The sequence below is a fragment of the Mycolicibacterium pulveris genome (genome assembly GCF_010725725.1).
Lineage (GTDB): Bacteria > Actinomycetota > Actinomycetes > Mycobacteriales > Mycobacteriaceae > Mycobacterium > Mycobacterium pulveris.
On the sequence record NZ_AP022599.1, the window covers coordinates 1,984,124 to 2,099,466 of the forward strand.

A 115,343-nucleotide genomic window follows, 5' to 3' on the forward strand; every position below is an offset into this window, starting at 1 on the left:
CGTGGGTGGCCACTCGGGAGCCACCCCGTATCGGGCCCCGGTCCGCGCGACGATGTCGGCGATCTGCGTCGGCCCCGCGCTGCGCGGCACGAGCAGCACCACCGCGTCGACCCGGACGGCGGCGTGCACCGCGACGGCGGAGCCGATGTCATTGCCTGCCACCACGACCAGCGGGGTCGCTGCGCCGACGCCGGCCTCACGCAGTGCGTGCGACGCGCGATCGACCCGTTCGTCGAGTTCCGCGTAGGTCAACTCCGCCCCACGGGTGAGCAGCGCCGACCGCGTCGGATACCGCTCAGCGGTACGCCGCACGAGATCGAGCGGCTGTTCCGACCAGAAGCCGCCGGCCCGATATCGGGAGCGCAGACGGTCCGCTCGCTGCTGTGCATGGTGCAGCAGCGCGCTGGCCCCACTCATGGTGTCCTCCGATGCGAATGCAGATTCTCGTCTACGTAAATGTAACCTCTCACGCATGTCGCAGATGAATTTCGAAGACCAGGTAGCCGTCGTCACCGGTGCGGGCGGAGGGCTAGGACGGTGTCACGCACTCGAACTCGCTCGTCGGGGCGCCCGTGTTGTGGTCAACGATCTCGGCAGCGCGGTCGACGGAAGCGGTGCTTCGATCTCGGCCGCCCAAGCGGTGGTCGACGAGATCACCGCCGCCGGTGGCACGGCGATCGCCAACGGTGACTCCGTCGCTACCGAGGACGGTGGCGCAGCGATCGTCGCCGCGGCGATGGACGCCTTCGGTCGAGTCGACATCCTGATCAACAACGCGGGCATTCTGCGCGACGCGGCGTTCAAGAACATGACCGCCGAACAGGTCGACGCGGTGCTCACCGTCCACCTGACCGGCGCCTTCAACGTGACCAGGGCCGCGTGGCCGATCATGCGTGAGCAGAACTACGGGCGAATAGTCCAAACGACCTCTGGCACGGGGCTGTTCGGTAACTTCGGGCAGGCGAACTACGGCGCCGCCAAGATGGGTCTGGTCGGGATGATGCACGTCCTTGCGATCGAAGGCGCCCGCAACGGCATCGCCATCAACGCCGTCGCACCGATCGCACGTACCCGGATGACCGAGGACATCATGGGCGAAGCCGGCAAGGCGATGGACCCGGAACTGGTCACCCCCGTTGTCCTCTACCTGTCGCACCCCGATTGCGACCGTACCGCCCACATCTACTCCGTGGGTGCGGGCAAGGTGTCGCGGGTATTCATCGGTGTCACCAAGGGTATAGAGAATCGCGAACTCACACCGGAATTCGTCGCCGAAGCGATCGACGAGATCGACGACGCCACGGCCTTCACGATCCGCGGCGGACCCGCGAAAGGCTGACGTCAGCGGCCCTGAAAGTTCGGACGCCGACGCTCGGCAAAGGACCTCAAGCCCTCCTGCAGGTCGGCGGTGCGTGAGACCACCTCCTGCGCCCAGGCCTCCTGCTCGAAGGCGCGGTCGCGGCCGGACTCCGACGACACGGACAACAGGCGTTTGGTCAGCCCCAGCGTCACCGTGGGACCCGCGGCCAGCCGTCCCACCAGCTCCTCGGCGACCGCGTCGGCCTCGCCCGGTGCGACCACGCGGTTGACCAGGCTGAGTCGCTCACATGTCCGGGCGTCGACGGGATCGCCGAGCATGAGCAGTTCGGTGGCCTTACGCAGCCCCACGATCCTGGTCAGCAGGTATATCGCCCCCGAGTCGGGCAGTATGCCGCGCTGCACGAACGCCGGAACCAGCTTCGCATCCGTGGACATCACCACCAGATCGCAGGCCAGCACCAGGCTGAAACCCGCACCCGCCGCCGCGCCCTTGACCGCCGCCACGACCGGCTTGTCGCAATCGAGCACCGCGGCAATCAGCCGTTGGTAACCCTTCTGCAGCATCCGGGCGATGTCGCCGGGCCTCTTCTCCGCCGCGGGCTGATTCGCATGCGGCCCCAATCCCGCACCCGAGCAGAAGTGCCGATCCCCGGTCGCGCGCAACAACACCGCCCGCACCGACGAGTCTTCGGCGGCGCTGAGAAACGCGTCCGTCAGCGCATCACGATCCAACGGCGACAACGAGTTTCCGACATCCGGCAGGTCGATGGTGATCCGGCACACGCCATCTGTTCCGACGGCGACCTGGATCCCTGTCTGTTCTGCTGTCAACCGGCTCACCCCTGCGTTAACGACGTTTCCGTTTTTCGGGTATCTTAATTTCCGCCGACGTCCCGACCGACCATTCCGGCCGAACTGAGGAGGCCATGCGTGACCGAGCCCTCTACAGCGGGCCAGATCACCGATGAGGGTCTGGCCAGGTTGCGCGCCACCATCGGCATCGCCGTGCCGCATCCCCAACCGCCGCACTACCGCCGCCCCAACGAGGACACGTTCCGGATCGTCGCGGAAAGCTACGGCGATGCCAACCCGCTGTGGTCGGATCCGGAGTACGCGACCAAATCGGTGTGGGGTGAGGCGATCGCACCGCCACCGCTGATCGGCGGCGACACCCTCATCGGTGAAGACGAGATCACCGAACTGTCCGCGGAGGACCGCGCGGCCACCAAGGGTGATCCGCTGCGCGGCGTGCACGCCTTCTACGGCGGGTCAGCGCGAGAGTGGTGGGCGCCGCTGCGTGCGAACCGTCGGGTCTTCCGGCGCAACGCCCTCGTCGCCGCACTCGACAAGAGCAGCGAGTTCGCCGCGCGCGCGGTGCACGAATGGTCGGCGCAGGTGTTCCGCGACGACGAAGGCGTCCTTCTCGGCGGTCAGTACCGGAACATGATCCGCACCGAGCGCAGCAAGGCCAGGGGCCGCAAGAAGTACGAGTCGGTGGCCATCAAGACGTGGACCGCCGAGGAGATCGCCGAGATCGACGAGCGGTACGCCCGCGAGGCGCCCAGGGGCGCGGAGCCGCGCTGGTGGGAGGACGTGACCGAGGGCGACGAGATGGGTCCGCTCACTAAGGGGCCGCTCACCGTCACCGACATGGTGTGCTGGCACATCGGCATGGGCACCGGCATCTATGGCGTGCGGCCGCTGAGGCTGGCCTGGCGCAACCGGCAACGGATTCCCCGGTTCTACACGCCCAACGAGCAGGGTGTCCCCGACGTCCAGCAGCGCGTGCACTGGGAGCCCAGCGCCGCCCAAAACGCCGGTAACCCAACGACGTTCGACTACGGACGGATGCGCGAGACCTGGCTGATTCATCTGTGCACCGACTGGATGGGCGATGACGCCTGGCTGTGGAAGCTGGACTGCGAGTTCCGGCTGTTCAACTACGTCGGCGACCTGCACACCATCACCGGCGTCGTGACGCGCAAGTACCTCGCCGAGGGCGACCGACCGGCGGTCGACGTGGACCTCGCGGCGACCAATCACCGCGGCGAGGTCACCACGCCGGGTCACGCCACGATCCTGCTGCCGAGCAGGGAACGCGGTCCTGTCCGGCTGCCCGATCCGCCGGGCGGGGCCACGAACCTCTCCGAACTGTTGTCGGCCGTCTCGGCCCGATTCGCCGGGCAGTGAGTTCCGCCGTGAGCTACTCGAGCGTGCCAGGGCTCCAAGCCGAATTGGACGGCCCCGTCCTGCGCCTGACGTTGGACCGGGCCGAAAGACGCAACGCCGTCAACGACACCATGCTCGACGCGATGGTCGGCCACCTCGCCGCGGCCGGAACCGACGAAGCGGTGCGCGTCATCCGCATCGACGCCGCAGGACCGGATTTCTGCGCGGGTTCCGACCTGGTCGCCAACAACGCGAAGTCCGAGCGCACGCCCCGGGTTGGCAGCACCCAGCGCCGGCTGCCCAACAAGGCCAACCGGCTGATCCCGTTGCTACTGGAAACTCAGGTCCCGATCGTCGCCGTGGTCCGCGGCTGGGCGGCCGGCCTGGGTTTCCACATCGCACTGGCATCGGACTTCTGCGTCGCCGCCGAGGATGCCCGGTTCTGGGAACCGTTCATGGCGCGCGGCTTCACCCCCGACAGCGGCGCGGCCTGGCTGCTGCCCCGGCTCGTCGGGCTGGTGCACACCCGCCGCTTGCTGATGCTCGGTGAGGAGCTCTCGGGAACCACCGCCGCCGAGTGGGGGATCATCCACGGCGCTCATCCCGACGCTGAACTCGACTCCGCCGCAGCCGAACTCGTCGACCGACTGGCAGGGGCACCCACGGTGGCGCTGGGCCTCACCAAGTGGCTGCTGCAGAGCGGCAACGGACTCGATCTCGACCGTCATCTACACAACGAAGCGATGGCACTCGAACTGTCTAGCCGCAGTGAGGATTTCAAGGAAGGCCTGGCCGCCTTCCGGGACAAACGCAACGCACAGTTCAAAGGCCGTTGAAGACAGTGAGCTCACTGCCGATCACCTCAGAGACCACCGCTGCCGAGGCTGTCAGCATCGTGCAGAAGTGGGTCGAGGCCGAAGTACCCGCCGGCTGGCGCACAGCCGCAGCCGAGGGCCCCGCCGCGCTGCGGTCCGTGCGCACCCCGCAGGATTACCGGGACTGGTATCCGGTTTTCGCTCGCTCCGGCCTGGTGGCGCCGACCTGGCTGCCCGAACACGGCGGCCTCGCCGTAGGCAAGGACGTCGCACGCGCAATCGAGGACGTGCTCGCGCCGCTGCGGCTGACCCGGCTGAACCCGTTGGGGCTCAACAACACCGCCGCGGCGCTGTTCAGCCACGGCACCGAGGAGCAGCGGCGGCGCTTCCTGCCGCCCATCGTGCGCAACGAGGAAAAATGGTGTCAGCTGTTCAGCGAGCCCGGCGCAGGATCCGACCTCGCCTCGCTGGCCACCCGCGCGGTGCGCGACGGCGACGATTGGGTGATCTCCGGACAGAAGGTGTGGACCACCTGGGCCGACGAGGCGGACTTCGCGATCCTGCTCGCCCGTACCGACCCCGATCAGCCCAAACACCGGGGCATCACCTACTTCCTGCTCGACATGCACCAACCCGGCGTTTCAGTGCGGCCGCTGCGGCAGATCACCGGTGAGGCCGAGTTCAACGAGGTCTTCCTCGACGGTGCGCGTGTCCCCGACGCCCATCGGGTCGGAGACGTCAACGACGGTTGGCGGGTCAGCGCCTCGACCCTGTCCAGTGAGCGCCAGATGGTGTCGGGTTCGGGATCCGGTGGCATGGGCCGCCTCGGCGGCTCCAGTGCGGAACGGCTGATCTCGCTCGCCCGCGAAACCGGGCGCTGGGACGACCCCGTGGTACGAGGCAAGATCATGCGCCTGTGGGCCCAGGAGCAGATCCGCGGCTGGACCAACGCGCGTGTGCGCGCGGCGCTTTCGGCCGGTCAATCGCCAGGTGCGGCGTCCTCCATCGGCAAGGTCCACCAGGCCACGCTCAACCAGCAGATCCAGGATCTCATGGTGGATCTGTTGGGCACGGCCGCGGTGGCCTGGCCGGCGTCCGACGATCCGGACGAGCTGCCTCGCGAGGTACAGGGCATGATGCGCAGCCTCGCCAACAGCACCGAGGGCGGCACCACTGACATCAACAAGAACATTCTCGGTGAGCGCGTACTCGGCCTGCCCAAAGAGCCGGACCCGTGGAAGGGCAAGCCCTGGAAAGAGATTCCGCGCTCATGAGCGGCTACGAGCGGTTGGTCGTCGACAAGTCCGACGGTGTCGGATGGCTGATCCTGGACCGTCCCGATGCCGGCAACGCGTTCGACGCGCTGATGCTCGACGAGCTCGAGGCCGCCTGGACCCAGCTGGACACCGATCCGGACGTGCGCGTCATCGTCAACACCGCCAACGGCAAGGCGTTCTGTACCGGGATGGACGTGGTGCAGGTCGCCAGGGACAAGCAGGCCATGCGCAAACACTCGCGCCGCACCCGGGATGCCGAGCTGAAGATCTCGTCGTGGCACTGTGACGTGTGGAAGCCGGTGATCGCGGCGGTGAACGGGGTGTGCGCCGGCGGGGGGCTGCACCTGGTCGCCGACGCCGACATCGTCATCGCCGCCGAAAACGCATCGTTCGTCGACCCGCACGTGTCGGTCGGGCAGGCGGTGGCGTATGAGGCCATCACCTTGCTGCGCAAGTCGCCGATGGAGGCGATCACCCGAACGACGCTCAGCGGCAAGGGTGAGCGGATCTCCGCGCAGCGTGCCTACGAGTTGGGCATCATCTCACAGGTCGTTCCTGCCGATCAGCTCCGCGCGGAGGCCGGCCGGCTGGCCGCTGCCGTCGCGACCAATTCACCCACCGCGATGCGCGCCACCAAGAAGGCGCTCTGGCACTCCCTGGAAGTCGGGCTGTCGGAAGCGAGAAATGCCGCGGCTGAGACCATCCGGCGTCTGCGCGACCACCCCGACCACGCCGAGGGCGCACGGGCGTGGCGAGAGAAGCGGCCGGCGCACTGGCACCCACTTGACCCGGTGGAGGTTTCGTGACCTACCAGAGATTGATCGTCGAGCGCCGCGGGCCGGTCGGCTGGATCATCAACAACCGGCCCGACCGGCTCAACGCGTACGACGCGCGGATGCGCGAGGAGTTCCCCAAGGCATGGGCGGAACTGGACGCCGACCCTGATGTGCGGGTCATCGTCCACACCGGCAACGGCAGGGCCTTTCAGGTGGGCGCCGACGTCGACGACCTCGACGGCGAAGGCGTGCAGCAGTATCGGGAGGTCATGGAAACCCTCGATCTGAAGTTGACGGGCTGGCACTGCAATGTGGGCAAGCCGGTCATCACCGCGGTCAACGGGGTGTGCGCGGGCGGTGGGCTGCACTGGGTCGCCGATGCCGACGTCGTCATCGCCGCCTCGGACGCCACCTTCGTCGACCCGCACGTCTCCATCGGCCAGGTCAGTGCCCTGGAGACGATCGCGTTGATGCGAAAGATGCCGGCCGAGGCGGTGTTACGGATGGCGCTGGCCGGCAGCCACGAACGCCTGAGCGCTCAACGCGCATACCAACTCGGCATGATCAGCCAGATCGTCGATCCGCCCGACAAGTTGCGCGACGTCGCGCAGGAGCTGGCCGAGAAGATCGCCAGGAACTCGCCCGCCGCGATGCGGGCCACCAAACGCGCGCTGTGGGGCGCTCTCGAGCACGGCCTGACCGACGCATGCCGCGAGGGCGCCAAACACCTCACGTCGATGTGGGGTCATCCCGACCAGGACGAGGGCCCACAGGCATTCGCCGACAAACGGACCCCAAATTGGCGGCCACTGGAGGCGGATTCGTGAGCCTCGCCGACCTGCTGGCCGATCTTCCCGACACCGCGGTGCACACGCTGGCGGTCGACGTGTCACGCGCCGAGCTGTCCGCGAGCGCCGACCGGCTGGGCGTCCTGCTCACCGACGCCGGCCTGAGCGGCGGTCAGGTGGTCGCGGCGATGCTTCCCAACGAGGCCACGACGGTCGCGGCGCTGTTCGGCGCCTGGCGTGCCGGTGCCGTGTACACACCGCTCAACCCGCGGGCCGCCGATGCGGAGCTGGCCATCCAGCTCGAGACCCTCACGCCGGTCGCGGTGATCACGACGCCCGAACTGGCCGAGAGGTTCACGGCGTTCTCGGTGCCCGTCATCACCGGATCGAACCTGGCGTGGACTCTGACGTCGTCCTGCCAACCGCCCGCAGACACACGTCGGTACGACGCCGACGTCGCTCTGCTGCAGTTCACGTCCGGGACCACCGGACCGCCGAAGCCGGTGCCGCTGCGCCACAGCACCGTGCTCGACCTGATCGACCGGTTGCTGGCCAAGCTGCGGGGCGCAAAAGGCGCCAGCCGCAAGGACAATCGGGCGCCGATGCCGAACCTGGTGCCGCTGTCGCTGTCCCTGTGGGCGGGTATCTACCAGGTACTGTTCGCCTTCCGGGCGGGCTCCGGCGTCGTGCTCATGGACCGGTTCTCCCCCGCGGACTTCGCGGCGCTGGTCAAGCGCCACCAGCTGCGCTCCACAGTCCTGCCTCCGGCGGCGTTGACCATGGTCCTGCACGACGAAGCGGTCACGGACCTGTCGCCACTGCGGATCGTCCGCTCCATCACCGCCCCCCTGTCTCCCGTGCAGGCCGGCAGGTTCCGCGACAAGTTCGGCGTGATCGTGCTGAATTCCTACGGACAAACCGAGCTCGGCGGAGAGGTCGTCGGATGGTCGGCCGCCGATGCCCGCGAGTGGGGCGAGACGAAGCTCGGTTCGGTCGGGCGTCCGCTGCCGGGTATCGACGTGAAGATCGTCGACGACGAGGTCATGGTCCGCACACCCACGACAGCGGCCCGCAAGATCGACCCCGCGTTCCTCGACCGACTCACCGACGACGGGTGGTTTCACACCGGCGACCTGGGCTGGTTCGACGAGGACGGTTTTCTCTGGCTCGACGGACGCGTGTCGGACATGATCAACCGCGGCGGGCTCAAGGTGTTCCCCGGCGCCGTCGAGGATGTGCTGCTGAGCGCCGACCGCGTGCGGGAGGCCGCGGTGGTGGGCGTGCCCGACGAGCGGCTCGGCGAAGTGCCGTGGGCCTTCGTCGTCCGTGCCGACGCTTCGCTCGGCGAGGACGAGCTGATCGCCTGGTGCCGTGAGCACCTGACGCCGTACCGCGTTCCGGTGCGTGTGGTCTTCGTCGATCGACTGCCGCGCAACGACGTCGGCAAGGTCGTCAAGCGCGAGCTCGCCGCGCTCGCCGACGTCTGACGAGCAGACGCGTGCACCCCCTTTTGGGCGCCGTTTTGGGGGTTTTCGCGTCTGCTCGCGCGGATTGCCGGTTGAAAACGGTTCTTCTCATATCTGAGAACAGTGTTATTCTCGTCGGGATCCAGGGTTTTCGCCGGCAGAGGGGCGCACGATGTGGCAGGAACTTGTACGGCTGACCGTGACCTGGGTGGTGATGTGCGGACTGGTCGCCTTCTTCTACTGGATGCTCGGCAACATCGGCACATTCTGATCGAGCAGAGGTAGGAAAGCGATGCAGGATCAGGATCGACGGCGTAAGCGCGGCTTGATCGCGTTTCAGATCTTCATCTACGGCGTGCTGATCGCGATGTTCGCGATCCAGGTCCAGATGTACTTCACCAGAGACTGGTGACGCCGATGACGTCGCCGAGCCCAAACCGGTCGCTTACCATGGACGACCACGAGGCGCAGACACGCGCTGCGCAGCGCCGCGCCGATCGCTGGTGTATCGCCGGCACCGCGCTCATGGGCACCCTCGTCCTCGGTCTCATCGGTCTGCCGGTGTTCTGTCGCGGCATCTACCTGTTGCGGAAGGCCCAGCGCGAAGGCTTGTCGGTCCGGCCGATGATGGTGACACTGATCGGATACGTCATCATCCTCGACGCCGCGCTGAACAGCATCGGTTGGGCCCTCGACCTGTTCGCCAACCACGCCCTGATCACCCGCACGGTCTTCACCGCATGGGGCAACCTCATCGACGCGGGCTACTTCTGGCACTACAACGAACTCTGGATCGGCGGCGCCGGCGCCCCCGGCGAGAAGGCGTGGGTGATGGTCTGCGTGCTCATCGCGTTTCCCATGCGGATCGCCGCCGCGATCGCCCTGCTGCAGATGAAACGCTGGGGCCACCAATGGACGATCGTGACGTGCTGGTTCGGCGTGATCGTCTGGACCGGCTACATCCTCAACATGACGATGTACGCCGACGTCCGCTACACGGCGGTCGGATTGCCGGTTTTCGGATGGTGGGCGTTCAACATCTTCTACATCACGCCGTTCCTCGCCATTCCGTACCTCCACACCGTCAACCGCGAGATCTTCTCCGACTAAGGCAGCCGAGAAAGGACCACCATGGCCAACTCCGCTGTGGAGCCAAAGGATTCGGCAGAATCGCTGCCGCTGGGCACCACCCCGACCTGGGCGCGGATGCACAAGTGGCTCAAACGTGGGCTCTACGTCTGCCTGTTCGGCCTCGTCATCGAGGGGTCGCTGACCGTGCCGGTGATGGCGATCTGGTACGGGTGGCCGACGCTGTCGCTGACCGAGATCTGCAGCGAGCTCCTGAAGGTGCGCTTCTCCGACGAGAGCCTCGAATGCCAACAGCCCTACCCGATCGGGGGGCCACCTTTCGGTGGGGCACCTGAAGCGGCCGGCCAACAGACGGCACGCGACGAGTGGGGCATTCAGCCCAAGCCGAGGTACGAGAGTGTCGGGTTTCGCGAGCTGATCACCATCCGCGAAGCGCGGATGGCACAGCAGCCGGGTGGGTGACATGGCCCCGTCGACGGTGGTCCTGGGCCCGGACGACGGACTGTCCGGCACGCTGGCGAGCGAGCTCGACGCGATCACCGTCGCCCGCGAGGGCGAGCTGCCGCCCGGGATCACGGGCGCGGTCATCGTCGCCGACCCTTGCCCGCAGCCCGTCGAAACGGTGATGGTCGACGGGAACGACTGGCGTCGCCTCGTCGACGACTCAATGTGGCGCATGCTCACCGCGCTGCAACGCGTGCGGTCGGCCCTGGCCACCGACGGAGGCCGCATCGTCGTCGTGGTCCCGACCATCGGAATGGCGGGTGCCGCCGGGCTCCTCGCGTACACCACCGCGATCGAGGGGATCCGCGCGATGGTGAAATCAGCTGCCCGGCAATGGTCTTCCTCAGGAATTGGGGTCAATCTCGTGGCCACGCCGCTGTCACTGTTCGGCGACGGGACCGCCGCCGGTCATCTCACCGTCGCAGCCGTCACCGACGATTCGACCTTGATGCGCACGGTCGCCGAGTCGGTGAAGTTCCTGCTGCGGCCGGGCCTCGACCACCTCGCCGGCGAGACCGTCGTCGCCGATGGAGGTTCGGTGATGCTGCCGTGAGCCTGGAGGGGTTGACGGCGCTGGTCACCGGTGCCGGTGCCGGGGTGGGACGCGGCATCGCGCTGGCTCTCGCCGCCGAGGGAGCCCACGTCGTCGTCGCCACCAGATCCGACAACGGACGGGACGTGGTGGACGAGATCGGCGCACGCGGTCGTCGTGCCACCTGGGCACGTTGCGACGTGACCGACCCCGAAGCGGTGGACGGGGCCGTCGACCTCGCCGTGACCACCACCGGGCGGCTCGACGCCGTCGTGCACAACGCAACAAGCAATCTGTCCAGCCAACCGCACCAGCTGGCCGACGTCGACCACGCACTGTGGACCGACCACTTCTCGGTGTCGCTGAGCGGAGCCCACCACTGCGCCTTATCGGCGTTCCCCGCGCTCAAGGAGCGCGGGGGGACGTTCGTCGTGATGACCTCGCCTGCGGGTATCGAAGGCAGCGCGACCCTGCCGCTCTACGCCACGATGAAGGGGGCGCTGCGCGGCTTCGGCAAAAGCCTGGCGCGGGAATGGGCGCCGCACGGCATCACGGTCAACATCGTGTCGCCCCTGGCATATTCACCCGCCATGACCGCCGCGATCAAGGCGGAGCCCGCCATGGAAGAGCGCCTCGCACGCCGAATCCCGCTGGGCCGCATCGGGGACCCGGAACACGACATCGGCGCCGCTGTCGCCTTCCTCGTCGGCCCACAGGCGCGCTACGTCACCGGACAGACCCTGGGCATCGACGGCGGCCACTACATGAATCCGTAGGGGGCAGCGCCATGGAGACGGGCCTTGTCCTGCCACACACAGGACCCTCGGCATCCCCGTCGTTTCTTCAGGATTTCGCGCAGGCTGCGGAAGGCCACAAGTTCCGCCGGCTGTGGGCCGTCGACCACCTCGTGCTGCCTGAGCACGTCACCTCGCTGTACATGCTGGGCCGAGAACCCACCCCGGTCGCCGATGGTTGGCTCGCCGAGAACCTCGCACCGAACTACGAGATGATGACGACGCTGGCGTGGGTTGCGGGCCGGACGACGACCATCGGGCTGGGCACGTCGGTTGCGGTGCTTCCGTTGCGCAACCCTGTCGCCAACGCCAGGCAACTGGCGACGCTGGATGCCTTGTCGGGCGGGCGGTTGACCTACGGGGCCGGTATCGGCTGGCTGCGCGAGGAGGCCACGGCGATGGGTATGCCGTGGGACCGTCGCGGCGCTCGCGCCGAGGAGCACATCGCGTTGTTGCGCAAGCTGTGGTGCGCACATGAGCCCTACGTCGAATTCCACGGAGAATTCTACGATTTTGCTCCCATGGACCCGCGTCCGCAGCCCGTCCAACGTCCCATACCGATCCTGGTCGGCGGACACTCCGCCAAGGCGATCGACCGTGCGGCGCGCATCGGGGACGGGTGGATCGCCGCGCCGACGTCGGTCACCCGGCTGACCGACCTCGTCACGGCGCTGCGACGGGCAGCGGAGACACACGGCCGATCGCCCGACACTCTGTACACGGTCGCGTCTACCGCGTATGACGACGCCCGTTCATTCGCCGAGACCTGCGGCGCCGTCCGTCGACTCGGCATCGATCATCTGCAAATCGTGATACCGGGCGACGAACCGCGCCGCATCATCGACTGCCTGCCGCACGTCGCGGCGGTTGCCGGCCAGTGAAGCAAGCACCCGATCCGGGTACGCTCGATACCGACCGAGAATGTATCCTCTCGTTTTAGGATAATGACGCTACCGCGTCGTAGCGCAGCCGTTGCCGGACACATCTGTGCCGGAGACAGCGACTGAGAGGAACCGACGATGACCGAGGCCAAGACGTTCGAGGTGTGGGACGCCGACAACCACATGTACGAGACCATCGACGCCTACACGCGCTATCTGCCGGAGAAGTACTCGGAGGCGTTGAAGTTCGTCGACATCAACGGCCGCAAGAAGCTTCAGATCCTCGGCACCGTCACCGAGTGCATCCCGAATCCGACCTATGAGGTGATCCCGACGCCGGGTGCCTGGTCCGACTACTTTCGAGGCATCAACCCGGACGGCAAGTCGCTGCGTGAGCTTGCCAACCCGATCAGGTGCCCCGACGAGTTCCGCCGGCCGGACCTGCGGCTTGCACTGCTGGACCGCCAGGGCGTCGACGGCGCGGTGATGTTCCCGACCACGGCGGGGATGCTCGAAGAACGCACGAAGTCGGATACCGAACTGACCCACGCGGTGACGCATGCCTTCAACCGCTGGCTGCTCGAGGACTGGACGTTCAACTACGAGAACCGAATCTTCCCCGTCCCGGCGATCTCGCTCAACGATCCCGCACTCGGTGTCCAAGAGCTTGAGTGGTGTCTGGAAAACGGCGCCCGGACGGTGCTGATCCGGCCGGCAGCCGTGCCTCGTGAGGACGGCACGTCACGCTCACCAGCGCTGCCGGAGTTCGACGACTTCTGGCGTTTGGTGGAGTCGTCGGGAATCTCGGTGCAGATGCACAATTCGGACTCCGGGTACGAGCGCTACGTCGACGACTGGGAGGACGCCGCGGAGTTCAACGGGTTCGCGTTGAGCAAGTTGCGCGGGTTCATCTACGAGGAGAGCAGGAACATCTTCGATACCCTTGCGGCGTTCATCGCGCACGGGGTGTTCGAACGCTTTCCCGGCGTGCGCATCGGCGTTGTCGAGAACGGCGGCTCGTGGGCGTACCGCCTGCTGGACGTGTTCGACCGGGTGTATCGCAAGAGGCCCAAGGATTTCGACGAGCATCCGGCTGACGTCTTTCGCAGGCACGTCTGGATCAATCCGTTTCACGAGGAGGACATGTCGCAGCTCGTCGAGCTTCTCGGCGCCGATCGCGTGATGTTCGGCTCCGATTACCCCCATCCCGAAGGCCTCGCGGAGCCCGCGGACTTCGTCAAGGAACTCGAAGATCTGCCGGCCGAGACCACGGCCCGCGTGATGGGTCGCAACCTCAAGGAGCTGATCGGCGTCTAGCCGAGCCCGCCGAACCGGTCACGCAGTTGGTTCTTGAGTACCTTTCCGGTGAGGTTGCGCGGCAGCGCTTCGACCAGCTCGAGCCGCTCGGGTGACTTGTGCTTGCTCAGCCCCTGAGCCTGGCAGTGCTCGGCGAGATCGGACAGCGTGATGTCGGAGGTCGCCACGACGACCGCGCACACCCGTTCGCCGGTACGGGCATCCGGTACACCGATGACCGCGACGTCGGCAACCGCCGGATGACTGGCCAAAACACCCTCGATCTCCAGCGCGGAGATGTTCTCGGCGTTGCGGATGATGGCATCCTTGATGCGCCCGGTGATCGCGACGTTGCCGTCGGCGTCGATACGGCCCCGGTCACCGCTGCGAAACCAGCCGTCGGCGTCGAACGCATCGGCGTCCAGCGACGCATCGACGTAGCCGAGGAAACACTGGGGTCCCTTGAGGCGCAGCTCGCCTTCCTCCCCTACCCTCACTTCGCGCTCGTTGTCGTCGACCACCCGGATGGCTACGCCGGGAACGGGTTGCCCGACGGTGTGATCCAGAACCTCCGGTTTACCGTCCGGCGGCGGCGAGGTCACCACCGGGAACTCGGTCAGCCCCCACGAGTTCGCGATCCCGGCCACCGAAAGCGTCTCGCGCACTTGTCGTCCCAGCTCGGGCGTGATCGGCGCGCCGCCTCCGACACACCCGCGCAGATCGGGAAACAGTGGTTCGGCGCCGTGCTCGCGCTGCGCAGCCATGTAGGCGACGAAGAAGGGCGTTGCCGAACCGAGCATCGTCGGGCGGTGCGCGGCGACCGCCTTCGGGGTGTGGACCGGATCGAAGGCGTCGAACAGCACCAGGCGCATACCGGTCAGCAGGCTGGCGGCCAGCATCGCGGCGCCGCCGATGTGCGAGACCGGAAACGCGATCGGGTTGATGTCGCTGCTCGACGCGCCGAACATGCCGACCACCCCTGCCGATCCGGCGATCACCGAGCGATCACAGTGCCGGATGCCTTTCGGCGCCGCGGTCGTGCCCGAGGAGTAGTAGACCCACCGCGCTTCCTCGCCCGACGCCGGCGGCGGCGGTAGCAGCGCAGGATCCGCCGATGGCAGCCGAAGGTCCCCCGCGATCGGCGTGTCGTGGTCGACCACCACGATCGTCATCGGCCGTTCTCGCGTCAGCTCCTCGGCGAGCGCGACGTGGTCGAATCCGCGCCACACCCCGGGAACGACGAACACCTCGGTACCGAGCTGCTCTGTCACGAAACGGATTTCGCTCTGGCGCCAGATCGGCAACACAGGATTCTGTACCGCGCCGAGCCTGGTCAGCGCCACCATCACGACCATCGTCTCCAGCGTGGTCGGCAACTGCCACGTCACCACGGTGCCCGCGGTGACCCCACGTTCGGACAGAGCGGCAGCGGTGCGCTCCGCCGCGTCGCGCAACTGACTGTTCGTCAGGCTGCGACCGTAGTCGTCGACGAGAACGACGCGGTCGGGATGCCTCCGCGCCCCGGCCTCGACCAGCCCCCAGTAGGTTTGCGCCATCAGCGCGTCGGCAGCAGCAGTCGTCGTTTGGCCAGAATGTTGCGCATCATCTCAGAGCTGCCGCCGGACACGGTGTATGCACGAGACCACAGCCAGCATTCTTTCAGACGCTGTTTGGCCTGCGCCACATCCGGATCCGCGACCGTGCACACCGTTGCCGACAACTGCGCGCCGTATGCCGAAACCCGGTGGTACGTCTCGGCGAAGCTGAGCTTGGCGATCGAACCATCGCCCGTCTGCTCGGCGCCGGCTACCATCCGTTCGACATGGTCGTCGATGAAGGCCTTGGCCACCTCGACCTCGACGGCCAACTCGGCGACCTGATGCCGGATGTCTTCGTGCTGCAGCGCTGGCATGCCGTCGATGCGGCCGTGCCGCGCCACCGTGACCAGGTCGTCGATCAGCAGCTCGAGCAGGATGACGTTGCCTCCGATGCCGAAGCGTTCGAAATCCAGGCCAGCCATGATGATCGACCAGCCCTGCCCGGGCTCGCCGATCAAGCTGTCGGCAGCCAGCGTCACGCCGTCGAAGAAGACCTCGTTGACCTCGATCGCCTCGTTGATCGTGCGGATCGGACGGACCTCGATCCCCGGTGCGGTCAACGGCACGACGAACGCCGACAGCCCGTGGTGACGCGAGGACGACGGATCGGTGCGCACCAGCGCCAAACCCATGTCGGCCCAGTGCCCGTCGGTGATCCACGTCTTCTGCCCGTCGATCACCCACGATCCGTGGGGCTGCCGGGTGCCCTTGCAGCGCACGGCGGCGATGTCGCTGCCCGCATCGGGCTCGCTGAGCAACTGGCACCACACATGCTCGCTGCTCCGGATCCGCGGCAGCAGCGCGGATTTCTGCTCATCGGAGCCGAAGTGCAGCAGCACGTGCGCCGCCAGGTTGACCTGGTCGACGGGCCGTGGCGCGCGTGCCCGCAGAATCTCCTCGGAGACGATCCGGTCGTGCAGCGGGTGGTGGTCCGCACGTCCGCCGTACTCGACCGGCCAGTCCCCACCGACGAAACCGGCATCGAACAACGACGCGAACCAGGTGCGCAGTCGCGCTTCCTGCTCGGCGGTCACGGGCGCGCGATGGCCCTCGCGGGCCTCGAACGGCGGCGCATGCTCGGCGATGTGCGCTTTGACGCGGTCGCGGAACCCGGCCAGCTCGGCCTCGGTCGGCCGGGCAGTCGCGGCGCTCACCACCCGGCCCCCGCCGCGAACAGCGCGCGACTGGAGCGCGCCGTGCCGAGCAGGTACCCGTTGGTGAACACCCGCCGCAGGTCATGATGCAGCGGGTACTCCCAGGTGAACCCGATGCCGCCCGAGAGTTGCATGCACTCGTCGACGGCGGCGGTGGCGTGGGCCGCGACGAACGCGTGCGCCACGGCGGACAACCCCGCCCCCGTCGCGGCGTCGGACGCCAGCGCGCGGGCCGCCTTGGTGAGCACCGCGCGCGCCTTGGCCTCGAAGACCAGCAACTCCACCAGGCGGTGTTGTACCGCCTGGAAACTCGCGATCGGCGCACCGAACGCGATCCGATCCTTGAGGTAGGCGACCAGCCGCTCGAACGTCGCCGACAGCGCGCCCAGCGAGTCCGCGCTGAGCAGGATCCTGGCCAGCGCGAGGAGTTGCTGCGCACGCTCGGGTCCACCGATCTGCACGCTCTCCGCGCCGGCGAGCTCCACCCGCCATACCGGACGGTTGACGTCCAGCAGCTCGTCGTCGAGCTCGCGCGGCAGGGTGCCCGCCGCCTCGAACAGCCGAATCCCGTTGTCGTCGAACGTGACGATGACGTCGACCACATCCGCACGCGCCACACGGGTGACATCCCCGAACAGGGCACACGCCGCCGTACCGGTTCCGTCGAGCATCGGGGGCAACCATCGGTCACGGACGTCGACCGGCGCCGAACTCAACGCCGCCGCGGCCGTGACGCAACCGAGCCAGTGCGTCGAGTTGTTCGCGCGTCCGAGTTCCTCGGCGATCACCGTCGCCTCGACCGGCCGCCACCCGCTGCCGCCGACATCCTCCTCGACCAGCAGACCCGTCCAGTCCATCGCCGCAAGATCTTTGAGCGAATCCTGCGCGTCGCATCCGGTCAGGAACGCTCGCGCCGCACCACGAACCAGTTCGATGTCGACTGCATCGTCGAGGGCGGCATCTCCCTCAGTGCCCACCGCCGGTCAGCTCCGCAGCAACAGCTCTTCGGCGTTGCCGCGCATGATGCGCCGCTTCGCCGCGTCGTCGAGCGGATCGAGCAGTTTGACGAAGTCCGCCGGTTCGGCCAGCCCTTCGGCGTGCGGGAAATCCGAACCCATCACCAGGACGTCGTCGTAGCCGAGGCTGTTGACGATGCCGGGGATGTCGTCCTCCGGGTACGGCACCACGCGGACGTGCCTGCGGAAGATCGCCGACGGCCGCTCGGTGAGCTTGCCGCCGATCCACGGGCCGTTGCGGCCCATTCCCCTGCTCTTGTCCATGTGCTTGACGAAGTACGGCACCCACTCGGCGCCGTGCTCGGCGACCAGCGCGTTGAGCTTCGGGAAGCGGCCGAACAGGTTGTCGAAGATCAGCGCCGAGAGCGTGTCCTCGATCGGCCGCTGCCCGTAGATGTTCATCCACTGCCACGCCGACATGTGCCAGGACGCCGGGTCGGGGTTGTGTCCCCATGCGGGTGAGATCGCGGTGAAGTACCAGAACGGCATGATGTGGTACACCAGCACGCAGCCGGCCTCTTCGAGCCGCGCGTAGACCGGGTCGAAGTACGGGTCGCCCGGCGACCGCCCGTAGGCGGGGCCCGTCGGCAGCATCACGAACTTGGCGCCCGCGGCGATGATCGCCTCCGTCTCGGCCACCGCGGAATCGAGGTCGCGCAGCGACAGCAGCGCGGTCGCGTAGATGCGGTCCTCGAAGGTGAAGCCCCACTCCTCGTCGATCCAGCGGTTGAACGACCGCAGGTTGGCGTACAGCGCAGCGGTGTCGTCGACGTAGTGTTCGGCGGCCAGCGCCATCCCGCTGGGATAGATCACCATCCGCTCGACGTTCTGCTTGGCCATCACCGCCAGCCGGGCCGAACGTTCGATGTACTCGGGTTGCATGGGCTGCGGTTCGTAGGACTCCTCGGGGTTGCCCGAACCCATCTGGCGCAGCATCTCCTTGAGCGAACCCGGGCGGTACGCCACGTCCAGGCCGAGGCCACCTTCGCTGTTGAACGTTGCCACCCGGCGACCCGCGAGAATCACCTCCACACCGTCGGCGCCCCGCACGGTCGTGATCGCGCGGTCCTTGAACTCTTCGGGCAGATACCGGGTGAACGCGTCCCGTGTCTCGTAGCAGTGCGTATCGCAGTCAATGATGCCGTAGTCGAGGGTGGTCACCGCGCCGCTCCTTAGTTGCGAGAATGCTTATTCTCTCATTCAGGAAAAGATACTATCCTCGATCGGTAATGCCTATCCCCGGGATGTCTCCAATCGGTGCGGTCGCTGTCGGACGGGTCACCTCGATGGTGGTCACCGCCTCGCCCGTGTGGAAGGAAAACATGGCTGCACCAACGAAATTGGCCGCGGTGGGCGTAGGCGGTCGGCGTGTCTACAGCTGACGGGGTTGATCTGGGCGACCTCCGCGATACGGTTCGCGATTTCCTTGCCGCGCGTTCGCCGAGCAGCGCCGTGCGGGCCGTGATGGATTCTCCGGCGGGCTACGACGAGCGGGTCTGGCACGAACTCACCGCCGACCTCGGCCTGGCCGCGATCGCGGTACCCGAGGAGTTCGGGGGCGCCGCGGCGGGCATGCGGGAGCTGGCGGTCGTCTTCGAGGAGATGGGCGCGGCGCTGCTGTGTGCGCCGTTCTTCGCCACGGTCGCCTTGGCGATCCCGACGCTGCTCGGCAGCGGAGACGCGGCCGCGATGAGCGAGTACCTACCCTCGCTCGCCGACGGTTCGAAGACCGCCACCGTCGTTCTCAACGGAACTCTGGATGCCTGGGATCCCGACGCGGTGACGTTGACGGCGCGCAGCGACGACGACGGCTACCGGCTCTACGGAGACGCCGAACGGGTTATCGACGGACACACGGCGAATATCATTCTGGCCGCGGCGAATACAGACGCGGGCATCTCGCTGGTCTCGGTCAGCGCGGACGCCGACGGGCTAACCCGCGAGCCACTGGCAACGCTCGACCGTACACGCAAGGTGGCCAAGGTGAGCTTCGACGGCGTCCCCGCCCGGCTCATCGGCGCCGACGGCGGCGCGGCGGCCGGCCTGGAGCGGGCATACCACCTCGCGGTCGTCGCGCTCGCCGCCGAACAGGTGGGTGCGGCGCAACGCTGCCTCGACATGGCCGTGCACTACGCCAAAGAACGGATCCAGTTCGGACGCGCCATCGGCAGCTTTCAGGCCGTCAAGCACCGTTGCGCGGACATGCTCGTACTGGTGGAGGGCGCCCGCTCCGCTTTGCAGCACGCCGCCGAGGTTCCCGACGGTGAACAGCGGGCCGTGGCGGTCTCGGTGGCCAAGATGGCCTGCTCGGAGGCGTTTCTCCAGGTTGCACTGGACAACATGCGCATCCACGGTGGCATCGGGTTCACCTGGGAGCACGACGCACACCTCTACGTCCGTCGCGCGAAAGCCACCCAGTTGATCTTCGGCAGCCCCGACTACCACGCCCAACGCCTGGCCACCCTGGTCACCACATCAAGCCACTAGCCGGAAGGACGACGATGCCCGTTTCGTACTCGCTCGAACTGCCCACCCAACGAGTGGAGGCCGTGCCGGAGTTCGTCACCGCCGAAGCGATTGCGGAGATCGCCCGCGTCGCCGAGGCCAACGGATACGCCGCGGTGCACGTCACCGACCACCCGGCACCCGACGCGAAGTGGCTCGACCACGGCGGACACCACGCGCTGGACCCGTTCGTCGCGCTGTCGTTCGCCGCTGCGGCCACCACCGACGTGAAACTGCTGACCAACGTCTACATCGCCGCCTACCGCAACCCCTTCTTGGGCGCGAAGTCGATCCACAGCCTTGCCGTGCTGTCCGGGGGCAGGCTCATCCTCGGCACGGCGGCCGGCTATCTCAAGCCCGAATTCAGGGCGCTGGGAGTCGATTTCGACAATCGCGGGGCACTGCTCGACGAAGCGCTCGACGTGCTGGCCAAGGTCATGACCGGTGAGGACACCGCCTACGAAGGCACGTCGTTCAACGCGCGCGGAGTCCGGCTGCGGCCGGTTCCTTTGGCTCCTCCACCGATCTGGGTGGGCGGCAACAGCAAAACCGCCGTGCGGCGCGCGGTGTCACGCGCCCAGGGCTGGGCACCGTTCAACACCTTCGGCTACGCGACGGCGTCGCGCACCGCGGAAATCTCCACACTCGAGGAACTGGAGGCGGCGATCGGATGGGCCAAGAAGTACGCGGCCGAGATCGGTCGCACCGAGCCGCTCGATATCTGCTTCTCGGCGGGCACCATGCTCGACGACAGCAGATCGGCCGACGAACGCCACGCCACCATCACGAAACTCGAGTCGATGGGCGTGACCTGGCTGACCATCGCTCCCCAGGGCGCCAACCGCGCCGAAGTCCTCGAACGCGCACATGCGTTCGCCGAGGAGTTCATCACCGCATGAGGCTGTCGGCGGTAAACCCGTCGACACCGATTCGCCGGTGTGCGAACAACCACCGCCCCTCGACCGGTATCAGGACATCGCGATAGCGGCCCCAGTGGTCGAGCCCGACGTCGGTGTGCACCGCGAAGTAGCTGCTGACCTCGACACGATCCCGCACGACCGCGCCGAAGCGAATGCTCGAAACGTGATGGCGGACGTACGACGGACCTCGCTTGGCCGCACCCGGCTCCTGGGCCATCGCCGCAGCGAGACCCGCTTCGATGGCCGCGGGCCCCGTCAGCGGTTCGGCACCGCCGCTGAATTCCAGGACACCGTCGGGCGCGAAACACTGCGCCAGCGAGTGGAGGTCGAAGCGATCAGTGGCCGCGGTGTAGTCGGATAGCGTCTGGCGAACAGACTCCCGCACCTCCAGCTCCCAGCTGTCCATCTGCACTCCTGTAAACAAAAATTGTCGGCTCACGATAACGTGTGTTCTCATGCCGCAACCAAGCCTGCTCGACCTGATCAATCCAGCCACCACCGCACTGGTCACCCAGGAATGCCAGGGCGGGGTGATCGGCCCCCAAGCGGGCCTGCCGATGCTCGCCGAAGAGGCGCGTCGCGAAGCGATCCCGAACATCGCCAGGCTGCTCGACGCCGCGCGCGCGGCCGGCGTCACGGTGGTGCACTGCCTGATTCAGAGGCGCCCCGACAACCGCGGGGCCAACACCAACGCCAGGCTGTTCATGGCGGGCAAGTCTTTTCCCGCCGACTTGACGCCGGGAAGCCCCGGCGCCTCCCTGCTACCCGAGCTCGGCGAGGACCCCGGCGACATCGTGCTGACCCGCCTACACGGTGTCGGACCAATGACCGGGACGGACCTCGACTCCGTGCTGCGCAACATGAACATCAAGACGATTGTGGGAGTGGGTGTTTCGGTCAACGTCGCGATCACCAACTTCGCCATGGACGCCGTCAACCGGAGTTACCAGTTCGTGCTACCGCGCGATGCGGTGAGCGGATATCCCCGCGAGTATGCGGAGTCGGTCATCGACAACACGTTGGCCCTGCTCGCGACGGTGACCACGACCGACGCGGTGGTGCAGGCGTGGAAGGAACTGGCCGCCACCTAACCCCGCTCTGGATGTAGCCCGAGCTTTGGTGATAACGTCATTCTCAATAACCGCAAACGGTCATATTCGCTGCTCTTAGGAGGTCGGCCACATGTCTACCCGGTCCCTGCCGTATCCGGTCTTCGACATCGACAACCACATGTACGAGACGACGGACGCCCTCACCAAGTACCTGCCGAGGGAACACAAGGGCAAGGTCGGCTACGTCGACGTCAACGGGCGGCCCAAGCTGGTCGTCAAGGACCGCATCAGCCACATGATCCCCAACCCGACGTTCGAACGGGTGGCACGGCCGGGCAGCGCAGAGGACTACTTCCTGGGAAACAATCCCGAGGGGTTGAACTTTCGCGAATTCATCGGTGAGCCCATGGATATCATTCCCGCCTACCAATCACCGGCACCTCGACTGGAACTCATGGACGAACTGGGTATCGACCAGTGCGTGATGTACCCGACCCTCGCCAGCCTCATCGAGGAGCGCACCACCGACGACGTCGTCCTGACCCACGCGATCATCCATGCCCTCAACGAGTGGATGCATGAACACTGGACCTTCAACTACCAGGACCGCATCTTCGCCACCCCGGTGATCTGCCTCCCACTGGTCGATGAGGCGATCAAGGAGTTCCACTGGTGTCTCGAGCGCGGTATGAAGACCTTCCTGGTGCGACCCGCACCGGTGCCGAGCCGGTTCGGCGGCTCGCGATCCATGGGGCTGCCCGAATTCGACCCCTTCTGGGAGGAAGTGGTCAAGGCGGGCGTGCCGGTGACCTTTCACGCCGCCGACAGCGGCTACCAGAAGCACCTCATGGAATGGGAGGGCGGTGACGAGTACCTGTCCTTCAAGCCCAGCGCACTGCGCGAGGTGGTGATGGGGTTCCGGGCCATGGAGGACACCCTGGCGGCGCTGATCTGCCACGGTGCCCTGTCCCGCTTCCCGGACCTCAAGGTACTCGTCGTGGAGAACGGCAGCGGTTGGGTGCGCAACCTTTTGCGTCTGCTCGACAAGGCGTACCGGACGATGCCGAAAGAGTTCGACGAGCACCCCGTCGACGTCTTCAAGCGCAACGTCTACATCCACCCGTTCCTCGAGGACGACGTGAAGGGGATCGTCGACATCATGGGTGAGGATCACGTGATGTTCGGCTCCGACTTCCCCCATCCAGAAGGTATCGGCGACCCGCTGAGCTTCGTCGACCGGCTGGAGGGGTTGCCGGAGACGGTCGAGGCGAAGATCATGGGCGGCAACGCCATCGAGCAACTGGGGCTTCAACGGGTTCCGGCATGACGCGGACAACCGCTTCGCCGACGGAGTACGACGGCATCGCCGGCTTCGAGGCGCACGTCGGCGAGCACCTGGGGTACAGCGAATGGCGCAAGGTCACCCAGAAGGAGATCGACCTGTTCGCCGAGGCGACCGGTGACCACCAGTGGATCCACGTCGACGCCGAGAAGGCGGCGAAAGGGCCCTACGGCAAGACGATTGCCCACGGCTATCTCACGCTGTCGTTGGTGCCCATTCTCGTCCAACAGATCTACAAGGTGACCGGCTTGTCCATGCAGGTGAACTACGGCGTGGACAAGCTGCGGTTCCCGGCGCCCGTGCCGGTCGACTCACGCATCCGCGCGGGTGCCGAGCTGATCAAGGTGGACCGCACCGACAACGGCGCCAGGGCCACGGTGCGGGTCACCGTGGAGGTCGAGGGCTCCGAGCGGCCGGCATGCGTGGTCGACACCATCGCCGCGATGGTCGAGTAGACCCGCTCCCGACCGAGCACCCTTCCCGCGAGCAGACGCCAAAACCCCCAAAGTGGTGCCATTTTAGGGGTTTTTGCGTCTGCTCGCCACAGGATGACGTCAGGGGTTCAGCAGCCGTTCGCCGATGACCTGCCGCTCACGCAGGGCCGATATCTCGGCCGGCGTCAGGCCAAGCGCCGCGAGCACCTCGTCGTTGTGCTGGCCAAGCGTCGGCGACGCCGAGCGGTGGTGGCGTGACGGCCCCGGGGTGATCCGAAAGGGCCAGCCGGGGAAGCGTTGTCGGCCCGCGATGCGATGGTCGAGGTCCTCGTAGAATCCCCGCGCGTCGAGTTGGTCCACGTCGTACATCCGATCGCCCGTCATCAATCGCTGTGCGGGCACACCGCGCTGCAGCAGCGCTTCGGCGAACTCCTCGGCCGTTCGCGTCGCGACTCCTTCGGCGATCACCTCGTCGAGCTCGTCGTGATGCGCCAACCGGGAATCCGTCGAGGCGAACGTGGGGTCGTCGCGCAGCTCGGGGCGACCGATGACCTCGGTGACCGCGGCCCAATCGGTGTCGTCGCGCACTGAGAGGGCGACCCAATCGTCTTCCCCTTGTGCGCGGTAGACGCCCTGTGCGTACTGGCGGTGCCGGTTGCCCTCGCGTTTGCGCACACGCTTGGTCATCGAGTACTCGATGACGGGTTCGGGCGTCACCGCGGCGCCGACCTCGATCTGCGCCACTTCGATCAACTGCCCCTCACCCGTGCGGCGTCGGTGTTCGAGCGCGGCGAGCAATGCCACCGTCGCGTGCACGCCCGCGATCGGATCGGCCGGGCCCTGCAGATTGCACGGCGGACCGTCGGCATATCCGGTGACCGCCGACATCCCGGCCAGCTGTTCGATATTCAAGGCCCAGCCGACGTAATCACGCCACGGGCCATCCAGGCCGAAGCCGGGCATGCGGACCATGACCACCCCGGGGTTGACCTTCGTCAGCGAGTCGTAGTCCAACCCGAACTGTTCGACCACCCGGGGCGAGAAGTTCTCGACCACCACGTCGGCATCGGCCGCCAGCCGCAGCGCCAACTCCCGGCCGGTGTCGCTGCTGAGGTCGAGCGTGACGTCGCGCTTGTTGAGGTTGGTGCCCTGCCACAACGGCCCGATCTCGTACCAGTCATCGCTGCTGCGCAGCAGAGAGCCCGAGTAGCGATGCCCGTCGGGACGCTGGATCGACTCGACCTTGATCACGTCGGCGCCGAACGCGCCGAGGTAGCACGTGAGATAGGCGCCGGCCCAGAATGTGCTGAGGTCGAACACCTTCAGGCCCGCGAACGGGTTCGCCGCGTCGGCTGGCCCGTCGCCCAGAAACCCCGCGTCGCGCTGTCCGCGGGCCGTCCACTGCACGGTGTCAGCCGCGCCGAAAACCGGTGCCCGCCCCGGCGCAGGCACCGGCGTCTTCGACAGACGGAACGGCGCGCCGGGCCGCGTGAAGCGCGCACCTTCGGGGCCCGCCTCGACGAAGAAGCCGCGCTCGCGGTACTGCGGGCAGTCCAGGATCGAGGATCCGTCGTTGATCGGAGCGGCCGGAATCCGCATCGCCTGGCTGAGTTCCACCAGGTCGGCCACCGACATCGAGTCCAGCCAGGGCTGTGCCTTCGCGAAGAACTCGTCACGCTCCGGACCGCCCAGCATGATGGCGAGTTGATGTTCGCCGAACTCCGGCAACCCCATCATCGCGCACACGTCCAGCCAGTGCTGTCCGGTCAGGCAGTTGATTCCGATCCAGCCGTCGGCGGCCCGCACGATACCGAGCATCGGCGCGGCCTTCGAATTCGTCGGTAACCCCATGCTTTTCAGCCGCTCAGCAAGCAACATCGGATACGGCAAGGTGCTCAACAGCGATTCGTATGCAGAGACGTCGGCTTCCACCACCCGGTCCTGTTCGGCGCTGGAGACACGCAGCGCGGTCAGCGCCGCGAGCGCCGCGTATCCTCCCACGATGTACTCGGGTATGCGCGCGCCGGCTTGCACCGGCGGTCGGCCGAACTCACGGATGTTGACCCATCCCGACGCCGCCTGCAGCGTCAGCGGTGTCGACGGTTGTCCTCGCCGCGGGCCGTCCTGGCCGTAGTCGGAGATCCTGACGACGACGAGGCCGGGGTTGCGCTGTTGCAGGGCTTCACGGTCGAGTCCCCATTCAAACCGGTCGGCCGACCCGGCAGGAAGATCCTCGACCAGCACGTCGGCCTGCGCGATCAGCTCGTGCGCTCGCGTCAGTCCGGACGACGTTTCGAGATCGATTGTCAAACCGCGCTTTCCAGCGTTCAGGTATTCGTAGAGCCCGCCGTGCTTCGGTACACCGTCACGGAACGGACCCCAACTGCGTAGCGGATCACCCTGCGGCGGCTCGATCTTGCACACCTCGGCACCGAGGTCGCTCAGCAGCTTGGTGCAATACGGTGCCGCGATCTCGCTACCCAGCTCGACGACCCGTAGCCCCGCCAGCGCCGAACTCACGCCGGAACCCCGATTGCCTTGGGCTCCATATAGGCCCGCAAGCCCATCACCCCGCCCTCGCGCCCGATGCCGCTCTGTTTGAAGCCGCCGAAGGGCGCGTCACCGGGAATGGTGCCGTTGATCGACACCTGCCCGGTCCTGATGCGCCGCGCGACCCCGAGCGCCCGATCGACATCGGTACCCCACACCGCTCCGCCGAGACCGTAGGCGGAGTCGTTGGCGATGGCCACGGCCTCGTCGTCGCCACGGTAGCGCAGCACCGTCAGCACCGGACCGAAGACCTCCTCCTGCGCGATGTAGGAGTCGGCGCTGGTGTCGGTCAGGATTGTCGGCTCGAAATAGCTTCCACCCGATGGGCTTTCGTGACGCACACCGCCGGTGACCACCTTTGCGCCGTCGGATTCGGCGCGCCGGACGAACCCCTCGACACGCTCCAGATGCTGCCTGGTGATCAGCGGTCCCATCGTCACCCCGTCGTCGGTGGGGTCGCCGACCGTCACCGCGCGCGCGAGCTCGGCGAGCCGGTCGACGACCTCGTCGTGCAGCGCGTCGGGCACCACCAGCCGGCTGTTGAGGATGCACGCCTGCCCCGCGTGCAGCGTGCATCCCTCGAACAGCAGCCGCTCGAGCAGCTCGTCGGTGAGCTCCACATCGTCGAGCAGCACGCAGGCCGACTTGCCACCGCATTCCAGCAGGATCCGCTTCATCGTTGTCGCCGCGCCGGCCATCACGTCGCGACCGACCGACGAGCTACCGGTGAAGCTCACCATGTCCACGCGTGGGTCGAGGGTCAGCATCCTGCTGGCGTCAAGCCCGGTCGGGGTGACGACGTTCACGACGCCGGGGGGAATGTCGGTGTCCTCCAGGATGATTCGCGCAAGCGCCAGGCCGGCCAGCGGCGTGAGAGGCGAAGGCTTGAGGACGAGGGTGTTGCCCGCGGCCAGCGCTGCGCCCAGCTTCATCACGTTGAGGGTGTGCGGGAAGTTCCAGGGTGTCATGGCCGCGACGACGCCAAGGGGCTCGTAGCGCAACAGCGTCGTGCCCGCCGCGCCCCATGCGTCCATGGGCGCTTCGGCCGGCTCGAGCGCGAGTTCGGCGGCGTGGCCGACCATGAAGGCGGGCCCGTCGACGTGGATCAGTCGTTCGTTTGCTGTGCATCCCCATTCGGTCTGGGCCAGCGCGTAGATCTCGTCGCCGCGGGCGAGCAGCGCATCGCTCAACTGCCGCAAACAGCGCGCCCGTTCCTCCGGCGCCGCCGTTGCCCACGGGCCGCTGTCGAAAGCGGTCCGCGCGGCGGCGATGGCCTGTTCGACCTGTGCGGTGCCGGCGTCCGGCGCGGCCGCGATGACCGTCTCGGTGGCTGGATTCGTCACGTCGTACCGGCCGCTGTCCGGCGCCACCCAACCGCCATCGATGAACAGGTCATAGCTGTCGACAAGGCTGGACGCGGCCATCAGATCACTGGACCTTCCCGGTTCTCCGCCTGATGGTGACCACCGTCCCAGTCAGGCACACGCTGTCCGACATCAGTGACATGTGTGTACACCGCTTCATGGTGGCTCGTCAACGAACACGCGTATTTTCCTGGCAGAATGCCGATTGACAGCGTGTCGCCCATAGAGTAGACACAGAACAGCCGGACATTGCAGCGCGATGTGTCCGATGTCCGATTCGTCGAGGAGAGCCCGCGGTGCCCACAGAATCCACGTCCCGACCCACCTCCGCCCACCCGCTGCACTCCCCCGACTTCTACGCGGGCGACCCGTATCCGGCTTATCGCGAACTGCGCAACAGCGCACCGGTGGTGTGGAACGACGTCACCGACTTCTGGGCGTTGACGAAGTACGAGGACGTGCGGTTCGTTTCCGGTCATCCCCTGCTGTTCTCGTCGACTCACGGCATCACCATTCCGGATCCCAGCCAGCCCGAACCCGTCCAGGAAGGCAACCTGATCTTCACGGACCCGCCCCGGCACCGGCAGCTGCGCAAGCTCATCAACGCCGGGTTCACCCGCCGCCAGGTGTCGTTGCTGGAACCCAAGATCCGCAACATCGTCAACGGCATCGTCGGCGGCATCGACCCCTCCCGGGAGTACGAGTTCGCCGAGGAGATCGCCGCACCCCTGCCCACCAGGATGATCGCCGAGATGCTCGGCGCCCCGCCCGAGGACTGGGAGAAGTTCCGCACCTGGTCGGACGCGGCCGTCGGCACCGCGGACCCCGACATCGAGATGAATCACCTCGTCGCACTCGGCGAGCTCTACGCGTACTTCACCGAGCTGATCGACGCCCGGCGCTCCGGCAAGGTCTCCGGGCAGGACGATCTGCTGAGCATCCTGGCCGCCGCCGAGGTCGACGGGGAGCGCCTCAGCGACGCCGATCTGCTCAACTTCTCGTTCCTGCTTCTGGTGGCGGGTAACGAGACCACCCGCAACCTCATCGCGCTGGGCACGGTGGCGCTGCTGCAGCATCCCGACCAGTTCGCGCTGCTTCGTTCGGATCCGTCACTGCTGACGTGCGCGGTCGAGGAGATGTTGCGATTCACCAGCCCGGTGACGCACATGGCGCGCAGGGCCACCGAAGATGTCGAAATCCGCGGACAGAAGATCATCGCCGGTGACACGGTGGTGATGTTGTACGGCTCGGCTAACCGGGACGAGGAGATCTTCGGCCCCACCAGCGAGGAGTTCGACATCACCCGGAACCCCAACCCGCACATCGCCTTCGGTGCCGGTGAACATGCCTGCCTCGGTGCTCAGCTGGCGCGACTGGAGGCCCGGATCATGTTCGAGGTCCTCCTCGGTACCTACCCGAGCATCGAGCTGACCGGCGACGTGACGCGCCTGCGCGCGACGATGGTGCCGGGCGTCAAACGCATGCCGGTGCGCTTGGGGGCGAGCCGCTGATGGATTTCGACTACACACCCGAACAGGAGCGACTCCGAGAAGAGTTCCGGGAGCGGCTGGCGGCCGTGATGACCCCGGAGCGGCGCGCAGCGGTCGCAGGCCGGATGGAAGGCGGCGACGCGGTGCGGGAGTGCAGGCGGGCGCTGGGCGAAGCCGGCCTGCTCGGCGTCGCGTGGCCGGTGGAGTACGGCGGCCGCGGGCTGACCGCGCTGGAGCAGTACATCTTCAACGAAGAGGCGCGCCGGGTGAACGCACCGTTGCCGATGATCACGCTCAACACCGTCGGCCCCACCCTGATCCAATACGGCACCGAGGAGCAGAAGCAGAAGTTCCTGCCCGCGATCCTTCAGGGCACCGTCGACTTCGCGATCGGCTACTCCGAACCCGGCGCGGGCAGCGACCTGGCGTCGTTGCGCACCACTGCGGTCCGCGACGGTGATGACTTCGTCATCAACGGCTCCAAGATGTTCACCAGCGGAGCGGAATTCGCCGACTACATCTGGTTGGCGGCACGCACCGACCCAGAAGCCAAGAAACACAAGGGCATCACGGTGTTCATCGTGCCAACCGACTCGCCGGGCTTCTCCTGGAAGCCGCTACACACCATGCCCGGTGTGTCGACCTACTACACGTTCTACGACGACGTGCGGGTACCCGAGAGCGCCATCGTGCTCGGCGAGAACCAAGGCTGGAAGCTGGTGACCAACCAGCTGAACCTCGAACGCGCCGCGCTGGGCAATCTCGGCGCGCTCGAGCCGCTGTTCGCCAAGACCCTGGAATGGGCGAGGACCACACCGCTGGACGATGGACGCGTGATCGACCAGCCATGGGTCCAGCAGGCGCTCGCCCGCGTCGAGGCGCAGGTCGCCGCCTACCGACTGCTCAACCTGCGGGTCAACACGAGCATGAGCTCCGGCGCGCTCGGCATGGGAGAAGCCTCCGCGGCAAAGGTTTTCGGCACCGAACTCACCCAGCAGGTGGCCCGCGAGCTGCTCGACGTCGTCGGGCAGGCCGGTACACGTAAGGGTTCCGACGCGCCGCTGAGGGGCGAGCTCGAGAGCGCCTACCGGCTGGCCGTCATCAACACCTTCGGCGGGGGCGCGAACGAACTGCAACGCGACATCATCGCCATGGCCGGCCTCGGAATGCCGCGGGCACCCCGTGACATGCGAGCGTCCTGAAAGGAATCCCAGCAGCAGTGACCGACACAGCCAAAGACGACTTGCGTGAACGCCTCGACGCACTCATCGGCAAGCCCACCGACGGCGTGGGCAAGCCCGTGCACGCGCCGGATCCGGTGAACACGGCGATGATCCGGCACTGGGCGTACGCCATCGGCGACATGAACCCGGCCTACCTCGATCCCGAGTTCGCCGAGAACTCGCGCTACGGCGCGATCGTTTCGCCGCCGGTGATGCTGCAGAGCTGGACGATGCCGCCGCCGAAGCTGGAGGGCATTCACGAGCGCGGCGGTGTGCCGATCGAGATGAAGGGCGAAAATCCCCTGCAGTTCCTCTCCGACGCCGGCTACACCGGCATCATCGCGACCAACTCCGAGTTCGAGATCGAGCGGTATCCCCGCGTCGGCGACCAGATCACGTCAGAGACGGTCTTCGAGTCGATCTCGGATGAGAAGAAGACGGCCATGGGTAACGGTTTCTTCGTCACGTGGGTCACCACCTACCGCGATCAGGACGGCGAGGTCATCGGACGCCAATGGTTCCGGACCCTGCGATTCAAGACGGGAAACTGAATGGCCAGCAGACTCGCCCCCTCGATCAGCCCGGACACGGAATTCTTCTGGTCGGGACTCAAAGAGCACGAGCTACGGATCCAGCGCTGCACGGACTGCAAGACGTTGCGGGTACCGCCCCGCCCGATGTGCGGCAGCTGCCAGTCGCTGAACTGGGACTACGTGGTGTCCAGCGGGCGCGGCACGGTCTACAGCTTCGTGATGCCGAAATACCCGCCCCTGCCGTTCCTCGAATACCCCTATGTCGTCGCGCTCATCGAGCTCGACGAGGGGGTGCGCATCGTGTCGAACCTCTGCGACATCGAACCGGAGGCGATCGAGGTCGGAATGGCCGTGGAGGTCTTCTATGAGACCTTCGAGGCCCTGCCGAGCGGGGACGAGCTGGTGTTGCATCAGTTCCGGCCGGCCCGCTGAGTAAAGGGAACAGTCAATGGATTTCACCTTCACCGATGAGCAGGAGACCGTCGCCAAGGTGGCCCGACAGCTGTTCGAGCACCGTGCCACACCAGAGCATCTGACCGAGCTCGAGGCGGACGAGGTCCGCTACGACGCCGCGCTGTGGTCCGAGCTGGCGGCGGCCGACCTGCTAGGGATCGCGCTGCCCGAGTCCGTCGGCGGAACCGGCGGCGGGTTCCTGGAGCTGGGCGTGCTGCTCAGCGAGGTCGGGTACAGCGTCGCGCCGGTTCCGGTGTACGCGACGCTCGTCCTCGGCGCGGACGCCATTGCCCGACACGGTGATTCGGATCTGCAGAAACGCTATCTACCCGGCGTTGTCGACGGCGGTACCCTGTTGACCGCGGCCCTGGCCGAACCGGGAAGCTCCGATCCGACCGCACCGCGCACCACCGCACGGCCCGACGGTGACGTCTGGCGGCTGACCGGCACCAAAGAGTTGGTGCCGGCCGCCCAACTCGCCGCGGCCATCGTCGTCTCGGCCAGGACAAAGGACGGCCCGGGGTTGTTCGTCGTCGAAACCGGTGACGGGGTGCGGGTGATGCCCGCGACGACCACCAACGGCGAACCGTTCGCCGACGTCGAGCTGACGGACGCCGTCGGGCGGCGGCTCAGCGAAAACGCTGAAGGCGACATCGGCACTGGCATTGTCGAAGCGCTGTACACCAGGGCGCTGGTCGGTCTGTGCGCGATGCAGATCGGCGTGACCGAGCGGGCGCTGAAACTGGCCGCCTCCTACACCAGCGAGCGCGAACAGTTCGGGCGCCCCATCGGATCGTTCCAGGCTGTCCAACAACGTCTGGCCGACGCGTTCATCGACACCGAAGCGATCCGTTGGACCACCTGGCACGCGGCATGGCTGATCGCCGAGGGACGACCCGCCGAGCGGGAGGCGGCGATCGCCAAGTTCTGGGCCGCCGAAGCCGGGGCGCGCGTCACCGCGTCGGCCCAGCAGGTGCACGGCGGCATGGGCATCGACGTGACCTACCCCTTGTCCCGATACTTCCTGTGGGCCAAGCAGATTGAACTCGCACTCGGATCTGCTTCCCAGCAGTTGGCTCGGCTCGGCAGAACGTACGCGGAAGGACTGACCCCATGACCTCTACTCTCAACCGCACCACCACGCTGGCGTGGAAGGACGTCAGCGTCGGCGACGAGGTGACGCCGATGGAAATCCCCGTCACCACCACGCTGATCGTGGCCGGCGCCATCGCTTCCCGCGACTACATGCCGGTGCACCACGACCGCGACTTCGCCAACTCCCAAGGGTCCAAGGACATCTTCCTCAACATCCTGACCACCAACGGGCTGTGTGTCAGGTTCCTGCACGACTGGGCGGGACCCGAGGCCATGGTCAAGAAGCTGTCCATCCGACTCGGGGTGCCCGCCTATCCGAACGACTCGCTGCGGTTCGAGGGCAGCGTGACCGGCAAGTCGTCGGCCAACGGCGAAGGCTTTGTCGAGGTCGCCTTCAAGGGCACCAACAGCCTCGGCGATCACGTCACCGGCACCGCGGTGCTCAGTCTGCTCGACGGGGTCGAGGCATGAGAGATGGCATCGGCGGTAAGGCCGCGCTCGTCGGCATCGGCCAGACCGAGTTCTCCAAGGAGTCGGGCCGGACCGAGATGCAACTCGCTTGCGAGGCAGTCAAAGCCGCGATCGAGGACGCTGGGCTGAGCCCCAAGGACATCGACGGCATGGTGACCTTCACCGTCGACGAGAACGAGGAGATCGAGGTCGCCCGCAACGTCGGCATCGAGAACCTCACGTTCTTCACCCGCGTTCCGCACGGCGGCGGGGCCGCCGCGGGAACCGTGATGCAGGCCGCCATGGCGGTCGCCACGGGCGCCGCCGAAGCGGTCGTCTGCTACCGGGCGTTCAACGAGCGCTCCGGGTTCCGGTTCGGCGGCGCCGGCCGTCAACCCGGCGTGACCCCGCTGTGGATGGCGCCGTATGCCCCGTTCGGATTCATGACGCCCGCGGCATGGGTCGCCCTGCACGCCCAGCGTTACATGACCACCTACGGGGTCACCAACGCCGACTTCGGCAAGATCTCGGTGATCGACCGCAAGCACGCGGCCAACAACCCCGATGCCTGGTTCTACCGGAAGCCGATCACCCTCGAACAGCACCAGGAGTCCCGCTGGATCATCGAACCAGTGCTGCGGCTGCTCGACTGCTGCCAGGAGAGCGACGGTGGGGTCGCGATGGTGGTCACCAGCGTCGAACGCGCTCGCGATCTCGCCAAGCCGCCTGCCGTGATCACCGCGGCGGCCCAGGGCGCGGCCTACGACGGCGAGGTGATGACCAGTTACTACCGCGACGACATCACCGGTCTGCCCGAGATGGGGGTGGTCGGCGACAAGCTGTGGCGCAACTCTGGATTGAAACCGGACGACATCTCGACCGCATTTCTCTACGACCATTTCACCCCGTTCGTGTTCACCCAGCTCGAGGAACTCGGATTCTGCGGCCGAGGCGAAGCCAAGGACTTCGTGTCGGTCGACGAGCTCTCGCTCGGCGGCCGAATGCCGATCAACACCAACGGCGGTCTGCTCGGCGAGGCCTACATCCATGGCATGAACGGCATCACCGAAGGGGTCCGCCAGATTCGCGGCACCTCGTACAACCAGGTCGACGACGTCGAGCACGTCCTGGTCACGTCGGGCACCGGCGTTCCGACCAGCGGCCTCATCCTCGCACCCGACCGGTGAGCCGTTAGTGTCGTGCGGTGGTGTCTGACGTGACGCAGTCGGTGGCGGTCGATACCCGAGATGTCATCATCTCGGCGGCCTTCGCCTGCTTCCGCACCCGTGGACTGGCCAAGACCACCATCGTGGACATCGCCCGGGAGGCCGGGGTGTCGCGCAGCACGTTCTACGAGTACTTCCGGGACAAGGAGACGATCGTCGAGGCCTGCGCTGAGGCGGCGTCGCAGCGGTTCTACCGCAACATGGCCAAGGCCATCGATCGGCACGGTGGCAGCACCCTGGAAGGCCGCCTGGTGCGCGCGGCCGTCTTCGTCACGCAGGCACGTCGGGTCGTCGAACCGGAGGCGTACTTCGACCCCGAGGAAGTCAACCTCATGATGACGAAGAACGCCGCTGCCCTGTTGAAGGACTGCGCCGAGTTCCTGGCGCCCTATGTCGCGGCGGCCAGGCTCACCGGGGAGGTCCGTGCCGACCTGGATGTTCCCTCGGCGACAGAGTGGTTCGCCCGAATGTTGTTCTCGCTGTTCACCACTCCCTCTCCGATGATCGATATGCGCGACGACGACGCCGTGGCCGACTTCGTACGGGCCTATGTGGTGAACGGATTCGTCGACGGCAATACCCGGCGACGCTAACCGCGGCGAGCCTCGACGTGGTCACGCGTGGTCCTGCGAATATGACTATTCTCACATATTGAATATCCTGATTTTCAGGACACTCGAGGAGGTTCCGGTGAAACCGACTGCGGCATCGGCGGCGCAGACCTCGCGGCAGATCCGGAGCCGGCGGGACCGGAGCCGCGCGGCACCGCCCAAGCTGCTGGTGCTGGCGCCTGATACGGCGGATGTGGTGTCGGCAGCCGGTGGGCTCGTCGCCGACGCGCTGCGAGTCGGGTGGCGCGTCGAGGTCTATCTGGAAACCATGGGCGATACGCGAGCGTTGCAGATCCTCGGCGTCGAGGCTCACATCCTGCCGCAGAGTTTCGATTTCGGGCCGGAATGGCCCGCCGCGATCGCGTTCGCCGCAGTGATGTACGAGCGGCCTCAGGGGGTGCGCCGCGCCGTCAACGACGCCACCCGACGGCACGGCGTCGACGTCGCCGCGTGGGGCGGAAGTTGGCCCTCCGCACCGGCTTCGGCATCCGACGTCCAACATCGCCTCAGCTCTGCCGCGCGGGCGTTCAAGTACCACGCGATGAAGGCGATCGGCACGGCGGCAACATCATCCGTTGAAACGTTCCACGGAAACTTCCGTTCCCTTACCGCGGCTATCTCGGCCCTGCCGAGTTGACGGCCGCCTCAGGACCTGCTGCGCACCGGGACGTTCGCATAACCGCAGACGTTCGACATCGCCACGCGCCGCAAACCGTCCCGGTCGACCTCGTACTCTGGAATGAGGTCGAGCAGCGCGTTGAGCGCGATACGGCTTTCCATCCGCGCCAAGGCGGCTCCCAGGCAACTGTGCACGCCATAGCCGAACGCGAGATTGAAGCCCATCTTGCGTTCCCGATCGATGTCCAACCGGTCGGGGTCGTCGAACATCCGCTCGTCGCGAAGCGCCGAGCCCGTGACGAGCAACACGGCCGCATCTTTCGGGATGGTGGTGCCGTAGTAGGTGACGTCTCGCGTCGCGGTCCGGACCTGATACTGCGACGGCGCCTCGTACCGAAGTAGTTCCTCGATCGCGGCCGGGATCTTGCTTCGGTCGTCGCGGAGCTTTCGCCACTGGTCGGGGAAGTCGGCGAACGCGACCATCGCGTTGCCGATCAGTTTGGTGACCGTTTCGGCGCCCGCGCCGCCGAGCATCGTCGCAAAGCCCGTGATGTCGACGTCGGTGAGCTTTTCCACCACACCGTCGCGTTCGATCTCGGTCTCGATAAGACGGCTGATCATGTCATCCCGGGGCGCTGCCCTGCGTTGCTGTACGAGGTCGTAATAATAGAGGCCGGTGTTCATGGAGGCCTCGTATCCCTCTCTGGGGACCGCTATTTCACCGGGGCGACGCTCGAGCAGAAGGTCCAGCCAGCGCCGGATCTGGTCGCGATCCTCCTCGGGCACTCCGAGCATGGTCGTGATGACCTCGTTCAGGAACAGCGCGGAGAAGTCCGCGACGACGTCGAAACTCTTCGGGTTGAGCGCCTCGATGCGCTCGTAGACCTTGTCGCGCACCATGTCTTCCAGCGCCGCGATCGCACGCGGGGTGAAGACGTTGCTCACCAGCCGGCGCATCTTCTGGTGCTCCGGCGGGTCCATCGAGATGATCACCTTCGGCACAGGAATCGCGTCGTCGTGCGCCTTGACCATGTCCAGCGTCGCGCCCTTGGCCGAAGAGAAGGTCTCGTGATCCTTCGTCGCGGGGGTCACGTCCTCGTAGCGCGTCAGCGCCCAAAAGTCCCACTTCGCGTTGTAGTAGACGGGGGCCTCGTCTCGCAGACGCCGGTAGGTGTCATACGCGCCGTCGAAGAAGTCCTGTGAGAACGGGTCGAATTCGACGGATGCGTTGCCTATTTCCGGTGACATCGCACTCACAGGATCGCCCCCGACTCCTTCAGTTTCTCGATGGTTTCCCAGTCGAGTCCCGCGTCCATCAGGACTTCTTCGGTGTGCTGACCGTGTTCGGGCGCACCCGTGGGCACCACCGAGCGCTCGTCGAACTGGACGGGGTTGGTGGGTATCGAGAACGGAACGCCGTTGACGGTTTCGGTCTGGGCGACATATCCGTTCGCGGTGACCGCGGGGTCCTCACACACTTCCGCCGGTGTCTGCACGATTCCCCACGCACCCGAGAGCGGCGCCAGGATTTCGCGCCATTCGGCGACCGTGCGTTTGGCGAACGCCTCGTCGAGCAGGGCGATCAGGCTCACCCGATTCTCGTACCGCGATGCGGGGTCGGCGAACCGCGGATCATCGATCAACTCGGGCAGGCCGATCACCCGCATCGCCTCCGCGTAGAACTTGTCGAGTTGCAGCATCATCAACTGGACATAGCGCCCGTCCTTCGTGCGGTACGTGCCCACCAGCGGGTTGGGCGCGTCGGCGTGGCCGAACTTGGGAATGGCGCTGCCACCGTGGATTTGGCTCACAGCGACGTCGGGACTGAGGTTCCACGCGGCAAGCCCGAGCAGCGACACGTCGACAACTGACCCCTGACCGGTCGTCGCCTTCTTGTACAGTGCGGCGGCGATGCCGCCCGCGATGGTCATGCCGCCGAGGAGGTCGCCGAACGCCGGCCGGGAACGGACGAGTTCCTCGGCGTCTTCAGTGAGGACGGTGGCGATACCGCCCCGCGCCCAATAGGACACCCCGTCGTACCCGGGCTTGTTCGCGTCGGGACCTTTGGGGCCGTGCCCGGACCCACGGACGTACACGATGCTCGGATTCACTTCCCGAATGTCATCGACATCGATGCCGAACTTCTTACGGCGGTCCGGCAGATAACTGGTCAGAAACACGTCGCAGGTCTTGGCCACCTCGCGGACCACGTCGCGGCCACCCGAAGTGCTCAGGTCCACGCCGATCGACTTCTTACCGCGGTTGGGAATCTCGATCATGTAGTTGACCGCACCACCCCCCTCGTCGACGATGCCCATGGTGACCAGACCGCGCTGCGGATCTCCACCCGCACGTGGCTCGACCTTGATCACCTCGGCGCCCCACTCGGCGAGCACCGCGCCGGCCGATGGCACGAATGTCCACGCGGCAACCTCGAGCACACGGACCCCGCTTAGTACGTTGTCGACGCTGATGACGGCCTCCTACAACCGGTAACGAGCATTTACGAATGTGAGAATCGCACTTTCATAGCGGTTTGTAAACGCACTAGGGCCGCCTGGACAGGCGGCCGGGAAGCGCCGGGTCTCCACTTTCCCAGAATGCGCGCCAGGTGGGCATCCGATGGGGCATCGGCGCACGCAGCGGCACATCGGTAGGCCATCGAATGAACTCCGGCCCTGGGCGCTCGGTCACATCGACCGAGTACCAGGGGTGTTCTCGTCGCTTCACGAAATACCAGTTCCCGTCGCGGCGCTCGTAAACGTCGTCGTAGCGCATCGTGATGACAAACCACCCGTCGCCGTCCTCATGCTCGGCACGGCAGTAGATCGAGCCGGTCGCATGGTCGTCGTCGACGAAATCGATTACGTGTCCGCAGATCAGATGGATGCTGCGATAGAACCTGCGGAGCACCTCGTCGTACCAACTTTTCAGCGCCGCTCTGCCCTTGCCGTGCTCACCGGCGTCGACGTCGTCGACGAACAACGCCACCAGGGCGTCGAGATCGCGCGCATCCAGCGCCATGGCGTAGCGGCTGGGCAACTGCGCGATCTCAAGATGGGATTCCAGCCGGTCCGACGACGACATGCGTGCAGTGTAATGGCCGTGCAGGGCTAGCGAGAACAAGTATTCTCGCTTTTCGACAGAGTGGATATCCTGGGTGGGCCACCCCGTCCGAGCGGAGGATTCCAGTCGTGCCTTTCCCGAGCATCACGCCCACGATCCCCGCGCTGGTTCGGTCGTGCGCGGCGAGCTTCGGGGCGAAGCCGTTCCTCATCGCCGACGGGCAGACGCTGACCTATTCCGACCTCGACCTCGAGTCGGCGCGGTTGGCGACGGCGCTGCTGGCCGAGGGCTTCGGCAAGGGCGATCACGTCGGCATACTCATGCCCAACAGCGTCGACTGGGCTGTCACCTGGTTCGCAACGACCCGAATCGGCGCGGTCGCGGTGCCACTGAACACGTTCTACAAGGCTCCGGAGCTGGCGTGGACAGCCCGTCACGCGGACCTGCGGGCGATCATCGCCCGGCCGGAATTTCGTGGCAACAGCTTTCTCGACCGGCTCGAGGAGGCACTTCCAGGACTCGCGGACCAAGCCATCCCCGGCAGGCTGGTCGTCCGGGGCGCACCATATCTGCGCATGATCGCGGTGCTCGGTGAGGGTGAGCGCCCGTGGACGACGGCGCTTTCGGCCGACCGCGCGACGGGACTCGAGCTCGACTTTCTGGTCGACGTCGAGTCCTGCGTGACGCCGGCCGACGACGTGATGATCATCTACACCTCGGGAAGCACCGGCGACCCGAAAGGCCCGGTGCACACCCACGGCACACTGGTACGCCACTCGTACAACCTGACCTTCGACTACGGCATCACGAACGACACGGTGATGTTCACCTCGATGCCGTTCTTCTGGGTCGGCGGCTTGATCACCGGCATTCACGCCGTGATCCACCACGGCGCAACGCTGGTCACCCAACCGGCGTTCGACGCGGCCGATGCGCTCGAGTTGATCGAGCGGCACCGCGCGACCATCACGCTGGGTTGGCCACAGCAGGGCAAGTCGCTGGCGGAGCATCCGAACTTCGCACGACGCGACCTGAGCTCGGTGCAGCGCACCAGCATGCCCGCGATGGTGCCGCCCGAACGCCGACCGAAAGGTCCGAACGCGCTGGGGATGACCGAACTCTGCGGCAACCACATCGGTGTCGATCCGTATCCTGCCCAGCCGGCCGAGCGCGCGGAGACGGGTGGATATTCGATCGAGGGACTCTCGCATCTGCTGGTCGATCCCGCGACGGGAGACCCCGTGCCCCCCGGCACGGACGGCGAAATCTGGGTGCGCGGCTACTCGCTGATGCAGCGGTTGTACAAGCGCGAACGCGAGGACGTGTTCACCCCGGACGGCTATTACCGCACGGGCGACTGTGGAGTGCAGTACGACGACGGCTGGATCAGGTTCACCGGCCGGTTGGGCGATCTGATCAAGACCGGCGGCGGGACGAACGTCACCCCTGGCGAGGTGGAACAGGCACTGACGGGTTGTGACGGCGTTCTCGAGGCGTACGTCGTCGGCGCCGAGGACGGGCACAACGGCACGATCGTGGCGGCGGCGGTGGTGCCGCGCGGTGAGGCCGAGTTGGACCCCGCGGAGTTGCGGGCGCAGGTGCGCAGCCGCCTCTCGGCATACAAAGTGCCGAAGTTCATCTGGGTCACGCCGAAGGAGAAGCTGCCGTTCACGGCGACGGGCAAGGTCAAGAAGACCGACCTCGCCAAGCAGCTGAGCGACCTTCTGTCAGACGGGTGACGAACCCGCAGATTGCCGGGTGACGACCGATGGCCCCGACAAGGGCCTGGCGATCACACCTGGCGGCGCGTCGACGACGCTGGGGATGGCGTTCACCGCCGCCAGTGCCGTGGCCGCGACCCCCGGGTTCACCCGGTCGGTCTCCGACTGCTCGAGGTGAAGCTCGAGGTCCATGTTGGGATTTCCTTTGACGCGAAACACCATTCCGCCTTGACCCTCGCGGGCCGGCTTGGGCCAACGGTCAGGCCATGGCGTGCTGCTGACTGTCGCGAAGTACTGAACCGCGACGGCAGGGCGGCCACCGACGATCCCGGAGAGCTGCCATCGGTGCGCACAGATCGTGCCCTCGGGAATGACACCGAGTGCGGTGGGGAGATCGGTCGGCGCGAGCAGCGTCTCCCAGTCCAGCTCGATTCCTTCGAGTTCGAAGCCGAGGATGTCGGCGATGTAGGACACCACCGTGCCCCAGTCCTTGTCCACCTTCCCCGACGCGATCCGAACCGGAACATGGCCGTCGGGCTTTCCGAACCCCATCGACTCGTGCAGGACATCCCAGATCGGGTAGGACTTGTCGAGGTCGAGCGCGTATTCGTCCATGCGGTACGAGTCGACGCGACCGGCCCCTGCCAGCAGCGCCGTGGGAATGTTCAGGCTGATGAACCCCGGCTCGCTGCTGGTGGCATAGAACGTCGAGTTGCCTCGTGCTGCAGCGCTTTCCAGCGTGTCGCGCCATTCGGCGGGAGCCGCCGCGGGATAAACCATGGGGATCAGCGAGAACGTCACCACGTTGATGCCGGCGTCGAGATACGCGGCGATGTCTGCGATCGCCTCTTCTTCGCGTCGAACGGCGGTCGCGCAATAAGTCACACAGTCGGGTTTCAACGCGAGAACGGTTGCGAGGTCGTCGGTCGCGGATACGCCGACAGATGGTGCACCGCACAGTTCGCCTGCGTCCAGCCCGGCCTTTTCCGGCGTCGACACCTTCACCCCGACGAGATCGAGCGCTGGATCATTGATCACCGCGCGTAATGCCTCACGGCCGGTGAAACCGGTGCCTGCGTGGACAACTCGGTATCGTCTGCCGAGCCCATCTGTCACCATCTGCTCACTCTCCTCGCACGTGGCCATTGATGTCACCGGTAAAACGGCCCCGGTTTGCCGGCGCCTTCGAGATGCCCGTACGGGTCGTACAGGTTCATCTCGGGATAGGGATTCTGGTCGAATGAGGGCCTCGACAGGCCGGCTTCCCGCAGCCCGGCAAGCACCGCCAACGGCACTGAGAACGACACCAGGCCCACGGCCACCGAGATCAACAGCTGCCGTGTCAGCGTCACCTTCGGGCGGCCTGACCGCGCGGGCAACCACCGCGCGATGCGGTTGATCAGCACCATGTCGCCGCTCTCATCACGCACACACATCACCGCGACCATCGCGAAGATCACCGAATCGTAGAGCGCCATGATCAGCGGAAAATGGATGTGGCCGATCTGAAGCACAGGCCCGACGGCTTCGGTGTAGAAGAAGATCCCGGCCCGCATCCAGGTGAACTGGATGACGCCGTTGATCGGGATGGCGATGATCGTCGCGCCGATGAACACCCTGATCAGCCTGCGCTCCGCCAGCCAACGCGTGCGCCGCATCAGTGGGTCCAGCAGTAAGTCGTGCAACTTCAGAAATCCCAGCCCGTTGAGCAGATAGTAGGCCGCATAGCCGCCCAGAAATGCCAGGGCGGGTTCGAGATTCGGTGCGATGTTGACATACGGCCATGAAAACGGGAAGTGCAGCATCCGCGGATCGAAGATCGCGAACGTCGCCCAGTTGGCGAGCGGATCCAGCGCCCCGGTTATGAGCCCGGCGAACGCGATGACGACCGCCCAGTGCACCTTGCGTTGGCGCCAGGACAGCCATCCCAGCACACCGACCAGGCCGATGGCGAGCGGAATCGAACTGAAGGCCACGCCGAGCGGCCAGTTGTCGAAGCCGAGGAACGGTGGGTAGGGAGCAGGACCGGGATTCGGATTGGTCTTTGTCGGGTGCCCGTGCAGGCCCGACTGGATGTTCACGATGGTCACGATCGCGAACACCAGATAGGCGGCGAAGAACAGGCCCCATCCGACCCTGGCGGGCCACGGCGAGAATCGGGTCACGGTGGATGATTCGATGCCGGAGCTTGAGCCGCGCTCAACGGTATTCGCCATGTCACACGCTCACTGGCAGAGTCGACCAACCTCTCACACTGGTGGTGTGCGCACGCTTGGCCGCCCCATAGTCGACTTCCCAGTCCGGCCAACGCGTCAGCACCTCCTCGAGCGCCACACGCGCTTGCATGCGTGCCAATGCGGCGCCGAGACAGAAGTGAATGCCACGCCCGAATGACAAGTGGGCGGCCTGCCGATGGATGTCGAACCGGTCCGCATCCGGGTACTGTCGCTCGTCGCGGTTCGCCGAGCCGTTGATAAGCAACATCACCGAGCCCTCAGCGACTGTCTCACCGTAGAGTTCGACATCACGGGCGACATAGCGGGCCTGCACGGGCGACGGCGCCTCGTAGCGCAGCACCTCCTCGATCGCCGCGGGGATCAGGCTGAAATCCGCCGCGAGTTCACGGCGCTGGTCCGGATGGTCGGACAACAGTTGTCCGGCGAAGCCGATCAGCCGCGTCGTCGTCTCGTTTCCCGCTCCGACGAGGGTGCCGGTATAGGTCAGTACCTCTCCGCGGGTCAACCGCCTGGTACTGCCGTCGGGTTCCTCGATCTCAGCGTTCACCAGCTCCGTCATCAGGTCGTCTGATGGGTGGTCGTAACGCCAGTCGATGAACTCCTCCAGCATCGAGCCTTGACGCGTCAGCGCGTCGTCGGCCACATCGACGAGTTCGCCGTCTTTGAGCTCGAGAAGCCGGTCGGTGTTCTGCCGGATCGCGATCTGCCTGTCCTCGGGGATACCCAGCAGGTATCCGATGGTGCGCATCGGCATCCACGCGCCGAGGTCGGCGATGAAGTCAAACGTCTCCGCTTTCTCGAGGGGTTCCAGTGCGCGCCGACAGAACTCCCGTGCCAGTGGTTCGATGGCAGCCATGCGCCGCGGCGTGAACACACCCGACAACAGCCGCCGGTGAAAGTCATGGATCGGCGGGTCCTCGAACAGGATGATGCCCGGCGGTACCTCGACGCCGTTGAGGATGAACTCGATGGTGGTGCCCTTGCCCGACCGGTAATCCTCCCAGTTGGCCAATTCGCGGGCGACGTCTGAGTACCTGCTCAACGCGTAGAAACCGTACTTGTCGTTGTGGTACAGCGGCGCTTCGTCACGCAGCCGTTTCCACACGGGGTAAGGATCGTCGTCGATGTCGAAGTCGAACGGGTCGTAGTACGGCCCAACCTTCACCCTGTAGGTCACTCCGTGAGAATAGGCTTTACCGGGCTTCGCTATGGCGCGTTTCTCCCGGCCCGCTCTTTGCATGCGCGGCCAGGACGCTCGCGATACGGTCGGCTATCGCCGCAACTGCCCATGTGAGAATATGAATTCTCGTATCACGCGGAGATCGGATTCGCCGGCGCATATCGGTGTCGAAGGAGGCGCAGAATGGCCCCAGCCGCCGTTCGCAGCTTCATCTTCGCCGTTGAGTTCCGAATCGGCGAATCCCGGCGCGTGGGATCGGTACTCGCGCGTCACGAGGAGAGTCTCCGCGACCTCGGTGCGCGATATGCGTTCGTGTACGAGTCGATAGTCGAAGCCGGAAAAGTACTGGTCGTCATCGGTGTCCGCACTGAGCAACCGCTGCTGGACATTCTTCGCTCGCCGTACCTCTTCGAATGGTTCGACGCCGTCGGCGTCGAAGACCTTCCTGCCGTCTTCGCAGGCGAAGCCGTGAGACGGTTCGACCTCGGTGAACCGCCGGCGCCGGGCACCGAGGTGGTGGTTGCCGCGGTCACCCGGGTTGAGGATGTCGAGGTCTTCGTGAATCGCGTGCGCGAATCGCTGGCCGATTTCGCCCGGTCGGGCATCCGCCGAACCCTCGTCTACCGGGCCCTCGACACGCCCCGTGAAGTGCTGTTCCTGCACCAGCTTGCGACGGCCCGAAACGCGCTGCAGTGGGTCGCCCATTCCGACATCGCCTCGGAATGGCTCGCATCCGCGGGGGTCGGCGCCTACCCGCCCGTCTTCGTCGGGCGGTTCGTCCATGCGATGCGACTGGCCGAGACGGCCGGGACGGACTTGCACTGATGTATGTCTGCCTGTGTCTCGGCGTCACGGTCGAGACGGTCTCCGATGCCGTCGCCGCCGGCGCCTGCACTTCACGACAGGTGTCCACCGCGTGCGGCGCCGGTTCGGATTGCGGCAGGTGTCGGCGCACGATCCGCTCGATCATCGACTCCGCTGCAGCGACAACGGAATCAGGCAGTCAAAGCAGGGTTTGAGCGGCCGATAGAAGGGACCGATCAATGGATTTGGGCTTCGAAGGTGCGACGGCCGTCGTCACCGGTGGCAGTAAGGGCATGGGGCTGGCGATCGCCGAAACGCTTGGCGCCGAAGGGGCATCGGTGGCGATCATGGCGCGTGGACAGCGAGGCCTGGATGCCGCGGCCGAACGGATCCGTGAAACCGGCGCGCCCGAGGTGCTTGCACTGACCGTCGACATGGCCGACGCCGGCTCGATCGCGGCAGGGTACAGCGCGGTCGGTGAAGCGTGGAAACACCTGAACGTGTTGGTGCACACGGTGGGACCCGACGCGGGTGCCTTCGAAGATCTCGACGACGACGACTGGCACGCTGCCTTCGACCTGGGCACCATGTCCGCGGTTCGATCCGTGCGCGCAGCACTCCCGATGCTGCGTGCCGCCGACTGGGCTCGAATCGTCACCCTGTCCGCGCACTCGATTCAGCGCCAGAGCCCGCGACTTGTCGCCTACACCGCAACGAAAGCGGCGTTGTCGAGCTTCACCAAGAATCTGTCGAAGAGCCTTGGACCAGAGGGCATTCTGGTGAACTGCGTATGCCCGGGCACCATTGTGACCGCGAGTTTCACCGAGATTCTCAGGGACGTGCTCGGCGCCGACGGACTGAACTCCGCGGATCCGCACGATGTGATGACGTGGGTGGAGCGCACCTACGGTCACCCCTGTGACCTCGGCCGGGCCGGGCTGCCCGAGGAGATCGCCTCGGCGACGGCGTATCTGGCGTCACGCCGGAACGGCTACGTCACCGGAGCCACCGTCAATGTCGACGGCGGTTCGGACTTCATCTGAGCCCTGGCTCGCTCAGCTGTTCTTCGACATCTCCGCGGCGGCCGTGTCGGCCCACTGCGCCTGGTGCCGGCCCATCGTCATGGCGCCGTTCCAGCCGCCGTCGGTCCACAGCACCTCACCGCCGACATAACTGAAGCGCGGGCTCCCGAGGCAGACCAGGGGCCAGGCCTGCTCCTCCGGCGTCGAATACCGCCCGATCGGTCCGACCGCCTGATCGACGGTGTCCTTACCCATCAGGTCCTGGAAGGCCGGCATCATCGCAGTCTCGGTGGGTCCCGGATTGATGCAGTTGATCCGGATACCGCGGCGACCGAGCTCGGGGTACCACCACCCCACCCACGCGTCGATGATGTACTTCGAATAGGCGTAGCCGCTCCACGACCACAACTTCTCGTTGGCCGACAACCACTCGACAGCCGCCTCGAACCCTTTGGTTTCGAGCAGCCCGGTGATGACCTTGATGTGGTCCTGCCACCCGATTGCGGCCGACGACGAGATGACGCTGATCGCCGACCCGTCGGGCATTTTCGGTACGAGGCACTCGGCCAGGTGACGCGCCCCGACGAAGTTGACCAGGATCGTGTCCCACTCGCTGAACGGCGGACCGGGAAGCCCCGCACAGCTGAAGAGCCCGTCAACCGGGCCGTCGATGGCCGCCGCTACCCCTTCGATACTCGACTGGTCACGCAGATCGACCTGCAGCGCACCCGCGACGGGAACGGTCGTGGGTTTGATGTCGAGGGCGGTGACCGTCGCGCCGAGATCGACGAGGATCTGCGCGGTGGCCTGCCCCATGCCGGACGCCGCGCCCGTGACGACAACCGACTTGCCGCGATACCCCAGCACGTCCTCCATGACACGCTCCTGCCGAGAACTTCATTTATCGGATATGAGAACCCACGTTACCGACCCGGTTCGTCCAGTGCGCGACAAACGGCGCAATGGTGGACAGGTCGTACAGCCCGGGTTCGGCGGCAACTACGGCGGGTATCGCGTTGATCGCGTGCATCGCGGTGGCCAGGCAACCCTGTTCGGCGTGATCTTCGCCGGCGGAGCCGATTTCGAGATGGATCCGCAGGTTCGGCTCACCTTCGAAGGTGACCTCGTAGCCGATCTCGGTCGGCCAGTCCGGAGCCAGATCGTCGGCCATGCGGGTGAGATGCTCGACGGACATCGTGGTCTCGCCGCAGTCGACCACGACACCGAATCGCATGGCACCGACGGTGCCCGCCGGGATGTCGCCCGCGGCGACGGTCAGGGCGCGCGGTGTCGTCGCGACCTCGCGGAAGCCCTGCACCGATTGAATCTCGAGTCCGAGCGCCTGAGCGAGCACGGTCGCGCTGCCGATCCATGCCCCGGCCGCGTAGTCGGGGTTGGCCAGCAGCGGCGTGGTGTCCTGGGGTGCATGCCCGAAGCCCATGGCGTTGAAGATCAGGTCGTGGCTTGCATATGTCGAGTAGTTGAGCACTTCGCGGACGTTGATCCTGCTCGTCCGCTGCGTCAACCGCGACAGAACGGGCGCGATCGACTCCGCCACGAAACCCGGATACAGCCCCAGCCCGAGGAACGACGATTGTCCTGCCTTGCAGGCGCTCTCGAGGTTCTCTGCAAGCGATTCATGCAGTGAGCGTGGATGAATGAACCTGCTGCCGGTGGCGATGACGTTCTTTCCGGACGCGAGTAGGTCGCAGACGTCGGCGAAGCAGCCGGGCGTGTCGGTTTCCACCTTGCCCATGTAGAGCACCACGTCGGCGTCGGTGGCGATGACGGCATCGCGATCGTCGGTGGCGCGCACTCCGGTCTCCCCCACGCCGCACAGCGCACCGGCATCGACTCCGGCTTTCGCGGGGTCGTAGACACGCACCCCGACAAGCGTGAGGTCGGGTCGGCCGAGAACGTGCCGCAGCGACATCATTCCGGTGACACCGGTGGCCCACTGAATCACACGAGTCATCCCGACACTCCCTCAATCTGGACGGATCGGCTGCGGTTCAACCACGTTTCCCGTCGGAGGTCGCTAGCGGACGGCACCCGCACCGACCGCGCGTGCGATGTTGTCACTCGGCGCCGCGTGGAATACGTGCCGGCTTCCGTCCGGCAGTATCCGACGCGCGATCAGGTAATCGGAGCCCAGCCAACCCTGCCTGATATAGCGACCGAACCGCAAGAACGTTCCCGGCGCTCCGCTGGCCGACGGCACGAGCTTCACCTGCTCGATACCCTCCTTGACGCCCTCGCCGGTCAACGGACGCGCCGCCGCCAAACCTCGAGCGATCACGGTTGCGACGTCGTGGCACAGACCCGGCATCGAATGCGTGGGACGACGGCCGTAGCGCGCCTCGAACCGGTCGAGGAAGGCCTGGCCGACGACGTTGCGTTCGTCGTAGCTGTCCAAGCCGATCCAGCCGCGCAACTGCCGCATCCACTCGGCGTTGATGTGCGCCATCTCGAAGGCGGTGGTGGTGTAGCGCGGCGGATCCCAGCCCGCGGCCTCCAGCGCATCCGAGAAGCCCCACAGCCCGTGACCGAAACCCACGTGTACGAGGGCGTCGGGGTCGGCGGCACGAAGTTCGGCGACGACGGCTGCCTTGTCGGCTTCGACCTGGGGGATGGCGGCCGTGGTCACGATCTTCAAACCCGCGGCGGAGTACGCCTTTTCGGCAAACGCCAGGTACTCCTTGCCGATCAGCGACGCCTCGTAGGCGATCGCGATGCGCGACCGGCCGTCACCCAGCATCACCGCGGCGAGCATCACCGGCTCCTCGGGCATCGACCCGTTGTTGAGTGCGAACGTCCACTCGCCCAGCGCCCCCTCCGACCCCGAGAGGATGATGTTCGCAACCTTGGCCACCCGGTCGGCGTGCGCGGTCAGCGGCACCGCGTTGTCGGAGACGTAGGGGCCGAAGATGGCCAGGCAGCCTTCGGCGACCAGCTCGTCGTACCCGCGTTCGACGGCGTGGTAGGTGCCGTTCGGCAGGCCGATGACGTCGCGCCTGATTACCTCGATCGGCCGGTCGACCACCCCGGCCGCGACCGCTTCGTCGAACACCAAGCGCAGCGTGTCCATCGTGTCGTCCTCGAGCCCCGACCTGGTCGGATAGTCGTTGAGCAAGCCGACTTTCAGCGGGGCCACCGATCCGTACGCGCGAACACCTTCGTCTGCCATTCCAGCAACATACAATATGCAGGTTGCTACCATGCTCGCCATGGCCAAGCGCGGCGGCACAGACTCCGAACGACGGGCGCGCGGAGACCAGACCCGCCGCGACCTCATCGACGCGGGCCGCACGCTGTTCGTCGAGAAGGGCTTCTTCAACACCAGCATCGGCGACTTGGTCATGACCTCCGGCGTCGGTACCCGCGGTGCCTTCTACCACCATTTCAAGGACAAGGCCGAGCTTTTCCGCGCGGTGTTCGAGGAGGTCGAGCGGGATCTCACATTGCGGTCGCTCGCGTCCCCGCCGCCGGGTGCCGACTCGTGGGAACGGCTCTGCGCCGGCCTGCACGGCTTCCTCGAGTCGGCGCTCGAACCCGAAGTGCAGCGCATCATGCTGGTCGACGGCCCTGTCGTACTGGGCTGGCGGACACTGCGCGCGATCCAGGAAGAAAACAGCATCGCGCTGATCGACGAGATGGTGCGCAATGCCATCGCCGAAGGCAACATCGACGACCTGCCCGTTGCCGAGTTGACGCACATGCTGGTCGCGTCGCTGGAGGAGGGCGCGCTTCTGGTGGCACATGCCAAGAGTCCGGGGCGGGCCCGCGCCCGCGCGGCGCGGATACTCGACCGGCTCCTGTTGAGCTTCGCGACCGAGCCCCGCGACGTCGTACGGAAGTAGGGCTGAGTTTCATGAGCGATGACCACTGCCCTCAGCCGGAAATGTGCATTTCCATTATTGATTATGGTTCTTCTACCGGACTGATAATGTTTCTTCACCCCGCTCGCAAGGAGATCTGATGTCAGACGCGCCACCACTGCGCGTTGCCGTAGTCGGGGCGTCCGCCGGTCTGGGTCGTTGCATCGGCATCGGGCTGGCGCAGAAGGGCGCCAAGGTCGCCTTCCTCGCGCGACGCCGTGACCGCCTCGAGAAGGCAGCCGAGGAGGCGGGCAACGGGTCGGCGGCGGTTGCGTGCGACGTCACCGACGGCGCCGCCTGCCAGAGCGCCATGGAGACCGTCGTCGAGAACTTCGGCGGCCTGGACGCACTCGTCTACACCACCGGTGTCGGCGTCCTCGCACCGCTGACCCAGGTGACCGCCGAGCAATGGGCGAACCTGTTCGCCACCAATGTCACCGGCGCATCGCTCATCACCGCGGCGGCCGCACCTCACCTCGCGGCCGCCGCCGGGTCGGCGGTGTACTTGTCGTCGCTGAGCGCGTCGTACTCCGCTCCGTGGCCGCTCCTCGGAGCCTACGCCGTGTCCAAGGCCGCCCTGGACAAGCTGGTCGAGGCCTGGCGCATCGAACATCCGAACATCGGCTTCACCCGCCTGGCCGTCGGCGACTGCTTCGGCGGTGAAGGGGACTCGCAGACCGAGTTCAACAAGGCGTGGAACCCCGAGGCACTGGAGAACGCCATCCGGTTCTGGATGGAGAACGGCTATATGCAAGGCGGTCTTGTCGAGGCCGATCACCTCGTCGACGTCGTCGACTCCGTACTTCGTTGCGGCAACAGCAGTTTCATCCCTTACCTGACCATGGCTCCGCGGCCCTCCGGTGCGGTGGCCGAACTTCGGCAGTGGTGAAGGACTTTCGGTGACACACGAATCGCGCATGCTCATCGACGGCAAGCTCGTCGAATCCGAGACGGGCCGCCAGTTCGACAACATCAACCCGGCGACCGAGGAGGTTCTCGGTGGTACCGCCGACGGTACCCGCGCCGACATGGAACGTGCCGTGGCGGCCGCCCGGCACGCGTTCGACCACACCGACTGGTCGCGCGACGGCGAGGCCAGGGCCGCCGGGCTTCGTCAACTGCAGGCGGCGCTCGAGGCCGAACGTGAGGAACTCCGCGGCGAACTCATCGCGGAAGCCGGTTGCCCCCTCCTGAGCACCTTCGGACCACAGCTCAACGTGCCGCTCAGGGAAGCCTTGAGCTGGCCGGCCGACATGATCAGCCAGTTCCAGTGGAAGAGAACGCTTCCCGACAAAGACGCGTTTGGCATGGGCACGCTCGCCGAACGCGAAGTCTGGAAGGAACCCATCGGTGTCGTCGGCGTCATCACACCGTGGAACTTCCCGCTGGAGATCATCCTCAACAAGCTCGGGCCGATCCTCGCCATGGGCAACACCATGGTGCTCAAGCCGGCACCCGACACCCCGTGGAACGCCACCCGCATCGGCCGGATCATCGCCGAGCAGACCGACATCCCACCCGGGGTGATCAACATCGTCACCTCCTCGGACCACCTCGTCGGCGAGGTTCTGTCGACCTCGCCCCTGGTCGACATGGTGGCCTTCACCGGGTCGACGGCGACCGGGCGGCGCATCATGAAGGCCGCTGCGGACACCGTCAAGCCGACCTTTCTGGAACTCGGCGGCAAGTCGGTATATCTCGTGCTCGACGACGACGGCGACATCAGCGCGTCGGTGGGCGGCAGTGCGTTCATCTCGATGCACGCCGGACAGGGCTGCGCCATGCCGACCCGGCTGCTGGTGCCTAATTCCCGATATGCCGAGGCCGTCGAGATCGTCAAGGTCGCGATGGAGAAGAACAAGTACGGCGACCCCACCGACCCGTCGGTGCTGCAAGGTCCTCAGGTGTCGAGACGCCAGCAGGACCGGGTGATGGGCTATATCGAGAAAGGCAAGCAGGAGGGCGCCCGGCTGGTCACCGGCGGCAACATCCCCGCGCACCTACCGAAGGGGTTCTTCGTCGAGCCAACGGTTTTCGCAGACGTGGACAACCGGATGACAATCGCCCAGGAGGAGATCTTCGGGCCGGTGCTGTCCGTCATCGGATTCGACGACGACGACGATGCGGTGCGCATCGCCAACGACTCGATCTACGGGTTGTCCGGCGTGGTGTTCGCCAACGATCTCGATCGGGCCAAGTCGGTCGCCAGCCGGATCCGCACGGGAACCCTGGGAATCAACGGCGGTCTGTGGTACGGCGCCGACGCCCCCTTCGGCGGCTACAAGCAATCCGGAGTCGGACGGCAGTGCGGCATTGAGGGCCTCGAAATCTTCACCGAAACCAAGACTGTCGGCTGGCCAAAGGAGACCTGATGAAATCACGAGCGGCCGTATTGCGCGGCGTAGGTGTCGACTGGGAAGTCACCGACGTCGAACTGGACCCGCCCCGCGCCGGTGAGGTGCTGGTCAAGATGGCCTACGCCGGCATCTGCCACTCCGACGAACATTTCTACACCGGCGACAGCGTCCCCGGCCCCGACATGGAGGAGATGATGCGGGCCTCCGGCGTGCCGGTGCCGGAGTGGTTCCCGATGCTCGGCGGACACGAGGGATCGGGCATCGTCGAAAGCGTCGGTCCCGAGGTCAAGGCGCTCAAACCCGGTGACCACGTGGCCATCTCGTTTCTGCCGGCCTGCGGGAGCTGCCGCTGGTGCGCCAGCGGGTACACCTATATCTGCGACGTCGGCGCCGACCTCTACAGCAAGGCGATGACCACCGACGGCACCTGCCGACGGCACGTGTCGGGTCCCGACGGCGACGAAGACCTGATGGCGATGATGCAGGTCGGCACCTTCTCCGAGTACGTCGTCGCCTCCGAGCGGTCGCTCGTCAAAATCCACGACTGGATTCCACTGGAGGCCGCCTCGTTGGTTTCCTGCGGTGTGACAACGGGTTTCGGCTCGGGCTCGGTCGCCGCCGGCACGCAGGCCGGTGACACCGTCGTCGTCGTCGGTGTCGGCGGAATCGGCATGAACGCCGTCCAGGGGGCGAAGGTGGCCGGCGCCAAGCACATCGTGGCCGTCGACCCGAACGAGTTCAAACGCGAGATCGCACCCACCTTCGGTGCGACACACACCGCCGTCGACGCGGGCGCCGCCCTGGAACTGGTCAAGGACATCACCTGGGGTGTCATGGCCGACCGCGTCGTGCTGACCCCGGGCGTGGTGCCGCCGGACCTCGTGCTGACGGCGATGCTGCTTCTGCGCAAGGGCGGCACCTGCGTGCTGACCGGTATGGCGAAGGTCAGTGATCTGATGGTCCCACTGAGCTTGCCCGACATGGTCAGCTCGTGTAAGACGCTGAAGGGTGTGCTCTACGGCGAGATGAACCCGCGCGACGCGATGCCGAAACTACTGTCGATGTACGAGGCGGGCATCATCAAACTCGACGAGCTGATCACGAAGCAGTACAAGCTGGACGACATCAACGAGGCGATGAAGGATCTGCGCGCGGGCAACAACATCCGCGGCGTCATCGCGTTCTGATCGATCCAGGGCCCGCCGTGCCGGGGTAACGTGCGGGAGATGAGTGCTGGCGAGCAACGCGCCGGAGTGGATCTGACCAACCTCGATCAACCGCTCAGCCCCGACGCCGGGGCGACGAAGCGGGACCTGGTCGACTACCTCGACGCGGTCGCCGCACGGATGCTGCCCGGGCTGGCCGGGCGCCCGCTCACCGTGCTGCGCATCCTGCGGGGGCGTGATCCGTTCATGCAGAAGAACGTGCCCAAGTACACCCCCGACTGGGTGCGCACGGTGTCGATCTGGGCCGAATCCTCACAACGGCAGGTCCGTTATGCGGTGTGCGACGATCGCCGCACGCTGCTGTGGCTGGCCAACCAGCGCGCCGTCGAGTACCACCCGGCGCTCGGTCTGGCCGACGACATCTACCGCCCCACGCATCTGGTGCTGGACCTCGACCCACCCCCAGGAGGCGACTTCGCCGCGGTCGTCGCCACCGCGCACCTGGTGCGTCAGGCGCTGGCCGATGCCGGTCTGACCGGCACCGTCAAGACCAGCGGCGCAAAAGGCCTGCACGTGTTCGTACCGGTCGACGACAGCGCGCCGGTCGACGACGTCGCCGCAGCCACTCGCGCGCTTGCCGCACGGGCAGAGGCTCTCGATCCTGCCACGGCGACAACGGCTTTCATCGTTGAGGACCGGGCGGGAAAGGTCTTCGTGGATTCGACGCGGGCAGGCGGGGCGACCATCGTCGCCGCGTACAGTCCGCGGCTGCGGCCCGGCACGCCGGTGTCGTTTCCGCTGGCGTGGTCGGACTTGGACGGTGTCGCCCCAACCGATTTCACGGTGCACACCGCCATCGATGCTCTTGCCGGCCGCGATCCGTGGGCCGAGACCATGCCGGCACCGCAACGGCTTCCGCACGAGCTGATCGAGCACGGCCGCACGATCCCGGTCGCTCGGGTGGCCGCGATGCACGAAGGCAAGCGCCGCGCCAGGGCACGTCGAAAAGGCAGCTGAGCCCGGACCTTGGGGCACCAGCAGTGGGCCTCGGGTAGCGTTGAAGTGTGGTTTTGGCAGCGGCGATTCAACTCGAGGCGGTTGTGGGCGACGTGGACGCCAACCTCGCCGCCTGCGAACGCCTCGCCGACGAAGCGGGTCGCGCCGGCGCTCGAGTCATCGCGCTCCCCGAGTTCTTCACCACCGGCATCGGGTTCGTCGACGCGTTGAAAGACGCTGCCCTACCCGTGGACGGCAAGGCGACCGAGTTGCTCACCGCCCTGGCCCGCCGGCACGGCGCGCTGGTCGGCGGTTCGTTCCTGTGCCGAGACGCCGACGGGCACGTGCGTAACGCCTACATCGCCGCCGACGCCGGCGGGGTGGTGGGCCGACACGACAAAGATCTGCCCACCATGTGGGAGAACGCCTTTTACGTCGGCGGCCACGACGACGGCGTGTTTCACGTGAACGACCACGACGTCGGCGCGGCGGTGTGCTGGGAGCTGATGCGTACCGGCACGGTCAAGCGTCTGCGGTCGCGCGTCGACCTGGTGATGACCGGCTCGGGCTGGTGGTCCATCCCGCCGTGGCCGCCTCGGTCCGTGTTCGACCGCTGGGAACGCGGCAACGCCGCGACGGCCCGCCTCGCGGCGGCATCGTTCGCCAAGTACGTCGGGGCACCGGTGGTGCATGCCGCACACGCAGGCGCATTGACGTGCCCCATGCCGTTGTTGCCGATGCGCTACCGGGGGTATTTCGAGGGGGCGACGCTCATCACCGATGCGCGTGGAAAGGTGATCGCGGAGCGCCCCGCCGAGCAGGGCGAGGGCGTCGTCCTCGGCGAGATCGAAATCGGCCGCCGCGCACCGTTACTCGATCCGCCGAACAGGTTCTGGCTGCACCCGCGGGGACCGCTGCCGACTGTGGTTTGGCACTATCAGCGCGGGCATGGTCGGCGGTGGTATCGCCGTCACGTGATGCGCGCCGCAACGCCGTCGGCGGCAGGGGTCGGCGACACCCCACGCGATTGATCCGAATCCGTTGCGCGACAGTCCCGTGACGGCGGAAAACACCCATCGGTGATCGCCGTCACGGACATCGGGGCCGCTCGTGCCCGTCAGCACGTACCCTTTTGGTGATGGAGCTGACGGTTGAGTAAGGACAACTCCGCGACAGGGCGGCCGATCGATGCGGTCGCCTGGTGGTTCGTTCCGCATCCCGTGCTCGTCGTCGACCGATCCGGCATCGTCCGCGCGTTCAGTGCCCCTACCGAAGCCGTGTTGACCGGCGTCGAGATCGGCACGCGGCTCGCCGACGCCGCGCCGTCGTGGCTGGCACAGGCCCACGAGCACAGGACGGACGGTGAAGACCTGTCGCCTGCGAGGGGCGAACTCGACGGTCGCGAGTTCACGGCTCGGCCCACGCCGCTGTCGGCGGACGAAATAGCCTGGTGGTTGATCGCGGAACCTGACGGGTCGCTGCGCGACGCGCACGAGGCGCTGGCACGGGAACGGGACCGCGCGGCCTTCCTCGACAACGCCTCGGCGGTGCTGATGGCGTCGCTGAACTTCGACCGCTGCACCGAGGCCGTCGTCCAGATGGCGGCCAGGCACCTGGCGGACGCGGCGGTCCTCGTCGCCCCCGAGCGCGAAAACCGGCTGCCCGTCGTCTACAGCGGACCGGACGACGTCGCGGAGCACCGCAGGGTCGACGCGGACCCCGCCGACGTGCCGGGCCTCAGCGAGGCGCTTCGCGGGTTCCCTCCGGTGCCGTCGCGCTGGATCGACCCGTCGACCATGCCCGACTGGCTGATCCCCCGCCACCTCACGCAGCCGGTGGGATCGGTGCTCATCACCCCGCTGCCGGGTCACGGCGTTCCGGCGGGCGCCCTCGTCCTGCTGCGCCGCGACTCGGCCACCGCCTTCAGCGACGGCGAGGAGCTGTTCGCCCGGCTTTTCGCGGCCCGCGCAGGTGCGGCGCTGTCCGCCGCCCAGCTGTATGCCGAACAATCGGCAATCACCCGCACCCTGATGCGCGATCTGCTGCCCCCGCAGCTGGATCGGCTCGACGACTTCGAACTCGCCGGCGGCTACCGCGCCTCCGAGGATCATCAGCTGGTCGGCGGTGACTTCTACGACGTCCACCGCGGCGCGGGCCCGAACGGCGAGACACTCGTGGTGCTCGGCGACGTCTGCGGAAAGGGCCTGGAGGCCGCGGTGCTCAGCGGCAAGATCCGCAACACCGTGCAGGCCCTGGCGCCGCTCACCGATCAACACGAAGACGTGCTCAAGCTGCTCAACAGCGCCCTGTTGTCGCCCAACAACAGCCGCTTCGCGACGATGGTGCTCGCGTCCATCGCCCGCCGTGACGGTCGGTTGACGCTGCGGCTCACCTGCGCCGGGCATCCTCCTCCCTTGATCCTGCGGAACGACGGAACCGTGGAACAGGCGGACACGAAAGGCATGCTGGTCGGCGCGTTGGCACAGTTCAAGGCCCAGTCGACGGAGGTCGTGCTGGCGCCCGGCGAGACGTGCCTGCTCTACACGGACGGACTCAGCGAGGCGCGAGGGGGCCCGCTCGGATCGGAGATGTTCGGCGACGAGCGGCTCATCGATGCGTTGGCCCACTGTGCCGGTCTGCCCGCAGAGGCAGTCGTCGAGCGGATGATGATGCTCACCTCGGAGTGGGTAACCGAGCGGACACACGACGATATGGCCGTCGTGGCCATCACGGCTCCGCGCCGCACACGTCGGGGCGAGGTCGACGGACACCCTGGGGGTAGGTACAGAGCGTGAGCAGTAGAGACACCGGCGCGGCGCGCGACCGGCTGTGGGAGGCGGTTCTCGACGGGGACGAGTACTCCGCCGTCAGCGTGGTGTTCGAGGCGGTGGACGCGGGAATCACGCCCGAGGACGCGTTGCTGGAGGTGGTCGCGCCCGTACAGCGCAAGGTCGGCACGGAGTGGGCGGCCAACCGCATCACCGTCGCACAGGAACACGCCGCCACCGCGATCAACGACCGAGTGATCGCCGCACTGTCCCAGCACCCCGCCTCGAGGACCCACGCTGCCGCCGGCCGCGTCACCGTTGCCTGCGTCGACGGCGAATGGCACGCGCTGCCGGCCCGCCTGCTCGCCGAGGTGCTGCGCCTGCGCGGCTGGCGGGTGGATTTTCTCGGGGCTCAGGTGCCGACGCCCCATCTGATCGCGCATCTGCACCAGCACGCGCCCGACGCCGTCGCGTTGTCGTGTTCGATCCCGACCCGGCTGCCCGCCGCGCACGCGGCGATCACCGCCTGCCAGTCCGCGGGTGTCTCGGTGCTCGTAGGTGGCGCCGCGTTCGGCCCCGACGGCCGCTATGCCCGCCTGCTCGGTGCCGACGCGTGGGCCCCGGACGCCCGCGCCGCCGTGCAGTGCCTGAGCGACGACCTGGCACGGCTACGCCTCACCGCGACCGCGTCGTCGGGTGCGCTGCCGCATCTGGAGGACCAGGAGTATTCGATGGTCAGCGGGACGAAGGCGCAGCTGGTCAAGTCGACTGTCGCCGAGCTGGAGAACCGATTCCCCGCGATGCGCGACTACAGCGTGGCGCAACGCGAACACACCACCGAGGACATCGCGCACATCATCGACTTCCTCGCGACCGCACTGTATGTCGACGACGACGACCTGTTCACCACGTTCATCGTCTGGACCGCCGAGGTGCTCGAAGCCCGAGGCGTACCAGCGACCTCACTGATTCACGCGCTGGATTTGTTGTCCGATCAACTGCGAGACTTCCCCCGGACCCAACGTCTGCTCACGGCAGCGCGCACGGCCTTGACCGCGAAGACCACCTCGCCGATCGCATGAGACTCATCCTGACCACCGAGACGACGACCCGGTCGATACGCGTAACCGTCTCCGGGGACGTCGACTTCGGGCAGGCGGCCTATCTGATCGACACCGTCTCCGACTTGCTGAGTGCCCATCCCGACGTGCAGGAGCTGCATCTCGACTTCACGAAGCTGACGTTTCTCGACTCGACGGGGCTGTCGGCCCTGCTGCAGATACACCGGCAGACAACAGAACTCGGGGCGCGGATGCACCTGGACAATCGGCCGGCGCACCTCGACCGGATCCTGGAGATCACCGGGCTGCTGGACTACCTCACGGCGAACCGTAGCGAAGAGACCGAAGTCCGTTGAGCGCCATGGTCGGACATGTGGCCATGCTGCAGCGCTACCCGGTCAAGTCGATGCTCGGTGAACGACGCGACTCGATCCGCGTCGGACCCGTGGGCGTGGACGGCGACCGACAGTACGCCGTCATCGACGACGAAACCGGGCGGGTGGCCACTGCCAAACATCCCCGACGGTGGAGCGCGCTGCTGCAATGCGCGGCGGCGACAAGTGACGGCGGTGCTGTCGTGGTGACGCTGCCGGACGGCCGCAGCGTGCCGGTCACCGAAGCGGCCGAACCGCTGTCGCAACTGCTCGGGCGTCGGGTGCATCTCGGCGGCGAGCGCACTGCGGGCGCGACGCTGGAGCGGTCCGACCCGCTCGAGGTGCTGGCGCACGGCATCGACGCCGAGTTCGATCCCGTGCTGCTCGAACTCGGCAAGGCGGCGCCGGGCGGTGCCTTCGTCGACCATTCCCCGGTGCACTTGATCACCACGACCACACTCGACGCGATCGGTGTCGGCGTCGCGGAGGCGATCCGATACCGGCCGAACGTCGTCATCGACATGTCCGACGGGTTCGCCCCATTCGGGGAGAACGACTGGGTGGGAACCGAGATGCGTCTCGGAGACGTCACGTTGCGCGTCACCCGCCCAACCTCCCGCTGCGCTGTCCCCACTCTCAGACATGGTGACGCCGAACGACTTCCGGACGCGGTGCGGTACCTGCTGGAGCGCAATCGCATCGAGGTTCCCGACTCGGGGAAGCTGCCCTGCGCCGGGGTTTACGCCGAGGTGGTCGCCGTCGGTACCGTCAGCGCCGGTGACGAGGTGCGCGTCGGGTGATCCGCGTCCGCGCGGGAGTGTTCAGCCGGCCGCGGCGGTGACGGCCTGGGTGATCCGGGCGACGATCGGGCTGTCCAGTTTCCAGCACTGCCAGAACAGCGGAACATCCAGGTGCGCCTTCGTGATCCGTACGAACGAGCCATCGTCCAGGTGTGGCTGGGCCAGCGCCTCGGGGAACATGCCCCAGCCCAGGCCGGCCAGGACCGCCGCGCCGAAGCCCTCCGCCGTCGGCACGTAGTGCTGCGGCCGGGCGATGTCGCGACGAAACGCCTTGCGCACCAGCATGTCCTGCAGAGCGTCGTCGCGGTTCCACGCCAGGGACGGAGCCTGGGCCGCCGCCGCGGCGGTGAACCCGTCGGGCAGGTACCGGTCGCGGTAACCCGGGCTGGCGACCGGAAGGTAGCGCATCACCCCCAGGGGTTGCACCCGGCATCCCGACACCGGTATGCGTTCGGTGGTCACCGCGCCCATCACGACGCCCTCGCGAAGCAGCCGCGCCGAGTGGTCCTGGTCCTCGATGCGGATGTCGAACAACACGTCGTCGAGGGCGTCGAACACCGCGGTGAACCAGGTGGCCATCGAATCGGCGTTGACCGCCATCGCGATTCGCGGCGCACTGCCCGTTCCGCCCGCCATCTCGCCGAGCGCCTCGGCCTCCAACAGCGCGGTCTGCGCCGCCAGGCGCAACAGTGGCACCCCAGCCGGGGTGGCGACGCAAGGCTTTTCGCGCACCACCAGCACCTGCCCTACCCGCTGCTCGAGGGTCTTGATGCGCTGGCTGACCGCCGAGGGGGTGATATGCAACCGCGCAGCGGCGGCGTCGAACGATCCGTGCTCGATCACCGCGGCGTACGCCGCGAGCTGCTGGCCGTCGATGCGCACATTAACGATTCTAATGTTGTGGCGATTTCTTTAGCGCTGTCCCGTGCCCGCGTGGCCCCCTACACTGACGTCGGCCGAAGGGAAGGAGCACAGTGGGAGCGATACCCGTCATCGCGTTGACCGGCTATCTCGGCGCGGGCAAGACAACGCTGCTCAACCATGTACTTCGGCAGCCGGGTGCGCGAATCGGCGTCGTCATCAACGACTTTGGTGAGCTCAACGTCGACGCCGCGCTGGTGACCGGCCAGGTCGACGAACCGGCGTCGATCGCGGGCGGCTGCATCTGCTGTCTACCCGACGACGGCGGGCTAGACGACGCATTGGCCAAGCTCGCCGATCCCCGGCTGGGCCTGGACGCCATCATCGTCGAGGCCAGCGGCCTGGCCGACCCGGTGGCGATATCGCGGATCATCCGGTTCAGCGGGGTCGAACGGATCCGGCCGGGCGGCATCGTCGACGTCATCGACGCTGCCACCCACTTCGACACCGTCGATGACGGCAGCACTGCCCCGGCGCGATACGGTGCGGCCTCGCTGGTCGTGGTCAACAAGCTCGACCAGATCCCCTCGGACAGCAGGGACAAGGTTCTCCAGCGGATCGAAAGCCGGGTGCGCGAACGCAATCCGGAGGTGCATCTGGTCGGCGCGGTCACCGGGCGGGTAGACCCAGCGTTGCTGTACGACGTCGCAGACACCAACGAGGACACCGGGCAGTTGTCGTTTCGCGAGCTGCTGGTCCCCGACGCGCACCACCACGTTCACGCCGATTCGGTCACCGTAACCAGCGAGGGATGCATCGACCCCGGCGCGCTCCTCGACCTGCTGGAAAAGCCGCCGGCCGGCGTGTACCGGCTCAAGGGCGTCGTCACCGTTCGCTCTGGCACACGGGCGCGCAGCTACGTCGTCAACGTCGTCGGCACCTCCATACACGTCGCGACCGCCCCCAAGCCGGCCCGAATTAACAGCCTGGTCGCGATCGGAACCTCGATCGACGTCGACGACGTGCGCGCAGCCATCGACGCCGCGCTGCGCCGGCAGGACGGGCCGGTGCCCGCCGCGGGTATGCGTCAGCTGCAGCGCTACCGGCACCTGAGCATCTGACGAATCCCTCTTGATGCTCCTATCTCTGTTATGAGTCAAGCGGCGTCGATGTAGTGGGTGTTTAGCCAGGTGCGGTAGGCGGCTGCGAGGTTGTCGTCGCGTCTGAGACCGCGTTCGAGTCGGGAGATGTCGTTGGGCCAGACGCCGAAGTGTTCGGCGACAGTGGCGAGGGTGATGTTTCGGGCTTGGCGGGTGGGGCGCAGGTCGCTGTAGTCGTCGATGGGGCAGGGTGCGGTGAGGTGTTTGAACATTTCGCGGGCGATGGCGCGTTTGAGCAGGCGCAGGATGTCTTTTTTGGACCGGCCGGCAGTGAGTTGGCGGGCGACGTAGTCGCGGGTGCGGGGGTCGTGGGACCAACGGACCACGGCGATGCGGTGCAGAGCGTTGTTGGCGGCGCGGTCCCCGCCACGGGAGAGTCGGTGGCGGCTGGTCTTACCCGACGAGGCCGGGATTGGTGCGGCACCGGCGAGCATCGCAAACGCCGCCTCGGAACGGAGCCGGTGGGCGTTGGTGCCTGCGGTGATGAGCAGTTGGGCGGCGGTGTCGGGCCCGACCCCGTAAGCGGCGCGCAGCGCGGGGTTAAGGGTGGTGGTCAGGGTGTCGATCTCGGCGGTCAACTCGCGGTCCTGGCGTTCGAGGAACTCGATGCGCTGCGCCAACGCTTTGCAGGCGATCAACACCGACACCGCGGTGGGATCATCGTGCGCACTCGGGCGGCAGCGGCCCAGCGCCTCGACCAGCCGCAGGGTGGTGGGATAGCGGCGGTGGCGCTCGCGTAGCTCGGCCGGGGCGGTCACGAGCAGGTCTTTGATCTGGTTGATCGCTGCGGTGCGGGCCTTGATCGCTCCGCGGCGGGCGATCAGCAGGGCTTTGAGCGCACCGGTGTGAGCATCTTTGGGGACGGCCAGTCCGTGCCCAGCCAACACCGCGCGGGCGGCGCTGTAAGCATCGAGGGGGTCGGATTTACCTTGGCGGCGTCGGGCGGACCGATCAGGCCGGTTGACCTCAACCGCGTGGATGCCGTTGTCCTGCAACGCGTGTGTAATTCCCGCACCGTAAGAACTGGTGCCCTCCACCCCGACGCTCACCACGTCGCCGAAACTGCGGGCCCAACAGATCGCGGCCCAGTAGCCGGTCGGGGTGGTGGCGACTCGGCATCGCCGAGCAACTGGCCGGTGTCGGTAATCGCGCCGAGGTGGATGGTGTCGAGGTGGGTGTCGATGCCGATGACGACTCGACGGGGGGATGTCACGATGGTCATGTCCTCTCCGTGCAATCAACCGTGCGATGGGTGACAACCCGGTAGGGCGGGCAGACAAGACATTGATGAGGCAGCGGACAGGCTCCTGATTAAGTCATGTCCGCCCTACCAGGGCTGTCGGTAGTGCTTGCCTGCACGTCGCCGGTGAGACAGATCAATTGGAAGACAACCCAGCAGGGCGTCAGTCGGACGACGAGTCATCACCGGCGGCGAACGGGCAAGACCATCCTCACCCGAACCCGCTTATCGGAATCAATGTCGGACCCCTCGACTAATCTTCGAACATAGTTTCGATTCAGGAGGTGGTGGCGGTGGCGGCCGACGTCGACGGTGTGGCGGTTGTGCAGACCCGCCTGCACGCCGCGGTGGCCGAACTGTCCGAGCTGCCGCTCGCCGACCTGCCGCCCGAGGTGCTCGATTCGGTGCTGTGTGATCTGGAGTCCGCGCAGCGCCGGCTCACCGCCGTCGGCTACGACGCCATCAACGGGCTGCGCAAGCAGTGGCCTGTGCGGGTGGGTCGGCTGCGTGATCATCTCGCCAACCTGCTGCACATCTCCGCCAATGACGCCGGTGCGCGTGTCGCGGTGGCCGCCGATCTCCACGCCGCCGAGCCGGTGCTGGTCGAGACCGCCGCCGCGGCCCGTCACGGGCTGATCGGCGCCGAGCACGTGCGGATCACCCGCGAGACGATCGCCAAACTGCCGGACACCGCCACCGCCGACGATCGGGCGCGCTTAGACCTGGAGTTGACCGGGGTCGCGGTGACCGAGCGGCCCGAAGTGCTGCGCCGCGACGCCGCGCTGCTGCTGGCCGACTACGACGCCACGCACGACGATCCGGTCACCCGCGAACGCAGCCGAAAGGCGCGCAGCGAGTTCGTGCTGGGCCCGCAAGACGCCGACGGGATGAGCCGCGGCCGGTTCTGCGTGGATCCCGAAGCCCGCGCCTACCTGGAGATCCTGCTGGCCAAACTGGCCCGGCCCGGGATGTGTAACTCCGCCGATCCGGTCCCGATCGTCGACGGCGATCCGGACCCGATGGCCGCCGCCACCGACACCCGCACCACCGGCCAACGCAACCACGACGCGATCAAGGCGGCCCTGCGCGCGCTGCTTGCCAGCGGGCAGCTGGGTCAACATCGCGGGCTGCCGGTCACCGCGATCGTCACCATGACCTTGCAACAACTGGAAGCCGCCGCCGGAATCGCGATGACCGGCGGCGGATCGACGGTGCCGATGGAAACCGCGATCCGGATGGCCGCCCACGCCCACCACTACCTCTACATCTATGACGCCAGCTGTGGGCGACCACTGTTCTTGGGCCGCTCCAAACGCCTGGCGTCGGCCGATCAGCGCATCGTGCTACACGCCATCGACGGTGGCTGCACCATGCCCGGCTGCGATCAACCCGGTTACCACGCCGATGTGCATCACCTCATCGAATGGAACCAACAGGGCAGCACCGACATCGACCGCCTCACCCTCGCGTGCGGGGCCGACCACCAAAACAGCGGGCCATCCGACGAGGAGTGGCAGGCCAGACGTCGCTACGACGAAGAGACCCTAGGCCAAACCCTTTGGTATCCACCGAAAACCGTCGACCCCCGGCGTCAACCCCGCGCCAACCGACATCATCGACGGCCCATCCCACCGCCCGAACCCGACGCCGCATAGCCGGTCACACACGTGAGGCCGTCACCGCCAGAACAGGTGGTGCACGACGCCGCTCGCGCTGGGCACCACCTCGTGGTGGAACCGGTCGTCCAGCTCGTCGGGTGACTCCCAGAGGCGTGATCCGGCGCCGAGCTCAACCTGCGACACCGCCACGTGCAGGGTGTCGACCAGGTCTGCGGCGAGGAACTGACGGATGACATCCGCGCCACCACCGAGCCGAACGTCCTTGCCTTGCGCAGCCGCTCGCGCCCGCTTGAGGACGGTGGCCGGATCGGCGTTGACGAAATGAAAGGTGGTATCCGACAGGGTGAACGACGGACGCTCATGGTGGGTCATCACGAAGACCGGGGTGTGGAACGGCGGCTCATCACCCCACCAGCCCTGCCATTCATAGTCTTGCCACGGTCCGCGCTGCGGCCCGAACTTGTTGCGTCCCATGATCTCTGCACCGATGTCATGGGCGAAGTCGCGGGTGAAGTAGTCGTCGAGTCCGCGGCTGCCGCCCGGCTCGGTGCGGTTGGGCCAGCTCGCCGTCGCTCCGGCCCATGCGAACATTTCACCGGGGTCGGCGTGGCCGAACGGGCGCTCGAACGTCTGGTTGACACCGGCGCCAAAACCGTCCCGCGACACGTTGAAGTTCTGGACTCTGAGCAGCTGACCCACGCGTTACTCCTGTCTGGTTGCCGACTAGTGGTTGGACTCCCGCGGCCCACCCAACTCACCGCGCCAGCTGACTGCATCAGTTCTTCTAATGTTCCTACAGAATCATTAGCTGTACTCAGCCCCGCGCGATCCATAACGTCGACGCCATGGGTTCACCTCTGGTCGTCGGCTTCGTCGCCTGCTTCACGCTGATCGCCGCGATCGGCGCCCAGAACGCGTTCGTGCTGCGCCAGGGGATCCGCCGTGAGCACGTGCTGGCGGTGGTGGCGCTGTGCACCGCCTCCGACATCGTGCTGATCGCGGCGGGTATCGCCGGCTTCGGCATGCTGATCAGCGCCCACCCCGGCGTGCTGGACGTCGTCAAGTTCGGCGGCGCGGTGTTTCTGTTCGGATACGGGCTGCTCGCTGCGCGTCGGGCCGTGCGACCGTCGACGCTGACACCGTCGAAACAGGCCCCAGCCAGGCTGGCCGAGGTGCTGCTCACCTGCGCGGCACTGACCTGGCTCAACCCGCATGTCTACCTCGACACCGTCGTGCTGCTCGGCGTGCTGGCCAACGAGCACCGCGAGGGCCGCTGGCTGTTCGGAGTCGGCGCGGTCACCGCGAGCGCGGTCTGGTTCGCCGGCCTCGGGCTGGGCGCGCGGCGACTCGCCGGGCTGTTCGCGAACCCGTCGCTCTGGCGCGCACTTGACGGGCTGATCGCGGTGACGATGATCGGACTGGGTGTGGCGCTGGCGTTGAGCTGACACAATCACCCAGTCGACTTGCACGAAAAGGGTATCCCTCTGTCATGACCACATCAGGAAAGTCGGTGTTCATCACCGGCGCTGCTGCAGGAATCGGCCGGGCGACGGCGCTCACCTTCGCTCGGAAGGGCTTCACCGTCGGCGGCTACGACATCGACGAGGTCGGCCTCAAGACGCTGGCCGACGAGATCGAGCGGCTCGGCGCCGTCGCGCACACCGGCTACCTCGACGTCACCGACGCCGACGAAATGGCCCAGCGCGTCGGCGACTTCGCCAAGGCGGCGGGCGACCGGCTCGACGTGATGATCAACAACGCGGGCATCCTGCGCGCCGGACGGTTCGAGGAACTTGACATCGCCGGCCATCACCGGGAGATCGACATCAACGCCAAAGGGGTGGTCAACGGGCTGTACGCGGCGTTTCCCTATCTGCGCAAGACGCCGAACTCCATCGTCGTCAACCTATCCTCCGCGTCGGCGATCTACGGGCAGGCCGAGCTCGCCAACTACAGCGCGACCAAATTCTTCGTTCGCGGCATCACCGAGGCGCTGGACATCGAATGGAACCGCTACGGCATCCGGGTCATCGCGATGTGGCCGCTCTACGTGCAGACCGCGATGACCGACAGCATCAAGACCGGGACCACCGACTCGCTCGGCATCCGGCTCAGCGCGCAGGATGTCGCCGACGCCATCGCCGCGGCGGTGGAACCCTCCGTGCTGCGCCGCGCCCTCCATCAGGTGCACTTCCCCGTCGGTACCCAGACCAAGGTGCTTACGACGGGGTCCCGGTTCTCACCCGCCTGGCTGACGCGGTTGATCAACAAGCGGTTGGCCCACCAGTGACGTTCCGGATGACCGTCGAGGACGTGTTCCACATCCGCAACCGGGGAGTCGTCGCGACCGGCCGGGTGGAGAGCGGCACGCTTCGGATCGGCGACACCATCCACATCAACGGCGGGCCCGCCGTCACCGTGGACGCGATCGAGAAGTTCCGCAAACGGCTCGACGAGGCCACCGCCGGCGAGAACGTCGGCGTGCTGATGAAATCCATCGACAAGGACCAGATCAAGCGCGGCGATGTCATCACCTCCTCGGGCGAAGCCGCGCCGCTCGGCGGCACCAACGTGATCCTCTGAGTTTCGATTCGCGCTGATCGCAACCGTTGAGAGCGGCGACCGGCGGCAATATTGTCCGACCATGAATGAGGATTGGCTCGCCGTCATCGTCGGCCTCACGCTGCTGGCCCTCGTGCTCGTCGGCGCGATCCCGAGCGGCGTGATCCCGTGACGCAGCAGCAGCAACAGAACACCCAGACCGAGTCGGATACCCGCTCCACTGGTATCGGGTACGCGGTCGCCGGCGTGCTCGTGGTCGTCGTTCTCGGTGCCGCGACCAGATTTCTGGAGGCCGGTGTTCCACAGTGGGCCGATGGCACCGCGTTCGAACGAGTGGCGAAATCGATCGAGTTCCCGGTTTACGCAATCGCTTTGGGTCTGATCGGCAACTTCGTGCTCTCCAGGCTGGCGCTGCGCGACGTGCTTGCGCAAGGCTTTCGCACGGAGTTCTTCATCAAGACAGGGCTGGTGCTGCTCGGTGCGTCCATCAACTTGAAGGTGCTCCTGACCGCCGCCGGTCCGGCGATCGTGCAGGCGCTGCTGCTGATCTCGATCGTGTTCACCTTCACGTGGTGGCTGGGCGGCGTGCTCAAGCTCGAAGACAAGCTGCGGGCGCTGCTGGCGTCGGCGGTGTCGATCTGCGGGGTCAGCGCGGCGATCGCGGCCGCGGGCGCGGTGCAGGCCAAGCGTGAGCAGCTGGCCTATGCCGCGTCGCTGGTGATCGCGTTCGCGCTGCCGTCGATCTTCCTGCTGCCCTGGCTCGCCGACGTGTTGAACCTCTCGGACGCGGTCACCGGCGCCTGGGTCGGCGGCAACATCGACACCACCGCCGCCGTCGCCGCGGCCGGCGCGATCGCGGGCGAGGACGCGCTGCAGATCGCCACGATCGTGAAGACCACCCAGAACGCGTTGATCGGGGTGGTGGCGATCGCGTTGACGGCCTATTTCGCTTTGAAGGTCGAACGGAAAACCAGCGAACAGGCGCGTCCGACGCTCGGCCAGTTCTGGGCACGCTTCCCCAAGTTCGTGCTGGGCTTCATCGCCGCATCGATCATCGGAACGCTGTATCTGCAGTGGGTTTCGGACGGCAAGGCGGCCATCTCGACGGTCAACGACCTGCGCACCTGGTTCCTGATCTTCGCGTTCGTGGCGATCGGCCTGGAGTTCTCGCTGAAGGGACTGAAGGAGGCGGGCTGGCGCCCGATCGCGCTGTTCGCCTCGGCGACCGTCGTCAACATCGTCGTCGCACTCGGCCTGGCCGCTGTGTTGTTCGGCGGCTTCGAAATGAGTTGATGCTCAGATGGTTTCGAGATCGATCGGCAGCTCGTCGGCGGGGGTGGGGCCGGTGCCCCACGTCAGCGGGACGCGGTAGTTCCCGGGCACGGTCCATCGAAACCGGCGCAACAGCTTGTGCATGACGGTCTTGACCGTCATGTCGGCGAAATGCTGGCCGATGCACTTATGGGCACCGCCGCCGAAGGGCGCGAAGGCGTAGCGGTTGACCGCTGTCCGGTTGCTCGCGTCGGTGAACCGGGACGGGTCGAACGTGTCGGGATCGGGCCACCAGTCCGGCAGCCGCATCGAGGCGTGGACGCTGATCGCGATCTGGCTGTTGCGCGGAATGTAATGGCCGCATATCTCGGTGTCGCGGATCGCCTGGCGGAAAAGGGTTCCCGCGGGGGCATACATGCGCAGCGCTTCCTTGAACGCCGCATCCAGCAGCGGATAGGCCTCGAGGTCCTCGAGAGTAGGCGTGTCGACCGGCTGATCGACCGCCTCCTCGCGAAGTAGGTCCTGCCAGTGCTGGTTTCGGCCCAGCTCGTAGACCAGCATCGACAAGGCGATGGCCGTGGTGTCGTGAGCGGCCATCAGCAGAAAGATCATGTGGTTGACGATGTCGGCATCGGTGAAGCGCCGGCCGTCGTCGGAGGCACTGCGGCACAACATGGAGAACAGATCGGTGCCGTCGCCTCGGCGGCGGTCCTCGATCTGCCGACCGAAGTAGTGCTCCAACCGCTTTCGTGCGCGCAGACCCCGCGCCCACGTCCCACCGGGCACGTTCGCGCGGATGATGGCCTGACCGCCATGCACGGTGTGGTGGAAGTCCTCGATGAGTTGGTCTGACTCCACGCCCAGCGTTGTTCCGACGAACACCTCGGCGGCCTGCTGCAGCAGCAGGTACTTGATCGACGGATACATCGGGAACCGTCGCGCCGCTCGCCACGTCGTGAGCGCACGGTCGATACCGTCGGCGGTGCTCGCGAGGTAGGTGTTGAGCGCGGTGCGGGTAAAGGCCTGCTGCATGATGCGCCGGTGGTCGCGATGCTCCTCGAAGTCCAGCAGCATGATGCCGCGGTAGAAGAAGGGCCCGATCACCGGCAGCCATCCTTTGGTGCTCGACAGCGCCTTGTCCCGGTTGACCCAGGCCGCCTCCAGCGCCTCGGGGCCCATCAGCGCGACGACGCGAAACCCCACGCCGCCGGCCCACGACACGGGGCCGTACTTCTCATATCTGCGCCGGGCGAACTCCAGCGGGTCGACGAGGGCGGAAAGGACGTGGCCGAGGTAGGGCACACCGTAGTCACCCATCACCGGCGCGAGCTCCGAACCGGGCGGCGGTTCGGCCAACGGGCGGTCCCGACTGGGCCACTGCTCAGCCACCGTCGCGCCGAAGCCCTGAACCCATCCCTGGAGCTGCTGCCGCACCTCGGTCAGCGATGCCGGCGGCGCGACGGCGTCCAGGAGGTTGATCATCGGCCGAACCCCTTCGTCGATCTCGTACGTAACCGTGCCAGCTTCCCGGAAGTGCAGCAAGCATCCGCTACTCTCGCCGAGTGCCTGCTGCGTTGTCCCGGCGGAGTTTCCTGGCGCTGACGGCCGGGGCGGCCGCACTGGTCGCCGCATGCGGCGCGGAGGAGCCGGGCGCCGTCGCCAAGGACGGTTCGGTGACCGTCAAGCACGCATTCGGTGAGACCAGAATCCCCGCGCCACCCACCCGGGTCGTCAGCGCCGGCCTCACCGGACAGGACGACCTGTTGGCGCTCGGCGTCGTGCCGATCGCCGTCACCGACTGGTTCGGCGGCGAACCGTTTGCGTTATGGCCTTGGGCGCAGCCGAAACTCGGCGGCGCGCACCCGGTGGTGCTCAGCCTCGCCGAGGGCATCCAGATCGACCAGATCGCGTCGCTGAACCCCGATCTGATCATCGCGACCAACGCCGGCCTGGACTCCGACACCTACACGAAACTGTCCGAGATCGCGCCGACCGTCGCCCAGAACGGCCAGGACGCGTTCTTCGAGCCGTGGAAGGACCAGGCCACCACCATCGGGCAGGCGGTGTTCAAGTACGACGAGATGCAGACGCTGATCGCCGGCGTCGACGAGAAGTTCATCACCGCGGGCACCGACAACCCACAGTTCGCGGGCAAGAAGGTGGTGCTGCTGCAGGGGCGTCTCGACCGCGGTGAACCACAGGCTCTGACGCCGGGGTGGCGCACCGAGTTCCTCACCCAGATGGGGTTCGTGATCGCCGAGGACCCGGGTTCGGCCGATCTGCTGATCTGGTGCACCGAGAGCGACGAAGAGCAGGCGACGCTGTTGGCCGACCCCGAGATCGCCGGACTCGGCAGGCGCAATCTGTTCACCGGCAAGGAGCTGGCGGGGGCGATCGCGTTCGCCTCGCCGCTGTCCTATCCCGTGGTGGCCGAGCAGCTGCCGCCGCGGCTGGCCCAGGCGCTGGCCTGACAAGATGACCGGGTGAGGACCGGCACCGGGAAGAGCGAACACCGCGGTTTCGCGACGACGGGCTCTGCCTACTATCCGACCCTCGTTGCCGTCTTCACCGGGCTGGTGCTGATCTCCAACGTCGCGGCCACCAAGGGGATCGCGTTCGGCCCGATCATCGGCGACTGGTCGCTGATCACCGACGGCGGCTTCGTGGTGTTTCCGCTGACCTACGTGATCGGCGACGTGCTGTCGGAGGTCTACGGGTTCGCGGCCACCCGCCGGGCGATCTACATCGCGTTCGTGATGGAAGCGCTCGCGGCGTTCACGTTCTGGGTCACCGCCTACCTGCCCGCCGCGGACTTCTACCCCAACCAGGCCGCGTTCGAGGCGGTCGTCAAACCGTTCACCCAACTGGTCATCGCGGGTCTGGCCGGGTTCATCGTCGGTCAAACCCTCAACGCGTGGGTGGTGGTGCGGGTCAAGACCCGCTTCGGCGAGAAGCACCTGTGGGCGCGGCTCATCGGGTCGACGATCGTCGGTGAGTTTGCTGACACGCTGGTGTTCTGCAGCATCGCCGCGGCAGCGATCGGGATATCCACCTGGGGCGACTTCGCCACCTACGTCGCGCTGGGCTGGGTGTACAAGACCGCCGTCGAAGTGCTGGTGTTGCCCGTGACGTACCGCGTGATCGGATTCCTCAAGCGCCGCGAGCCCACTTATCGGCCCGCCGTTTGAGGCTTCGGTAAGGCTCCTCTGGCAAGGCTCATAAAGCACGAGCTTTCGTTGCTACTCGCGGGTAGGTTCGGGGCATGAGCATGACAGCCGACATGATGGGAGCCAGCGTTCTCGGCGCCGTTCATGATTACGGTGACCAAGCGCTGCTCCTGGAGTTCAACCGCACCGCAGACGTCTTGGCCTGGGCCGAGGCCATCCGCCGAGCCGACCTGCTCGGGGTGATCGACATCGTTCCCGCGTCGCGCACCGTGCTGATAAAACTGGCCGGACCCCGCTATCTGGCACCGACCCGGCAGCGGCTGGCCAAGATTCAGGTCAGTCCCGACATCGTGGCGGGCCTGGCCCCGTCCGCCGGTGGTGATGTCGACGTGGAGATCGACGTCATCTACGACGGACCCGACCTCGACGAGGTTGCCCAGCTGACCGGGCTGACCACCGACCAGGTGGTCGTCGCTCACACCGCGATCCCCTGGCGGGTCGGATTCGGTGGTTTCGCACCGGGATTCGCATATCTCATCGGGGGTGATCCACGGCTGGAGGTGCCCCGACGCGCTGAACCGCGCACCAAGGTGCCCGTCGGCTCGGTGGGTTTGGCCGGTGAGTTCAGCGGTATCTACCCGCGCGAATCACCCGGCGGCTGGCAGCTGATCGGCCGCACCGGCGAGGTGCTGTGGGACCTCGACCGGGAGAGGCCGGCACTGCTGACCCCCGGGATGACCGTGCGGTTCCGGGCCGTCGGTTAGGAGGAGCCATGGCGACACTGGAGGTCCTGCGATCCGGACCGCTGGCGCTGATCGAAGACCTGGGCCGGCCCGGGCTGGCGCACATGGGCGTCGGCCGCTCGGGTGCGGCTGACCGCCGCTCCCACATGCTGGCCAACCGGCTGGTCGCCAACCCCGTCGAGTGCGCCACCATCGAGGTGACGTTCGGCGGTTTCTCGGCGCGGGTCCGCGGCGGCGGCAAAGAAGGCGTCGCGATCGCCGTCACCGGTGCCGACACCGATCCGGCGGTGAACGGGGTCCCGTTCGGCACCAACAGCATTCACTACGCCCGCGACGGTGAGGTGATATCGCTCGGCGCGCCGCGGTCCGGGCTGCGGACGTACCTGGCGGTGCGTGGCGGCATCGACGTCGAGCCGGTGCTGGGCTCGCGCTCCTACGACGTGCTCTCGGCGATCGGCCCGCTGCCGCTCAAACCCGGCGACGTGCTGCCGGTCGGTGCGCAGTCCGACGAGTTCCCCGAACTCGACCAGGCCCCGGTGGCCGCCATCGAGGACGACGTGCTCGAGTTGTCGGTGGTTCCCGGCCCGCGCGACGACTGGTTCGTCGACCCCGACGTGCTGATGCGCACCAACTGGCTGGTCACCAACAAGAGCGACCGGGTCGGCACCCGCCTGGTGGGCATGCCGCTGGAGTATCGCAGCCCCGGCCGACAACTACCCAGCGACGGGGCGAACCGCGGCGCAATCCAGGTGCCGCCGAACGGATTTCCGGTCATTCTGGGCCCCGACCACCCGGTCACGGGTGGATATCCGGTGATTGGCGTGCTGACCGACGAGGACATCGACAAGATGGCCCAGATCCGCCCCGGGCAGACCGTGCGGCTGCGGTGGTCGCGCCCACGGCAGCCGTTCGCGGCGTAATCCCCGTCGGCTGGCGCGGACTCGGCGCAAATGACGCCGAGTACTGGTAGAACGGCAGTGTGCACCCACAGGTCTTCAATGCTCCTCACGTGCGCGGCGTACCGACCGCACGCCTCATCCACACCGCCGACCTCGACAACGAGACCCGCGAGGACGCACGCCGAATGGTCATGGAAGCCTTCGGCGGTGAGTTCACCGACGCCGACTGGGAGCACTCCCTCGGCGGTATGCACGCCCTGATCTCCGACCACGGCGCCGTCATCGCCCACGGGGCGGTGGTCCAGCGCAGCCTGCTGTATCGCGACACCGCGCTGCGCTGCGGCTACGTCGAGGGCGTCGCGGTGCGCGAGGACTGGCGCGGCCAAGGCCTCGCCCAGGCCGTGATGGACGCCCTCGAACAGGTGCTGCGCGGCGCCTACCAGCTCGGCGCGCTGAGCGTCACCGAGGAAGGCAGGCGCATCTACATGGCCCGCGGCTGGGTGCCGTGGCAGGGTCCGACGTCGGTGCTGGCACCCGAGGGCGTCACCCGCACCCCCGACGACGACCATGCGTTGTTCGTGCTGCCGATCAGCGTCGACCTCGATCCGACGGCCGAGATCACCTGCGATTGGCGCGACGGCGACGTCTGGTGACGGGCGTACGTTGGTGATGTGACCTCACCATTTCAGCCCACCCTGGAATCGTTCGACAAGCTCTACCGCGGCGAGCCTGCCGTCGAGGGCGGGCCGACCCCGAATGTCATCCCGTGGGATGTGCGTCAGCCGCAGCCGCGGTTGATGGAACTCGAAGCGCTGGGCGGAATTTCGGGTGAGGTCCTCGACATCGGCTGCGGGCTGGGCGACAACGCGATCTACCTGGCTTCCCGTGGTTACTCGGTGACCGCACTGGACGGGTCGCCCACCGCTATCGAGGAAGCCCGCCGCCGCGCCGAGGGCGCCGGCGTCCTGAAGTCCGATGCCGGCTCGGCTGGTGTGACGTTCGAGGTTGCCGACGCCACCAAGCTGACCGGATACGACGGTCGTTTCGACACTGTCGTCGACAGCGCGCTCTACCACTGCCTCGACGAGGACGGCCGCAACGCCTACCTGGCGGCACTGCACCGCGCGACCCGCCCGGCCGCGCGACTTCATCTGGCCTGCTTCTCCGACGGCAACGTCAACGGGCTCATCTCGCCCGGCTCGGTTCCGGTCGACGAGCTTCGCGACGCGCTGCCTGCCGGCGGCTGGCGCATCGACTTCCTCGGCCCGACCACGTATCTGGCCAACGCGGTCAGCTTCGAGGGCGGCGACGACGCGTTCCGCGACGCCATGGAGCAGCACATGCCGCCCGAGGCGGTCGAGCACATGCGCGACATGGCGGCCCGCTATGAGGCCATCGCGGGGCTTGTCGTCGACGGGCTGGTGCACCTGCCGTTCACCGTCGTGCATGCTCACCGGGTCGACTAGGGCTTGCCAGCCGGTCGATACGTCGGGGCAATGGTCGATTAATCACTTGGAAACATGGGCTGAATACACAAGGTCCTATGAGTGAGCCCGATTGGGCACCCCTCACCGGCTTCCGGGTGGCGGTGACCTCCGCCCGCCGCGCTGACGAACTGGCTGCGCTGCTGGAACGCCGCGGTGCGGTGGTGACCAGCGCGGCGGCGATCACCATGGTTCCGCTTCCCGACGACGACGCGCTACGGGCGAATACCGAGGCCCTGATCGCCACCCCGCCCGACATCGTGATCGCCACGACGGGGATCGGCCTGCGGGGTTGGATCGAGGCCGCCGACGGCTGGGGTCTGGCCACCGATCTGACCACCGCGTTGGCCAAGGCGCGTGTGGTGTCTCGAGGCCCGAAGGCCACCGGCGCGTTACGTGCCGCCGGTCTGCGCGAGGAATGGTCGCCGGACTCGGAGTCGTCTCGCGAGCTGCTGCACTATCTGGTCGACGGCGGCATCGCCGGACAGCGCATCGCCGTGCAGTTGCACGGAGCCACCGACCAGTGGGATCCGTTTCCCGAGTTCGTCGACCAATTACGCCTTGCGGGAGCCGAAGTCGTGCCGATCCGGGTGTACCGGTGGCATCCCGCGCCACGCAATGGAGCCTTCGACCAGCTGGTGGCCGATATCGCGGAGGAGAGCTTCGATGCGGTGACCTTCACGTCGGCGCCTGCCGTGGCCGCGCTGCTGATGCGTGCCGCCGACATGGGCGTCGAGGACCGTGTGCTGGCCGCACTGCGCGGCGACGTCCATGCCATGTGCGTCGGACCGGTGACGGCGCGCCCGTTGGTGCGGCTCGGGGTTCCCACGTCGGCACCTGAACGAATGCGGTTGGGGGCGTTGGCCCGTCATATCACCGATGAGCTGCCGATGCTGTGTACCCGCAGGATGCGGGTAGCCGGTCACCTGCTGGAGATCCGCGGCACCTGCGTGCTGGTCGACGGGGAAGTCAAGGCGGTGTCGCCTGCGGGGATGGCGACCATGCGGGCGCTGGCGCATCGGCCGGGCACGGTGGTGTCGCGCCACGATCTGTTGCGTGCGCTGCCGGGCAGCGGCACCGACACCCACGCGGTGGAGACTGCGGTGCTTCGGCTGCGAACGGCACTGGGCGACAAGAACATCGTGTCGACGGTGGTCAAACGCGGATATCGGCTCGCGGTCGATGACGACGAGGGCGAGGCACGGTGAACGCGCTGTTGGTCGCGCACGGCACCCGCAAACCCAGCGGTGTCGCACTGGTCGAGCGGTTGGCGCAGCGGGTCTCCGCCGCGCTGCGTTCACCGGTGCGGGTGGCGTTCGTCGACGTCGTGGGTCCGACGCCCAGCGAGGTGTTGCGCGGGTTGAGCGGACCGACCGTGGTGGTGCCCGCGTTTCTCGCGTGCGGCTATCACGTCAACGTCGACATCCCCACACACGTGATGGCCAGCGGTCACCCCGACGTCACGGTCACCGACCCACTGGGGCCCAGCCCGCAACTGGCGCGCGTGCTCTTGAACCGGCTCAGCGAGTCCGGTTGGCGTAGCGGTGATTCAGTGGTGCTGGGCGCCGCAGGAACTTCAGATCTGCGCGCACAGTCCGATCTGCGCAGGATGGCCACCTGGCTGTCGGCGCTGACGAACTCGCGGGTGGAGTTGGCCTTCGCGGCGGCGGAACCTGCGGTCGCGGATGCCGTTGCCGAATTGCGTGCGCGCGGCGCCCGCCGCGTGGTTGTCGCGTCGTATCTGTTGTCCGATGGCCTGTTTCAGGACCGGCTACGCGCCAGCGGCGCCGATGTGGTGACGAACCCCCTTGGCACCCATGAGGGGATGGTGCGGTTGATCACCAGCCGGTTCCGCCATGCACGCTTGCGGGCCGCGGCCTAGCCCCGCGCCATTCCCGCGCTATTCTTGCGCCCGAGATCGACGAAATGGCGAAAACTACTCGCACTTTCCCGCCCGTTTGTCCCTTTGGGCGTACTGACGTCGGGGCTAGCTGCCGATCTCGACCTGGCCGTCGGCCGTGATGCGCGTCGGATACACCGGCAACGCGACGTCGGGCTCGTCCAGGCAGACCCCGTCGTCGAGCGCGAAGGCCTGCTTCTTGATCGGTGATTGCACGATCGGGCGGCCGCCGCGGTCGCCGACGATGCCGCGCGACATCACGGCCGCACCGCAGAACGGGTCGATGTTGCCGACCGCGTGCAGCGACCCGTCGTCCAGCCGGAACAGCGCCGCCTGCGAGCCGTCGTGCAGCAGCACACCGACACCGCGGTTGGGGATCAAGAAGTCGTACGGGCAGGCGGTGGTCCAGACGTGAATCTCGTTGAGCAGCGTCATCGTTGCGGTACCTTCGGCATTCCGATCGGAACCTTGCGTCCCGACCTTTCGGTGAAGTCGATCGTCGGATCCGGCACGTCGGGAGCGTTGACGAACGAGACGAACCGCGACAGCTTGTCGGGATCCTCCAGCACGCCCTTCCACTCGCACGCGTAACCCTCGACGTGGCGTGCGATCGCGTCTTCGAACTCGGCGGCAAGCCCCAGCGAGTCGTTGCAGACCACATCCCGCAGATGCTCGAGCCCGCCGTCGAGGGCTTCCAGCCATGACGCGGTGCGCTGCAGCCGGTCCGCCGTGCGGATGTAGAACATCAGGAACCGGTCGATGTAGCGGATCAGCGTTTCGTCGTCGAGGTCGCCGGCCAGCAGCTGCGCGTGCCGCGGCGACATTCCGCCGTTGCCGCCGACGTAGAGGTTCCAACCCTTTTCGGTGGCGATGACGCCGACGTCCTTGCTCTGGGCCTCCGCGCACTCCCGTGCACAGCCCGACACCCCCATCTTGATCTTGTGCGGGGCGCGCAGCCCTCGATACCGCAGCTCCAGGTCGATCGCCATCTGCACCGAGTCCTGTTGCCCGTAGCGGCACCAGTCGCTGCCGACACAGCTCTTCACCGTGCGCAGCGCCTTGCCGTACGCGTGCCCGGACTCCATGCCGCCCTCGACCAGGCGCCGCCAGATCTCGGGCAGCTGATCCACCCGCGCGCCGAACATGTCGATCCGCTGACCGCCGGTGATCTTGGTGTAGAGGTTGAAATCCCTTGCGATCTCGCCGATCAGGATCAGCTGCTCGGGGGTGATGTCACCACCGGGCACCCGCGGCACCACCGAGTAGCTGCCGTTCTTCTGGATATTGGCCAGGAAGTGGTCGTTGGAGTCCTGCAGCGAGGCCTGCTCGCCGTCGAGGATGTGGTCGGAGCTCGTCGACGCCAGAATCGATGCGACGACGGGTTTGCAGATGTCGCAACCCTTTCCGGTGCCGAAGCGCTCGATCAGCGCCGAGAACGTCCTGGTGGACTCCGACGGTCCTGCCGTGATGATCTCGAACAGCTCGGCGCGCGATTGGCTGAAGTGTTCACACAGCGCCTTGGACTGTTCGACGCCCTCTGCCTCCAACAGTTGTTTGAGCAGCGGTACACACGAACCGCAGGACGTGCCCGCCAGCGTGCACTTCTTCAAGGCGGGCACGTCACAGCAGCCGTCGGCGATCGCGTCGGTGAGATCGCCTTTCGTGACGTTGTTACAGGAGCAGATCTGGGCCGACGCCGGAAGCGCCCCGACACCGAAACCGCCACCGGCGCCGTCGCTTCCGGACGGTGCGATCAGCGCCAGCGCGTCGCCGGGCAGCGCCTCGCCGACCATCGGCCGCAGCAGACCGTACGCCGAGGCGTCACCGACGAGGATGCCGCCGAGCAGCGTCTTGGCGTCGTCGGAGAGCACCAGCTTGGCGTAGGTCTGGCTGACCGCGTCGTTGACCACCACCTCGAGGCAGTTCGGCGTCGTACCAAGCGCGTCGCCGAAGCTGGCGACGTCGACGCCGAGCAGCTTGAGCTTGGTCGACATGTCGGCCTCACCGAACTCCGCCGCCCCGCCGAGCAGCCGGTCTGCGACCACCTCGGCGCTGGTGTACCCGGGGCCGACCAGGCCGTAGCAGCGGCCGTCGATGGCGGCCACCTCGCCGATTGCGAAGATGTCGGGATCTGTTGTGACACAACAACGGTCGGTCAGCACACCGCCGCGCTCGGCTAGGTCCAGCCCGGCGTCGCGGGCCAGTTCGTCGCGGGGACGCACGCCCGCGGCGAAGATCACCAGACCCGCGTCGATGAAGGTGCCGTCGCTCAAACTCACCCGCATCGAGTCGTCGTCGGCGGACCGCCGCACGGGCCGGTTGCGTTGGGCGGGCCGGATCGACTCGGTGCCGACGCCGACGTGCACGCGGATCCCCAGGTCGGTGATCATCCGGCTCAACAGCGCTCCGCCGGCCTCGTCGAGTTGTTGGGCCATCAGCCGCGGCGCCATCTCGACGATGTGGGCTTGCAGGCCGAACCCGCGCAACGCGTTGGCCGCCTCCAGGCCGAGCAGCCCGCCGCCGATCACCACGCCCACCGCCCCGCGCCCCGCCGCCTTGGCGCGCTCGGCGTCGGCGCGGATCGCGTCGAGGTCGTCGAGGGTGCGGTAGACGTGGCACGACGGCAGGTCGTGGCCGGGAACCGGGGGAACGAACGCATAGGAGCCGGTGGCCAGCACCAACGCGTCGTAGCCGACCCGGGCCCCGTCGGCGGTCGCCACGGTCTTGGTGGTCCGGTCGATCCCGGTGACGCGGCTGCCCAGCCGCAGGTCGACGAGGCCGTCGCCTGCGTAGTCGTTGCCCGGCAGCGCCAGCAGCCGACGGTCCCAGTGCTCGGTGTAGCCGGTGAGCCCGACCCGGTCGTAGGCGGCGTCGGCTTCCTCGGCCAGCACTGTCACCCGCCAGGCGCCGTCGGCGTCACGGGAGCGCAATGCCTCGACGAACCGGTGTCCGACCATGCCGTGGCCGACGACCACGACGCTTCTAGGTGCCATGGCGCAGACGTTAAGGAGCCGATATTGCCGCGATGTCGCCTTGTGTGAAGCGCCCATCACGGTGTGCTCACGCCGTTGCGCGCGGACCTGTGAGCTTCCCCCACAGCGAAATACACCCAAGGTGGAATATGAGCGTGATCGACTCAAGTTCTATTGGGTAGAGGCCGGTCAGAGGGTCGGCCAACTGGGAGAACGTAAGGAAAGGGAAAGAAAGGGGTTATCACGATGAGCACTTTGGCACTGAGGACTCGTCCCGCCTGGGACCTCGATCGCTGGGTACGCGACTTCTTCGGCCCGGCCACCTCCGATGAGTGGTTCGGCGGCGCGTTCACCCCCGCCGCGGAGATCCTCCGAGACGGCGATGACGCGTTGGTCCGCGTCGAGTTGCCCGGCGTGGACGTCGAGAAGGACGTCAACGTCGACTTGGATCGCGGTTACCTGGTGATCCACGGCGAACGGCGCGATGAGCGTGCCGAGGAACGCAATGGCCGCGCACTTCGGGAGGTGCGGTACGGATCGTTCCGCCGGTCGTTCAAGCTTCCGGCGCACGTCACCGAGGACGCCATCTCCGCGGAGTATGAGACGGGTGTGCTGACCGTCCGGGTCGCGGGCGCCTACCGCGGCGCCGAGACCAAGCGCATCGCGATCGAGAACAAGTAATCCGCACGAGTCCGGAATCCGGTGGAGCTCAGGCTCCACCGGATTCGTCGTCTCGGGGGTGGATCACGGGTAGGTGGTCGTCGTTCTGGTCGTGGTCCTGGTCGTGGTTGTCGTCGTCCTCGTGGTCGTGGTGGTGGTCGTCGTGGTGGTTGTGGTCGATTCCGTCGTGGTGTCGGTGGGTGCCGGCAAACCCGCGTTGTCCTCGCTGGTCTGCACGCTGGGCCGCGAGTAACTGGTGGTCGACGGCGGTGACGTCGTATACGTCGAGACCGGCGACGACGGCGCAGGCGACGGGATGGTCTCGGGTGTCTTCGCCGCGTCCGAGGTCCGCATCACCGCGTAGACGAGCACCACCAGCAGGATCAGCGCGACCGCGCCGGCGGCCACCACCACCGGTTGCTGGTGGTACCAGATCGGTTCGTCGTCTGAGTCTTCTGGGTCTTCTGCCACGGCGTAAACCTATGTCCAGCGCTGCAGGATCTCGGTGGCCCGGCTCGACAAGGCGTTCTGCAGAAACGGTCCGAAGCTGATCCGGCCGACGCCGAGCGGAGCGAACGATGCGGGATCGTCCTGATCGGGTAGCGCGATCGCGTTGATCGGGAGTGGAAGCTCGGTTGCCAACCGGCGCAAGGTATCTGGGTCGTGACGGCCCACCGGGTACAGCACGTCCGCGCCTGCGGACGCGGCGGCGGTCAGCCGTGCGACGGCGCGGTCCACGCGGTCGGATTCGTCCCCGTCTTGGCGCAGGAACAGGTCGGTGCGGGCGTTGACGACGACGTGCACGCCCGCGCTGTCGGCGGCCGTGCGCAGGGCGCCGACGAGTTCGGCGTGCTCGGTCACCGACCGCAGCCTGCCGCCTTCAGCGTGCACGGTGTCCTCGATGTTGAGCCCGACACCGCCCGCGCCGAGCAACCCCTCGACCAGGCGGGTCGGCGGCTGGCCGTAGCCCGACTCGACGTCGACCGAGACCGGCACGGCGACCGCCGCCGTGATCTGCTCCACCCGGGTGAGCACCTCGGCGAAGGTCATCCCCTCCCCGTCGTCTCGTCCCAGCGATGCGGCAAGAGGGTGGCTGCCGACGGTCAGTGCAGCAAACCCGGCGTCGACCGCGAGACGCGCCGACCACGCATCCCATACCGTCGGCAGGATCACGGGGTTGCCGGGCTGGTGCATGGCCAGCAGGGCGTCGGCCCGCTCTCGCAGGATCTGATCGGGCATCGCCCACCTCCGTTTTTCGGCATCGTCGCAGGTAGTTCAACGTGATCTGTCTCACGCCGAACCGCATGATGTGGCTAGCATCAGGTGTCGTACGGTGATTCCTGACACCTTCAGCCCAAGGAGGTCAATTGTCCAGCACTACCGAACTGGCCGAGCTGCACGAGCTAATCGGCAGACTGCGGCGGTGCGCGACTTCGCTGGCGTCGAGATACGGGGACACCCCCGCTACGCGCCGCATCGTCAACGATGCGGGGCGTCTGCTCAACGACATCGACCGTCTCGACATTGACATCGACGAGCTGGAGCTGGCTCGCGGGGTGACCCACCAACCCCACTCCGGCGAGCGAATTCCGATCCCGGACACCAAGTACGACGCCGAATTTTGGCGCGGCGTCGATGACGAGGGTCTCGGCGGCACGCGATAAGCGCGTGCGGCCAACGGGACACATCGAGATCGAAAGGGAACAGTGAGCGCACCAACCGCCGACCGCAGGGCGACCGGCGTCTTTTCGCCGAGCCGTGCCCAGATTCCACAGCGCACGCTACGCACCGACCGCTGGTGGATGCCCACGGTATGGACCAACCTCGGGTTGGCCGCGTTCGTCATCTATGCGACGATCCGCGCGTTCTGGGGCAGCGCCTATTACGTGCCGGATTACCACTACCTGACGCCCTTCTACTCGCCGTGTATCAGCACGGCGTGTGTGCCGGGGTCGAGCCACCTGGGTCAGTGGGTCGGCGACCTGCCCTGGTTCATCCCGATGGCGTTCATCTCGCTGCCGTTCCTGTTGCTGTTCCGGCTCACCTGCTACTACTACCGCAAGGCCTACTACCGGTCGGTGTGGCAGTCGCCGCCGGCTTGCGCTGTGGCCGAACCACATTCGACCTACACCGGCGAGACCCGGCTGCCGTTGATCATCCAGAACAGCCACCGCTACTTCTTCTATGTGGCGTTGGCGATCACCCTGCTCAACACGTACGACGCGCTCAACGCGTTCCGGTCACCCGAGGGCTTCGGCCTCGGTCTGGGCAACCTGATTCTGACCGCCAACGTCATCCTGCTGTGGGGCTACACGGTGTCGTGTCACTCGTGCCGCCACGTCACCGGCGGACGGCTCAAGCATTTCTCCAAGCACCCTGTGCGCTACTGGCTTTGGACGCAGATCAGTAAGCTCAACACCCGGCATATGCAGTTCGCCTGGATCACCCTGGGCTCGCTGATGGTGACCGACTTCTACGTCATGTTGGTGGCCAGCGGAGCGATTACAGACCTGCGTTTCATTGGCTGACAACGTAATTCGTGGCTAGTACAGATTCGAGCGAGGATTGATGTCTGAAGTTGGAGAGCTTCGCGCAAGCGGCTCATCGGAAGTTGAACGGCACTCTTACGACGTGATCGTGATCGGTGCCGGCGGTGCTGGTTTGCGCGCGGTGATCGAGGCGCGGGAGCGCGGCCTGAAGGTGGCGGTGATCACCAAGTCGTTGTTCGGGAAGGCCCACACCGTGATGGCCGAGGGTGGCTGCGCGGCGGCGATGGGCAACGTCAACCCGAAGGACAACTGGCAGGTCCACTTCAAGGACACCATGCGCGGCGGCAAGTTCCTGAACAACTGGCGCATGGCCGAGCTGCACGCCAAGGAGGCACCCGACCGGGTCTGGGAGCTGGAGACGTACGGCGCGCTGTTCGACCGCACCAAGGACGGCAAGATCAGCCAGCGCAACTTCGGCGGCCACACCTACCCGCGGCTGGCCCACGTCGGTGACCGCACCGGCTTGGAGATCATCCGCACGCTGCAGCAAAAGATCGTCTCGCTGCAGCAGGAGGACAAGGCCGAGTTCGGCGACTACGAAGCCCGGGTCAAGGTCTTCCACGAATGCACCATCACCGACCTGATCAAAGACGGTGACCGGATCGCGGGCGCCTTCGGGTACTGGCGCGAGAGCGGCAACTTCGTCTTGTTCGAGACCCCCGCGGTGGTGCTGGCCACCGGCGGCATCGGCAAGTCCTACAAGGTGACGTCGAACTCGTGGGAGTACACCGGTGACGGGCACGCGCTGGCCCTGCGCGCCGGGGCGACGCTGATCAACATGGAGTTCGTGCAGTTCCACCCGACCGGGATGGTGTGGCCGCCCAGCGTGAAAGGCATCCTGGTCACCGAGGGTGTCCGCGGCGACGGCGGTGTGCTGAAGAACTCCGACGGCAAGCGGTTCATGTTCGACTACATCCCGGCGGTGTTCAAGGGCCAGTACGCCGAGTCCATCGAGGAAGCCGACCAATGGCTCAAGGACAACGACTCCGCGCGGCGCACCCCGGACCTGCTGCCCCGTGACGAGGTGGCCCGCGCCATCAACTCCGAGGTCAAGGCGGGGCGCGGCAGCCCGCACGGCGGCGTCTACCTCGACATCGCGTCGCGGCTGCCCGCCGAGGAGATCAAGAGCCGGCTGCCGTCGATGTATCACCAGTTCATGGAGCTCGCCGAGGTGGACATCACCAAGGAGCCCATGGAGGTCGGTCCGACGTGCCACTACGTGATGGGTGGGGTCGAGGTCGACCCGGACACCGGGGCGGCCAAGACGGCGGGCCTGTTCGCCGCGGGCGAGTGCTCGGGCGGCATGCACGGTTCCAACCGTCTGGGCGGCAACTCGCTGTCGGACCTGCTGGTGTTCGGCAGGCGTGCGGGGCTGGGCGCAGCAGACTACGTGCGCGCGCTCAAAGACCGGCCGAAGGTGTCTGACCAAGCCGTCACCGACGCGGCCAAGCTCGCGCTCTCCCCGTTTGACGGTCCGACCAGCGGGGAGCAGGCCGAGAACCCCTACAAGCTGCAGCTGGACCTTCAGGACACGATGAACAGCCTGGTCGGGATCATCCGCAGGGCCGACGAGGTGGCCGAGGCGATCGAGAAGCTCACGGAGCTGCGCGAGCGGTACAAGCGGGTCCGGGTGGACGGCGACCGGCACTACAACCCGGGCTGGCATCTGGCCATCGACCTGCGCAACATGCTGCTGGTCAGCGAGTGCATCGCCCGGGCGGCGCTGGAGCGCACCGAGAGCCGCGGCGGGCACACCCGCGACGACTACCCGTCGATGGAAACGACATGGCGCAAGACGTTGCTGGTGTGCCGGACGCAGGGAGACGGGGTCGTTCCAGAGGTCACCATCACCCGTGAGGACCAGGTCCCGATGCGCGAGGACCTGCTCGAATTGATCGATATCGACGAGTTGGAGAAGTACTTCACCCCAGAAGAGCTCGCCAACCACCCAGCTAGGAGAGGCGCATGAGCTACCAGGCAAACCTGCGGGTTTGGCGCGGTGACGACGACGGCGGAGCGCTGCAGGAGTTCACCGTCGAGGCCAACGAGGGCGAGGTCGTCCTCGACGTCATCCACCGACTGCAGCAGACACAGGCCGGCGACCTCGCCGTGCGGTGGAACTGCAAGGCGGGCAAGTGCGGCTCGTGCTCGGCGGAGATCAACGGCATGCCCCGGCTGATGTGCATGACCCGGATGTCGACGTTCGACCCGTCCGAGACCATCACGGTGACACCGCTGCGGACCTTCCCGGTGATCCGCGACCTGGTCACCGACGTGTCGTTCAACTACGAGAAGGCCAGGGAAATCCCGTCCTTCACGCCGCCGAAGGAGTTGCAGCCCGGCGAATACCGGATGCAACAGGTCGACGTGAACCGGTCGCAGGAGTTCCGCAAGTGCATCGAGTGTTTCCTGTGCCAGAACGTCTGCCACGTGATGCGTGACCACGAGGAGAACAAGAAGGCGTTCGCGGGTCCGCGGTACTTCATCCGGACCGCGGAGCTGGAGATGCACCCCCTCGATCAGGCGGATCGGCGCGATCTCGCTCAGGACGAAGCCGGTCTGGGGCTGTGCAACATCACCAAGTGCTGTACCGAGGTGTGCCCGGAGAACATCAAGATCACCGACAACGCGATCATTCCGATGAAGGAACGCGTGGCCGGCCACCGGTACGACCCGTTGGTATGGCTGGGCAACAAGCTGTTCCGGAGGCCCTAGCAAACCGGCTTGAGTTAATTCGGTGCGGGGGTAGCCTCGAGGGAAAGCAGCCAATCAACGACGAAAGGCAGCGCTATGCCCTTACGAGAGCGACACAGCATCAGCGAGATTCGCACAGCCATTCGCGAGCTCAGCAGGCGCGCAACGCTTGCTCGCAAGGAAGGGCGTATCGCCGACGCCGAGGAGATCGAGCAGCGGATCCAGTCCTACCGCGAGGAGCTCGCCGCACGACCCTGACCTGAGGGTGCGCGTTAGATGCCGAGCCGACGAAATGTGCTGCGGTGGAACACGATCGGCGCTACGTCGGGGTGCACGGTGATGTCGCGGACCCGCAGGATGACGATGGTGTGATCGCCTGCCGGGACCAGTTGCTCGATCGAGCTTTCCAACCAGACGCTGGTCCCGTCGATGAACACCGCGCCCGACTTCCGCGACACGGTCTGCAGACCGGCGAACCGGTCCCCGGTCTTTGCCGCCAGCGTGCGTGCCGCCTCGTCGTGGGACTCGCCGAGCACGCTGATGCCAAGTGACGGCAGGTCTTTGAGCTTGGGCCACGTCTCGGAGGTGTTCTGTACGCAGAACGACACCAGCGGTGGGTCCAGTGAGACCGGGACGAAGGTGCTTGCGGCGAGGCCCACCCTGGTGCCGTCGACCTCGGCGGCGATCGCGATGACGCCCGACGGAAAGTGCCCGAACGCTTCTCGCAACGACGTGGGGCTCAGATCAATTGAACTCATACGTTCACCATCTTCACATGTCCGTGCGTCCTAGGCCACGTCGGGCGGGGGCGGCGGCCGGGTAACCTGACGCTCGTCATGTGGATACCGCTCCTGGCGATGGCCGTTGCCGTCAGTCTGGAGCCCTTCCGGATCGGCATGACGGTGCTGATGCTCAACCGGCCCCGGCCGTTGCTGCAGTTGGCCGCCTTCCTCGCCGGTGGTTTCGCGATGGGCCTCGCGGTGGGCGTGACCGTGCTGTTCTTGCTGCGTCCGGCGCTGGGATCGGCTCACTTCAGCCTGCCGCGCGTGCAGATCGCGGTGGGGGCGGTGCTGCTGGCCTACGCCGCGCTGGTGGCCGCGGGAGTGTTCAGGTCCGGACGCGGGGCCGACGAGCCGGCGGGCCGGCTGGGCCGGCTGTTCGGAACGCTCGCGGACCGCGCCCGCCAACTGCTCGCCGGCCGGTCGCTCTGGACGGCCGGTGTGGCGGGCCTGGGAATCGCGCTGCCGTCGGTCGACTACCTGGCGGCGCTGGCGCTGATCGTGGCCTCCGGCGCGTCGACCGCGATTCAACTCGGTGCGCTGGCGCTGTTCAACGTGGTGGCGTTCGCGCTCGTCGAGATTCCGCTGCTGTGCTACCTGGTGGCCCCCGACCGGACCCGCGCGGCACTGGCGGGCCTGTACGACTGGCTGCGGGCCCAGGGGCGCCGCGGGGTGGCCTTGCTGCTCGCGGTGGTGGGCTGCGTGCTGCTCGGTATCGGCTGGGCCGGTCTTTGAGCCGACGTCAGTTCTCGGGCAGATTGTTCAGCACGTACTGCATCCCGGAGAGCAGCTGCGACACCGGGTCTGCCTCCCCGCCGAAGGCGGCCTGGGTGGCCGGCGCGGTGACCTCCGCCGGGTCGTAGCCGTTGACCGGATCCACGGTGATCGGCGCCGTCAACGGATCGTCGTGACGGGAGTATCCGGCGTCCACATAGGGCTTGAGCACCGCGTCGAGCTTGATCAGCGTCTCCTGATCGACGCCGAGGTACTTGAACGGCAGCACCAGCGGCAGGTGTTCCTCGGGAATCAGAAACGTCGTGGTCTTCGCGCCCCTGGAGTTCACGGTCGTCCGGATGTTCTGCGGGGGCACCATGCTCGGTTTGGTGAACGCCACCGCGGTGTGCCCGGTCGCGAGGCCGACGATCGCGTTGGCGACCGAGATCCAGTTGTCGGGCCGGTCCGGCCAGTCGGCGATGGAGTCGTAGGCGGAGACGAACTGGTAGGTGTCGTACTGGCTCTCCACCGGCGGCGGGATGCGGTAGTCGAGCGAGGGCACGACGCTGCCGACCGGGAACATCTGGGTCAAGAAACTCTCCCCGAAGGCGTGCCGCGCCACGGGGTCGCCGTACATCGCGAAACTCAACTCGTTCGGCGGCGGGGCGGCCGGATCGTAGGCAAGTTTGGCCTGCACGTCGTTGAGCACCATCGCGCCTTCGGACAGACCGATCACGGTGCCTTGGCCGCCCTCGTGGACGGCGTTGAGGACGTTCGGGGTGCCGATGTCGACCGACTCGCCGACGCTTGGCCCGTCGAGGCCGATGCCGGGCACCAGGCGCTCCCCGAACGCGCCGATGCCGGGAAAGAACCGTTCCAGGGTGTGCCCCTGCACCTGCCCGGCCGGATAGTCGACGATCTGCCGGTCCAGGCCCGGGAACCAGTCCGCCCCGGTGCGCAGGATGTACTCGTCGTAGGGAATGCCCGACACGTGGGCGCCGCCTAACGCATACGCTCGGCCGGGTGTGCCCAGCGGCGGCGGAGCGTCGGCCGGGTTCGGCGGCGGGGGCGGCGGCGCGGCGGCGTCGTCGGCCGTCGCGGTCGCGAGCCCGAAAAGCCCTGCGGCACCGAGTGTTGTCACCGCGGTTCCGATCGCGAGAAGCCGCTTCACGCCTTCAAAGCTACCCCGGCTCGTCACTGCGGGACCTCCTCCCGCGCGTCCAGCCGGGTGAGCTCGCCCTGCTGATACTGCTCGAGGCAGGCGGCACGGCGGATCTTGCCGCTGGTCGTCGTGGGAATCGACCCGGGCGGTACCAACACGACATCGCCGACGTTGAGCCCGTGCGTGTTGGAGACCGCGGCGGTCACGTCGCCTTTCACCGCGCTGAACCAACGCATCGCGTCGTCGTCGAACTCGGTGGGCTCCTTGACTTCGATGACGGTGACCAGCGTCTCGGTGCCGTTCACCGGGACCGCGATCGCGGCGACCCGGCCTCGCGTGATCTCTTGGACCGTCGCCTCGATGTCCTCGGGATAGTGATTGCGTCCGCGGACGATCAGCAGGTCCTTGATGCGCCCGACGATGAACAGCTCGTCGTCGTGGACGAATCCGAGGTCGCCCGTCCGCAGCCAGGGCCCTGCCGGTGTGCCGGGCGACGGATCGACAATCGTTGCGCCGAAACAGGTTTGCTCTTCCGGGGGTTTGCGCCAGTAGCCCTCCGAGACGTTGTCGCCGTGCACCCAGATCTCCCCGACGGCCTGCGGTGCGCACTCGCGGTGGGTCTCGCTGTCGACGATCCGCAGCGACGGCGACTGCGGCACCCGGTACCTGACCAGCGCCGTGCCCTTCCCGGCAGCGCCGGGTCGAACCCGGCCCGCGCCCAGTTCCGCGGCGTCGAAGTATGCCGCGGGCGAGTTCTCGTTCCACGTCCCCGAGGTCACGAAGACCGTCGCCTCCGCCAAGCCGTACGCCGGGCGCATCATGTGGTCGCGGAAGTTGAAGTGCGCGAACCGGTCGACGAAGCGATGCAGCGTGCCCGCCTCGACGCGCTCGGCGCCGCTGATGATGCCCACCACGCCGCCGAGGTCCAGCCCGTCGAGATCCTCGTCGGTCGTCTTGCGGGCGGCCAGGTCGAAGGCGAAGTTCGGCGCCGACGACCACGCATGCGGGTGCTGCGCCAGTGCACGCATCCACCGGGACGGTTTCTCCAGGAACGCCACCGGGCTCATCAGCTCGGCGCGACGACCGCACAGGATCGGGGCGCAGACTCCCAGCACCAAACCCATGTCGTGGTAGAAGGGCAGCCACGACACCAGCGTGGCGTCGGGTGGAAGCGGGGATTCGGCGAAGAAGCTCCGCATCAGCTGGTCGAAGTTCACCGTGAGGTTGCGGTGCGAGAGCATCACCCCGGCGGGCAGCCTGGTGGAACCCGAGCTGTACTGCAGATAGGCGATGCGCGGCCACTCCGTCGGCGTCGCGCCCGGCCCCACCTCGACGTCCAGGTTCAGCGAATCGACCTCGATGATCGTCGGGGTGCCGTCCGCACCCGCGGCGGCGAGCATGTTGGCGACACCGGCCGCCTCGGCCGTCGTCGTGAGGACGACCGAGGGTTCCGTGTCGGCCAGCACCGCGCTCGCCCGGTCCTGGCCCGCCCCCGGGTGAGGTAACGGGAGCGGCACCGCCACGAGGCCCGCCTGCATGGCTCCCAGGAACGCTAGGACATACTCCAGACCCTGCGGAGCGAGGATCACCGCCCGGTCTCCGGTCGTGCCGTGCCGCCTGATCTCGGTGGCGAGGCTCAGTGTTCGACGTGCCAGCTGCGACCACGTCAGGCTCTCCCGGATGCCGGCCGGATCGCGACCGTAATCGGTGAACGTGAACGCGACATCGTCGGGACGCAGGCTCGCGCGGCCGTGCAGTATCGACAGAATCGATGCGTCAGAAGTTGTCACGTCATGCCCATCAGTTCGTCGACTCCACAGGTACCCGCTCGGTCTGCCGCGGCCCGATCCGCGACGGCCACCAGTTCGCCCGCCCGACCAGCGCAGCGATGGCCGGCACGGTGATGGTGCGGACCACGAAGGTATCCAACAAGATTCCCACGCCGATCACGAACCCGCCCTGCACCACGATGCCGATACTCGAGAACAGCAGACCGCTCATCGAGGCGGCGAAGATCAGACCCGCCGCCGTGATCACCCCGCCGGTCGATCCCAGCGTCCGAATGACGCCGTAACGCACGCTGCTCGGTGATTCGTCGCGTAGTCGCGACACGAAAAGCATGTTGTAGTCGGCGCCCACCGCGACCAGCACCACGAACGCCAACGGCGGCACACTCCAGTGCAACTCCTGACCGAAGAGCAGCTGAAAGGTCAGAACGCCGATCCCGATCGCAGCGAAGTACGACACCACGACCGACCCGACCAGGTACAGCGGCGCGACGATCGCACGCAGCAGCACCATCAAGGTCAGCAGGACAACGATGAGGGTGGCGGCGATGATGTACCGGATGTCCTGCTGGTAGTAGTCCCGCGTGTCCCGCAGCGCGACGGGAAACCCGCCCATCGACACCTCCGCGTCGGCCAGCGTGGTGTTGGGCTGAGCGCCGCGGGCCACGTCCTGGATCTCGTTGACCTGGTCCATCGCCTCCGGGCTGAACGGGTTGAGCTCGGTCTGCACGAGATAGCGCACCGAGCGGCCATCCGGCGAGACGTAGGCCTCGGCGGCTTTCTGGAAATCCGGCAGCCCCAGCACCTCGGGCGGGACGTTGAACCCGGCCTGCGACGGGTCGGAGGCGTTGGTTCTCATCGACAACAGAAATGTCGAGGCCTCGTTGAGCCCGGCGGCGATCACCTTGACCTGCTTGACGAGCTCGTCCACCCCGGCGGCCACCTCGCGGCTTCCGTCGGCCAGGCGGTTGGCGCCCTGCTGCAACTCGGCCAGGCCTTTCTCCGGGCCACCGGGCCGGTCCAGTCCCATGGCCTTGACCGCCTTGGCGACGCCGTCCATGGCGGCGTTCAGCTTGGTCACCGCTTCGTTGAGGGTCTGCCGGTCGTCGACGCCCTGGAGCTGCTGGGCGAGATGGTTGATCTCCTCGAGACCGCCGGCCTCACGCGCCGCGACGAGGCGCTCGAACTGCATGCGGGTGTCCCGGCAGGACGGGTTGGCGTCACAGACCGCGTTGTTCTGCAGCGCGGCCAGCACCGGGCCGATCCAGGCGAACATGTCCCTGACGGCGGCGAAGTTGAAACCCATGGAATTACCCAGCTCGTTGACGCTTGCGACGAGCTTGGCCGCGATCTCGACGTCACGCACCAGCTTGTCGCCGCCGTACTCGGTGCGCACCGAGGAGAACGTGGTCACGAGGTCTTCGACGCTGGGCGCGATCGTGTTGATCTGACCGCGTACGTCGGCCAGGCTGTCGGCCAGCGTGTCGGCCCCGTCGGTCAGCCGGTGGAAATCGTCGGTGTGCGCATTGATCTGCGCGGAGCCGTCGGCCAACCGGCTACCGACGATCCCGGCCTGGAACGTGGCCCGAAACTCCTGCGGCACGTCGCCGAGGGGCCGGGTGACACCGCTGACCAGGCCGACGTCGGGGAGTTGCGCGACGCGCGCGGCCATCTGCTCCAGGTCCGCCAACGCCCGCGGGTTGCGCAGGTCGTGCGGCGACTGAACCAGGATGTATTCGGGAATCGACTGGCTCACCGGGAAGTGCCGTTCCAGCGCGGCGTATCCGACCGAACTCGGCGCCGACGCGGGCAGGACCTTGCGGTCGTCGTAGTTGTAGTCCGCGAGGGTTCCCAGCCCGGCCAGCACCGCCAGGACCAGCACGCTGGCCACCAGATGTGCCACCGGCCTGCGCACAATGCGGACGCCGGAGCGCCTCCAGAACCGGGCGGTCAGTTCCCGCCGCGGCTTGATCCAGCCGCGCGGCCCCGCGAGTACCAGGATCGCCGGCAGCAGGGTCACGCCGGCGAGGAAGGCGACGCCGATGCCGATCGCCGCCGACACCCCGACCGTCTTGAAGACGCCCATTTGCGCGAAGCCCAGCAGCAGGAAGGTGATGCCCACGGTGGCCGCGGACGCGGCGATCACCTTGCCGATCGAGATCATCGCCGCCCTGACCGCGTGGTCGTACTCCCGGCCGGCCCGCAGATAGTCGTGGTAGCGGCTGATGAGAAACACCGCGTAGTCGGTACCGGCACCGGCCATGATCGCGCTCAGGAACACGATGGACTGGTTCGAGACGCCCGCACCGGTCAGTTCCGACAACCCGGCCACCACGGCCTGGGCGATCAGCAGCGACGACCCGATCGTCACCAGCGGCAGCAGCATCGTGACGACGTTGCGGTACACCAGCAGCAGCACGCCCAGCACCAGCACGGCGATCGCGATCTCGATCGGCAACCGGTCGTGTTCGCCGGCGACGGTGAGGTCGGCGACGGTCGCCGCCGGGCCGGTGATGTGCACGGCGAGGGGGCCGTCGGGGATCTCGTGCCGGATGATCTCGGCCACCTGGTTGAACGACTCGAAACCGCGTGGTGTGCCCAGCTCGCCTTCGAGGCTGATCGGCAGCACCCAGGTGGTCTTGTCCTCGCTGGTCAAGAACGGCCGCATCTGCGGCGTGCTGAGGAAATCCTGCACCGACACGACGTCGGTGATGTCGTCGCGCACCGCGTCCACCACGTCGCGGTAGACGCCCTCGTCGGCAGGGGTGAGCCCGGTCTCGTTGATGAACGCAACGACCAGCAGGTTGTCCGACGCCGGCTCGCGGAACGCCTCGGCCATCTTGGTGGCGGTGACGCTCGACGGGGCGTCGCTGGGCAGAATCGCCAGCGGGTTCTTCTGGGCCATCTCGCCCAGAGACGGAAACGTCAGCGGCAGCGCGACCGCCATGGCGATCCACAGCCCGATCACCGCCCACGGCCAGCGGACCACAATGTCGGCTAGTCGCCGCATATCGTCCTCACCACGGCCCTCACCAACGCAAGGCCATTACCTCGATCCACGCTATGCGACACGCCCCCAGTGCCCGCTGTCGGCGACCAACCCGCACACGGACTTCATGGTCGTCATATACCGACCGACCGACTTTGCGGCGACCGGATTGTCGGGATGCATGATCGCCATGACCGTGCCTTCGCCATACCGGAATATGTAAATGGTCAGCTGATACGAATAACGGCCATCCGGATAGATCCCGATGTTGTCCGTGGCCCCCATCTCCACCGCCGCGAGCACCGCGTTCAGCGGCGCGGCACCGGCGTGAAAGAAATTCGACACCGGGAAATTCGGACGCGGCCAACTCAACCAGGGCGCCAACTCCAACACCCGGTAGTACGGCACCTTGGCCATATTCAGATTCGAATCGAATGAATTCTGAGCTGTCCACGCGGCGTCGCCGAATGAAGACGCCCCAATGGGCACGGTGATCGGAATCAAACCGGTGAACCAGCCCTGTGTCATGAAATTGTCGGTGGCAGAACGGGAGTCCCGCGGTGTGAGCCCGTGATACGTCAGCGCACCGGTCAGCTCGTGTTCGACCTGGGCGAGGCAGGCGAACAATCCCCCGACGAATCGGGCGCCCGCCGCCGCGCAAGCGGACTCGAAGCGCTCCGTCTGCGCATCGTTCATCAGGACGTGAGTGGTCATCTCGCTGCGGGTCGCCTCGAGCGGGTCGCCAAGCGGCAGCGGGAATTCCGGGAAGCCACCGCCGTTGCTTTCAGCGAAGTCGAGCCATCCCTGGACCTCGGGTTCATCGAGGGTCAAGTGCGCCGTGCGCTCGCGCTCACGGATACAGAAGTCGTCGTAGCTACCCGCTTCGGGAAGCGCAAGCGGCTCGCCCCCGGAACTCAACGCCGAATACGTTCCGTTGGCCTCCAGCATCGTGGTGCCGATCAATGTCGCGTCCCCGTGCACGTGGTCCATGGCCGCGAAGAACGTGAAATTGTCTTCGGTTTGGACGATTCCGAATGTGAAGCAGCCCCACTCCAACGGAGTTGGGATAGCGACGACATGGGCGCGAATCTCGTCGATCGTCATGCTTCCGTGGTCGACCGGAACGAATTCGATGTCGGCCGGATCCTCAAGCGTGTGCCGGACGAATTTGCCGTCACCGATGTGTTCGAACCAGCTGCGGAAGGTGTCGTGCCGACGAAGATATGCGTTGACAGCGTGGTTCATGGCCGCAATATCGCACTGGCCGTCCAATTCGCAGCTCGCGATGATTTGCCGGGAGAAACTCAGCCCGGCGGCGGTTCGCTCGTGGTAATTGCGAAGATGCTGACCCTGCATATAGCTGACCGGGACCGAGCTGACCGGGGCCTGGCGCGCCGTCTCGACGGCCGCGGGCGTCGGATGCCATGAGGTCACCACGCCCGGCTTCAACGACCATTCTTCGAGCGCACCGATCGTGATCTTGCCGATTTGCAAACGCGTTTCCTCCATACCGCTTCTGCCGAGTACCCGATCCGGCATCAGCCGTTGCCGGACAACATACTTGCGCAGACCGTCGTGCCCAGCAGAATCGATGTCGTCGGGGATACAAGCATGCCCCACATCCAGATGCCCTAGTCTGCGGGGGCACGGGTTTTTGACGAATGCGGCATATGTCCAGGGGGGGTCTGGGCCATGTCAACGGGAGGACAGCAACGGTGGTTTCCGTGGCACATCCAGACGAGGCGGGCGATCGCTTCGCGATCGTCGGCTACGCAGCACGCTTTCCCGGTGCCCGAGACGCCGACGAGTTCTGGAGTTTGCTTCGGGAGGGTCGCGAGGCGATCTCGGAGGTGCCGAAGGACCGCTGGAACGCCGAGGAATTCTACGACCGGGAACCGGGAGCCCCCGGCAAGGTCGTGACCCGGCGGGCCGGCTTCATCGACGACGTGACGGGGTTCGACGCGCCGTTCTTCGGCATGTCGACGCGCGAAGCCAGGTGGATGGACCCCCAGCACCGCCTGTTGCTGGAGACGTCGTGGCAGGCATTGGAGCATGCGGGCATCGCGCCGACGGCGCTGGCCAACACCAACGCCGGGGTGTTCGTCGGGCTGGCCACCCACGACTACCTGGGAATGGTTTCTGACGAGCTGACATTTCCCGAGATCGAACCGTATATGGCGATCGGGACGTCGAACGCGGCCGCGGCGGGCCGGATCAGCTACCGCCTGGGACTGCAGGGGCCGTCGTTCGCCGTCGACACCGCGTGCAGCTCGTCGCTGGTGGCGATCCATCAGGCGTGCCAAGCGCTGCGCATGGGCGAATGCGACGTCGCGCTCGCCGGCGGGGCGAACGTGCTACTCACCCCGGCGACCATGATCACCTTCTCCAGCGCGCACATGCTCGCCCCCGATGGCCGGTGCAAGACATTCGACGCCGCCGCGGACGGTTACGTGCGGGGTGAGGGCTGCGGGGTCATAGTCGTCAGGCGCCTCGCGGATGCGCTGCGCGACGGGGATCACATCCGCGCGGTGATCCGCGGCAGCGCGGTCAACCAGGACGGTGCATCGGGCGGGTTGACGGTGCCCAACGGCGTGGCCCAGCAGCGGGTGATCGCCGACGCGCTCAAGCGGGCCGGGCTGCGACCCGGCGACGTCGCATACCTGGAGGCACACGGCACCGGGACGTCGCTGGGTGACCCGATCGAAGTCCAGGCCGCTGGTGCGGTGCTGGGCGACGGTCGAGACCCCGGCCGGCCCCTTCTGATCGGCTCGGCGAAGACGAACATCGGTCACCTGGAGGCCGCCGCCGGGATCGCGGGCATCATCAAGGTCATCCTCGCGCTCGAACACGAGACCCTGCCCAAACATCTCAACTTCGAAACCCCCTCGCCGCACATCCCCTGGGACCGGCTTCCGGTTGAGGTGGTCAGGGAGGCCACCGCCTGGAAACGCGGCGAGCGGCCCCGCATCGCGGGCGTCAGCTCCTTCGGCTTCGCCGGGACGAACGCGCACGTCGTCCTCGCGGAAGCCCCCCCGGCGCTTCCGGTGTCTGCCGCGCCGCATCCGGCCCGCCCAGACCGCAGGTGCCACCTTCTTCCGTTGTCCGCGAAGACCCCCAGCGCGCTGGTTGAGTTGGCGGATCGATACCGCGGCTGGTTGACCGCCCACCCGGAGGCCACCGTGGCCGACGTATGCGCGACCGCGGGCACCGGACGAGCCCACCTGGAGTACCGGGCGGCCTTGGTGGTCAATTCGCGCGAATCCGCCACCGAGCTTCTCGGCGCGCTCGCCGACGACCGCCCGGGACCAGGGTTGATCCGCGGCGAAGCGCACGAGGCGCCCAAGACGGCGTGGCTGTTCTCTGGTCAGGGCAGCCAGTACCCGGGCATGGCCCGTGAGCTGTATGACACCGAACCGGTGTTCGCCGAGACCCTGGACCGCTGCGCGGCCGTGGTCGCCGACGTACTCGAACGGCCGCTGCTCGACGTCATCTTCGACGTGGACAGCGCCGAGAGCGAAGAGGTGCTTCGGCTGACCTCTTATGCTCAGCCGGCGCTGTTCGCCGTGGAGCTCGGTCTGGCCCACCTCTGGCAGTCGTGGGGCTTCGAACCCGACGTGGTGCTGGGCCACAGCGTCGGGCAGTATTCGGCGGCCTGCGTCGCGGGGGTTTTCGCGCTCGAGGACGGCATGCTGCTGATGGCCGAACGTGGTCGCCTCTTCGGCCGCCTGCCCGCGGACGCCGGACGAATGGTCGCGGTCTTCACCGCGGCCGAGCGCGTCGAGCGCCTGACCGACGAATTCCCGAGTTTGTCGGTCGCCGCCTACAACGGCGCCAACACCGTGTTGTCCGGACCCGTTGAGGATCTGGAGAAGGCGGTAGCCGGTCTCGAGGCCGACAATGTCCGGTGTGACTGGCTGGACACCAGCCACGCATTCCACTCGGCGATGCTGGATCCGGTCCTCGACGAGTTCGAGTCATATGCGAATCGGTTCGCCTTCAACAGGCCGGAACTGATCTTGATAGACAACCGCACCGGCACCACGGTCGGCAGGAGCGTGCAGCTCGACGGTGCCTACTGGCGCAGGCATGCGCGGCAACCGGTCGAGTTCGCCAAGAGCGTGCAGACACTCGCGGACCTGAACTGCAAGCTGCTACTCGAGATCGGACCCCGCCCGGTGCTCACCGCCGCCGCCCTGGCGAGCTGGCCCGATCCGGGCAACGCACCGCGGGCCATCGCATCGCTGCGCCGAAACACCGCCGACCACCGGCAGATCACCGAGGCCCTCGCCGAGGCCTACGTCCTTGGCCACCTGCCGGATTTCGGCGCGTTCAAGGACGCCGATGCCCGCAAGGTCGACCTGCCCACCTATCCGTTCGAGCACCGGCGGTACTGGTTCTCGGACAACTCTCCCGCCGACCGTGACCAGGCGGCCGCAGCACAGCGATCCACCGCGCGCAGCCAAGTGCTACGCCTCCTGGAGGACGGCCGGATAGAAGAGCTCGCCACGCTCCTCGACGGAGACAGCGGCAACCAGCAGACCCTCGACGTGCTGGCCAAGCTGGCCGCCCAGCACGACGCACCCGTCACGACGCCGTCCATCACCGACGACCGCTACGAGATCCGCTGGGAGAAAGCCGTCGAACGCCCACCTTCCGCGGCGGAGGACGGCACCGCGCCGACCTGGATCCTCGTCGGCGACCACACCGACGCGGTCACGCCGTTGGTGGACGCCTTGGCCGCCAGGGGCCACCAGCACCGAGTCATCGGCCTGCCGAAGTCCGACGCGGACGAGGCCGAGCTCACCGACCTGCTGCGCGGTGCCACCCGAGCCGAGTCCGCAGCCGGAGCCGATCTGCGGATCGTGCACGTCGCGGCCCTCGACGCGGACCCGGCCGCCACCACCTCGATGCGGTCCCTGCTGCGGATGCAACACCGCGTCCTCGGCGGAACCCGGCGGCTCTTCAACGCCGTGGCCGCCGCCGAACTCAGGGCGCCGATCTGGGTGGTCACGCGTGGCGCCCAACGCGTCACCGACGCGGACACCGTCGCGCCGGATCAAAGTTGCCTGTGGGGTTTCGGCCGTGCCGCGTCGCTGGAACTTCCGCAGGTGTGGGGCGGGCTGGCCGACCTGGCGGACGGCAGCGCCGACGAATGGTCCCGGCTCATCGACCGGATCGCCCCGCCGCGCGACGCCGGCCCGGTCGAAGACCAGCTCGCGCTGCGCGACCAAGGCGTCTATGTCCCACGGCTCGTTCGGCGGGAGTCGTCATTCACCTCCACCCCACTGCGACTTCGCGCCGACGCCACCTATCTGGTGACCGGCGGGCTGGGCTCGCTCGGGCTGGAGATCGCCGGACACCTGGCAGCACACGGAGCCAAGCAGCTGGTGCTGACCAGCCGGCGCGCGCCCGGCGAGCCTGTCCAACAGCGCATCGATGTGCTGGCCAAGCAGCACGGCTGCCAGATCCATGTCATGACCGCCGACGTCGCGGACGCTCACGACACCGCACGGTTGTTGGCACGGGTGGGTGCCGAACTGCCGTCGTTGGCCGGCATCGTGCACGCCGCCGGTGAGCTCGCCACCACTCCGCTGAGCAGCATGAGCGACGCCGAGGTCGATCGCGTGTTCGCCGGAAAGGTCTGGGGCGCCTGGCATCTGAGCGAAGCGGCGGCAGATCTGCAGCTCGACTTCTTCGTCAGCACCTCCTCGATCGCCTCGGTGTGGGGTGGCTACGGTCAGACCGCCTACGCGGCGGCGAACGCCTTCCTCGACGGGCTGGCCTTGCGGATGCGCGCCCAGGGCGCGCCGGCGACCAGCCTCAACTTCGGCCCGTGGGCCGCCGGCATGGCCGATGCGGAATCGCGGGCCCGTCTGGATCAGCGCGGGGTCAAGACGTTGTCGCCCGCCGACGCGCTGGCGGGCCTCGCCGAGGTCGTGGCCGGGCAGCCGTCGGCCCCCGGCCAATCGGTGGTGGCCCGAATCGACTGGGCCACTTTCCTTCCGCTGTATCAGCAGGCCGGTCGTCGCGCCTTCCTGGCCGAGCTGGAGCGCGAGGTGCCCATCCAGCCGTCGACCGTGTCGGCGAGCGCCACGTCCTCGCAGCAGACCCAGCTCGTCGAGCAGCTCGCGGCGGCCCCCGTGCAACAGCGCAAGAGGCTGGTCACCAACTACCTGCGTGACGCCGTCGCCGAGGTGACGCGGATGGATGCCGCCGAGATCCGGGAGGACGCCGGGTTTTTCGACCTCGGCATGGATTCGCTGATGGCCGTCGAGTTGCGGCGCCGCATTGAACACGGCGTCGGCAAGGAGATACCGGTCACCCTGGTGATGGATCATCCCCGGCTGTCCGACGCGGCCGACTACCTGCTCGGCGACGTGCTCGGCCTCGCCGAGGCCGCCGACCCAACGCCGCAGCGGGCGTCCGCGCAGGCGACGCGCACCGAGGAACCGATCGCGGTCATCGCCGTGTCCTGCCGGTTCCCCGGCGCACCCAACCCGGAAGCGTTCTGGGAGCTGCTTTCCCGCGGAATCGACGCGATCCAGGAGATCCCCGAGGACCGGTTCGACGTCGACGAGTTCTACGACCCGGACCCGGATGCCCCGGGCAAGACCTACACGCGGTTCGGCGGGTTCCTCGACGCGGTCGACGAGTTCGATCCCGAGTTCTTCGGCATCTCCCCGCGGGAGGCCGTCTGGATCGAGCCGCAGCAGCGGCTGATGCTCGAAACGGTGTGGGAGGGTCTCGAACGAGCCGGGTACGCGCCAGCGGCCTTGCGCGGCAGCCGAACCGGCATCTTCACGGGGGTGGCCGCCAACGAGTACGCACACCTGTTGTCGGGCGAGTCGATCGACAAGATCGAACCGCACTTCATCACCGGCAACGCGCTCAATGCCGTGCCCGGCCGGGTCGCCTTCGCGTTGGGATTCGAAGGTCCCGCGGTCGCGGTGGACACCGCGTGCAGCTCGGCGCTGGTGGCCGTGCACCAGGCCCGCCAGGCATTGCAGGCCGGTGACTGCGATCTGGCCGTGGCCGGCGGGGTGAACGTCCTGCTGAGCCCGGTCACCTCCGTCGCCGCATCGCGGGCCAGGATGCTCTCCCCCGCGGGGCGTTGCAAGACGTTCGACGCCTCCGCCGACGGCTATGTCCGCAGCGAGGGCTGCGGCATCCTGGTGCTCAAGCGGCTCAGCGACGCCGTGCGCGACGGCGACCGGATCTGCGCCGTCGTCGCCGCGAGCGCGGTTAACCAGGACGGCGCGTCGAGCGGGTTGACAGTGCCCAACGGCGGCGCGCAGCAGCGTCTCATCGAGACGACGCTGGCTCGTGCCGGCTTGTCAGGCGCCGACGTCGACTACCTCGAGGCGCACGGAACAGGCACCCCGCTGGGTGACCCGATCGAGGTGCAGGCCGCCGCAGCCGCCTATGGCGCATCACGTGACCCGGACAAGCCGTTGCTCATGGGCTCGGTGAAGACCAACATCGGCCACCTCGAGTCGGCTTCCGGGGCAGCGGGTCTGATCAAAGTCGTGTTGTCCCTTCAGCACGAGTTGCTGCCGAAGAGCCTGCACTTCGACAAGCCGTCACCGCACATTCCGTGGGAAGCGCTGCCGGTGCGGGTGGTGGACGAGCCGATTCCGTGGCAGACCAACGGCGGCGCCAGGCGCGCCGGGGTGAGTTCGTTCGGGTTCACCGGCACCAACGCGCACGTGCTGATCGAAGAGGCGCCCACCCAACCGGGTACCGACATCGACGAACCGGATCCTGACAGCGAGAAGTCCCTGCGCGTGCTTCCGCTGTCGGCGCGGACACCCGAAGCCTTGGAGGCGTTGGCGCGTCGATACGAGACCTGGCTGAGCACCCACCCGGATGTGGACCTCGCCGACGTGTGCGTGACCGCCGGAACGGGACGTTCACATTTCGAGCATCGCGCCGCACTGGTGGTGGATTCCATCGAGAATGCCCGCCACTGCCTCGCCGACGTCGCCGAGAACCGCACCCGGCCCGGTGTGGTGCGCGGCGAGCACTCCGAGCGCCCGATGACAGCGTGGTTCTTCACTGGGCAAGGCAGCCAGTATCCCGGGATGGCGCGCGAATTGTTCCGCACCGAACCGGTTTTCGCCGAAACCGTGACTCGGTGCGCGGAAGCGGTTCAAGAGATCCTGCCGGAGCCACTGCTCGAGGTGCTGTTCGCCACCGATCGCGAGACCGGCGGCGAAGCTGGAAAAAGGTTGCGCCACACGTCGTATGCCCAACCCGCGCTGTTCGCCGTGGAGATGGGCCTGGCGCGGCTGTGGCAGTCGTGGGGCATTCAGCCGGACGTGGTGCTGGGACACAGCGTCGGCCAGTATGCGGCGGCGTGTGTCGCAGGAGTGTTCAGCCTCGAAGACGGCGCACGGCTGATCGCCGAACGGGGCCGGATGTTCGGCAGCCTTCCCGAAGGCGGACGGATGGTGGCGATCTTCGCCGACCCCACCCAGGTCGAGGAGATCGCCCGCGAGTTCCCGCGGATTTCGGTCGCCGCCTACAACGGACCCAACACCGTGCTGTCGGGTCCCGGTGACGATCTGGAACAGGTCGTCGCGCGGTTCACCGAGGAGGGGATCCGATGCACCTGGTTGGAAACCAGCCACGCCTTCCACTCGGAGCTACTCGACCCGGTGCTCGACGAGTTCGAGTCGTACGCAGCGCAGTTCGACTTCGCTGCCCCGGCCCTACCGTTGCTGTGCAACCGTACCGGCGCCGTGCTGACGGGTCAGACCCCGCTCGACGCGCAGTACTGGCGGCGGCATTCCCGCCAGCCGGTGCAGTTCGCCGAGAGTGTGCGGACCGCGGCGGCGCTTGGCTGCTCGGTGTTGATGGAGATCGGTCCGCAGCCGGTGTTGACCGGGGCCGCGGTGCAGGTCTGGCCGGAACACCTGCCGGCGCCCCGGGCGATCGCCTCGCTGCGCAAGGGCGTTGACGACCGCCGCCAGATCGCGGACGCCCTGGCTTCGGCCTACGTCGCCGGCCACGTGCCCGATTTCACCGCGCTGCATCACGGCCCACGTCGCGTCCTCGAACTGCCTACGTATCCGTTCCAGCGGCGCCGCTTCTGGCCCAAGGCCTCCAGCATCGCCGTACCCGGGTCGGTGGGCCCGTCGTCCGGAATCCTGGGTAGCGCACAAGAACTCGCCTCCGGCGACACCGTCTACACCAGCAGGCTGTCGGTCAAATCTCAGCCGTGGCTTTCCGACCACGTCATCTACGGCACCGTTGTCGTGCCCGGCGCGACCTATGCGGCGATGGCGCTGGCCGCGGTCGGCTCGCCGGCGCGGGCACGCAACGTCTTCTTCTACGAGCCGATCATCCTGCCCGAGAAGAGTTCCCGCGAAGTGCAGCTCACGTTGCACCCGGTGGACAAGCCGGGTGAGGACGGCAGCGAGTGGCGATTCCAGGTACACAGCCGCCCGTTCGGGGAACGCGGCGCCGAATGGTCGCTGAACGCCGACGGCACGGTCGTCAGCGGCGTCGAGCCGGTCACCGAGGAACCGCAGCCGGTCACCGAGGAGCTCGAACGGTACAACCGCATGCCACCGCAGGAGCTGTTCGACTTCTTCGCCGACATGGAACTGGAATGGGGTTCCACCTGGTCGGGCTCGCTGAAGGCGCTGTGGGCCGGCGACGGTGAGGCGATCGGCGACGTCATCGTCGGCGAGGACCTGGCCCAGCACCTCGGTGCCGAGCCGATGCACCCGGTGTTGTTGGACCTGTGCACAGGTGTCGCGTTCCCGGCGTTCCCCACGCACCTCGCGGTGGAGCAGGGGATGCACGACCTGCTCCTGCCGTTGCGCTACGGGCAGGTGACGCTTCCGAACAAGATGCCTCGGCGATTCTACTGCCGTTCGAAGTGGCGTCCGGGCGCCGTTGACGGCGAAACTCAGGTCTTCGACCTCGATTTCCTCGACCGAGAAGGCCGGTGGCTGGGCGGAATTCGCGAGTTCACGGTCAAACGCGCGCCCCGTGAGGCGCTGATGCGCGGGCTCGGCGGCGATACGTCACGGCTGCTGTACACCGTCGGCTGGCACGAGGTACCCCTACCGGCCGACGACAGCGCGACACCGGACGGGACCTGGCTGGTCGCCGGCTTCGACGAACTGGCCGACGGGCTGCCCGGATGCGTCGAGCTGGACCGCGACACCGATCCAACAACCCTGGGACAGTTGCTGACGCAGGCCTACGAGCAGGGCGAGGCGTTCTCCGGCGTGGTGTGGCGTTGCGCGCCGCCACCTGCGGGCGAGTCGGGCGCCGACGATCCTGCGCGGGTCGAGGAGGAGATCGCCAACCTTCTCAGCGCCGTGCACGCCGTGCAGCGCGGCGCACAACTTCCGAACGGGCTGTGGATCATCACCGAGCGGGCGGTGGCCACCGATCCCGGTGAGCCGGTCGACCCGGTGCAGGCGGCGGCGTGGGGCTTGGGCCGCACCACGTTCAACGAGGAACCCACGCTGCGGTGCAGGCTGGTCGACACCGACGGATCACCGGAGGCGGTGCAGGTGCTGGGCACACTGCTGGCCGGTCCGATCAACGAACCCGAACTCGCAGTGCGGCAAGGAAAGCTGCAGGCCGCACGGTTGCTGCCGTGGGCGCGCGGCGGGCACCTGACGGTGCCGCCGTCGACCGACTACGTGCTGGCGCCCACCGAACGCGGCTCGATCGACAACCTGCGGCTGCATGAGACGGAGGTGCCGCCACCGGATGCCGGCTACGCGCAGGTGCGGGTGGAGGCCGCCGGCCTGAACTTCCGCGACGTGCTCAACGTGCTCGGCCTCTATCCGGGCGATCCCGGGCCGATCGGCGGCGACTTCGCCGGTGTCGTCACCGAGGTGGGCGACGGCGTCACCGGGCTCGAGATCGGCCAGCGGGTGTACGGCTTCATGCAGGGGGCCTTCTGCAGCCGATTCAACGTGCCGGCTCAGATGGTCGTGCCGATACCGGACGGGGTCAGCGCGGTCGAGGCCGCCACCCTGCCCGCCGCGGCGTTGACCGCCCGTCTCGCGTTCGACTGGGCGCAGCTGAAACCCGGTGACCGGGTGCTCATTCACGCCGCCAGCGGCGGGGTCGGGCTGGCCGCGATCCAGCTGGCCCAGCAACGAGGCGCGACCGTTTTCGCGACCGCAAGCACCTTCAAACGCGCGGCGCTGCGCAAGCTCGGCGTCAAGTACGTCTACGACTCGCGCAGCACGGATTTCGCCGACCAGATCCTGGCGGACACCGACGGTGCGGGCGTAGACGTCGTGCTCAACAGCCTGACCAACGAGGGCTTCATCGAGGCGACGGTGCGCGCCACCGCCCAGGGGGGCCGGTTCGCCGAGATCGCCAAGCGCGACATCTGGACCCCTGAGCAGATGGCGGCGGCCCGACCCGACATCGCCTACGAGATCGTGGCGCTGGACACCGTGTCCTTCCAGGACCCGCAACGGATTCACGGGCTGCTCGCCGAGGTGTCGGAGGGGTTGGGCACGGGCGAGTGGACCCCGCTGCCCGCCGAGATCTATCCGCTGACCGAAGCCAGGGCCGCGTTCCGCCGGATGCAGCAGGCGCGCCACATCGGCAAGATCGTGCTGCAGATCCCCCAGCCGCTGCAGCCGCGGCCGGACCGGAGCTACCTGATCACCGGCGGGCTGGGCGCGATCGGCCTGCACACGGCTTCCTACCTCGCGCAGCTCGGTGCCGGTGACATCGTGCTGACCAGCAGGCGCGAACCCGACGCGCAAGCACGGCAGGCGATCGGCCAGCTCACCGAGCGCTACAAGTGCCGCGTCCACGTGCTGCCGTCCGACGTCGGCGACGAGGCCCAGGTGCGGGAGTTGCTCGAGCGGATCCGTGCGGAGTTGCCGCCGCTCGGCGGGGTCGTCCACCTGGCGGGTGTGCTCGATGACGCGTTGTTGTCGGAACAAAGCGTGGAGCGCTTCCGAACGACATTGCGACCCAAAGCGTTTGGTGCCATTCACCTGGATCGGCTGACCAGAGACGACGACTTGGAGTTCTTCATCGTGTCGTCGTCGATCTCCAGCGTGTTCGGTTCCCCGGGGCAGGCCAACTACGCGGCTGCCAATGCGCTGCTGGACGGCCTGGTCGCGCAACGCCGCGCGCAAGGGCGGCCGGCCACCGGCATCAACTTCGGCCCATGGGGCAAGGGCGGCATGGCGTCCTCGGACGCCGCGCGCACCAACATCGCCGCGCAGGGCCTGACACCGCTGGAGCCCTCTGCCGCGCTGGGCGCGATGGCCGAAGTCGTCGCGAACGGCACCGGGCAGGCGGCAATCATCAAGGCCAACTGGCAGCGGGCCGCGAAGATGCTGGGCGCGCTGCGGCCACCGATGCTCGATCTGGTGTTGCCGAGCGCGAGCGGCGACTCTCCCGCCGACAGCGAGTTGCTGCGGGAGCTGATGGAGATTCCGGTGCGCCAGCGGGCCGGCTTCGTCACCGAGTTCCTTCAGCGCGAGGTGCAGAATTTCCTGCGCCTGGCGCAGCCACCGGCGGCGACCAGCCGGTTCCTGGATCTCGGCACGGATTCACTGATGGCCATCGAACTGCGCAACCGCTTGCACAGCCAGTTCGGCGATGCGTTCACGATCGATGTGACCGCGGTGTTCGATTACCCGACGATCGGAGCGTTGGCCGAATATCTGGTCGCGCAGATGCCCGACGCGGAAAAGGCGCCGGCCCAGCGCCGCGCCTCCACCTCCGGCCGCAGCGACGACTGCATCGGGACGTCCAGCCCGTCGTAGATGCCGGGCTCCCGGTCGGCCAGCCAGTTGAGCGCGCCGAGCAGGCGGTTGGCCGCGGTGGTGTTGCCGCCGTCGGCGCGGGAGCCGCCCGGCACGTCGGCGCGGGTCACGATCGTCAGCTGCGGGTCCCCGTCGATGATCACCCGGTGATCGCCCGCGCCCTGATCGGGTTGCGGCCAGTCCGGTGCGCACGAGGGATGGATACGGGTGATGTGCTCGATGACGACGCGCTCGCGGCCGCCCGCCTTTCCGATCACCTCCAGCCGAAACGCGCCCTGGGTGCCCTCGTCGAATCGGCCCATCACGGTGTCGACGGATCGCTCGAGCGGGCGCCGTTCGACGTTTTCCTCGATCTCGTCGATCTCCAGCCCGAGGCCCCGTCCGATCAGCCGCAGGTTGCCGCCCCACACCATCGTCGGGATGGACGGCAGCAGCATCATGGGCACTTGGTCCATGGGGCCGCCGAAACCGCAGAGCACCTTCACCGCGTGCGGCTGGTCATAGGTCGAGTAGTCGAAGATCTCCTGGCAGCGGATGGTGCGAATCCGGGTGCACAGCCCGGCGGCGATCACGGCCAGCGCGTCGTTGCCCCAGCCGGGGTCGACACCGCTGACCAACAGCGTCGAGCCGCCGTCCTGCGCGGCCTTGGTCAACCGCTCGACCCAGTCCGGCGGTGCCGAACGCGGGTCGTAGAGCGAGTACAGCGACGGCGTCACCACGTGCTTGCCCGCGCGCAGGCACCGTTCGATGTCGGCGACGGCCTCCTCGGGCCGGATATCGCCGGAAGCCATGTACGCGACCGCGTCGCAGGCCGCCAACGCAGTGTCGACGTCGGTCGTGGCGGTGACGCCCGTGGAGTGGTCGAGGTCGGCGAAGGTGGCCGCGTCTCGCCCGTGCTTGTCCGGCGACGAGGTGATGACGCCCGAGAGCTGTAACCCCGGAAACGCCACCGCGGACCTGATCGCCGCCGAGCCCATGTTTCCCGTTCCCCACACCGCGACACGCTGCACCCGGACACCCTAGCGAGACGCCGGTGATCATCGTCACAGATCCGAAAAGCCGCAGGTAAGACACGTGTCAACTGGGCTTTTACGGTCGGCGGCGCGGGCCGCGATGGCTAGCCGATTGAAATAGCTCACACCCGCTTTGTGTTGAAGTTACCGAGCGGTATAGTTTTGGCCAGTTACTGGTGGGTAACTTAGCGATTGAGTACCCAACCGCAGGGTGGCCGTCTCGATGAGGAGGAACCGTGAGCCACTACAAGAGCAACGTCCGCGATCAGGAGTTCAACCTGTTCGAGGTATACGGCGTGGACAAGGCCTTCGGTGAAGGCGACTACTCCGAGCTGGACGTCGACACCGCCCGCGAGATGCTGGCCGAGATGGCTCGACTGGCCGAGGGGCCGATCGCCGAGTCGTTCGCCGACGCGGACCGCAATCCCCCGGTGTTCGACCCCGAAACCCATTCGGTGAAGCTGCCGGAGTCGTTCAAGAAGTCGATGCGCGCATTGATGGAGGCCGGCTGGGACAAGGCCGGGATCAGCGAGGAGCTCGGCGGTATGCCGATGCCCCGTGCGCTGCAGTGGGCGCTGGTCGAGCACATCCTCGGCGCCAACCCCGCCGCGTACATGTACGCGATGGGTCCGGGCATGGCCCAGATCTTCTACAACCTCGGCACCGAGGAACAGAAGAAGTGGGCCCAGCTGGCCGCCGAGCGCAACTGGGGCGCCACCATGGTGCTGACCGAGCCCGATGCGGGCTCCGACGTCGGCGCCGGCCGCACCAAGGCCGTCCAGCAGCCCGACGGCACCTGGCACATCGACGGTGTGAAGCGGTTCATCACCTCGGGCGACTCCGATGATCTGTTCGAGAACATCATGCACCTGGTGCTGGCCCGCCCCGAGGGCGCAGGCCCGGGCACCAAGGGGCTGTCGCTGTTCTTCGTCCCCAAGTTCCACTTCGACCCGGAGACCGGCGAGCTCGGTGAGCGCAACGGAGTCTTCGTCACCAACGTCGAGCACAAGATGGGCCTGAAGGTCTCGGCCACCTGTGAGTTGGCGTTCGGTCAGCACGGCGTGCCCGCCAAGGGCTGGCTGGTCGGCGAGGTGCACGACGGCATCGCGCAGATGTTCGAGGTGATCGAGCAGGCGCGAATGATGGTCGGTACCAAGGCGATTGCCACGCTGTCGACGGGTTACCTGAACGCGCTCGAGTACGCCAAGGAGCGGGTGCAGGGCGCGGACATGACACAGATGACGGACAAGACCGCGCCGCGCGTGACCATCACGCACCACCCGGATGTGCGTCGTTCGCTGATGACCCAGAAGGCCTACGCCGAGGGTCTGCGCGCGCTGTACATGTACACCGCGACGTTCCAGGACGCGGCGGTCGCCAAGGCCGTACACGACGTCGACGCGGACCTGGCGGTTCGGGTCAACGACCTGATGCTGCCGATCGTGAAGGGTGTCGGCTCCGAGCAGGCCTACGCCAAGCTCACCGAGAGCCTGCAGACGTTCGGTGGTTCGGGCTTCCTGCAGGACTACCCGATCGAGCAGTACATCCGTGACGCCAAGATCGACTCGCTGTATGAGGGCACCACGGCCATCCAGGCGCAGGACTTCTTCTTCCGCAAGATCGTCCGCGACAAGGGTGTGGCCCTGACCCACATCTCCGGGCAGATCGAGCAGTTCATCAAGAACGAGTCGGGTAACGGCCGGCTGAAGGCCGAGCGCAAGCTGCTGGCGACCGCGCTCGAGGACGTCCAGGCAATGGCCGCCTCGCTCACCGGTTATCTGATGGCCGCACAGGAGAACCCGACCGAGCTGTACAAGGTCGGCCTGGGGTCGGTGCGCTTCCTGATGAGCGTCGGCGACCTGGTCATCGGCTGGCTGCTGCAGCAGCACGCGGCGGTGGCGATCGACAAGCTCGACGCAGGCGCCGAGGGCGACGATCGTGCCTTCTACGAGGGTAAGGTCGCGGTGGCGTCGTTCTTCGCGAAGAACTTCCTGCCGATGCTGACCAGCACCCGCCACATCATCGAGAACCTCGACAACGATGTGATGGAACTGGACGAGGCGGCCTTCTAGAGAATTCCTGCGCCGCTTCGCACCAAATGGCCCCCGGTCTCTTCCCGGGGGCCATTTGCGTTGCGCGTGAACCACTGAGGACCGCCGGAACCTATGATTGGTACCGCCGGCAGCGGCGCGCGGGCCGCTCGGCCGGTCCATTGCCGCGACGACGAGGACGAGGTCAGTGCTGACAGGGGGCAACGCAAGGGCTCGCACGGTCATGGCACGGGTCCGCCGCCGTCTCAGTCAAGCCGCCCGCACGCCGGCGGCCGCCGGGGTGGATGTGATCGCCCGGATGGTGCTGACCAGTGCGGTCGCCACCGCGCCGAGCCTGATCGTCGCGATCAACGACAACCCGGGGGTGCAGCCGTTGGCTGCCGTCGCGCCGCAGCCGACGATCACGGACGGCTCCTTGGCCGCGGTGCCGTCGGCAGGCTCGCCGGTCGGTGTGTCGCACGTGGTCGGGCCGCCGCCACCCGCCGCCGTCAGCGCGCCCGGCGTCGTGCACATTCCCCCGCTCGCGCTGAAGGCCTATCAGAACGCCGACGGCGTGATGGCTCGAGCCATGCCGGGCTGCGGTGTCTCCTGGAACCTGCTGGCTGGCATCGGGCAGATCGAATCGCGGCACGCATTCGGCGGTAAGACCGACGACCGCGGCACGGCCGTCGACCCGATCTTCGGCCCGACACTCGACGGCTCGCTGCCCGGCAACGAGATCATCGTCGCGGGCCGGTCCAACGGGCGCACGGTCTACGCCCGCGCGATGGGACCGATGCAGTTCCTGCCCAGCACCTGGACGCTCTTCGCCTCCGACGGGGACGGCGACGGCAACGCCGACCCGCAGAACCTCTTCGACTCCACCCTGGCCGCGGCCAACTATCTGTGCAGCGGCGGCCTGAACCTTCGCGATCGGTCCCAATTGATTTCCGCGGTGATGCGCTACAACAACTCGATGGCCTACACCCTGAACGTGCTCGGCTGGGCCGAGGGGTACGCCACCGGGACCCCGCCGGTGAACCTGCCGCCGATCACCGGGCCGAAACGGTCCTACGGCGGCACCAACTCGGTGACCCGCGCGGTCGACAACCGCTCGGCCGCGCCGCAGATCGCTGTGGAGGAGACGGCGGACGAACCGGCCACCTACCGCGCGCCGAGGCGCCTGTCCGGCACGTCGAACAGCCGATCGGATTCTTCCTTCACCGAATCCAGCGAATCGCGGCCCACCAGCTCACCCGGCGGTGTTCGCAGTGGAACCAGCCGCTCCGCGACGAGCAGCGACGCGGGCAGCTCTTCGACACCGCGAGTCAAGATCGGCAACGGCCGCACCGGCGGGGCCCGCGACACCGGATAGCCTCAGCCCGTCAAGCGTTGAGGTAGGCCACCACGGCCAGCACGCGCCGATGGTGGGTCGGGGTGGGCGGCAGGTCGAGCTTGGCGAAGACCGCCGAGACGTGCTTTTCGACGGCGCGTTCGGTGATCGAGAGCTGTTGTGCCAAACCGCTGTTGGAGTGTCCTTCGGCCATCAGCGCCAACACCTCGTGCTCGCGCGGGGTCAGGCGGTCCAACGCGGACTTGTCTCGGCTGCTGCCCATCAGTTGACGTACCACCTCCGGGTCGAGCGCGGTGCCGCCGTCGGCCACCCGGCGCAGCGCGGCGTCGAACTCGCCGACATCGGTGACACGGTCCTTGAGCAGATACCCGACGCCTGCCGGGTTGCCGGCGAGCAGCTCGGTCGCATAGCGCGTCTCCACCCATTGGGAGAAGACCATCAACCCGACGTCGGGCTTCGCCCGGCGCAGCGACACCGCGGCGACCAGACCCTCGTCGGTGAAGGTGGGCGGCATCCGGATGTCGATGATCGCAACGTCCGGCCGGTGCGTGGCCACCGCCCGCGTGAGATCGTCGGCGGTTCCCACCCTGGCCACCACCTGGTGGCCCCGCTCGGTGAGCAGTTGAGCCATGCCGTCGCGCAGGATCACGCTGTCCTCGGCGATGACGAGCCGCGTCACGGCCGGGCTCCGGTGGGGACCACCACGGTGATGGTCGTCGGCCCGCCGGCCGGGCTGTCGATGTCCAGCGTCCCGTCCAGCATCGCCAGCCGTGCCCTCAGGCCGGTCAACCCGGACCCGTTGCCCTCCTGCACACCGCCGGCGCCGTTGTCTTCTACGGTGATTCGTAGGTCGCTGTCGTCGCTGTGCATCGTCACGGCGGCGCGGTCGGCGCCCGAGTGCCGCGACACATTGGCGAGCAGCTCCGCGACGCAGAAGTACGCCATGGTCTCCACCCCGATGGACGGCCGCACCGGCAGGTCCACCGAGACGTCGACGGGGATCACGTTGCGTGCCGCCAGCGTCTGCACCGCCGGGCCCAGCCCCAGATCCAAAGCGGGTGGGCGGATTCCGCGAACCAGGTCGCGAAGTTCCGTCAGCGTGTCCTTGGTGTTCGCCAGGGCGTCGGCGACCAGTTCGCGAGCGCCGCTGAAGTCAGCCGACGCGAGGTGTTCGTCCGCACGGGCCAAGGCCATCGCGACGGTGATCAACCGCGCTTGGGTGCCGTCGTGCAGATCGCGTTCGACCCGCTGCAAGGTGGTGGCGGAGTCGTCGACGACCTCCGCGCGGTTCCGCTCCAATTGCAGCACCCGACGCTCCCGGTCGGTCGGTCCCAGCAGGGCACGGGCGAGCAGCACATGCGCGCGGCTGAGGCCGATCATGACCCAGCCCAACGCGTAGAGCCCGAGCACACCCCCGACCGAGAACAAGAGGTAGATGTTCAGCGAATCGACGGGCTGTCCCAGCGTGACGAACGGTTCACCGAGCACCAGCCACACCACCGGCGAAGCCACCAGCGCCGCCGAGACGACCACCCCGAGGATCACGACGTAGCCGAGGGGCGTCATGAGGACGGCCTGCCCCGCGAGGAAGCCGAGGCTGCGCCAGCCCACCGCGTCCGTGAGGGCCGCGACGACGGTGTGCAGTCGGCCCCGGGGCCTGGGGAACCGGGGCGGGACGTCGATGTCGACGTCGATCATGCGGGCGAGTGAGCGATACAGCCGGTTCCACGCGCGCCCGCTCATCACCACGACGGCGAGCAACGGTATTCCGACCAGCGTGACGATCAGCAGTCCCGAGGCCATACCGGCGGCGAAGAGGAACGCCACCGCGATGACCGCGAGCACGCTGATCAGCACGAAGTACAAGTAGGCCCGCCAGGCAGGCGCTCGTAGTGGGGCGAGCAACGTGCGTGTCCAGTCAGGTGAGGCGGCGGTTGTCGTTGTCACGTGAACCATGGTGGTCGAGGTCGGCGGGCGGTTCGATGGTGCTGCCCGGCCGATCTGGGGTGTGGCCAGCCGCACCGTCGCACCGCCGTCGCACAGACCGCCGCACAAACCCGTCGCACAAAAAAGGGCGGGTTCGGGAGGACATTCAGGTGCGCCGCTCTTAGTCTCGCGCGACCGGCTTTCAACCCTTGCCGGCTCTTCGGATCAGTCACTCCCGAACCCGTCGTGCGGTCGATCGTACGCCTCCGTCTGGCATCGCACCAGAGGTCTTTTCCGGCCGTCGTGCACGCTGAAGCAGGGCGTCAAATTAAGAGCTCCGTACTGCCATCGGGTCGGGGGGTCAGACAGCAATACGGAGCTACCAGGACTATCGATGGACCCGACCGGACCGTTACAACCCCACGAAAAAAATCTTCTGGCCCGTCAAGCCTCGAGGATGGCGGCGACGCCCTGGCCACCGGCGGCACAGATCGAGATCAGCCCGCGCACCGGTTGGCCGGTCTCCTTCTTCTTCTCGCTCAGCTGCTTGGCCATCTGCGCGACGATGCGCCCGCCGGTGGCGGCGAAGGGATGGCCCGCGGCGATCGAGGAGCCGTTGACGTTGAGCTTCGAGCGATCGATGCTGCCCAGCGCCTTGTCCAGGCCGAGCCGCTCCTTGCAGTACTCCTCGGACTCCCAGGCCTGCAGGTGCGCGAGCACCACTGACGCGAACGCCTCGTGGATCTCGTAGAAGTCAAAGTCTTGCAGCGACAAGTTGTTTCGGGCCAACAGCCGCGGCACCGCATAGGTCGGCGCCATCAACAGGCCGTCGCGACCGTTGACGTAGTCGACCGCCGCGGTCTCAGCGTCGACCCAGTAGGCCAGCGGCTCGATGCCGCGCTCGGCGGCCCACTCCGGCGTCGCGAGCAGCGCGACCGACGCGCCGTCGGTAAGCGGCGTCGAGTTGCCCGCGGTCATCGTCGCGTCGCCCGCCTTGGCGCCGAACACCGGTTTGAGCTTGGCGAGCTTTTCCGCAGACGAATCGGGCCTGAGGTTGTTGTCGCGGTACAGCCCCAGAAACGGGGTGACCAGGTCGTCGAAGAAGCCGAGGTCGTAGGCGGCGGCCATGTTGCGGTGGCTGGCCGCGGCGAGCTCATCCTGGTCGGTGCGCTTGATCCCCATCTCCTTGGCGGTGACGGCGGCGTGCTCGCCCATCGACATGCCGGTGCGCGGTTCGCTGTTGACCGGGATTTCCACGCCGATCGAGGCGGGTAGTTTGCCGACCAGCTTGAGCCGCTCGAGGTTGGACTTGGACCGGCGCAGCCCCAGCAGCACCCGCCGCAGGTCGTTGCCGAACGCGATCGGCGCGTCGGAGGTGGTGTCGACGCCCCCGGCCGCGGCGACGTCGTAGCGCCCGGCGGCGATGCCGTCGGCCGCCGCGATCGCGGCCTGCAGCCCGGTGCCGCAGGCCTGTTGCAGGTCGAACGCGGGGGTGTAGGACGACAGCGCGCTGCCGAGCACGCATTCCCGCATCAGGTTGAAGTCGCGGCTGTGCTTGAGCACGGCGCCACCGATCACAGCGCCGAGTTTCTCGCCGGCGAGGTTGAACCGGTCGATCAGCCCACCCAGCGCCGCGGTGAACATGTCCTGGTTGGAGGCGTTCGCGTACGCGCCGTCCGATCGGGCGAAGGGAATTCGGTTGCCGCCGAGAATGGCGACCCGCCGGTGGGTATCACTAGCCATGAACCCATAGTACCCACCCTTCTTACTCTGGAGTAAGTTCGTTTTCATGGCTACCGACCTGTATTCGCAAATCGTCCATTCCGGGCCCGGATCGTTCCTCGCCAAGCAGCTCGGCATTCCCCAGCCCGAGACGTTGCGCCGGTACGAGCCGGGAAAGCCGCCGCTGGCGGGCACGCTGCTGATCGGCGGGAACGGGCGCGTCGTCGAGCCGATGCGCACCGCCCTGGCCGAGGACTACGAGGTGGTGTCGAACAATTTGGGCGGCCGGTGGGCCGACTCGTTCGGCGGGCTGGTGTTCGACGCCACCGGGATCACCGATCCGACCGGGTTGAAGGAGCTGTACAAGTTCTTCACCCCGGTGCTGCGCAACGTGGGCCCCTCGGGCCGCGTCGTCGTTGTCGGCACCACCCCCGAGGAGGCCGGCAGCGACCACGAACGCATCGCGCAGCGCGCGCTGGAGGGGTTCACCCGCTCGCTGGGTAAGGAGATGCGCCGAGGCGCGACGGTGAACCTGGTGTATCTGTCCCCGGCCGCCAAGCCGGGTGCCACCGGGCTGGAGTCGACGCTGCGGTTCATCCTGTCGGGCAAGTCGGCCTATGTGGGCGGGCAGGTGTTTCGGGTCGGCGCGGCCGATTCCTCGCCGCCCGCCGACTGGGACAAGCCGCTGGACGGCAAGGTCGCGATCGTCACCGGGGCCGCGCGCGGCATCGGCGCGACGATCGCCGAGGTGTTCAGCCGCGACGGTGCGCGGGTGTTGTGCATCGACGTCGGAGGAGACTCAGCGGCGGCGGCCGAGCCGCTCGGCATCACCGCGACGAAGGTCGGCGGCACCGCGCTCACGCTCGACGTGACCGCCGACGACGCCGTCGACAAGATCACCGAGCACCTGCGAGAGAACTACTCCGACTTCGGGGGCCGCGCCGACATCCTGGTCAACAACGCCGGTATCACCCGCGACAAGCTGCTGGCCAACATGGACGAGGCCCGCTGGGATTCCGTCATCGCGGTGAATCTTCTTGCGCCGCTCCGGCTTACCGAGGGACTCGTGGGCAACGGGACGATCGGCGCGGGCGGCCGAGTGGTCGGCCTCTCGTCAATGGCGGGCATCGCGGGCAACCGCGGGCAGACCAACTATGCGGCCACCAAGGCCGGCATGATCGGGCTGACGGACGCGCTGGCCGACACGTACGCCGACAAGGCGATCACCGTCAACGCCGTCGCACCCGGGTTCATCGAGACCAAGATGACCGAAGCGATGCCGGTGGCCACCCGGGAGGTGGCGCGTCGGCTCAATGCGCTGTATCAGGGTGGTCGGCCGGTCGACGTCGCCGAGACCATCGCATACTTCGCGAGCCCGGCGTCAAATGCCGTTACGGGCAATACGATCCGGGTGTGCGGACAAGCGTGGTTGGGGGCCTGACGTGACGCAACCGTCTGGGGTGCTGAACCTGGTGCGCGCGGCGGCGGGTGCGCTGCCGTTCGTGCCGCGCGGGGACAAGCTGCCCGAGCGCACGCTGACCGTCGAGGACGTGAGCATCGACGCTGCGAACGTGGCGGCGTACGCGAACGTCACCGGGCTGCGGTTCGGGGACAACGTGCCGCTGACCTATCCGTTCACGTTGACGTTCCCGACCGTGATGGCGCTGGTCACCAGCTTCGATTTCCCGTTCGCCGCAATGGGTTCGGTGCATACCGAGAACCACATCACGCAGTATCGGCCGATCGCGGTCACCGACACGGTGTCGGTTCGGGTGCACGCCGAGAACCTGCGCGAGCACCGGCGCGGGTTGCTCGTCGACATCGTGACCGACGTCAACGTCGGCAACGAGCAGGCGTGGCATCAGGTTACGACGTTTCTGCATCAGCAGCGCACGAGCCTGTCCGACGAGCCCAAGCCGCCGCAGAAGCAGCGGAAGCTGGGCCCGCCGAACGCGGTGCTGCGCATCACGCCCGGCCAGATCCGGCAGTACGCGTCGGTCGGCGGGGACCACAACCCGATCCACACCAATCCGATCGCGGCGAAGCTGTTCGGCTTCCCGACGGTGATCGCGCACGGAATGTTCACCGCCGCAGCGGTTCTGGCGAACATCGAAGGCCAGCTTCCGGATGCGGTAAAGTACTCGGTGCGTTTCGCCAAGCCGGTGGTGCTGCCCGCCAGCGCGGGTCTCTACGTCCAGCGGGTGGCCGACGGCTGGGATCTGACGCTGCGGCACCTGACCAAGGGCGACCCGCATCTGACCGGCACGGTCCGCTCGCTGTAGCCGCGTCGTCGATTCGAGACTGCGCACAGATCGCGATTCGGGCTAATTCTGCGATCCAGCCGCAGTCTCGACGGTCCCGGCCGGCGGCCCGTGCTCGGCTGAGTGCTCGGCGGGAGCGCCCTTGAGGCCGCGCCAGAACAGGTTGATCAACAGCTCGGCGGCCTCGTCGACGTCGGCGTCGCCGGTGCTGACCCGGTTGGCCACCGCCTCACCGGCTCCCACCAACGCGACGGCCATCATGTCGAAGTCGGTTTCTGGGTCG

At 67.1% G+C, this 115,343-nt stretch carries 103 protein-coding genes and 1 pseudogene (2 of these 104 running past the window's edge); 67 read left to right on the top strand and 37 right to left on the bottom strand.

The features are described 5' to 3' along the window. Nucleotides 1-417 carry the beginning of a class I adenylate-forming enzyme family protein gene (locus G6N28_RS09630; RefSeq protein ID WP_163899743.1) on the bottom strand. Its footprint begins 1,143 nt before the window's first position, so the window shows 417 of its 1,560 coding nt (coding positions 1-417); the start codon lies at nucleotides 415-417; its stop codon lies off the left edge, out of view. A gap of 64 nt (nucleotides 418-481) precedes the next feature. Between G6N28_RS09630 and G6N28_RS09635 the strand changes: the two genes are divergently transcribed. Further along, on the top strand, nucleotides 482-1,339 hold the full coding sequence (locus G6N28_RS09635) for an SDR family NAD(P)-dependent oxidoreductase (protein ID WP_407665009.1): 858 nt from the start codon (nucleotides 482-484) through the stop codon (nucleotides 1,337-1,339). A gap of 2 nt (nucleotides 1,340-1,341) precedes the next feature. Here the strand turns inward: G6N28_RS09635 and G6N28_RS09640 are convergent, their stop codons facing one another. Continuing rightward, entirely contained in the window at nucleotides 1,342-2,160 is an 819-nt protein-coding gene (locus G6N28_RS09640; RefSeq protein WP_163899746.1) for an enoyl-CoA hydratase-related protein, read from the bottom strand. A 90-nt stretch (nucleotides 2,161-2,250) separates the two neighbouring features. Between G6N28_RS09640 and G6N28_RS09645 the strand changes: the two genes are divergently transcribed. The 12 genes from G6N28_RS09645 (at nucleotide 2,251) to G6N28_RS09700 (ending at nucleotide 13,728) form a co-directional block, all read left to right on the top strand. Then, nucleotides 2,251-3,510 (top strand): hotdog family protein, encoded by a 1,260-nt coding sequence (locus G6N28_RS09645; protein ID WP_163899748.1) that lies wholly within the window; start codon nucleotides 2,251-2,253, stop codon nucleotides 3,508-3,510. An 8-nt stretch (nucleotides 3,511-3,518) separates the two neighbouring features. Further along, nucleotides 3,519-4,325 (top strand): enoyl-CoA hydratase/isomerase family protein, encoded by an 807-nt coding sequence (locus tag G6N28_RS09650; protein WP_163899750.1) that lies wholly within the window; start codon nucleotides 3,519-3,521, stop codon nucleotides 4,323-4,325. A 5-nt stretch (nucleotides 4,326-4,330) separates the two neighbouring features. Then, on the top strand, nucleotides 4,331-5,578 hold the full coding sequence (locus G6N28_RS09655) for an acyl-CoA dehydrogenase family protein (protein ID WP_163899752.1): 1,248 nt from the start codon (nucleotides 4,331-4,333) through the stop codon (nucleotides 5,576-5,578). Continuing rightward, nucleotides 5,575-6,387, top strand: a complete 813-nt coding sequence (locus G6N28_RS09660; RefSeq protein WP_163899754.1) for an enoyl-CoA hydratase/isomerase family protein — start codon at nucleotides 5,575-5,577, stop codon at nucleotides 6,385-6,387. The genes G6N28_RS09655 and G6N28_RS09660 overlap by 4 nt, the downstream gene beginning before the upstream one ends. Then, complete coding sequence (locus G6N28_RS09665; protein WP_163899756.1) at nucleotides 6,384-7,184, top strand: enoyl-CoA hydratase/isomerase family protein; 801 nt, start codon at nucleotides 6,384-6,386, stop codon at nucleotides 7,182-7,184. The genes G6N28_RS09660 and G6N28_RS09665 overlap by 4 nt, the downstream gene beginning before the upstream one ends. Beyond that, entirely contained in the window at nucleotides 7,181-8,632 is a 1,452-nt protein-coding gene (locus G6N28_RS09670) for a class I adenylate-forming enzyme family protein (RefSeq protein WP_163899758.1), read from the top strand. The genes G6N28_RS09665 and G6N28_RS09670 overlap by 4 nt, the downstream gene beginning before the upstream one ends. A 429-nt stretch (nucleotides 8,633-9,061) precedes the next feature. Next, on the top strand, nucleotides 9,062-9,721 hold the full coding sequence (locus tag G6N28_RS09675) for a hypothetical protein (protein ID WP_128110539.1): 660 nt from the start codon (nucleotides 9,062-9,064) through the stop codon (nucleotides 9,719-9,721). A 21-nt stretch (nucleotides 9,722-9,742) separates the two neighbouring features. Next, a complete protein-coding gene (locus G6N28_RS09680; RefSeq protein WP_276001008.1) occupies nucleotides 9,743-10,162 on the top strand; it encodes a hypothetical protein in 420 nt (139 codons plus the stop codon). Between the two features lies 1 nt (nucleotide 10,163). Then, nucleotides 10,164-10,757, top strand: coding sequence for an SDR family oxidoreductase (locus tag G6N28_RS09685; RefSeq protein ID WP_163899760.1), 594 nt, complete (start codon nucleotides 10,164-10,166; stop codon nucleotides 10,755-10,757). After that, nucleotides 10,754-11,512 carry an SDR family NAD(P)-dependent oxidoreductase gene (locus G6N28_RS09690; RefSeq protein WP_163899763.1) on the top strand — a complete coding sequence of 253 codons (759 nt, stop codon included), beginning with the start codon at nucleotides 10,754-10,756 and terminating at the stop codon, nucleotides 11,510-11,512. The genes G6N28_RS09685 and G6N28_RS09690 overlap by 4 nt, the downstream gene beginning before the upstream one ends. Nucleotides 11,513-11,523: 11 nt before the next feature. Further along, nucleotides 11,524-12,411, top strand: coding sequence for a TIGR03619 family F420-dependent LLM class oxidoreductase (locus G6N28_RS09695; protein ID WP_163899765.1), 888 nt, complete (start codon nucleotides 11,524-11,526; stop codon nucleotides 12,409-12,411). 138 nt (nucleotides 12,412-12,549) lie between these two features. Then, nucleotides 12,550-13,728: an amidohydrolase family protein gene (locus tag G6N28_RS09700; RefSeq protein ID WP_163899767.1), complete on the top strand. Its 1,179-nt coding sequence runs from the start codon at nucleotides 12,550-12,552 to the stop codon at nucleotides 13,726-13,728. Here G6N28_RS09700 and G6N28_RS09705 read toward each other — a convergent pair. The 4 genes from G6N28_RS09705 to G6N28_RS09720 are packed head-to-tail and all read right to left on the bottom strand — an operon-like array spanning nucleotide 13,725 to nucleotide 18,636. Beyond that, nucleotides 13,725-15,263: a class I adenylate-forming enzyme family protein gene (locus G6N28_RS09705; RefSeq protein WP_163899769.1), complete on the bottom strand. Its 1,539-nt coding sequence runs from the start codon at nucleotides 15,261-15,263 to the stop codon at nucleotides 13,725-13,727. The genes G6N28_RS09700 and G6N28_RS09705 overlap by 4 nt on opposite strands. Next, the gene (locus G6N28_RS09710) at nucleotides 15,263-16,459 is read right to left on the bottom strand and encodes an acyl-CoA dehydrogenase family protein (protein ID WP_163899771.1); all 1,197 of its coding nucleotides are present in this window, start codon (nucleotides 16,457-16,459) and stop codon (nucleotides 15,263-15,265) included. The genes G6N28_RS09705 and G6N28_RS09710 overlap by 1 nt, the downstream gene beginning before the upstream one ends. Further along, nucleotides 16,456-17,436 carry an acyl-CoA dehydrogenase family protein gene (locus tag G6N28_RS09715; RefSeq protein WP_163899773.1) on the bottom strand — a complete coding sequence of 327 codons (981 nt, stop codon included), beginning with the start codon at nucleotides 17,434-17,436 and terminating at the stop codon, nucleotides 16,456-16,458. Before G6N28_RS09715 ends, G6N28_RS09710 begins: the two co-directional genes overlap by 4 nt. A 6-nt stretch (nucleotides 17,437-17,442) precedes the next feature. Further along, nucleotides 17,443-18,636 (bottom strand): amidohydrolase family protein, encoded by a 1,194-nt coding sequence (locus G6N28_RS09720; protein ID WP_163899775.1) that lies wholly within the window; start codon nucleotides 18,634-18,636, stop codon nucleotides 17,443-17,445. 207 nt (nucleotides 18,637-18,843) lie between these two features. Here G6N28_RS09720 and G6N28_RS09725 point away from each other — a divergent pair, with 207 nt between their 5' ends. Both G6N28_RS09725 and G6N28_RS09730 read left to right on the top strand, forming a co-directional pair. Continuing rightward, nucleotides 18,844-19,962 carry an acyl-CoA dehydrogenase family protein gene (locus G6N28_RS09725; protein ID WP_235674529.1) on the top strand — a complete coding sequence of 373 codons (1,119 nt, stop codon included), beginning with the start codon at nucleotides 18,844-18,846 and terminating at the stop codon, nucleotides 19,960-19,962. Nucleotides 19,963-19,976: 14 nt separating this feature from the next. Then, on the top strand, nucleotides 19,977-20,879 hold the full coding sequence (locus tag G6N28_RS09730; RefSeq protein ID WP_163899777.1) for a TIGR03619 family F420-dependent LLM class oxidoreductase: 903 nt from the start codon (nucleotides 19,977-19,979) through the stop codon (nucleotides 20,877-20,879). Here the strand turns inward: G6N28_RS09730 and G6N28_RS09735 are convergent. Next, nucleotides 20,869-21,306 carry a nuclear transport factor 2 family protein gene (locus tag G6N28_RS09735; protein ID WP_163899780.1) on the bottom strand — a complete coding sequence of 146 codons (438 nt, stop codon included), beginning with the start codon at nucleotides 21,304-21,306 and terminating at the stop codon, nucleotides 20,869-20,871. The two genes, G6N28_RS09730 and G6N28_RS09735, sit on opposite strands and share 11 nt — an antisense overlap. A gap of 49 nt (nucleotides 21,307-21,355) precedes the next feature. Here G6N28_RS09735 and G6N28_RS09740 point away from each other — a divergent pair, with 49 nt between their 5' ends. The 3 genes from G6N28_RS09740 to G6N28_RS09750 all read left to right on the top strand — a co-directional run bounded on the left by G6N28_RS09740 (nucleotide 21,356) and on the right by G6N28_RS09750 (nucleotide 23,749). After that, nucleotides 21,356-21,991 carry a cysteine hydrolase family protein gene (locus tag G6N28_RS09740; RefSeq protein WP_163899782.1) on the top strand — a complete coding sequence of 212 codons (636 nt, stop codon included), beginning with the start codon at nucleotides 21,356-21,358 and terminating at the stop codon, nucleotides 21,989-21,991. Nucleotides 21,992-22,082: 91 nt separating this feature from the next. Then, complete coding sequence (locus tag G6N28_RS09745) at nucleotides 22,083-23,279, top strand: amidohydrolase family protein (RefSeq protein WP_163899784.1); 1,197 nt, start codon at nucleotides 22,083-22,085, stop codon at nucleotides 23,277-23,279. Beyond that, the gene (locus G6N28_RS09750; RefSeq protein ID WP_128110505.1) at nucleotides 23,276-23,749 is read left to right on the top strand and encodes a MaoC family dehydratase; all 474 of its coding nucleotides are present in this window, start codon (nucleotides 23,276-23,278) and stop codon (nucleotides 23,747-23,749) included. The genes G6N28_RS09745 and G6N28_RS09750 overlap by 4 nt, the downstream gene beginning before the upstream one ends. A gap of 99 nt (nucleotides 23,750-23,848) precedes the next feature. Here G6N28_RS09750 and G6N28_RS09755 read toward each other — a convergent pair whose 3' ends face one another. Together G6N28_RS09755 and G6N28_RS09760 are read right to left on the bottom strand one after the other, a co-directional pair. Beyond that, on the bottom strand, nucleotides 23,849-26,248 hold the full coding sequence (locus tag G6N28_RS09755; protein ID WP_163899785.1) for a CaiB/BaiF CoA transferase family protein: 2,400 nt from the start codon (nucleotides 26,246-26,248) through the stop codon (nucleotides 23,849-23,851). Next, nucleotides 26,245-27,702: an aldehyde dehydrogenase family protein gene (locus G6N28_RS09760; protein WP_179962049.1), complete on the bottom strand. Its 1,458-nt coding sequence runs from the start codon at nucleotides 27,700-27,702 to the stop codon at nucleotides 26,245-26,247. Before G6N28_RS09760 ends, G6N28_RS09755 begins: the two co-directional genes overlap by 4 nt. Before the next feature lie 278 nt (nucleotides 27,703-27,980). Here G6N28_RS09760 and G6N28_RS09765 point away from each other — a divergent pair, with 278 nt between their 5' ends. The 9 genes from G6N28_RS09765 to G6N28_RS09805 are packed head-to-tail and all read left to right on the top strand — an operon-like array spanning nucleotide 27,981 to nucleotide 35,360. Further along, nucleotides 27,981-29,153, top strand: a complete 1,173-nt coding sequence (locus G6N28_RS09765; protein WP_163906056.1) for a cytochrome P450 — start codon at nucleotides 27,981-27,983, stop codon at nucleotides 29,151-29,153. Continuing rightward, the gene (locus G6N28_RS09770) at nucleotides 29,153-30,334 is read left to right on the top strand and encodes an acyl-CoA dehydrogenase family protein (RefSeq protein WP_163899788.1); all 1,182 of its coding nucleotides are present in this window, start codon (nucleotides 29,153-29,155) and stop codon (nucleotides 30,332-30,334) included. The genes G6N28_RS09765 and G6N28_RS09770 overlap by 1 nt, the downstream gene beginning before the upstream one ends. Before the next feature lie 17 nt (nucleotides 30,335-30,351). After that, nucleotides 30,352-30,906 (top strand): FAS1-like dehydratase domain-containing protein, encoded by a 555-nt coding sequence (locus tag G6N28_RS09775; protein WP_163899789.1) that lies wholly within the window; start codon nucleotides 30,352-30,354, stop codon nucleotides 30,904-30,906. Then, entirely contained in the window at nucleotides 30,907-31,320 is a 414-nt protein-coding gene (locus G6N28_RS09780; protein ID WP_163899791.1) for a Zn-ribbon domain-containing OB-fold protein, read from the top strand. Between the two features lie 16 nt (nucleotides 31,321-31,336). Further along, entirely contained in the window at nucleotides 31,337-32,458 is a 1,122-nt protein-coding gene (locus G6N28_RS09785; protein WP_163899793.1) for an acyl-CoA dehydrogenase family protein, read from the top strand. Further along, on the top strand, nucleotides 32,455-32,907 hold the full coding sequence (locus G6N28_RS09790) for a MaoC family dehydratase (protein ID WP_163899795.1): 453 nt from the start codon (nucleotides 32,455-32,457) through the stop codon (nucleotides 32,905-32,907). Before G6N28_RS09785 ends, G6N28_RS09790 begins: the two co-directional genes overlap by 4 nt. After that, entirely contained in the window at nucleotides 32,904-34,073 is a 1,170-nt protein-coding gene (locus G6N28_RS09795; protein ID WP_163899797.1) for a lipid-transfer protein, read from the top strand. Before G6N28_RS09790 ends, G6N28_RS09795 begins: the two co-directional genes overlap by 4 nt. A gap of 29 nt (nucleotides 34,074-34,102) precedes the next feature. Beyond that, complete coding sequence (locus G6N28_RS09800; protein ID WP_163906058.1) at nucleotides 34,103-34,705, top strand: TetR/AcrR family transcriptional regulator; 603 nt, start codon at nucleotides 34,103-34,105, stop codon at nucleotides 34,703-34,705. Between the two features lie 58 nt (nucleotides 34,706-34,763). Beyond that, nucleotides 34,764-35,360 carry a hypothetical protein gene (locus G6N28_RS09805; protein ID WP_163899800.1) on the top strand — a complete coding sequence of 199 codons (597 nt, stop codon included), beginning with the start codon at nucleotides 34,764-34,766 and terminating at the stop codon, nucleotides 35,358-35,360. A gap of 8 nt (nucleotides 35,361-35,368) precedes the next feature. Here G6N28_RS09805 and G6N28_RS09810 read toward each other — a convergent pair whose 3' ends face one another. The 3 genes from G6N28_RS09810 to G6N28_RS09820 all read right to left on the bottom strand — a co-directional run bounded on the left by G6N28_RS09810 (nucleotide 35,369) and on the right by G6N28_RS09820 (nucleotide 38,428). Continuing rightward, nucleotides 35,369-36,589 (bottom strand): cytochrome P450, encoded by a 1,221-nt coding sequence (locus G6N28_RS09810; RefSeq protein WP_163906059.1) that lies wholly within the window; start codon nucleotides 36,587-36,589, stop codon nucleotides 35,369-35,371. A 5-nt stretch (nucleotides 36,590-36,594) separates the two neighbouring features. Further along, nucleotides 36,595-37,815 (bottom strand): CaiB/BaiF CoA transferase family protein, encoded by a 1,221-nt coding sequence (locus tag G6N28_RS09815; RefSeq protein WP_163906061.1) that lies wholly within the window; start codon nucleotides 37,813-37,815, stop codon nucleotides 36,595-36,597. A gap of 73 nt (nucleotides 37,816-37,888) precedes the next feature. Then, nucleotides 37,889-38,428 (bottom strand): nuclear transport factor 2 family protein, encoded by a 540-nt coding sequence (locus G6N28_RS09820; RefSeq protein ID WP_128110494.1) that lies wholly within the window; start codon nucleotides 38,426-38,428, stop codon nucleotides 37,889-37,891. A 107-nt stretch (nucleotides 38,429-38,535) separates the two neighbouring features. Here G6N28_RS09820 and G6N28_RS09825 point away from each other — a divergent pair, with 107 nt between their 5' ends. Then, complete coding sequence (locus G6N28_RS09825; protein ID WP_163899802.1) at nucleotides 38,536-40,146, top strand: class I adenylate-forming enzyme family protein; 1,611 nt, start codon at nucleotides 38,536-38,538, stop codon at nucleotides 40,144-40,146. Here the strand turns inward: G6N28_RS09825 and G6N28_RS09830 are convergent. Genes G6N28_RS09830 through G6N28_RS09840 form a run of 3 tightly spaced genes read right to left on the bottom strand, consistent with a single transcriptional unit; the run spans nucleotide 40,135 to nucleotide 43,542 of the window. Next, nucleotides 40,135-41,247, bottom strand: coding sequence for a dihydrodipicolinate reductase (locus G6N28_RS09830; protein WP_179962050.1), 1,113 nt, complete (start codon nucleotides 41,245-41,247; stop codon nucleotides 40,135-40,137). The two genes, G6N28_RS09825 and G6N28_RS09830, sit on opposite strands and share 12 nt — an antisense overlap. Before the next feature lie 32 nt (nucleotides 41,248-41,279). After that, on the bottom strand, nucleotides 41,280-42,293 hold the full coding sequence (locus G6N28_RS09835) for a spirocyclase AveC family protein (RefSeq protein ID WP_235674531.1): 1,014 nt from the start codon (nucleotides 42,291-42,293) through the stop codon (nucleotides 41,280-41,282). A 52-nt stretch (nucleotides 42,294-42,345) separates the two neighbouring features. After that, the gene (locus tag G6N28_RS09840) at nucleotides 42,346-43,542 is read right to left on the bottom strand and encodes a cytochrome P450 (protein ID WP_235674532.1); all 1,197 of its coding nucleotides are present in this window, start codon (nucleotides 43,540-43,542) and stop codon (nucleotides 42,346-42,348) included. Nucleotides 43,543-43,728: 186 nt separating this feature from the next. Between G6N28_RS09840 and G6N28_RS09845 the strand changes: the two genes are divergently transcribed. Genes G6N28_RS09845 through G6N28_RS09855 form a run of 3 tightly spaced genes read left to right on the top strand, consistent with a single transcriptional unit; the run spans nucleotide 43,729 to nucleotide 45,392 of the window. Continuing rightward, nucleotides 43,729-44,370, top strand: a complete 642-nt coding sequence (locus G6N28_RS09845) for a fatty-acid--CoA ligase (RefSeq protein WP_163899809.1) — start codon at nucleotides 43,729-43,731, stop codon at nucleotides 44,368-44,370. Further along, nucleotides 44,370-44,564 carry a (2Fe-2S)-binding protein gene (locus G6N28_RS09850; protein ID WP_163899811.1) on the top strand — a complete coding sequence of 65 codons (195 nt, stop codon included), beginning with the start codon at nucleotides 44,370-44,372 and terminating at the stop codon, nucleotides 44,562-44,564. Before G6N28_RS09845 ends, G6N28_RS09850 begins: the two co-directional genes overlap by 1 nt. A 24-nt stretch (nucleotides 44,565-44,588) precedes the next feature. Further along, a complete protein-coding gene (locus G6N28_RS09855; RefSeq protein ID WP_128110488.1) occupies nucleotides 44,589-45,392 on the top strand; it encodes an SDR family NAD(P)-dependent oxidoreductase in 804 nt (267 codons plus the stop codon). Between the two features lie 12 nt (nucleotides 45,393-45,404). Here the strand turns inward: G6N28_RS09855 and G6N28_RS09860 are convergent, their stop codons facing one another. The 3 genes from G6N28_RS09860 to G6N28_RS09870 all read right to left on the bottom strand — a co-directional run bounded on the left by G6N28_RS09860 (nucleotide 45,405) and on the right by G6N28_RS09870 (nucleotide 48,558). Then, nucleotides 45,405-46,247 (bottom strand): SDR family oxidoreductase, encoded by an 843-nt coding sequence (locus G6N28_RS09860; RefSeq protein ID WP_163899813.1) that lies wholly within the window; start codon nucleotides 46,245-46,247, stop codon nucleotides 45,405-45,407. 25 nt (nucleotides 46,248-46,272) lie between these two features. Further along, complete coding sequence (locus G6N28_RS09865; protein ID WP_163899815.1) at nucleotides 46,273-47,346, bottom strand: NAD(P)H-dependent amine dehydrogenase family protein; 1,074 nt, start codon at nucleotides 47,344-47,346, stop codon at nucleotides 46,273-46,275. Nucleotides 47,347-47,409: 63 nt separating this feature from the next. After that, entirely contained in the window at nucleotides 47,410-48,558 is a 1,149-nt protein-coding gene (locus tag G6N28_RS09870) for an ABC transporter substrate-binding protein (RefSeq protein WP_163899817.1), read from the bottom strand. Nucleotides 48,559-48,598: 40 nt separating this feature from the next. Here G6N28_RS09870 and G6N28_RS09875 point away from each other — a divergent pair, with 40 nt between their 5' ends. The 10 genes from G6N28_RS09875 (at nucleotide 48,599) to G6N28_RS09920 (ending at nucleotide 58,771) form a co-directional block, all read left to right on the top strand. Then, nucleotides 48,599-49,231, top strand: coding sequence for a TetR/AcrR family transcriptional regulator (locus G6N28_RS09875; RefSeq protein WP_163899819.1), 633 nt, complete (start codon nucleotides 48,599-48,601; stop codon nucleotides 49,229-49,231). 118 nt (nucleotides 49,232-49,349) lie between these two features. Then, nucleotides 49,350-50,138 (top strand): SDR family oxidoreductase, encoded by a 789-nt coding sequence (locus tag G6N28_RS09880; RefSeq protein WP_163899821.1) that lies wholly within the window; start codon nucleotides 49,350-49,352, stop codon nucleotides 50,136-50,138. 28 nt (nucleotides 50,139-50,166) lie between these two features. Continuing rightward, complete coding sequence (locus G6N28_RS09885; RefSeq protein ID WP_163906065.1) at nucleotides 50,167-51,621, top strand: aldehyde dehydrogenase family protein; 1,455 nt, start codon at nucleotides 50,167-50,169, stop codon at nucleotides 51,619-51,621. After that, on the top strand, nucleotides 51,621-52,793 hold the full coding sequence (locus G6N28_RS09890; protein WP_163899824.1) for an NDMA-dependent alcohol dehydrogenase: 1,173 nt from the start codon (nucleotides 51,621-51,623) through the stop codon (nucleotides 52,791-52,793). The genes G6N28_RS09885 and G6N28_RS09890 overlap by 1 nt, the downstream gene beginning before the upstream one ends. A 39-nt stretch (nucleotides 52,794-52,832) precedes the next feature. After that, on the top strand, nucleotides 52,833-53,789 hold the full coding sequence (gene ligD, locus G6N28_RS09895) for a non-homologous end-joining DNA ligase (protein WP_163899826.1): 957 nt from the start codon (nucleotides 52,833-52,835) through the stop codon (nucleotides 53,787-53,789). 47 nt (nucleotides 53,790-53,836) lie between these two features. Further along, entirely contained in the window at nucleotides 53,837-54,799 is a 963-nt protein-coding gene (locus tag G6N28_RS09900; protein ID WP_163899828.1) for a carbon-nitrogen hydrolase family protein, read from the top strand. A gap of 120 nt (nucleotides 54,800-54,919) precedes the next feature. Further along, nucleotides 54,920-56,563: a PP2C family protein-serine/threonine phosphatase gene (locus G6N28_RS09905; RefSeq protein WP_163899830.1), complete on the top strand. Its 1,644-nt coding sequence runs from the start codon at nucleotides 54,920-54,922 to the stop codon at nucleotides 56,561-56,563. Then, nucleotides 56,560-57,618, top strand: a complete 1,059-nt coding sequence (locus G6N28_RS09910; protein ID WP_163899832.1) for a cobalamin B12-binding domain-containing protein — start codon at nucleotides 56,560-56,562, stop codon at nucleotides 57,616-57,618. Before G6N28_RS09905 ends, G6N28_RS09910 begins: the two co-directional genes overlap by 4 nt. Continuing rightward, a complete protein-coding gene (locus G6N28_RS09915) occupies nucleotides 57,615-57,953 on the top strand; it encodes an STAS domain-containing protein (RefSeq protein ID WP_046750509.1) in 339 nt (112 codons plus the stop codon). Before G6N28_RS09910 ends, G6N28_RS09915 begins: the two co-directional genes overlap by 4 nt. A 5-nt stretch (nucleotides 57,954-57,958) precedes the next feature. Beyond that, entirely contained in the window at nucleotides 57,959-58,771 is an 813-nt protein-coding gene (locus G6N28_RS09920; protein WP_163899834.1) for an MOSC domain-containing protein, read from the top strand. A 21-nt stretch (nucleotides 58,772-58,792) separates the two neighbouring features. Here G6N28_RS09920 and G6N28_RS09925 read toward each other — a convergent pair whose 3' ends face one another. Further along, the gene (locus tag G6N28_RS09925; RefSeq protein WP_407664948.1) at nucleotides 58,793-59,653 is read right to left on the bottom strand and encodes a LysR family transcriptional regulator ArgP; all 861 of its coding nucleotides are present in this window, start codon (nucleotides 59,651-59,653) and stop codon (nucleotides 58,793-58,795) included. A 92-nt stretch (nucleotides 59,654-59,745) separates the two neighbouring features. On the opposite strand from G6N28_RS09925, the gene G6N28_RS09930 reads away from it, so the two are divergent. Continuing rightward, nucleotides 59,746-60,753, top strand: a complete 1,008-nt coding sequence (locus G6N28_RS09930) for a CobW family GTP-binding protein (protein ID WP_163899836.1) — start codon at nucleotides 59,746-59,748, stop codon at nucleotides 60,751-60,753. 35 nt (nucleotides 60,754-60,788) lie between these two features. On the opposite strand, the gene G6N28_RS09935 is transcribed toward G6N28_RS09930, so the two are convergent. Continuing rightward, a complete protein-coding gene (locus tag G6N28_RS09935) occupies nucleotides 60,789-61,871 on the bottom strand; it encodes a transposase (protein WP_235674750.1) in 1,083 nt (360 codons plus the stop codon). Beyond that, the gene (locus G6N28_RS27040) at nucleotides 61,838-62,014 is read right to left on the bottom strand and encodes a hypothetical protein (protein ID WP_235674812.1); all 177 of its coding nucleotides are present in this window, start codon (nucleotides 62,012-62,014) and stop codon (nucleotides 61,838-61,840) included. The genes G6N28_RS09935 and G6N28_RS27040 overlap by 34 nt, the downstream gene beginning before the upstream one ends. 311 nt (nucleotides 62,015-62,325) lie before the next feature. Between G6N28_RS27040 and G6N28_RS09940 the strand changes: the two genes are divergently transcribed. Beyond that, a complete protein-coding gene (locus G6N28_RS09940; protein WP_163899839.1) occupies nucleotides 62,326-63,687 on the top strand; it encodes an HNH endonuclease signature motif containing protein in 1,362 nt (453 codons plus the stop codon). A 21-nt stretch (nucleotides 63,688-63,708) separates the two neighbouring features. Here the strand turns inward: G6N28_RS09940 and G6N28_RS09945 are convergent, their stop codons facing one another. After that, nucleotides 63,709-64,350 (bottom strand): dihydrofolate reductase family protein, encoded by a 642-nt coding sequence (locus G6N28_RS09945; protein ID WP_163899841.1) that lies wholly within the window; start codon nucleotides 64,348-64,350, stop codon nucleotides 63,709-63,711. Between the two features lie 146 nt (nucleotides 64,351-64,496). On the opposite strand from G6N28_RS09945, the gene lysE reads away from it, so the two are divergent. The 4 genes from lysE to G6N28_RS09965 all read left to right on the top strand — a co-directional run bounded on the left by lysE (nucleotide 64,497) and on the right by G6N28_RS09965 (nucleotide 67,506). Continuing rightward, complete coding sequence (gene lysE, locus G6N28_RS09950) at nucleotides 64,497-65,096, top strand: L-lysine exporter (RefSeq protein WP_163899843.1); 600 nt, start codon at nucleotides 64,497-64,499, stop codon at nucleotides 65,094-65,096. A 44-nt stretch (nucleotides 65,097-65,140) separates the two neighbouring features. Further along, complete coding sequence (locus G6N28_RS09955) at nucleotides 65,141-65,941, top strand: SDR family oxidoreductase (RefSeq protein WP_163899845.1); 801 nt, start codon at nucleotides 65,141-65,143, stop codon at nucleotides 65,939-65,941. 8 nt (nucleotides 65,942-65,949) lie between these two features. Next, entirely contained in the window at nucleotides 65,950-66,234 is a 285-nt protein-coding gene (locus G6N28_RS09960) for an EF-Tu/IF-2/RF-3 family GTPase (RefSeq protein ID WP_163899847.1), read from the top strand. A 147-nt stretch (nucleotides 66,235-66,381) separates the two neighbouring features. Next, on the top strand, nucleotides 66,382-67,506 hold the full coding sequence (locus G6N28_RS09965) for a YeiH family protein (RefSeq protein WP_163899849.1): 1,125 nt from the start codon (nucleotides 66,382-66,384) through the stop codon (nucleotides 67,504-67,506). A gap of 3 nt (nucleotides 67,507-67,509) precedes the next feature. On the opposite strand, the gene G6N28_RS09970 is transcribed toward G6N28_RS09965, so the two are convergent. Next, nucleotides 67,510-68,967, bottom strand: coding sequence for a cytochrome P450 (locus G6N28_RS09970; protein ID WP_163899852.1), 1,458 nt, complete (start codon nucleotides 68,965-68,967; stop codon nucleotides 67,510-67,512). Nucleotides 68,968-69,047: 80 nt separating this feature from the next. On the opposite strand from G6N28_RS09970, the gene G6N28_RS09975 reads away from it, so the two are divergent. From G6N28_RS09975 to G6N28_RS10010, 8 genes are all read left to right on the top strand, one after another. After that, a complete protein-coding gene (locus G6N28_RS09975) occupies nucleotides 69,048-69,956 on the top strand; it encodes an ABC transporter substrate-binding protein (protein ID WP_163899853.1) in 909 nt (302 codons plus the stop codon). A gap of 12 nt (nucleotides 69,957-69,968) precedes the next feature. After that, nucleotides 69,969-70,673 (top strand): queuosine precursor transporter, encoded by a 705-nt coding sequence (locus tag G6N28_RS09980; protein WP_163899855.1) that lies wholly within the window; start codon nucleotides 69,969-69,971, stop codon nucleotides 70,671-70,673. A 74-nt stretch (nucleotides 70,674-70,747) separates the two neighbouring features. Then, nucleotides 70,748-71,416 (top strand): 5-oxoprolinase subunit B family protein, encoded by a 669-nt coding sequence (locus tag G6N28_RS09985; protein WP_163899858.1) that lies wholly within the window; start codon nucleotides 70,748-70,750, stop codon nucleotides 71,414-71,416. Between the two features lie 8 nt (nucleotides 71,417-71,424). Next, the gene (locus G6N28_RS09990; RefSeq protein WP_163899860.1) at nucleotides 71,425-72,315 is read left to right on the top strand and encodes a 5-oxoprolinase/urea amidolyase family protein; all 891 of its coding nucleotides are present in this window, start codon (nucleotides 71,425-71,427) and stop codon (nucleotides 72,313-72,315) included. Between the two features lie 59 nt (nucleotides 72,316-72,374). Next, nucleotides 72,375-72,947, top strand: coding sequence for a GNAT family N-acetyltransferase (locus G6N28_RS09995; RefSeq protein ID WP_163899862.1), 573 nt, complete (start codon nucleotides 72,375-72,377; stop codon nucleotides 72,945-72,947). A gap of 18 nt (nucleotides 72,948-72,965) precedes the next feature. Continuing rightward, nucleotides 72,966-73,760 (top strand): class I SAM-dependent methyltransferase, encoded by a 795-nt coding sequence (locus G6N28_RS10000; RefSeq protein WP_163899864.1) that lies wholly within the window; start codon nucleotides 72,966-72,968, stop codon nucleotides 73,758-73,760. A gap of 77 nt (nucleotides 73,761-73,837) precedes the next feature. Beyond that, nucleotides 73,838-74,986 carry a uroporphyrinogen-III synthase gene (locus G6N28_RS10005; RefSeq protein WP_163899866.1) on the top strand — a complete coding sequence of 383 codons (1,149 nt, stop codon included), beginning with the start codon at nucleotides 73,838-73,840 and terminating at the stop codon, nucleotides 74,984-74,986. Next, on the top strand, nucleotides 74,983-75,660 hold the full coding sequence (locus G6N28_RS10010) for a sirohydrochlorin chelatase (protein WP_163899868.1): 678 nt from the start codon (nucleotides 74,983-74,985) through the stop codon (nucleotides 75,658-75,660). Before G6N28_RS10005 ends, G6N28_RS10010 begins: the two co-directional genes overlap by 4 nt. Nucleotides 75,661-75,765: 105 nt before the next feature. Here G6N28_RS10010 and nirD read toward each other — a convergent pair whose 3' ends face one another. Together nirD and nirB are read right to left on the bottom strand one after the other, a co-directional pair. Continuing rightward, complete coding sequence (nirD, locus tag G6N28_RS10015; RefSeq protein WP_163899870.1) at nucleotides 75,766-76,113, bottom strand: nitrite reductase small subunit NirD; 348 nt, start codon at nucleotides 76,111-76,113, stop codon at nucleotides 75,766-75,768. Beyond that, nucleotides 76,110-78,671: a nitrite reductase large subunit NirB gene (gene nirB / locus G6N28_RS10020; RefSeq protein WP_235674533.1), complete on the bottom strand. Its 2,562-nt coding sequence runs from the start codon at nucleotides 78,669-78,671 to the stop codon at nucleotides 76,110-76,112. Before nirB ends, nirD begins: the two co-directional genes overlap by 4 nt. Nucleotides 78,672-78,896: 225 nt before the next feature. On the opposite strand from nirB, the gene G6N28_RS10025 reads away from it, so the two are divergent. Beyond that, nucleotides 78,897-79,331: an Hsp20/alpha crystallin family protein gene (locus tag G6N28_RS10025; protein WP_163899874.1), complete on the top strand. Its 435-nt coding sequence runs from the start codon at nucleotides 78,897-78,899 to the stop codon at nucleotides 79,329-79,331. Nucleotides 79,332-79,394: 63 nt separating this feature from the next. On the opposite strand, the gene G6N28_RS10030 is transcribed toward G6N28_RS10025, so the two are convergent. Both G6N28_RS10030 and G6N28_RS10035 read right to left on the bottom strand, forming a co-directional pair. Then, nucleotides 79,395-79,781, bottom strand: a complete 387-nt coding sequence (locus G6N28_RS10030; protein WP_163896469.1) for a hypothetical protein — start codon at nucleotides 79,779-79,781, stop codon at nucleotides 79,395-79,397. A 9-nt stretch (nucleotides 79,782-79,790) separates the two neighbouring features. Next, the gene (locus tag G6N28_RS10035) at nucleotides 79,791-80,549 is read right to left on the bottom strand and encodes an isocitrate lyase/PEP mutase family protein (RefSeq protein WP_163899876.1); all 759 of its coding nucleotides are present in this window, start codon (nucleotides 80,547-80,549) and stop codon (nucleotides 79,791-79,793) included. A gap of 128 nt (nucleotides 80,550-80,677) precedes the next feature. Between G6N28_RS10035 and G6N28_RS10040 the strand changes: the two genes are divergently transcribed. From G6N28_RS10040 to G6N28_RS26725, 5 genes are all read left to right on the top strand, one after another. Beyond that, nucleotides 80,678-80,974, top strand: a complete 297-nt coding sequence (locus G6N28_RS10040; RefSeq protein WP_163899878.1) for an Rv0250c family protein — start codon at nucleotides 80,678-80,680, stop codon at nucleotides 80,972-80,974. 42 nt (nucleotides 80,975-81,016) lie between these two features. Next, nucleotides 81,017-81,838 carry a succinate dehydrogenase subunit SdhC gene (locus tag G6N28_RS10045; RefSeq protein ID WP_163899881.1) on the top strand — a complete coding sequence of 274 codons (822 nt, stop codon included), beginning with the start codon at nucleotides 81,017-81,019 and terminating at the stop codon, nucleotides 81,836-81,838. Nucleotides 81,839-81,878: 40 nt separating this feature from the next. Then, entirely contained in the window at nucleotides 81,879-83,828 is a 1,950-nt protein-coding gene (locus G6N28_RS10050) for a fumarate reductase/succinate dehydrogenase flavoprotein subunit (RefSeq protein WP_163899883.1), read from the top strand. Beyond that, complete coding sequence (locus G6N28_RS10055) at nucleotides 83,825-84,574, top strand: succinate dehydrogenase/fumarate reductase iron-sulfur subunit (RefSeq protein ID WP_163899885.1); 750 nt, start codon at nucleotides 83,825-83,827, stop codon at nucleotides 84,572-84,574. Before G6N28_RS10050 ends, G6N28_RS10055 begins: the two co-directional genes overlap by 4 nt. Before the next feature lie 75 nt (nucleotides 84,575-84,649). Further along, the gene (locus tag G6N28_RS26725) at nucleotides 84,650-84,811 is read left to right on the top strand and encodes a hypothetical protein (RefSeq protein WP_170307891.1); all 162 of its coding nucleotides are present in this window, start codon (nucleotides 84,650-84,652) and stop codon (nucleotides 84,809-84,811) included. 14 nt (nucleotides 84,812-84,825) lie between these two features. Here G6N28_RS26725 and G6N28_RS10060 read toward each other — a convergent pair whose 3' ends face one another. Next, nucleotides 84,826-85,311 carry a flavin reductase family protein gene (locus G6N28_RS10060; RefSeq protein ID WP_163899887.1) on the bottom strand — a complete coding sequence of 162 codons (486 nt, stop codon included), beginning with the start codon at nucleotides 85,309-85,311 and terminating at the stop codon, nucleotides 84,826-84,828. A 78-nt stretch (nucleotides 85,312-85,389) separates the two neighbouring features. Here G6N28_RS10060 and G6N28_RS10065 point away from each other — a divergent pair, with 78 nt between their 5' ends. Further along, nucleotides 85,390-86,067 carry a GAP family protein gene (locus tag G6N28_RS10065; RefSeq protein WP_163899889.1) on the top strand — a complete coding sequence of 226 codons (678 nt, stop codon included), beginning with the start codon at nucleotides 85,390-85,392 and terminating at the stop codon, nucleotides 86,065-86,067. A gap of 7 nt (nucleotides 86,068-86,074) precedes the next feature. Here the strand turns inward: G6N28_RS10065 and pe are convergent, their stop codons facing one another. The 4 genes from pe to G6N28_RS10085 are packed head-to-tail and all read right to left on the bottom strand — an operon-like array spanning nucleotide 86,075 to nucleotide 93,478. Continuing rightward, nucleotides 86,075-87,217, bottom strand: coding sequence for an acyltransferase PE (gene pe / locus G6N28_RS10070; RefSeq protein ID WP_163899891.1), 1,143 nt, complete (start codon nucleotides 87,215-87,217; stop codon nucleotides 86,075-86,077). Between the two features lie 23 nt (nucleotides 87,218-87,240). Continuing rightward, nucleotides 87,241-88,998 carry an AMP-binding protein gene (locus tag G6N28_RS10075; RefSeq protein WP_163899893.1) on the bottom strand — a complete coding sequence of 586 codons (1,758 nt, stop codon included), beginning with the start codon at nucleotides 88,996-88,998 and terminating at the stop codon, nucleotides 87,241-87,243. Nucleotides 88,999-89,008: 10 nt separating this feature from the next. Continuing rightward, nucleotides 89,009-92,005 carry an MMPL/RND family transporter gene (locus G6N28_RS10080; RefSeq protein WP_163899895.1) on the bottom strand — a complete coding sequence of 999 codons (2,997 nt, stop codon included), beginning with the start codon at nucleotides 92,003-92,005 and terminating at the stop codon, nucleotides 89,009-89,011. 51 nt (nucleotides 92,006-92,056) lie between these two features. Next, nucleotides 92,057-93,478 carry a condensation domain-containing protein gene (locus tag G6N28_RS10085; RefSeq protein WP_163906069.1) on the bottom strand — a complete coding sequence of 474 codons (1,422 nt, stop codon included), beginning with the start codon at nucleotides 93,476-93,478 and terminating at the stop codon, nucleotides 92,057-92,059. A gap of 221 nt (nucleotides 93,479-93,699) precedes the next feature. Here G6N28_RS10085 and G6N28_RS10090 point away from each other — a divergent pair, with 221 nt between their 5' ends. Then, nucleotides 93,700-104,754: a type I polyketide synthase gene (locus tag G6N28_RS10090; protein ID WP_179962051.1), complete on the top strand. Its 11,055-nt coding sequence runs from the start codon at nucleotides 93,700-93,702 to the stop codon at nucleotides 104,752-104,754. On the opposite strand, the pseudogene G6N28_RS10095 reads toward G6N28_RS10090, so the two are convergent. Further along, nucleotides 104,688-105,764: pseudogene (locus G6N28_RS10095) on the bottom strand (NAD(P)H-dependent amine dehydrogenase family protein); the annotation flags it as partial. The gene G6N28_RS10090 and the pseudogene G6N28_RS10095 overlap by 67 nt on opposite strands. Before the next feature lie 239 nt (nucleotides 105,765-106,003). Here G6N28_RS10095 and G6N28_RS10100 point away from each other — a divergent pair. Next, the gene (locus G6N28_RS10100; protein ID WP_163899899.1) at nucleotides 106,004-107,839 is read left to right on the top strand and encodes an acyl-CoA dehydrogenase; all 1,836 of its coding nucleotides are present in this window, start codon (nucleotides 106,004-106,006) and stop codon (nucleotides 107,837-107,839) included. A 202-nt stretch (nucleotides 107,840-108,041) separates the two neighbouring features. Next, nucleotides 108,042-109,172: a lytic transglycosylase domain-containing protein gene (locus tag G6N28_RS10105; protein ID WP_163899901.1), complete on the top strand. Its 1,131-nt coding sequence runs from the start codon at nucleotides 108,042-108,044 to the stop codon at nucleotides 109,170-109,172. Nucleotides 109,173-109,182: 10 nt separating this feature from the next. Here the strand turns inward: G6N28_RS10105 and G6N28_RS10110 are convergent, their stop codons facing one another. The 3 genes from G6N28_RS10110 to G6N28_RS10120 form a co-directional block, all read right to left on the bottom strand. Further along, complete coding sequence (locus G6N28_RS10110; RefSeq protein WP_163899903.1) at nucleotides 109,183-109,830, bottom strand: response regulator transcription factor; 648 nt, start codon at nucleotides 109,828-109,830, stop codon at nucleotides 109,183-109,185. Next, entirely contained in the window at nucleotides 109,827-111,107 is a 1,281-nt protein-coding gene (locus G6N28_RS10115) for a sensor histidine kinase (protein ID WP_163906071.1), read from the bottom strand. Before G6N28_RS10115 ends, G6N28_RS10110 begins: the two co-directional genes overlap by 4 nt. 414 nt (nucleotides 111,108-111,521) lie before the next feature. Then, nucleotides 111,522-112,820 (bottom strand): acetyl-CoA C-acetyltransferase, encoded by a 1,299-nt coding sequence (locus tag G6N28_RS10120; protein ID WP_163899905.1) that lies wholly within the window; start codon nucleotides 112,818-112,820, stop codon nucleotides 111,522-111,524. 46 nt (nucleotides 112,821-112,866) lie between these two features. On the opposite strand from G6N28_RS10120, the gene G6N28_RS10125 reads away from it, so the two are divergent. Beyond that, nucleotides 112,867-114,240: a 3-oxoacyl-ACP reductase gene (locus tag G6N28_RS10125; protein WP_163899907.1), complete on the top strand. Its 1,374-nt coding sequence runs from the start codon at nucleotides 112,867-112,869 to the stop codon at nucleotides 114,238-114,240. Nucleotide 114,241: 1 nt separating this feature from the next. After that, complete coding sequence (locus G6N28_RS10130) at nucleotides 114,242-115,081, top strand: MaoC/PaaZ C-terminal domain-containing protein (RefSeq protein WP_179962052.1); 840 nt, start codon at nucleotides 114,242-114,244, stop codon at nucleotides 115,079-115,081. Between the two features lie 42 nt (nucleotides 115,082-115,123). Here the strand turns inward: G6N28_RS10130 and G6N28_RS10135 are convergent, their stop codons facing one another. Beyond that, nucleotides 115,124-115,343: the 3' end of a TetR/AcrR family transcriptional regulator gene (locus tag G6N28_RS10135; RefSeq protein ID WP_163899911.1), read on the bottom strand. 437 nt of this gene lie beyond the right edge of the window; 220 of the gene's 657 nt are visible here — the last part of the coding sequence; its start codon lies off the right edge, out of view; its stop codon occupies nucleotides 115,124-115,126.

Coding starts and splice junctions, on each gene's coding strand:
- G6N28_RS09635 (WP_407665009.1), top strand. CDS start 482: ATGAATTTCGAAGACCAGGTAGCCGTCGTCACCGGTGCGGGCGGAGGG.
- G6N28_RS09660 (WP_163899754.1), top strand. CDS start 5,575: ATGAGCGGCTACGAGCGGTTGGTCGTCGACAAGTCCGACGGTGTCGGA.
- G6N28_RS09675 (WP_128110539.1), top strand. CDS start 9,062: ATGGACGACCACGAGGCGCAGACACGCGCTGCGCAGCGCCGCGCCGAT.
- G6N28_RS09680 (WP_276001008.1), top strand. CDS start 9,743: ATGGCCAACTCCGCTGTGGAGCCAAAGGATTCGGCAGAATCGCTGCCG.
- G6N28_RS09685 (WP_163899760.1), top strand. CDS start 10,164: ATGGCCCCGTCGACGGTGGTCCTGGGCCCGGACGACGGACTGTCCGGC.
- G6N28_RS09695 (WP_163899765.1), top strand. CDS start 11,524: ATGGAGACGGGCCTTGTCCTGCCACACACAGGACCCTCGGCATCCCCG.
- G6N28_RS09700 (WP_163899767.1), top strand. CDS start 12,550: ATGACCGAGGCCAAGACGTTCGAGGTGTGGGACGCCGACAACCACATG.
- G6N28_RS09705 (WP_163899769.1), bottom strand. CDS start 15,263: ATGGCGCAAACCTACTGGGGGCTGGTCGAGGCCGGGGCGCGGAGGCAT.
- G6N28_RS09730 (WP_163899777.1), top strand. CDS start 19,977: ATGCCCGTTTCGTACTCGCTCGAACTGCCCACCCAACGAGTGGAGGCC.
- G6N28_RS09735 (WP_163899780.1), bottom strand. CDS start 21,306: ATGGACAGCTGGGAGCTGGAGGTGCGGGAGTCTGTTCGCCAGACGCTA.
- G6N28_RS09740 (WP_163899782.1), top strand. CDS start 21,356: ATGCCGCAACCAAGCCTGCTCGACCTGATCAATCCAGCCACCACCGCA.
- G6N28_RS09745 (WP_163899784.1), top strand. CDS start 22,083: ATGTCTACCCGGTCCCTGCCGTATCCGGTCTTCGACATCGACAACCAC.
- G6N28_RS09750 (WP_128110505.1), top strand. CDS start 23,276: ATGACGCGGACAACCGCTTCGCCGACGGAGTACGACGGCATCGCCGGC.
- G6N28_RS09760 (WP_179962049.1), bottom strand. CDS start 27,702: ATGGCCGCGTCCAGCCTTGTCGACAGCTATGACCTGTTCATCGATGGC.
- G6N28_RS09770 (WP_163899788.1), top strand. CDS start 29,153: ATGGATTTCGACTACACACCCGAACAGGAGCGACTCCGAGAAGAGTTC.
- G6N28_RS09780 (WP_163899791.1), top strand. CDS start 30,907: ATGGCCAGCAGACTCGCCCCCTCGATCAGCCCGGACACGGAATTCTTC.
- G6N28_RS09785 (WP_163899793.1), top strand. CDS start 31,337: ATGGATTTCACCTTCACCGATGAGCAGGAGACCGTCGCCAAGGTGGCC.
- G6N28_RS09790 (WP_163899795.1), top strand. CDS start 32,455: ATGACCTCTACTCTCAACCGCACCACCACGCTGGCGTGGAAGGACGTC.
- G6N28_RS09795 (WP_163899797.1), top strand. CDS start 32,904: ATGAGAGATGGCATCGGCGGTAAGGCCGCGCTCGTCGGCATCGGCCAG.
- G6N28_RS09810 (WP_163906059.1), bottom strand. CDS start 36,589: ATGTCACCGGAAATAGGCAACGCATCCGTCGAATTCGACCCGTTCTCA.
- G6N28_RS09820 (WP_128110494.1), bottom strand. CDS start 38,428: ATGTCGTCGTCGGACCGGCTGGAATCCCATCTTGAGATCGCGCAGTTG.
- G6N28_RS09830 (WP_179962050.1), bottom strand. CDS start 41,247: ATGGTGACAGATGGGCTCGGCAGACGATACCGAGTTGTCCACGCAGGC.
- G6N28_RS09845 (WP_163899809.1), top strand. CDS start 43,729: ATGGCCCCAGCCGCCGTTCGCAGCTTCATCTTCGCCGTTGAGTTCCGA.
- G6N28_RS09850 (WP_163899811.1), top strand. CDS start 44,370: ATGTATGTCTGCCTGTGTCTCGGCGTCACGGTCGAGACGGTCTCCGAT.
- G6N28_RS09855 (WP_128110488.1), top strand. CDS start 44,589: ATGGATTTGGGCTTCGAAGGTGCGACGGCCGTCGTCACCGGTGGCAGT.
- G6N28_RS09860 (WP_163899813.1), bottom strand. CDS start 46,247: ATGGAGGACGTGCTGGGGTATCGCGGCAAGTCGGTTGTCGTCACGGGC.
- G6N28_RS09865 (WP_163899815.1), bottom strand. CDS start 47,346: ATGACTCGTGTGATTCAGTGGGCCACCGGTGTCACCGGAATGATGTCG.
- G6N28_RS09870 (WP_163899817.1), bottom strand. CDS start 48,558: ATGGCAGACGAAGGTGTTCGCGCGTACGGATCGGTGGCCCCGCTGAAA.
- G6N28_RS09875 (WP_163899819.1), top strand. CDS start 48,599: ATGGCCAAGCGCGGCGGCACAGACTCCGAACGACGGGCGCGCGGAGAC.
- G6N28_RS09880 (WP_163899821.1), top strand. CDS start 49,350: ATGTCAGACGCGCCACCACTGCGCGTTGCCGTAGTCGGGGCGTCCGCC.
- G6N28_RS09885 (WP_163906065.1), top strand. CDS start 50,167: ATGCTCATCGACGGCAAGCTCGTCGAATCCGAGACGGGCCGCCAGTTC.
- G6N28_RS09890 (WP_163899824.1), top strand. CDS start 51,621: ATGAAATCACGAGCGGCCGTATTGCGCGGCGTAGGTGTCGACTGGGAA.
- ligD (WP_163899826.1), top strand. CDS start 52,833: ATGAGTGCTGGCGAGCAACGCGCCGGAGTGGATCTGACCAACCTCGAT.
- G6N28_RS09915 (WP_046750509.1), top strand. CDS start 57,615: ATGAGACTCATCCTGACCACCGAGACGACGACCCGGTCGATACGCGTA.
- G6N28_RS09920 (WP_163899834.1), top strand. CDS start 57,959: ATGGTCGGACATGTGGCCATGCTGCAGCGCTACCCGGTCAAGTCGATG.
- G6N28_RS27040 (WP_235674812.1), bottom strand. CDS start 62,014: ATGACCATCGTGACATCCCCCCGTCGAGTCGTCATCGGCATCGACACC.
- lysE (WP_163899843.1), top strand. CDS start 64,497: ATGGGTTCACCTCTGGTCGTCGGCTTCGTCGCCTGCTTCACGCTGATC.
- G6N28_RS09955 (WP_163899845.1), top strand. CDS start 65,141: ATGACCACATCAGGAAAGTCGGTGTTCATCACCGGCGCTGCTGCAGGA.
- G6N28_RS09960 (WP_163899847.1), top strand. CDS start 65,950: ATGACCGTCGAGGACGTGTTCCACATCCGCAACCGGGGAGTCGTCGCG.
- G6N28_RS09970 (WP_163899852.1), bottom strand. CDS start 68,967: ATGATCAACCTCCTGGACGCCGTCGCGCCGCCGGCATCGCTGACCGAG.
- G6N28_RS09985 (WP_163899858.1), top strand. CDS start 70,748: ATGAGCATGACAGCCGACATGATGGGAGCCAGCGTTCTCGGCGCCGTT.
- G6N28_RS09990 (WP_163899860.1), top strand. CDS start 71,425: ATGGCGACACTGGAGGTCCTGCGATCCGGACCGCTGGCGCTGATCGAA.
- G6N28_RS10005 (WP_163899866.1), top strand. CDS start 73,838: ATGAGTGAGCCCGATTGGGCACCCCTCACCGGCTTCCGGGTGGCGGTG.
- nirD (WP_163899870.1), bottom strand. CDS start 76,113: ATGACGCTGCTCAACGAGATTCACGTCTGGACCACCGCCTGCCCGTAC.
- nirB (WP_235674533.1), bottom strand. CDS start 78,671: ATGGCACCTAGAAGCGTCGTGGTCGTCGGCCACGGCATGGTCGGACAC.
- G6N28_RS10025 (WP_163899874.1), top strand. CDS start 78,897: ATGAGCACTTTGGCACTGAGGACTCGTCCCGCCTGGGACCTCGATCGC.
- G6N28_RS10035 (WP_163899876.1), bottom strand. CDS start 80,549: ATGCCCGATCAGATCCTGCGAGAGCGGGCCGACGCCCTGCTGGCCATG.
- G6N28_RS10050 (WP_163899883.1), top strand. CDS start 81,879: ATGTCTGAAGTTGGAGAGCTTCGCGCAAGCGGCTCATCGGAAGTTGAA.
- G6N28_RS10055 (WP_163899885.1), top strand. CDS start 83,825: ATGAGCTACCAGGCAAACCTGCGGGTTTGGCGCGGTGACGACGACGGC.
- G6N28_RS26725 (WP_170307891.1), top strand. CDS start 84,650: ATGCCCTTACGAGAGCGACACAGCATCAGCGAGATTCGCACAGCCATT.
- G6N28_RS10060 (WP_163899887.1), bottom strand. CDS start 85,311: ATGAGTTCAATTGATCTGAGCCCCACGTCGTTGCGAGAAGCGTTCGGG.
- G6N28_RS10065 (WP_163899889.1), top strand. CDS start 85,390: ATGTGGATACCGCTCCTGGCGATGGCCGTTGCCGTCAGTCTGGAGCCC.
- G6N28_RS10080 (WP_163899895.1), bottom strand. CDS start 92,005: ATGCGGCGACTAGCCGACATTGTGGTCCGCTGGCCGTGGGCGGTGATC.
- G6N28_RS10105 (WP_163899901.1), top strand. CDS start 108,042: ATGGCACGGGTCCGCCGCCGTCTCAGTCAAGCCGCCCGCACGCCGGCG.
- G6N28_RS10115 (WP_163906071.1), bottom strand. CDS start 111,107: ATGGTTCACGTGACAACGACAACCGCCGCCTCACCTGACTGGACACGC.
- G6N28_RS10120 (WP_163899905.1), bottom strand. CDS start 112,820: ATGGCTAGTGATACCCACCGGCGGGTCGCCATTCTCGGCGGCAACCGA.
- G6N28_RS10125 (WP_163899907.1), top strand. CDS start 112,867: ATGGCTACCGACCTGTATTCGCAAATCGTCCATTCCGGGCCCGGATCG.